We start from the raw sequence: 109,479 nt of genomic DNA, 5'->3' as shown, positions 1-109,479 counted from the left end.
TCGCGGATGTCTGCTGGTCCATCGGACAGCTCCGGTATGTCGGAAAAACGAAATGCGCCGGGGGGCCCGGCGCATCCGCGATTCGAGTCTTGAAGAACCCGGCTCGGCCGGGTCCAGGATCAGGCGGCGCTGCTGACGCTTATGCCTTTTTCCTCGAAATAGCCCTGCAATTCGCCGGCCTGGAACATCTCGCGGATGATGTCGCAACCGCCGACGAACTCGCCCTTCACATAGAGCTGGGGGATGGTCGGCCAGTTGGAATATTCCTTGATGCCCTGGCGGAGCTCGTTCGAGGTGAGCACGTTGACGCCCTTATAGTCGACGCCGAGATAGTCGAGGATCTGCACGACTTGGCCAGAAAAGCCACACTGCGGGAAGCCCGGCGTGCCCTTCATGAAGACCACGACGTCATTGCCCTTCACTTCGCTGTCGATGTAGTCGTTGATTCCGCTCATGATCGTCCTTTCACGCCCGCCTGGGAGTCGGGCTCGAAACATGACATTCAAATAAACCCATAGGCGACCCGAAACAAGACGCCGCGATTCTTTCCGGACTGGTCCAGGTGCCACGGACCATCGAAGCGGCGCAAAGCGTTGATTGGTGCTTTGGATCGGCCTCGTTTGGACAAAAATGCGCGTGAACCGAAAAGCAATTGCCGCAATCGTCCTGATTGTCGTCCTGGTCGCCGCGGCGCTGGCTTTGTGGCGTGTCGAGGCAACCCGCTGGCGCGCGCCCTTCAACCTCTCCGAATTGCCGGCGCCGTGCCGCGCGGCGCGTTTCGAGTACGCCGCCTACATCGTCTGCGAGATCGACCTCAACAAATACGATGTCGGCATCCACCATTCCCGCCCCGGCGGACAGGCTTACGGCTCGCTCGACGCTTTCGACCGGGCGATGGCAGCCGACGGCAGGCCGGTTCAACTCGCGATGAATGCCGGCATGTATCACGAAGGCCTCGGTCCGGTCGGCCTGCTGGTGGAGAATGGCCGCGAATTGTCGCCGGTCGAGGCAGCGGAAGGCGAGGGGAATTTCTACCTCAAGCCGAACGGCGTCTTCCTGATCGGCGAGGACGGAAAGGCGGCTCTGATGGAGACCGGAAAATTCCTTGCCGCCCGTCCGGCAGTGAAATTCGCCACCCAGTCCGGCCCGATGCTGGTGATCGACGGCGCGATCCATCCGAAATTCCTGCCGGACGGCACGTCCAGATACACACGCAACGGCGTCGGCGTGCGCGACCCGGACACGGTGGTGCTGGCGATCTCGCTGTCGGAGGTCAGCCTCGGCAGTTTTGCACGGCTGTTCCGCGACGAGCTGGGGTGTCCGAACGCACTATTCCTCGATGGGGCGATCTCGACGTTTTCCAATGGCGAGAAGACGCTGCTTGGCGGAAAGGATCCGGTCGGGCCGATTATTTCGGTGATCGAAAGGAAGTAGTGCCGGCGACCTCACGTCTGACGTTGGTTTCCGTCTATTCCGGCGCGCTGGTCTGCAACGCCAGCGCGTGCAGCACGCCGCCCATATTGCCCTTCAGTGCCTCATAGACCATCTGGTGCTGCTGGACGCGGCTCTTGCCGCGAAAGCTTTCCGCCACGACCTCGGCCGCATAGTGATCGCCGTCGCCGGCGAGGTCGCGGATCGTCACCTTGGCGTCCGGAATGCCTTCCTTGATCAGCTTCTCGATGTCGTTCGCGTCCATTGCCATCGTTCAGCTGCCTCTTATTCGCCCATGAATTTGGGAAACCAGGATTCGTGAGCCTTCTTCAACTCATCGAGAGGTATCGCACGCGCCTCGCCGAGTTTCAATTCGCGCCCGCCGGTGACGCCGATCCACGGCGCGAACACGCCGGTGTCCTTGAGGAATTCGCCGAGGAACCAGTCGACTTTTTCGCGTGGGATGGTGACGAGATAGCGGCCCTGGTCCTCTCCGAAGAAGACGGGGATCGGCGACAGCTGGTTCAACTGGTTGACCGTCGCCCCGATGCCGCTCGCCATCGCCATTTCGGCCAGCGCAACCGCCAGGCCGCCGTCGGAAAGATCGTGGGCGGCGGTGGCGACGCCGCTTTCGATCAGCGAGCGCACGAGGTCGCCCGTCCGCTTCTCATGCGCGAGATCGACCGGCGGGGGAGGGCCGTCGGCGCGGCCAAACAGGTCGCGCAGATAGATCGACTGGCCGAGATGCGTGCCCCAGGACGGCGGCGCGCCGACCAGCATGATCGCCTCGCCCTCGGCCGAAAAACCGATGCGCGCCATCTTCGACCAGTCCGGAATCAGACCGACGCCGCCGATGGTGGGCGTCGGCAGGATGCCCTGGCCGTTGGTCTCGTTGTAGAGCGAGACATTTCCAGACACGATCGGAAAGTCCAGCGCCCGGCAGGCCTCGCCGATGCCTTCGATCGCCTTCACCAACTGACCCATGATCTCGGGCCGCTCGGGATTGCCGAAATTCAGATTGTCGGTGGCCGCCAGCGGCAGCGCTCCGGTCGCGGTCAGGTTGCGCCAGCATTCGGCCACCGCCTGCTTGCCGCCCTCGAACGGATCGACCTCGCAATAGCGCGGCGTCACGTCACTGGAGAAGGCGAGCGCCTTGGTCGGATGCCCGTCGATGCGCACCACGCCGGCGTCGCCGCCGGGGATCTGCAAAGTATTGGCGAGGATCAGCGTGTCATATTGCTCCCACACCCAGCGGCGGCTCGACAGGTCCGGCCCGCCGAGCATTTTCAGCAGCGCATCGGCCACGTCCATTTCGGGAATATCGCCGGCCGGCAGCGGCGCGCGCGGCTTCGGCTCGGTCCACGGCCGGTCATACTCCGGCGCCTGGTCGCCAAGATCCTTGATCGGCAGATTGGCGACTTCCTCGCCCTGGTGGATCACGCGGAAACGCAGATCGTCCGTCGTGTGGCCGACAATGGCGAAATCCAGACCCCATTTGTGGAAGATCGCCTCGGCCTGCTTTTCCAGCTCCGGCTTCAGCACCATGAGCATGCGCTCCTGGCTTTCCGACAGCATCATCTCGTAGGCGCTCATGCGCTCCTCGCGCACCGGCACCTTGTCGAGGTCCAGCTCGATGCCGAGGTCGCCCTTGGCGCCCATCTCCACCGCCGAGCAGGTGAGGCCGGCCGCGCCCATGTCCTGGATGGCGATGACCGCGCCAGACGCCATCAACTCCAGGCACGCCTCCAGCAGGCATTTTTCCGTAAAAGGGTCGCCGACCTGCACGGTCGGGCGCTTTTCCTCGATCGTGTCGTCGAATTCGGCCGACGCCATGGTGGCGCCGCCGACGCCGTCGCGCCCGGTTTTCGCACCGAGATAGACGACGGGAAGGCCGACGCCCTTGGCTTCGGACAGGAAGATGCCGTCGGTGCGCGCCAGCCCTGCCGCGAAGGCGTTGACCAGGCAGTTGCCGTTGTAGCGCGCGTCGAAATTCACCTCGCCGCCCACCGTCGGCACGCCAAAGGCGTTGCCATAGCCGCCAACGCCGGAGACCACGCCGGAAACCAGATGCCGCGTCTTCGGATGGTCGGGCTCGCCGAAGCGCAGCGCGTTCATCGCCGCGATCGGCCGTGCGCCCATGGTGAAGACGTCACGCAGAATGCCGCCGACGCCGGTAGCTGCGCCCTGATAGGGCTCGATGTAGGAGGGGTGGTTGTGGCTCTCCATCTTGAAGACCACGCACTGGCCGTCGCCGATGTCGACCACGCCGGCATTCTCGCCCGGCCCCTGGATCACCCGCTCGCCCTTGGTCGGCAGCGTGCGCAGCCATTTCTTCGAGCTCTTGTACGAGCAGTGCTCGTTCCACATGGCCGAAAAGATGCCGAGTTCGGTGAAGGTCGGCTCGCGGCCGATCAGGTCGAGGATGCGCTTGTATTCGTCTGGCTTCAGCCCATGCGAAGCGACAAGCTCGGGCGTGATCGGGACGGTGTTGGAGATGGTCATCAAGGGCTGGTCGGCTCTGGTTCCGGGGAGAATTGGCCGTCTCATATAACAACCGCGCCGGATTGGCATCCCCGCTGGAGGTCAAAAGCTTGGGAAACCCACATTGCGGTGGACTCAAGCCGCGCGTTCCGCTGGCTGTTGCCGGGTTCGGAAAAGGCCGCTAGCGTCGCCGTTCCGCGATCAGCCAGTATTGCCTCCGAACCTTCGGAACAAAGGCCGCGGCACGAGGTGTTGCATGGAAATCGTCATACCCGGCGCCTCCAGTCTCGGCCTGTTCATCGTCGCCGCGCTCGTGCTGTTGGTCACGCCCGGACCGGCCGTGCTCTACATCGTCGCCCGCTCGATCGAGCAGGGCAGGCTTGCCGGCTTCGTGTCGGACCTCGGCATCCATTCGGCAACGCTGGTGCATGTGCTTGCCGCCTCGCTGGGTCTGTCGGCGCTGCTCGCCTCGTCGGCATTGGCCTTCAGCATCGTCAAATTCGCGGGCGCCGCCTATCTCATATGGATCGGGCTCAAGAAGATTTTTGGCAAGGTCGCGCCCATCGACCTCGGCGCCGGGACGAACCGCGTAAGCTACCGGCTCTTTCGCGACGGCTTCATCGTCAACCTACTCAATCCCAAGACCGCGCTGTTCTTCCTCGCCTTCCTGCCGCAGTTCGTCGATGTCGGGCGCGGCCATGTGGCGATGCAGATCGCCTTCCTCGGCCTGCTCTTCACGCTGCTCGGTTTCATCAGCGACGGCTGCTATGCGCTGGCGGCAAGCGCTGCCGGCGGCTGGCTGAAGCGCAGCAAAACCTACCTCAATGTTGAGCGTTATGTCAGCGGCGTGGTGTTCATCGGGCTGGGGCTGACGGCGGCATTCGCGGGCAACCATCGGAAGTAAGATCGGACGCTGTTGGCGTCGACCATCCGGCCGCCCCTCATCCCCCTGCCGGGACCTTCTCCCCGTCCTTCACGGGGAGAAGGTCCCGGCAGGGGGATGAGGGGCAACACCGCCGTCTGAAAAAACAACCCGCCGATGGCACTATTCGAAGCAGACCAAGCCCATGGGCCCCCGCCTGCTCACCCATAGCTGTCGTATCCGGCATTGCCATGGTCGAGCAGGCGGCGCAGCGTGCCGAAACCGCTCGCCACCTGGTCGCGCCGCGACGGCATGGAAAAGCCGACGCGGATGCGGTGGAACACTTTTTCGGCGCGCGCCGGCTTGTATTCGTCCTCGTCGTCGATCAGCACGCCTTCATTGGCCGCCACCTGCTTGAACGTACCCGAAAGCCAGGGTTCCGGCAGCTTCATCCAGAGATAAGGGATGTTGCGGTGCGAGTTGAAGTCGAGCCCGTGGAAGACGCGTCGCGCGATGGCCTCGCGCTCGGCGATCTCGCGGCGCACGTCGGCGCGGATCGCTTCGGCGTGGCCGGTGTTGACCATCTCGGCGGCAAGCTCGGCCAGCATGAAGGGCAGGCCGCCGGTGATCATCTTGTGGGCGGTCTGCACGCGCGGCGCCATATGGGCGGGGCAGGCGGCCCAGCCACCGCGCACACCGGCGGCCACTGCCTTGGACAGTCCGCCGACATGGAACGTCCGCTCCGGCGCCAGCGAGGCCAGCGTCGTGTAGCGGTGCTCCAGCAGCGTGGCGTAGATCGCATCCTCGATCAGCCAGACATTGTACTTTCGCGCCACCTCGACGATCGCCTTCAGCCGTTCCACCGGAATGACCGACAGGGTCGGGTTCTGCAGCGCTGGCATCAGGAAGACGAGTTTCGGATGCTGCTGTGCACATAGCCGCTCGAAATCCTCGGCATCGGCGCCTTCGCCGTCATTGGCGAAAACGACGCTGCGGCGACCCATCAGGTTGGCGCTGCGCGAGATCGAGGCATAGGTCAGTTGCTCGAAGGCGATCTTGTCGCCGGGCGCGGTGACTGCGGCAATGACCGCCATGATCGCCGCATGCACGCCGGTGGTCGGGACGATCGACTGGGCGTCGGGCTTCCAGTCGCCTGATGTCAGCCATTTGCGTCCGGCCTCGCGCCATTCCTGCGGCCAGTTGCGGGTATAATCGCCGATCTTGTCAGAGTGTTTCTGGGTGATCTGGTTGAGCAGGTTGCGGATGATGGCGCTCTGGCCGATCTCCGGCGCCGAGGTCGTGTCCATCCTGAGTTTTATCGCCACGGGCGTCGCCTCGGGGATGACCGACAGCCGCTCCGGCATTTGCTGGGCCGCACTCGGCGTTCGCGCGCCCTCAAGATGCCGGTCGAGCACATAGGTGCCACGCCCAACCTCGCCGCTGACCAGCCCGCGCTCGCGCGCCACCGCATAGGCACGGGTCACCGTGCCGATCGTCACGCCGATATCGAAGGCGAGGTTGCGTTGCGGCGGCAGTTTTTCGCCGGGCGGCAGCGTGCCTTCGCCGATGTCGGTTTCGATCTGGTCCGCCAGGCGCAAATAGAGCGGGCCGTTGCCTTTGGAGAGATCGGGAAGCCAATTTGTCATGAGGACAATTTGATATATTGCTATTGCAATAGAGTCAATCCAGAAGATTGTACCTGCATGCGGTGACAATCAGCGCGAAGGAACAATACAATGAGCACGATGAAGACAATATCCCCCAGCGGATCGTTTCGCGATGTGGCTCCGGGGATCGCGACACGGCTGGCCCGGCTCCTGTCCATGGCGGTCGAGGGCCTGTCGGTCATGGCGGAGCGGCGTCGCAGCCGGCTGCTGCTGCTCGAAATGACGGACAGCCAGTTGAAGGACATTGGCCTTTCCAGGGCCGATGCGGAACGCGAGGGGTTGCGGCGTCCCTGGCAGTGAGGGCAAAGCCTTGGCCAATCCTCGCATCCAAAGCGTCCAGATTGAACCTTTCCGCCGGTGAAAGCGCTGCGCAGCAACGGCGCGGCGGACTGCGGCAATCCATCGACGGAATGGTTCAATCTGGACGCATCTCTTTCAGGTCGCGACCGTATTTTCCCGCCACCCTACGGCCTGACGCGCTGAGGGCGGACGAGTTGTCAGGCTGCAGCACCGCAGGACGTATCGCCCGCCGTCCAGCGCTTCAGGTCGCCCGAGATCCGGGCGCCGACCGGCTCGCTCATCAGCGGACCGAACGCATCGACCCGCGACGAGCTTCCCTGTGCCTGCACGACCAGCAGCGGTTTTCCGCCGAAATTCTTTGCCGGCACCAGCAGGAAACGCGGCGTGCCCGTCATCGAGTTCAGCTCATTGGCGAAACGGTAGGTCTTGAAAGCCGGGTCCTTCGACGCGAACCAGCATTTGTGCGCCGCCGTCGCTACGATCTCCATCGACCGCAGCGAAGCGCTCTTCCCGCCGGAGCTTGTCGTCACTTTCGCCGGCTGCGCCTGGCAGGCGTTCAGCAGAAGCGCAAGGACGGGGAGGGCGGCTTGTCGCAGTCGCATCGATTGTCCCTGTCTGATCGGGTGCAATTGTTCAAGGAATGGGTTTACGCGGCAATGCCCAGCGCGCTTTCGAACAGGCCGCGCCCGTCGATGCCGCCATGCGCCGCCTCGATCAGGTCCTCGGGATGCGGCATCAGCCCCAGCACATTGCCATCGGCATTCATGATGCCGGCGATGTCGTTGATGGAGCCGTTCGGATTGGTGTTTTCCGCATAACGGAACACAACCTGGCCTTCGCTCTCTAGCCGGGCAAGCGTCTCCGCATCGGCGAAGAAATTGCCGTCGTGATGGGCGACCGGCGCCCGAATGACCTGTCCCGGCGCATAGTTGCGGGTGAACAGCGTGTTGGCGTTGGCGACGCTCAGCTTCACCTCGCGGCAGACGAATTTCAGCGACTCATTGCGCATCAGCGCGCCCGGCAGCAGGCCAGCCTCCAGCAGGATCTGAAATCCGTTGCAGACCCCGATCACCGGCACGCCCTTCTTCGCCTTCTCTGCCACCGCCCGCATCACCGGCTTGCGCGCCCCGATCGCGCCACAGCGCAGATAGTCGCCATAGGAAAATCCGCCCGGGATGACAATCAGGTCGACATCGGGAATCTCCGCCTCGGTCTGCCAGACTGTGATGGGCGGCTTTCCGGAGATCTTCGTCAGCGCCGCGATCATGTCGCGGTCGCGGTTGAGGCCGGGGAGCAGGACGACTGCGGATTTCATGCTTCTGCCTCTTGATCGATCTTGGACAGGAATTCAGGCGGCACGGCGTTCGTCAGCCATACACCGTTCTCCGAGAGGAAGAAGAGAAAACCGCCAGCCGCCATTGCTTTTGCATCGATTTTCAACACCACGTCGTCACCTTTCCGGCGTTCCGCGACTTTTGTTGCCGTCGCGATATCCGAGGAAAGGTGGACGTGGTGGCGCGCCTGCCTCGTCAGTCCTTCCTTCAGGATGGCGGCAAGAAAACGTTCCTTAGTCCCATGAAAGAGGATATCGGGCGGAGCCGACGGCCGCAGTTCGAGATCGACCTCGACACTATGTCCCTGTGCCGCGCGGATACGATTTTCGTCAATAGTGAAACGCTTTTTCGGGCACTCGTCGACGATCCGCAGCACCTCGTCGGCGGAGACGCCGAAGCGTTCCCTGATGACCTCACACAGTCGCGTGAAATCGGTCCACCCGTTTTCGTCGAGCACCAAGCCCGCTTCCTGCGGCGCATGACGCAGTACGAGGCTCATGAATTTCGAAATTTGCGTGTCGTTCGGCATTCCAGACGTCCCGACGCAGCTGGCTTGACTTCGTTCACACGCCTGGATCGAAGGGACGCTGCGGTTCTGCCAACTCGCGCAGCTCAAGCCGTTGCTCGATACGGTCCAGGCGCTGGTCGATGCGAGATGTGACGGCGTAAATGTTATTGATATCGGTCTGCGTCCCCAACGCCTGCAGTCTCATCGCCACGATCTCGTGCTTCACCTCGCCGAGCGCATGTTCAAACTTGTCCATCCACTGATGGGTCTTTTTCAGCAACTCGTAGACCAGTTCTCCGTCGACTTCCGTCATCGCGCCCTCCGGGCACAACCTCAGGTAAGCGTCACACTATAGTTCTCGATCACCGTGTTGGCCAACAGCTTCTCGCACATGGCCTTCAGGTCGGCCTCTGCCTTCGCCGCGTCGTTGCCTTCGAGCTGCACGTCGAAGACTTTTCCCTGCCGCACCTGGCCGACGCCGGAAAAACCCAGCGTGCCCAGCGCGCCTTCTATCGCCTTGCCTTGCGGGTCGAGCACGCCGTTCTTAAGGGTGACGGTGACGCGGGCCTTGATCACGAGTCTGTCGTTCCTTGCCGAAATACTGAAATGGGGAGGAGGGCAGCCGCTTAGTGCGGCTTGCCCTTGCCGTTGCCGGTGGCGACGAGGATCGGACCGGTCGGGCGCGGCGGCTCGTTCTCGTTCATGATGCCGAGCCGGCGGGCGACCTCCTGATAAGCTTCCACCAGTCCGCCCATGTCGCGGCGAAATCGGTCCTTATCGAGCTTGTCCTGCGTGGCGACGTCCCACAGTCGGCAGGAATCCGGCGAGATCTCGTCGGCCACGACGATGCGCATCATGTCGCCCTCGAACAGGCGGCCGCATTCGATCTTGAAATCGACGAGCTGGATGCCGATGCCCATGAACAGGCCGGACAGGAAATCGTTGACGCGGATGGCCAGCGCCATGATGTCGTCGATTTCCTGCGGGGAGGCCCAGCCAAAAGCGGTGATGTGCTCTTCCGACACCATCGGGTCGTCCAGCGCGTCTGCCTTGTAGTAGAACTCGATGATCGAGCGCGGCAGCACGGTGCCTTCCTCGATGCCGAGGCGTTTTGCCAGCGAGCCGGCGGCGATGTTGCGCACGACCACTTCCAGCGGGATGATCTCGACTTCCTTGATCAGCTGCTCGCGCATGTTGATGCGCCGGATGAAGTGGGTCGGGATGCCCATCCGGTTCAGGTGATTGAAGATGTGCTCGGAGATGCGGTTGTTGATGACGCCCTTGCCGTCGATGATCTCGTGTTTCTTCTTGTTGAAGGCGGTGGCGTCATCCTTGAAAAACTGGATGAGCGTGCCCGGCTCGGGGCCTTCGTAAAGGATCTTTGCCTTGCCTTCGTATATGCGGCGGCGATTTTTCATAGCGGCTTCTCTGGATTTGCGGGAAGGCTGATCATTGCCGTACCCTGCGACTCGCGCGGCAAACGCGCGACGACGATGAGTTTCAACGGCGGTCTCTATCGTAAACGGCGGATTTCCTCAATTGGCAATTCCCGGCAATCAACGGCTTTCGGGCGCGATTTGCCGCAGCGCAGCATGGTTGCCCGTATTGACCCCAGCGCAGCGTTTTGGTTTGTGCGGGCAAAGCCCTTATATGGGATCGACGGAATCGAATTCCCACCCGGAGGAACAGCCATGACCAGCATGAAAGACCGCGAGGAAGGTTTCGAGCGCAAGTTCGCGATCGACGAGGAGCAGCGCTTTCGGGCCACCGCCCGCCGCAACAGGATGCTCGGCCTGTGGGCAGCCGCGAAACTTGGCAAATCGGGCGCCGACGCCGAGGCCTACGCCAAGGAAGTGGTGATCTCCGATATCGAGGAAGCCGGCGACCACGATGTGCTGCGCAAGGTGAAGGGCGATTTCGAGGCCGCCGGCGTCGACCAGTCGGAACACCAGATCCGCCGCACCATGGACGAGCTGATGGCGCAGGCGATCGAGCAGATCAGGAACAGCTGAGCTTTACCTTCGCCGGTCCGCGCGGATTCGCCTGGACCAATTCGACCGCCCGGATTGACGGGCGGTTTTTCTTTGCCTTTTCGGCGGCTTCCGGGTCAATCTCCGCGCCGACTGTTCATGGAGAGAGCAATGTCGCTGAGAGACCGGCTGGCCGCCGACGAGGTCGTTGTCACCGCATGGTCCGGCGTTCCGGATGCGCTCACCGTCGAGATCATGGCCGCCCAGCCCTTCGACGCCGTGACGCTCGACATGCAGCATGGCGGCCATCACGAGGACAGCGTGCTGCGTTGCATCGTGCCGGTGAAGCGCGCGCAAAAGCCTGTGCTGGTGCGCATTCCCGTCGGGCGTTTCGACATGGCGAGCCGGGCGCTGGACTTCGGCGCCGACGCCGTCATCGCGCCGATGGTCAATTCGGTGGAAGACGCGCGCCGCTTCGCCGCCGCCACAAAATACCCGCCGGTCGGCGAGCGCTCCTGGGGGCCGACCTTCGGCATGCCGCGCTATGGCGGGACGACGCAGCAGGAATGGCTGGAACAGAGCAACAGCCGCACCCTCTCCTTCGCGATGATCGAGACGCGGCAGGCGATGGAGGCGCTGGACGAGATCCTGGCGGTGCCAGGCATCGACGCGGTTTTCCTCGGCCCGTCCGATTTCTCCATCGCCTGGAGCCGCGGCAAGACGGTGAACGCCACGCTGGAAGACATGATGGAGACGGTGGCCTCCGTCGCCGCCCGGGCGCGGGCGGCGGGAAAATACGCCGGCATCTACGTCATCGACGCGGCGATTGCCGGCCGGTTCGTCAAAATGGGTTACCGGCTGCTGGCGACGGGCAGCGAAGGCCAGTTGATCGCACGCGGCGCCGAATTGCAACTCGGCGCCGTCAGGGAGTCGATCAACAAGGCCGGATAGGCCCGCGGCTATTGCTCAGACCGTCCGCGCAAACAGTCGAGCTTGCGTCGCTTTATCCCAACTCCGGCCGCCCCGGATCATATGGCGCCAGGTCCGGGTCGCGAAGACCTTCCACGATCTCGCGCGCCGCAAGCTCGCCGACGATCGGCGCTAGCGTCACGCCCGAATGCATCACAGTGACGTAAAGCCCTTCGACACCTGGTGGACGGCCGATCGCCGGAAATCCATCGGCCGGGGTAGGGCGGTGGCCGACCGTGACGAAGCCGACATCGAGGTCTTCTGCGCCGCGCACCAGCGCCTTGATCCTGGCGAGCAGTTCGCGCGCCATGCGGTCCTCCTCGCCCTTCGGGTCGGCGCCGGCGAAATCAGAGCCGGCAATCAGCCGGCCTTCGCGGGTCTGGCGCACATTGCATTGCGGGGCGAACACCATGCCGTTCAGCAGCCGCTGCGACGCCACCGTCGAATGCATGATCAGCCCCGGCGACGTGATCATCCCCAGGCGGACGCCGATCGTTTCGAGCATGCCTTGCGTCGCGGTGCCGGCGGCAATCACGGTCTCGTCGGCGAGGATGGTGTCCCCGTCGGCGGTGACCGCGCCGGTCACCTTGCCGTCGCGCGCCGACAGCGCGGCGATGCGGGTTCCCGTCAGCAGCGTTCCGCCGGCCGCGGCCGTTGCGGCGAGCATCGCGCGTGCCGCCTCCACCGGCTCGACCATGCCTTCCTCGGCGACGAACAGCGCCCGGTCCGGCGGTGTCTTCAGGCCGGGCTCGATGCGCTGTGCGCCAGCGCTGTCGACGCGGCGCATGCCGTAGCCCCAGCGCGTATGCTCGGCTTCAAACGTATCGAAGTCTTCGGCGGAGATGTCCCAGGTCAGGCCGCCGCACCAGTTCACCGACACATCCGGAACCTCGCGTTCCAGCCGCCGCCACCCGGCCATCGAGCGTCTGCGAAAATGGAAATAGAATTCCGGATTGCCCCAGTTGGCGTTGATCCAGGCGAAGGAGTGGCGCGTCGCCAGCCCGCCGCCGTCGCCGGTATCAACCACGGTCACCTTGCAGCCGGCCTTGGCCAGATGCCAGGCGACCGAAGCCCCGACGATGCCGGCGCCGACGACGAGAACCGTCTTGCCCATCTGCGCCTATCCCTCCAGCCGGGTCATGAAATTGGCGAAGGCCATGCTGCCTTCCGGCCATGGGCCGTAGCCCGATTCGGCGTTGATGTGGCCGGCCTCGCCGGCGTGCACGAAGACGGAACCCCATGCGGCGGCGATGTCCTCGGCCACGTCGAGCGCGCAGAACGGATCGTTGCTGCTGCCCGCCACGATCGACGGGAAGGGAAGCGGATCGCGCGGATACGGTCCGAAGGTCATCAAATGTTTCGGCCGGATCGACGGGTTGGCGACATCCGGCGGCGCGACCAGGAAGGCCCCTGCCACCGGCCGCTGAAACATCGGGATCGCCTGGATCACCGTCGCTACGCCGAGCGAATGGGCGACGATGACCACCGGCCGCTCGGCCGCGTTCACGGCGTTTGCCAGCGTCTGCGTCCAGTCCTCGCGCACGGGTTTCGACCATTCGGCCTGCTCGACGCGGCGCGCCGTCGAGAGTTTCGCCTCCCAGCGCGTCTGCCAGTGCTCAGGCCCGGAATTGGTGTATCCGGGGACGATCAGTATGTCGGTGTCCTTGACTTTCATGACGCGGATTTAGCGATGCGAAGCGCCGCTTGCAATGTCGATGCGCGATCTTCGGGGGGTGCCGCATTGTCAATCCATTCCGTATCGATCCTCGCCGGATCGCATTGAAACGGTGAACACCGTGTTCGCGCTTTGCAGTCTTGCGCGCGCGCACGGGGGACCCGATGTTGAAGCCGGCAACTGGCCGAAGACACGAGGACCGAATGCGGATATCGAGACGCAGTTTTTCCGGAGCGGCCGGCCTTCTGGCTCTCGATGCGGTGACCGGTTTTTCCCGGGCGGAGACGATGATGACAAAACTTCCCTTTGCCGCAGACGCGCCGGTGAGCGTTACGACGGTGGGCATCAAGGCGCGCGACGTGAACGGGCTCAACGGCTACTACAAGGATGCGGTCGGCCTCGAAGAGGTGTCGCGCCGGCCCGGCGCGATCGTACTCGGCGCCGGTGGCTTGCCGCTGCTGGAAATCGAGGAGTTCAAGGCGGCGCGCCCCGACGACCCCCGCTCCGCCGGCCTTTACCACACCGCCTTCCTGCTGCCGTCGCGCCCCGACCTCGCCCGCTGGACCCGCCGCGCCATAGACCGGCGCATCCCGGTGACGGGTGCGTCAGACCATCTGGTCAGCGAGGCGATCTACCTCACCGACCCCGAAGGCAACGGCATCGAGATCTATGCCGACCGGGCGCGCGACACATGGGATTTCGAAGGCAAGTCGGTGAAGATGGCGACGCTGCCGCTCGATGTCGAAAACCTGCTTGACGAATTGCGGCACGGCCAGTCCGAATGGACCGGAGCGCCGGCCGGCAGCATGGTCGGCCACGTCCATCTGCGCGTCGGCAACGCGGCCGAGGCCGAGCAGTGGTGGAACCGCGAACTGGGCTTCGACACGATGCTGAATTTCGGCGGCAGCGCGGTGTTCCTGTCGACCGGCGGCTACCACCACCACGTCGGCGCCAACGCCTGGCAGAGCGCCGGCGCAAAGGAACGCGACGCCGACCGGACAGGACTGTCCTTCGTCGAATTCCGCTCGAAGGATGCGACGGCGGAATCCGTCCACGAGGACCCGTGGGGCAACGTCATCCGTATCGTTCCCGCCGCAGCCTGAAAAAGGTGATCCTGCGAAGCGGCAAGGCTTCTCCGGATTGTGAAAGCCGGCGCGTCGAAACGCCCCTCCAACGATGCTGAAGTTGTCGAAAAAGAGCGTCGAAGCCCCTTTTTCGGTGTCCGCGTGAAGCCCACTACGGAAGAATCGCGTGGCGTACGCAGCAAGTAATTGGTATCGCTGAAACTTCCGGACTTCACAGCGGTTTTGGCGGATGAACCGACTCTGCCCGCCTTTGGGAAAATGATCATCTACTGGCCTTCGATGATCGCTCCCGTCGAGTGCCTCGATTCGACATCAGCTTTTGCGTCGAAGTATCCGTCCGCATAGAGAAAAAGTGCTACCGCCATGGCTGCTGTCAGCGCACCGATAGCGAACCAGCCGACCCTGCTGGCCCCGTGGGAAACGACCCGTTCCATCCAAAACCTCTCTGGCAGATTTGCCTGCGCCTGCAACGCGGCAGCACCGGGAGAGGTTCCGGACGGCCGCTAGAGCCGTGCCTGCTGCAGAAGCCGGCCAAGGAGAAGCAGCCCGTTCGGCCATATCCCGAGCCTCGCTTCATTGCCCATATGGCCGAGATCGCCGGCGTCCGCGAGGTCCGCGCCCCAGGCCGCTGCGAACTCCGTCGCCTTTTCGAAGGTCACGCGCGGATCGCTGCGGCTTGCCACGACCAGGGCCGGAAATGGCAATGGTTTCAAAGGCATCGGCGCGAAGGCACGTACGGTGTCGAAGGATGGATCCGGGTCGGCGACGTTGGTCGGCGCGACGAGCAGCACGGCCGCAACCTTGTCGAGCCGGTCCTGGCCGGCTTGCGCCGCCCACTTCACCGTCGTCGCCACCGCCAGCGAATGCGCCAGCAGCACGACCTTTCGAGGCGCCTGGGCGACCGCCGCATCGACCCTGGCGATCCAGTCCTTCGGGTCGGGTTTTTCCCATTCGGCCTGGAGAACCCGGCTCGAATTCGGGAAGGCTTGGCACCAGTGCGACATCCAGTGGTCCGGCCCGCAATTGCCCCGCCCGGGAATGGCGAGAAAGTCGAAATCGCCTTTCGCGTCAATCACTTGGCGGCCTCTCCAAATACACGTTTGAAGATCGTGTCGACATGGGCGGTGTGATAGCCGAGGTCGAATTTTTCGCGGATTTCCTCTTCGGACAAAGCTGCGCGCACCTCCTCGTCACCCAGAAGTTCCTCAAGGAAATCAGCCCCTTGCTCCCACACTTTCATGGCGTTTCTCTGCACGAGGCGGTAGGAGTCCTCCCTGCTCACACCGGCCTGGGTCAGTGCCAGCAGCACGCGCTGCGAATGTACGAGCCCGCTGAATTTATTCAAGTTCTTCAGCATGTTATTGGGATAGACTAACAATTTGTCGATGACGCCGGTCAGCCGCGCCAGCGCGAAATCCAGCGTCACCGTGGCGTCCGGTCCGATCATCCGTTCGACCGACGAATGTGAAATGTCACGCTCATGCCAGAGCGCCACGTCCTCCATCGCCGGCAGCGCGAAGGCCCTCACCATGCGGGCAAGGCCGGTCAGGTTTTCGGTCAGCACCGGGTTGCGCTTGTGCGGCATGGCCGACGAGCCCTTCTGGCCTGGCGAAAAATACTCTTCCGCTTCAAGCACTTCAGTCCGCTGCAGGTGCCTGATCTCGATCGCCAGCCGTTCGACGGAGGAAGCAATCACGCCCAGCGTCGCGAAGAACATCGCATGCCGGTCGCGCGGAATCACCTGCGTCGACACCGGCTCCGGCTTCAGCCCAAGCTTTGCCGCGACATGCTCTTCGACGCGCGGATCGATGTTGGCGAAGGTGCCGACCGCCCCGGAAATCGCGCAGGTGGCGATTTCCGCACGGGCATTGACCAGCCGCTCGCGACACCGCGAGAATTCCGCATAGGCCTGCGCCAGTTTTACGCCGAACGTGGTCGGCTCGGCATGGATGCCATGGCTGCGGCCGATGGTGACGGTGTCCTTGTGCTCGAAGGCGCGGCGCTTCAGCGCTGCCAGCAGGGCGTCGATGTCGGCCAGGAGAATATCGCTGGCGCGCGCAAGCTGCACGGCCAGACAGGTGTCGAGGACGTCGGACGAGGTCATGCCCTGGTGGATGAAACGCGCATCAGGCCCAACGAATTCAGCAAGATGGGTCAGAAAAGCGATGACGTCATGCTTAGTCACGCGCTCGATCTCGTCGATGCGGGCCACGTCGAAAGTCGCCGCGCCGCCCTTCTCCCAGATCGTCCTGGCGGCTTCCCTGGGGATGACGCCAATCTCGGCCAGCGCGTCGCAGGCATGCGCCTCGATCTCGAACCAGATGCGGAAACGCGTTTCCGGCGACCAGATGGCGACCATTTCCGGCCGCGAATAGCGAGGGATCATCGTTGCGTCCTGATTTCGTAAATGCTTGCCGCCTCCTAACAGAGGCAGGCGCGCTTCTCAACGCGCGCGGCGCGCAAACCAGATCGACACGGCGGCGAGTGCTGCGAAACCGAGGGGAAAATAGAACCGCACCCCGGTGACGGCGAACTGGACGAGTGCGCCGGCAACGGTGAAGGCGAACTGGTGCATCCAGACCCAGGAAAAGGCCTCGGCATGCCAGTTCGCATAATACTGGCGGTAATCGAGGGCGTAGAACACGCCGGTGACGCCGACGGTCATGACGGTGAAACACAAGAACGCCGCCGCGAGCCGCGTCTCCCACCCCCCGTTGCCCGCCACGATCGTGGACGCTGCATAACCGAGCGGGAATGCCACCGCCGCACCTGCCGCGAAGACAATTGCGACCTCGACGATCTTGGCGGGCGTTTCCCACCCATCGCCGAGAAGGTTGATCGCCGCACTTGCCGACATCGCCGCCGCCCAGAATAGGGCGCCCAGCGCTGCCACCCGCCACGTCGGCAAGGCCGGCCTCAACCGGGCGGCAAGGCCGCTCCTTGGCCGCTCGGCCTCGGTGATGACGGGTGTGACCGACACGCCCACTCAGTCTCCGACCGTGGTGGAAACGGCAAGCCAGCGATAGTCCGGACCTTCGAAGCCGAAGGAGCGAACCGCGAGAATGATCACCGCGATCGGCGGCCCGCCATCCGGAAAATAGGATTTGACCGCACCGATGCGGTAGCCGAGCGGGCAGCCCCGGCTTGACGGAATCTGCTTGTCCTCATGCAGGATTTTAGTCGTGCCGCCGGGATGCGTGTCGACCTTGAGGAGCCGGAAGCCCTTGATTTCCTGCCATTCCTCGCAAGTGACGCCCGGCTTGATGCCTTCCAGTTCCTTCAGCCGGAATTCCATCGGGTCGCTCGGCAGCGGATGGAGCGGACTGGAATTGGCGACGACGCGGAATGGATCGGCGGACAGTTCGGAAATCGGACTGATCGCCGCCGTGTAGCCCGGATGTTTTGCCAGCTCGGCGTCGGCGACGATCGCCTCGCCCTTCTTGCGCGCCTCGGCGCGGACGGTCTCGACGGACGGGTCTTCGCTCTGCGGCTGGATGCGGATCGGCGAGCCGGGAACGAAGGCGTCCTTCGCGGTGTCGATGTAATAGCGGTTGGCGTAGGGAAATCCCGAGCCGTCCTGGATGCCGTATTCCTCGAAGGCAAAAATGCCGCCATCGGCGCTGAAACCCAGCATGTTGAGTTCGGCCGCATCGCCGGCAATGCCGCTTGCGGGCGCGGCAAGCGCCGTCAGGGCAAGAAGACTGGCAAGGAGCAGCGGTCGCATCGGCGTTCCATGAAAAAGGGTGCGGTCGCAAGAAGCACTCTATCGCCAAGAGGTCTTAACGTCTTGTGATGGATCGGTCTGCCATCACTTTCGATCGAGCAGGGCAAGATCGCCGGGGCGTTCACCGCGCCAACCAGACCGGGAACAGATCGCCTTCGGCTGGCGTCGCCGCGTATATGCCGCGCGCAATGGCGCGGGCCATGGTTGCGCCGGCCGCCGCATAGAGATCAATCGCGGCATCCGGCGCCGGTGCCGCGCCGCTGCGACCGGTCGCAAGCGAAAAGATAAGATCACCGTCGACCGGAGTATGCGCCGGCCATATGGCGCGCGCAAATCCGTCATGCGCGGCCATTGCCAACCACTTCGCCTGAGCCTTGGTCAGCACCGCGTCGGTGGCGATGACCGCGATGGTCGTATTGGCGCCTTGGTCGCGGAATTTCAGTCGGATGTCGCTGGCGTCGGCCGGCAGCGGGGAGGGGTAGCCGAGCCCGCCGAACTCGTCGCCGATCTCGAACGGCGCGGCCCAGAAATGGCGTGACCCGCCGACCGTCACCGATCCCGTGGCGTTGACGGCGACAAGCGCGCCGAGCACCGTGCCGTCCGGCATGACGGTCGAGGCGGAGCCGAGTCCGCCCTTCAGCCCGAAGGTCAGCGCACCGGTTCCTGCGCCGGCTGTGCCGATGGAGAAGTCGGCGGATGCCGCGTGGACCGCCTCATAGCCGAGTTCGCGGTAGGGCGGGTGGCGGCCCCAGTCCTTGTCGCCGCCATTGGTCAGGTCGAAGAGGATCGCGGCGGGCACAATCGGTATGTGCAGGCCGCGCACCTCGAAGCCGATGCCTTGCTCGCGCAGCGCCGACTGCACGCCGGAGGCGGCATCGAGCCCGAAGGCCGATCCGCCGGAAAGCACGATGGCGTTGATCGTCTGCACCGAATTGTGCGGCTCCAGCAGGTCGGTCTCGCGCGTTCCCGGCGCGCCGCCCAGAACCTGCACGCCAGCCACTGCCGGTTCGTCGCAGACGACGACCGTCGTGCCGGATTTGAGCCGTGCGTCGGATGCATTGCCGACCCGCAGGCCGGCGACGTCGGTGATCAGGTTTTTGGGGCCGGCGCGAAAACTCATTGGCTCTCCAGTGGGACGAACCGCGCGCCGTCATAGCGGAAAATCCGAAACGGGCTTGTCGCGAGGTCGCCCTTCGGATCGAAGCGGATATCCCCCAGCGCCGTAGCATAAGGACCGCCGAGCGTCAGTGCAGCCAAGTCCTGGTTGGTGCTCGCAGCGGCGATTGCCACCTGCATCGCCGCATAGGCAGGCAGGACATAGCCTTCCGGCACAATGTGGCGCTCGGCGAGTGTCTGTAGTGCCGCCGGATCGGCGATCTCTGCCCATTCCGGCGGGCCGACCATCAGCGTTCCGACGCCCAGCGGCACGCCGTTGGAGGCGGAGCGCAAGGTTTCGCCGCCGGCAAAGGTCAGTTGTGCGCCGAGCCCCGCTGCATCGCGGGTCATGATGGCGATGTCGTCGCGGTCGCCGCCTACGAAGACGTTGGTCGCGCCCGCCTTGCGCAGCCTGCCGGCCAGGCCGATCTGGTTCTCCATCTGCGGGCGATAGGTGTCGACGAAGACCGGCTTCAGCCCCCGGCTTGCGGCGCTCGCGCGAAAATTCTCGGCAAGGTCGCGGCCATAGATGGTCCCGTCATCGACCATCGCGAACAGGCTGTCGCGCCACTGCGTGACGAGCAGCGTGCCGATGGCGTTCTCCTCGGCGTCGGCGCGGGGCGCAAGCCGATAGATTAGCCACCCGGTTTTTTCGCGGCGGTCAGTCAGGCTGTCGGTGCGCACGCCCGGCGTGATGGTCGGAATGCCGGCGTCCTTCAGGATCGGCAGTGCCGCCTCGACCGACTCGGTGCAGAGGAAGCCGACGACGATTTTCACCTCGGCATCGACGAATCGCCGGGCGGCGGCGGCACCGCCTTCGGCGGTGCAGGCATCGTCCGCGACCTCGAGAACCGTATCGCCGGCGGCCGCCCGTGCGCCGTTCAGCACTTGCCGGCCGAGCAGTTCCGAGGGGCCGCTGAGCGGCGCGGCCACGCCCACCTTGAGCGCCTGCGCGCGCGCCGGAAACACGGTTAGCGACAGGGCCAGAAGCGCGGTCGCTGCCTTGGCGAACTGCATGCCCGCGTGCCGTCCTTTCGAAGCCGATTTGCGCGCATCAATGCGGCGCGCGTCCGGGCAAACTCGTAACGGCGTCATCCCGCTGGCGCAACAGGCGATTTCGGATGGCCAGATCAGCGGTTTCTTGTGGCGCGCCGTGTATCCCCATATATAGCGGTCAGTCCTCCAGATCGGGAATGCCGGGTGCTCAAGAAAAGCGACGTCGAGCCGCAGACCTACCGCGACGCGATGGCGCGTTTCGCAGGCGCCGTGCATGTGGTCACCACGGATGGCGAGGCGGGCCTGCGCGGCGCCACCGTGATCGCCGCCTGCTCGGTCTCCGACGCGCCGCCGATGATCCTGGTCTGCATAAACCGCGAGAACGCGAAGAACGAGGCGTTCGTGAAGAACGGGCGTTTCGCGCTGAACACGCTGACGCCGGCGCATGAGGCGCTGGCCGTGGCGTTTTCCGGCGTCACCGGCCTGCCGGTCGAGGAGCGCTTCGCTCTGGGACAATGGAATACGATCGCCTCGGGCGCTCCGGCGCTGGTCGACGCTATGGCGGTGTTCGACTGCGAATTGTTCGAATCCAAGGACATGGCGACCCATCGTATTCTTTTTGGCAAGGTGACAGGCGTTCGCATCGGCGATAGCCTTGAACCACTGCTTTACCACGACCGGCGCTATCGGGTGCTGTAGGCGCGTGGAGACCTCATGACCGACGCAAAATCCATTCCGCTGCCGCAGTCGATCGACGCGACACTTGAGCTTCTGTCAGGCGCTGACTACGTGGCCGACCGGGCGCTGGCGACGGTTCTGTTCCTGGCGCTGCGCATGAAACGGCCGCTGTTCCTCGAAGGCGAAGCCGGCGTCGGCAAGACCGAGATCGCCAAGGTTCTGGCGACAGCGCTCGGACGGCCGCTGATCCGGCTCCAATGCTACGAGGGGCTGGACGTTTCGTCCGCGGTCTACGAGTGGAACTACGCCGCGCAGATGATCGAGATCCGCATGGAAGAGGCGGAAGGGAAGGTCGATCGCGGCGCAATGGAGCGCAACGTCTTTTCCGAGAAATATTTGATCCGCCGGCCGGTACTTCAGGCGCTGGAAGGCAGGGCCGGCGCCGCGCCCGTCTTCCTGATCGACGAACTCGACCGTACCGACGAGGCGTTCGAAGCTTTTCTGCTCGAAATCCTCTCCGATTTCCAGGTCACCGTGCCGGAACTCGGCACGATCAAGGCGGAAGAGCCGCCGATCGTCATCATCACCACCAACCGCACCCGCGAAATCCACGACGCGCTGAAGCGGCGCTGCCTTTATCATTGGGTCGACTATCCCAACGCCACCCGCGAACTGGACATCGTGTCGCGGAAAGTGCCGCAGGCGAACCGCCGGCTTTCCGCCGAGGTGGTGAAATTCGTGCAGAAATTGCGCGAGATCGAACTGTTCAAGGTTCCCGGCGTGGCCGAGACGATCGACTGGGCCGGCGCGCTCACCGAGCTCGACAAGGTTGCGCTCGATCCGGAAACGGTGTCGGACACGATCGGCGTATTGCTGAAATATCAGGACGACATCGCACGCATCGAGCAGGGCGAAGGCCGCCGCCTCCTCAAAGAGGTCAAGGCGGAGCTCGCGGCGGCGGAGTAGAAGGATGGACACTTTCCGCTCCGACCGGAAAGTCGCTTCCGTCGACGGCCGGCTTGCCGACAACATCGTCTATTTCGCGCGCGCCCTGCGCAAGGCCGGAATGCGGGTCGGACCCGCCTCGGTCAAGGATGCGATCGAGGCAGTGCTGGCCGCCGGCATCGGCAGCCGCGACGATTTCTACTGGACGCTGCATGCCGTGCTGGTGATGCGCCACGAGGACCATGCGGTGTTCGACGAGGCGTTCCGCCTGTTCTGGAAGTCGCGCGAGTTGATCGAAAAACTGCTGGCGATGTTTTCGCCCGTTGCGCTCGACCAGCGCGAGAAGCAGAAGCAGCGTGCTGCCGAGAGCCGGGTCAGCCAGGCGATGTTCGAAGGCCAGCAGAACCGGCAACCGCCGCGCGAGATTCCCGAGATCGAGGTCGACGCCCGCTTCACCGTTTCCGGCAGTGAGGTGCTGCGCGGAAAGGATTTCGCGCAGATGACGGTCGCCGAACTCGGCGAGGCACGGCGCGAGATCCAAGCGCTGCGGTTGCCCTTCGACATGGTCTCCACCCGCCGCTTCAAGGCCGATCCGCGCGGCCGCAAGATCGATCCGCGCGCCATGATGCGGTCGTCGGCGCGCACCGGCGGCGAGCTGATCCTACCGAAATTCCGCTCGCAGCGCGAAATCCATCCGCCGCTGGTGGTGCTGGCAGACATTTCCGGTTCGATGAGCCAGTACACCCGAATCTTTCTGCATTTCCTGCATGCGCTGACCGAGAAGCGGCGGCGCGTGCATGCCTTTGTCTTCGGCACGCGGCTGACCAACCTGACCCGGCAGATGCGTCACCGCGATCCCGATGCGGCGCTCGCCGATTGCTCGGCGGCGGTGAAGGACTGGTCGGGCGGCACGCGCATCGGCGACACGTTGCACGAGTTCAATCGGAAATGGTCGCGGCGCGTGCTGGGGCAGGGCGCCGTGGTGCTGCTGATCACCGACGGGCTGGAGCGCGACGATGTTGGCGAACTGGAAGCTGAGATGGAGCGGCTGCAAAAGTCCTGCCGGCGGCTGATCTGGATGAATCCGCTGCTACGCTTCGACGGTTTCGAGGCGCGCGCTCGCGGCGTACGGGCCATGCTGCCGCATGTCGATGAATTCCGGCCGGTGCATAATCTGAACGCGCTTGCCGATCTTTGCGCCTCCTTGGGAAAACACCCCCGGGGCGGCGTCGATCCACGCCGGTTCCTAGCGACGCCTGAGCGGCGTGCGGCCTGACCGGGAAACGAGGAGAGAAAACATGTCCCTGACGACGCTTGACGAAAGCCGCGATCCCCTGGCGATCGCGGAGGAGTGGATGGATAGCGGTCGCGACGTTGCCATCGCCACGGTCATCGAGACCTGGGGCTCGGCGCCGCGCCCCGTCGGCAGCCATCTGGTGATCGACGCCGACGGCAATTTTCACGGCTCGGTCTCCGGCGGCTGCGTTGAGGGTGCGGTGGTGACCGAGGCGATGGACGTGCTCGGTGACGGCAAGGCGCGCATGCTGGAGTTCGGCGTCGCCGACGAGACCGCCTGGCGGGTCGGCCTGTCCTGCGGTGGCCGCATCAAAGTCTATGTCGAGAAACTGGGCTGAGCGATGGATCTGCTGTCGCTGAAGGCCCTTAATGCCGAACGCCGGGCGCGCCGCGCGGCGATCCTGTTGACTGAGTTGAAGAGCGATACCGACCGCATCGTCCGGGAAGGCGATGTGGTTACGGGCGAGCTTGGCGAGGCTGTCAGGAAGGCCTTTCGCACAGGGATTTCGACTTCTGTCGATGTCGACGGCGTCGGCTACTTCCTCAATGTCGCGCTGCCTCGTCCCCGCCTCGTGGTGGTTGGCGCTGTGCATATCAGCCAGGCGCTGGCGCCGATGGCCAAGGTCGCCGGCTTCGACATGGAGATCGTCGACCCGCGGACCGCCTTTGCCACTGCCGAGCGCTTTCCCCACGTGCCGCTGCATGCCGAATGGCCGGAGCCGGTGCTGCAGTCGCGTCCGTTGGACGCCTACACGGCGCTTTGCGCGATCACCCATGATCCGAAGATCGACGATTTCGCACTGAAGGCAGCGCTCGACGCCGGCTGCTTCTATGTCGGGGCGCTCGGCAGCCGCAAGACGCATGCCGCCCGTGTGCAACGCCTTCTGGAAGCCGGCGCTAGCGGCGAGCAGATCGCGCGCATCCACGCGCCGATCGGCCTCGATATCGGCGCCGTCAGCCCGCAGGAGATCGCGGTCGCCATTCTGGCACAGGTGATCCAGGTGTTCCGGTCGCGCGGGCTGGGCAGCGTCGAGAAGGGCAGGGTGGCGTGAGGTTCGGGCCGATAGAGATTGCCGAAGCGGAAGGAGCGCTGCTTGCGCATGCGGTGCATGCCGGGGAAAGGCGGTTTCCCAAGGCGCATCGCATTTCCGCTGACGACATCGCGCTGCTCGGCGCAGCCGGCGTGGAGCAGGTCATCGCCGCCGTGCTGGAGGCCGGCGATCTCGACGAGGATGTCGCCGCGACACGCATCGCCGCCGCGATCCAGTTGCGCAATGTCGACGTGAAACCAGCCTCGACAGGGCGCGTCAATCTGCACGCGGCGGCGGCCGGTGTATTCACCGTCGACGCCGCGACGGTCGACGCCATCAACGCCGTCGACCCGGCGATCACCATCGCCACGCTGGCCGACAAGGCCGCGGTCGAACGCGGCCAGATGGTCGCGACGGTGAAGATCATCCCGTTCGCGATTGCCGCGCATCTGGTGGATGAAGCCTGCGCGATCCTGAGAAGTCGGCCGCTTTTCGAGGTTCACCCCTTCGCCGCACTGAAGGTCGGGCTGGTCCACACCATGCTCCCCGGCCTGAAGGACAGCGTGGTCGCCAAGACGACGCGCATCACCGAGGACCGGTTGGAACGCTCCGGCAGCGTGGTCGCCGGTGAAAAGCGGGTGCCGCATGATGCGAAGGATGTGGCAACGGCCATCGCGCAGGTGCTTGTAGGCAGCGACATGGCCATCGTCTTCGGCGCGTCGGCCATGTGCGATTTCGACGACGTGATCCCGGCGGCGATTCGTGCGGCGGGTGGCGAAGTCGTCCGCGCCGGTATGCCGGTCGACCCCGGCAATCTGATTGTGCTGGGGCGCATCGGTGGCAAGACGGTGATCGGCGCGCCGGGCTGCGCCCGCAGTCCCAAGGAGAACGGTTTTGATTGGGTGCTCGACCGCCTGCTGGCCGGGCTGGACGTCACCGCGCGGGACATCGCCGGCATGGGCGTCGGCGGGCTGCTGATGGAAATTCCGACGCGCCCGCAGCCGCGCGAGGCACGCCGCCCCAACGGCGATGCGGTGCATGCGGTGGTGCTGGCCGCCGGCCGTTCGACCCGCATGGGCGGACCGAACAAGCTGCTTGCGCGCTTCGGCGGCGAGCCATTGATCCGCCGGGTCGTTGCCGCAGCGCTGGCGAGCAAGGCGCGGTCCGTCGCGGTCGTCACCGGTCATCAGGCGGAACGCATCCGCGCCGCGCTCGATGGCCTCGACGTGCGTTTTGCCAACAATCCCGATTTCGCCAGCGGGCTGGCAAGCTCGCTCAGGACCGGTATCGCCAGCCTGCCGCCGAATACGGCCGGCACTCTGATCGTACTCGGCGACATGCCGGAGGTTTCGGCGCGCGACCTGGACAGGCTTGTTGCAAGCTTCGTCGCTTCCGGCGGCCAGCAGGTGGTGCGCGCCTCGCACGACGGAAAGCGCGGCAATCCGGTCATCCTGCCGCGATCTGTGTTCGCGGACGTGCTGAAACTGGAAGGTGATGTCGGCGCCCGGCATGTCATCGAATCCGGGTCGGCCGGGGTGATAGACGTGGAGATCGGGCAGGGGGCTTGCGTCGATGTCGACACCGCAGAGGCGATGGCCGAGGCCGGCGGCGTCTTGCAGGATTGAGTTGGCTACATTCCATTGTTGCGTGGCGGTCAGATCATCGACTTTCTACACGGGATGACGGCGGACTTTCCTGACGCTACAAGTCGCCACATGTCCTTTATCGGTTGGCGCTCCTTCCCACCCCCCTCTGTCCTGCCGGACATCTCCCCCTCAAGGGGGGAGATTCGCCGGCCGCTTTGGCTTCGCCCATCGCCAACGTTGCAGAATGTGCGCGGAGAGCGGAGTTGCCAATCTCCCCCCTTGCGGGGGAGATGTCCGGCAGGACAGAGGGGGGTGCGAAGGAATGCCGGGTTTGCCGCAGGCCTAGGCCTGATGCTTGCGGTCCTCTTGGTCGCTCCAGCCTCCGCCCAATCCCTAAAACCCTTTAAGGACGAGCTTTTCGCCTATCCTGCGATTCTCTCCACCGGCGATGGCGGCGCCTATGAGGTGGTCGACTATCAGGAGGCGCGTGACATCGACGCGCGTGACGAGGTCCCGGAGCGGCGGGTCAAGGGCAAATATGTCTCGACCGGCGTGCGCAAGGTACAGAAGGATCTGGTTCTGCGCTCCGACCTCGGCGATATCAGGCACGTGGCGGTAGGCACGACGGAGAACGCGCGCTTCATCACGCTTTACCTGCACGGCCAGGGCGGCAGCCGCAAGCAGGGTGTCGACGATTTTACTTTCGGCGGAAATTTCAATCGCATCAAGAACCTGATGGCCGGCAATGGCGGGCTCTATCTATCGCCCGACTTCCCCGATTTCGGCGAGAAGGGGGCGGGACAGGTTGCAGCCCTTATCGCCCACTACGCGGAGCAGTCGCCGTCGGCAAAAATCTTCGTCGCCTGCGGATCGATGGGCGGCGGGCTGTGCTGGTTGCTTGCCAAGGATCCCGCCATTGCACCCCGCCTCTCCGGCCTGCTGCTGCTCGGCTCGCATTGGGATGACGGCTTTCTCGCCAGCCCGGCCTTCAAGCGCAAGGTGCCGGTGTTCTTCGGCCAGGGCAGCAAGGATACGGTTTTTCCGGTCGAGACGCAGGAGGCGTTCTTCCGCTCCATCCGATCGAAATCAAAGGGCTATCCGACGCGCTTCGTGCGCTTCGAGACCGGTTCGCATGGTACGCCGATCCGCATGACTGATTGGCGGCAGACGCTGAACTGGATGATTTCCGCCGGCCCCTGAGTGAGCTTCGAAACCTCGTCGGGTCGGACAATCCGACTATAACGACCGCTTACGGCCCGGTATGAAAATCCAGCACCGTCTCCGGGTTGATCTCCCCGTCATAGGAGGGGTCGACATCGTACTTCACGAGTGTGAACGTGCCGTCCCGGAATATCCATGTGCCTGACGAAGAGGCGTCGCCGACGCCCCGCCATTTTGCGTGCGAGGTGATCGACTTGGTCGCCTCGTCATAGAAGGAATTGATGAGTTCGTCGTCGACCGTGTAGCCGATAATGGTCATGCTCTCGACCTTGCCGTCGGAATTGTCGTCGACATAGCGGATGTCGAGTTCCGGAGCGGCGAATTGCTGCTCGCGCAGGCCCTCCACCTCGTCGTAGAGATAATAGACGTGGCTCTCGTTATAGGCGCCCATGCCGCAATAGAAGCGGAAGAGACGGGCGTGGCTTTCCGGCTCGTCTTCCGAACTGGAAGCCCGGCGGAACGCGATTGTGTAGGTTTCAGGGTTGGGGCTGACGCCATCCGGCGTGATCGATTCGCATTGGCCGGCATGCAGGGCGGCGAACGCTTTCTTTGCCTGCTCAAGCACCGCGTCCCGGGGTTCGGGCGCCGGCCCGTCTCCGCATTTCTCCGGCAGCTTTTCCTCGAAGGGCTGTTCGGATGCTTTGAGCTGCGCTTTCTCGATGCTCAGTCCGTGGAAAGGCGGCTCCTGGATCTGCGGATTGACCTGGCGCACCGTGTAGCAGCCGGAAAAGACCTGCTCGCTATTGTCCTTGTTGGTCGCCAGGAAAGCGACGGGCAGCGAATAGAAGGTGCTGCCGGCCGCTCCTTCCGCGCCCGGTTCGCCGTTGACGATCTGAATCGACTGGGTGTTCTCGTAGCCCTTGACGAAGCTTTGAAAATCCTTGGACGGCTTCTGGTCGCCGAAATAGTCCCAGGCGCGGGCATATTCCTGCCGGCTGATGGCGTTGTAGAAGGATTTGACGATGGCCGCCGCATCGGAGCGGTCGTCGAGATAGGGTGGTGGCTCCGTCTGGGCGAGACTGACGGTACACGCAAAAAGCGAGAAGGCCGTCGTCAAAAATGCGGTCCGCATCGCGAATCTCCCAGGATCGAAACGAAGAATCACGATTGATTGCGGCTGATTGCGGCGTGGCGATGACGCTTGCAAGCGGCGCCCGGAAGCCCCTATCTCAGCAGGCTAGGCCGAAGCGGCCGAAACGGAGGAAATCCTATGGCGATGTCGATGTATCAGGCGAGCGTGCCTGTGTTCCAGACGCGGCTGAAGAGCCTGTCGAATGTTTTGAAGAAGGCCGATGCCAATGCCGTGGAACGCAAGATCGACCCCGCGGTGTTCCTGAACGACCGGCTGGCGCCCGACATGCTGAAGCTGACCTCGCAGGTGCAGATCGCCACAGACCATGCGAAGGGCGCGCCGTCGCGGCTGGCGACACGCGAAATCGTGCGCTTCGACGACAATGAGACGACTTTTGCGGAATTGCAGGACCGCATCGTGCGCACGCTCGACCTTCTGGCCACGTTCGAGCCGGCCGAGATCGACGGCAGCGAGGACGTCGCGATCCTGATCAAGGGGCGGACGCGCGACCTGTCATTCACCGGCATCGAATATCTGCAGAACTTTGCGATGCCGAATTTCTATTTCCACGTGACGACCGCCTACAACATCCTGCGACACAACGGCGTGCCGCTCGGAAAGATCGATTTTCTGACGGCATGAGCGTCGCAAAGCGTGCCGGCTGAGCCGGCTTGCCTTGTGCAAGGCGCGTCACAGGCCCGCGGCGATCCTGCGCGGCAGGCGCGGGAAATCGGCGGGCCGCACGTCGGTGTCGGTGCGGCCGGTCTCGCTCAGCAATTCGACGATCGCCATCGCGGCGCGGATGCGGCCGATGTCGCGCGGACGCGGTCGGGAGAAGAGTTCCGTAAAGAAAGCCACGGTCAGGCTCCTTCGTTTGTCCTCCCACCATCAGCATATAGGCGATTCGTGACGATTGTGCAGTGCAGCATCGCGCATGGCAGCCCTGCGCGATGAACGGATTGCATCACAATTGTCTCAATTCCGGCCGATGGTTCCGGCAGAATCTTAACGCTCCGCCGATAGTGTCCGGATCGAATTGGCGCTCCAGGAATTGACGGCGGAGGAGGCTGTCATGGGAGAACTGGCGAACCGGGATTTTGCATCCCTTCTCGACGACCTGATCGCCGCGAGCGGTCAGGCCGGGTCTCCCGTTGCTGCGCCGACCATCCCCTTCGACTATCTCTCCGTTGCCGAGGAACTGCACTCCGGCCGCATTCGGGTCTCGGACGACGCCGTCGAGGCGCAATATCGCGAGGCCGCGGGTGACGGGCTTGCCTATGAGCCGGCTGTCGTCCTGGAGCCCGATGTGCCGCTGGCGACCGAGCCGGAGGCCATCGCGATCGAACTCGGCCTCGAAAAGGCTCGCGCCGAAGATTTCCACCGCATCCGCCGCCGTTTCGCCTTCGCCAACCATCCCGACCGCGTCGCGCCGCATCTGCGCGAACGCGCCATGCTGCGCATGCAGGTTGCCAACATGCTGATCGACGAGGCGTCGCGGCGGGCGACGGGAGCGAGATGACGCTGATCGTCCAAGCGGAAACCGCGAAACGCGCCTGTAGATCTTGAGTTCTCGGTTCCGATCTGCTGAACGCACGCCTCGCGAGCCGCGTATGGCGAATTTCGGAAGGCGATGCTGCCGACACTTGGGATTCCCGTCCATCCGGGATATTGTGCCGGGCGGACCTCATCCGTTCCTCCCGCCAGCCCACTCTTCCGGAGACGACCCGATATGCAGAAGCGCCGCCTTGGCCGCACCGATGTGCTTGTTTCCAGCGTTTGCCTCGGCACCATGACCTGGGGACAGCAGAACACCGAGGCCGAAGGCCACGCACAGATGGATTTCGCCGTGGCGCGCGGGGTGAATTTCCTCGACACCGCCGAACTTTATTCGATACCGCCGAAAGCCGAGATCCAGGGCAGCACCGAGCGCATCATCGGCAACTGGCTGAAGGCGCGCGGCAATCGCGACAAGATCGTGCTGGCGACGAAGGTCGCGGGGCGCACGCCGATGGAATGGCTCCGCGGCGGACGCCCCTCGAAGCTGGTGCGCGCCGATATTTTCGATGCGATCGACAAGTCGCTGGCTCGCCTGCAGACCGATTATGTCGACCTCTACCAGATCCATTTCCCGGAACGGCGCGTGCCGTGGGGCGCCAATCCGACCCGCGTCGGCGACTGGCCGGCGCCGCGCGACGAGGACGAGACGCCGATCGCCGAGACGCTCGGCGTCTTCGACGATCTGGTGAAAGCAGGGAAAATCCGCCATCTCGGCGTCTCGAACGAAAGCGCGTGGGGCATCATGCGTTTCCTGTTCGAGGCGGAGAAGAGCGGCGTTCCGCGCGTCGCCTCGGTGCAGAATTCCTACAATCTGGTCAACCGAACCTTCGAGGTGAACCTCGCCGAAGTCGCCGACCGCGAGAATGTCAGCCTGCTCGCCTATTCGCCGCTGGGGCAAGGGTTCCTGACCGGAAAATACAATCACGGGGCGCGGCCCGAACGAGCCCGCACGACGCTGTTCAACCGCAGCCAGCGCTACCAGACGCCGTATGCCGCCGAGGCGATCCTCGCCTACAGCGAACTGGCAGATTCCTTCGGCGTGGAGCCGGCGCTGTTTGCCAGCGCCTTCGTGCTCAGCCGGCCCTTCGTCACCTCCAGCATCATCGGCGCGACCAGCATTCCGCAGCTGGAAACCGCGCTTAACGCGGCCGAGTTCGCGTGGACGGAGGAGATGCAGAAAGCGGTCGACGACCTGCACCAGCGGGTCGGCAATCCATGCCCGTAAGAGGTGCCTGCTCGGCTCCGTAGGCATGCGACCGCAGAAAGGGTAACAAAACCCGCAGGGTTCCGATATATAAGCGCGTGCGCCCGAGACGGGCCTGACGATCCGCTTTCGGAAGAAGCCGATGGAATATCAATCATATAAGGTGGCCGTGGCGCCGATGATGGACTGGACCGACAGGCGCTGAATTCTCGAATTCCTGAAGGCATGTTGTAAGATTTGTTGTAGCATCGGGGGCAGGGCATCACTCAATCAGGATGTCCGCCTCTTTCGCGGCCTCGGCGAATGCCTTCTGAGCCTTGGCCAGCGACATCCGATCGTGCGCCTGCTCCATTGCCTTCACGACAGCCTCCCGCGCCGCACGCTGCTTGGCGCCGCCCTTCGTAGGCCATTTGTGTAGGAGAATGTCGGCCGCCTGGTGATTGTTGTTGACGTTGTGGACCGTGAAGCTCTTGCCGAGCATCACCTTCACCGTTCCATCCCACCAGCCGCTAGCAACTATGACGCAACACTCACTCGACTCAGGCGAATCAATGCGCGAGCGTGCGAGTCGTTGCAGTGGGTAGCGCGCTTAGATCACCACGAAGTCCGCCGCCGTGATCGTCGGTGATCCAGTCAGTGAAGCGAACTTGATCGCAGCATAGGTGCCGCCGGAGCCGTCCCGGTCGTAGAACAGGCTGCCCGTGTCCGAATTGTAGAGGATGCGGTCACTGGCATCCTTTGCGGCCAAGGCGATGTTTTTGAACGCTGCCGCGGAAAGTGTGCCAGCGACCAGACCCAGGAAAAACGCATTGTCGATCTGGATGGTGTCAGCGGCCGCATTGAAATCGAGAATGATGTCGACATTGGTCGTGGCGTTCAAGGCTGTGTTAAATACAAAGACATCCTTTCCCGCTCCACCTTCAAGCGCGTCATTGCCGGTGTAGCCTTTGAGGGTATCGTTCCCCGCGCCGCCGCGGATCGTATTGTTGACCAAGTTCGCGCCGTTGAGGTTGTCGTTGAAAGCCGAGCCGATGATGCGCTCGATAGATTCGAAAGTGTCGCCTGCGGCTTCGCCACGATTTATCGCTGGGTTCGCCAAGCTCACCGTCACGGCGGATGAAGCTCTCGCGTACGTCACCGTATCGGCGCCGGTGCCTCCGACAAGCCGGTCTGCGCCGATCCCGCCTTCCAGAACGTCATTGCCGCTTTGGCCCTCCAGCCGATTTGCGCCAGCCCCGCCAACGATAGTCTGCGAGAAATCGTTGCCTCTCAAATTTATGGTCGTTGCGAGGCTGCGATCACGCACGCTCAGCAACTCGATTTCGGCCGTTCCGAACAGAAAGAAATCATCCGTCGCGTAAACAGAGTCGTAGCCCTCCCCTGTGCTCTCACGCACGCGGTCCGAATTGCCATCAACGAAGAAAATATCGTTGCCCTTGCCACCGTACATCAAATCGGTGCCACCGGGTCCGCCGTCGATCTTATCGTTGCCATCGCCCCCATAAATGAGATCCACGCCGGTACCGCCGGAGATAATATCGTTGCCTCCTTCGCCATACAGCCTATCCGAACCGTCTCCGCCCTTGAGGTTGTCGGCAAAATCGCCCGAAGTGAAATGGTCATCGCCAGCGCTACCGGTGTAATTCCAAGAGTTTGCTGCGATGATGTTAGCCAGCCGAGTGGTATTGCCGTTCAGCAGCGCCATAGTGTCAGCGGCGGACAGCGACAGGCCTGAGAATGTCACGCGCCCCAATCCCTGCGGGACGTAGCCAGCTGGATAAAGGCTGTCGATCGCCGTAAGGGTGGTGACTTTACTGGCTACGGTGAGCTCATCGCCCACGTAGGCTAGGCCAACCCCCTGCACGACGACACCACCACTCCAAACCGGGGTATCGCCCGACATGCCCTCGCTCGCCCAATAGAACGATGTTGATGTCTGTGCGACGATAGAGTCACTTGAAAAATACCCTGCGAAAAAGACTGTGCTCGGGTCACCGGCGACGGACTGAACTATGGTTGGCATGTGAAACTCATTCTCCTTCGATGGCGGAGCAAAAAAATATAGCGGCGTTTGTTTCCAGGAGAAGTCGTGGAGCACAAACAATGCAACCCGGCCACCTCTCGGCAGCCGGGCTAAAGGTTCCGCCGGCGGTACGTTCTAATGCAGGACAGACCGCTGCTCGTCCTCTCCTTCGACCGGCTCCCGCACGCTGTCACCGATGGCCTGGAGCAGGACGCGATTGTTATGGTCCAGCACCTCGTTAGCCTGCTTCACGCCGCGCCTGTCGCCGAGAAGGAAGCCGAACGCGAAGGCTAAGACGATGCCGGCGGCGATGGCGAGATAGGTCACGCCTCGCCACCTTCTGTCGTATCGCCCTTCAAACCCTCATGGCTTTCGAGCGCGTCTTGAACCGGCTCTATCAGCGACATGGCGAGTTTCTGGGCCTGCCCTATGCTGTCAGCAATGTTCGGGTCAGGCGTGTCTTGCTGCTGGAGGCTCCAAGCCGCCAGTTCGCAAAGACGCATGATCGCCCATGCCTGCCGGCAGCAATCGGCGAGTTGCACGGCGGTCATGTCAGAGTGATGAATGAAGCGACTCATTGTTGCACCGCCTTTCCCCGGCGCGGGCGGCGAGGTCGCCGTGTCGTCGGATGCGCCGCAAGCCAAGCCTTGTCCGCCGCAATCGCCGCCTCAACCTTCGCCCGTTCAACCGGGAACCAAGGCATTTCGCGGCTTTTAAGCGTGGCGATCTTCCACGACAGAGCATCTTGCCGGCCAGCCGGTATCAACAGCGCCACCGCCACCGCTGTCCGCCATTTCCCGAGCATATCGCTCCTGATGGCATGATGCTCTTTGGCTTTGGCGTCGTCGTGCTGAACTACCCGAGCGTAGCGGTCCGCCACCGTATGGAAATCCAAAGAGGCGCGGCAGAACTCGACCACGGTTTGTCCGATAAACCACGCACGGTGACGGGATTGCCGAAGCATGCTGTTGTGGGCGGTATCAACCAGCGTCTCATCCGGCAGTGGGTCGAGACACTGCCCTATGAAGGCGTCCAGCCGTCCCCGGTCCTTCGTTGCCAGGTGGCTCATGATGCCACCGCCTTGTCGTCTTCCTCGCACACTGTCGCGATGGCGACGAACATTCGGGCGTAACCGGCGTTCATGAAGGCGGTATACATCTCGAAGTCCTTCGCCGCCTCCTCCAGCGTCTCCATAACGTCAGGAAGCCATTTCCCCCCGTCATCTCCCTCCATCGCTTGGCGGACAATTTCCATTAGTTCCGGCTTGGTCTTCATGCCTAACCGGATGGCAATGCCGAGCGAGACAAGGCCCGGATTGTGAAGGCGTTTCAGCGTGGGCAAATGCTCCAGCATGTCCGGCGGAAGGGGCTCGCCCCAGTCCAGTTCGGACCATGGACGGTCGGGTTGTCCAGCCTCCGTGGCTGCTACAGCTTCCGTTGCAGCGAGCGGCGATTTCATCGCGGCGATGGCCGCCGTCACTGGAAGCGATCCTAGAAGGGTGCGCCGGTTCAGCATGACCCCACCTCATAGCCCGGCAGATAGCCTAGCTCGTTAAGCGCATCGATGTCGGCGATGCCGCATTCGGCAGGATCAGCCTCCCGCTCGTCATCACCCTCCCGGTCGTCACCGCCATCATATTCGCGGTCATCGTCACCGCCGGCGAAGCCCGCCAGATACGGCTCAAGGTTCTCGTCGCCGTCGATCTCGTCGAGCAGCGCCATCAGGTTTTCGATCGTCGTGGCGATCCGTAGCCGCATGGTCGGCGTGACCGCGAGGAAGGTGGTAGGCTGCGCTGTGGGCAAAGCTCCGCCCGCAGCCGGAACATGGGTGTTCGGCATGGGTATCTCCGTTGAGGTTTTGGTATCGACGTGATACTTATGGCTTAACGAGAGACTTTCGTCAATACAAACAGCTTGCGGTGATACCTTTGGATAAAATGACCGGTCGCCAACTGGCCGCTGCGCGAACGATTGTCGGAATGACTCAGGCCGATCTCGCCGCGAAAGCCAACATTTCCGTCCCTACGTTGAAGCGGATGGAAGCAGCAAATGGTCCCGTTGTGGGTATGGCGAACAACATCGCGGCCATCCGCGCCGCCCTTGAAGCGGCCGGCGTCGAGTTCATTCCTGAGAACGGCGGCGGATTGGGCGTGAGGCTGCGGACGGCCACGGCAACAGGTAAAATTTGACCTGTTTCGTTTAGGAACAATCAAGCATCTCCCCCGACGACGGGGGACACATGTCTTTGCAAACAGCGAAGCGATGAAAACTCAGATAGCGCAGGAGTTGGCCGGGCTCACTGCACACCATCACTCGGCGAACTCAGGCAACATATCGCCAGTGTTGAGGTGAGCCCGGTCACCACCTGTTGAAAGCTCGCCGGGCCAAAACCCACCCCGTCCTTGCCCCGGCGATGCTTCATTCCCGATTTGGTACATCGGGCGCCGGCAGTTGGCCGGTCACATCAAGTCTTGCATTTGTCGTGCCAACGGGGGTGCCTGTTCGCGCGAAACGTCAAGCACTTCCCCTTGCGGGGAGTTATTGCGCCTGGCGTGATCCGGCGCGATGCTGCGGCAAAGAGGAGGAAGCAAATGAATCTGGCGCAAGCATACACCGATCGCAACGAGTTTGGCGAAACTGAAACAAATGATGTTGTGATTCGCTCCTACACCACGATGGGTACGGTCGAAGGTTTCGGCAAGGTTTCTATCTTGGCGCGGGAGGCGGTTGTTCCTGATCGTAAGATGGCTCTATATTTTGTCGGCGTTCAGGTCGAATCGTCCGATCAGTATCCCCAGACCCGCCATGCCGCCATCCAATTTGACAATGTAGAGAAGTTTTTGAGGGCAATCGATCGTCTAGAAAAGGCAGTTATTACGACCGACCGATTTGCCTTTTCTGAAATCGAGTATGACGTGGACGGGCTGAAAGTTGTCGTTTTCAATGACGGCCGTGGGAAGATAATGTTCGTCGTAACAGTGGGCGGTGTCTCAGTCCACTTTCCATCAATGAGCCAGTTGGCGGATCTGCGTGGATTAATTCGCCGTGGATACGAGCATTTGAGACAGCACAAAGTGGAATTCTGAACGGCGTCGCCGGTATGCGTGCAAAGCGATGTATTGAGGCAAAAGGCCAACAAGGCCAAGTGATGCGCCGACGACGCCAAGGCCGGAGAACGGCGGCGGATTGGGCGTGAGGCTGCGGAAATCGGAACGAGCAGCTATATGTATTGACGGCCCCTCCGGCCCGCGCGATGATTGAATGATCGGAGGGGAAGAATGACAATTCTTATTATTGCGGTTCTCATTGGGCTCATACCTGCTGCAATTGCAAGATCGAAGGGACGTTCATTTATTTTGTGGTGGATCTATGGGGCCGCGTTGTTCATCGTAGCTCTGCCTCACTCGCTTCTAATGCGCGCTGATCAAAATTCCATAGAACGTCGAGCAATCACCACAGGAATGAAAAAATGCCCGAGCTGCGCTGAACTCATCAAAAGCGAGGCTAAGGTCTGTCGGTATTGCCATAATCCCGTTTAACTGCTGCGACCTAGCGCCAGCTTGACCGGCTCGATCGCGCGGCGTCGCCGCTGCTGACATTCTTCTTGCGAAGGCATATGAGGACGCATGGTTCCCCTATGGTGCGACATCTACAGATTCGTCCTTGATTGGCAGACCTTACTAAGCGCGATCCTGGCGCTAGTGGCAGCTTGGGCCACTATCCAAGCGATGCGCCAGCAAAGCGACGAAGAGAAGCGGCGCCATGATGAGCAAATACGTCGCAGAGAGATGGCAGCAAGGGCCCTCATGCCGGAAGCGTTAAGCGGAATGGCGGATTATGCACGGGAGACGGGCCAGTATTTGACAGGTCAAATCACCGATCTCCCGGCTACGCCGGCAGACTCTATCGCGGCACTTAAGTCGGCCATCGAGCACATCGACACGCAGGCGGCTCTAAAGACATTTGAACTAGTTTCTTGGTATCAAGTCCAACGGGCTAGAAATGCTAGTGAAATATTATCGCCGTCAAATCCAAATATCGGCGAAAGAATGTATGACATTGTTCTGGTTCACGCTTATGTCAACAATCTTTTCGACTATGCCAGGAACGAGTCTCCGACTGTCGAAGAGAAGCCGCCGACGCGAGACCAGATGTTTACTGCATATCGAAATACATTCTCATTAATTTACACTGTCCGGCATCCCGAGAAATTTGTCGAGCTTGGTGAAATCATTCAGCGACGGCACACAAGTTAGGCGGAGCCGTTCGCCGTGATCCGGCACGGATGTCGGAGAGCCAGTTGGGAATGAACCGCGCCGGGTGGCCGTCCCGCGAAAGCTCCCGGATAGTGTCGTTGAAGCTTATCCGCCTCGGAGCGTCATCGGGAAGGGAGCGCGCCGCCTCGTAGATCATCGCCAGCGCCTTGCCGGCTGCTATCTCGATGCTGCCGTCTTTTGGAACTGTCGCCCACTCCTCGCCGGGCGGGAAGGCTTCGAATATCACTGGTTCCGGTGACCAGCGCGTGCCGTCCCGGTCGATAATCGTCAAAACGCGGTCGACATGCAGGACGTTCGCGATCGGATGGACCAGAAGCGTCTCAGGATGGCTGCACCAGAAGAATGCCAGCCCGGCCCGGCAGCCCACAAAGACCTTGACCAGTCTCGCCGGCCCACCGGCCACCGCATACACGCACACATCGCCGACGCGGACGGGTGCAGTCGGGTCGATGACGAAGGCCTCGGCGTCCACGCCGATGATGCTCTCCAGGCAATTTCCCGCCAGCGGGAACTCCACGTTGCTCTTGACGGCATCAAGCGTGGCGGCATCGACCTTGAAATCGTCAAAGTCCATCTCGGCGAGACGTTCCATCATGGCGCGACCCTTGCACATGGAAGGCAAGCACTCCGAGCCGGCGAACAGGCGGTCGAAAAGGTCTTTGCGAGACGTGGCGGCTATGGGCCAATCATACCGCCGCATCATGCCGATGGATGTAACCGTGTAAGCGCCGACTGGCGCGGTCACTGCTGTGACGGCGTTAATAAGCAACGTGGGTATGATGGCGATAACTCCGGGCATGATTTGGCCTCCTTAAAGTTGATCGGCTTGCGCTCTGACCATGCGAGCGCCGAACGTCCGCTTCAGCATGCGGTCGTATTCCTGAAGGCCTTGGCGCGTCACGCCTCTGGCCTGCTTCTGCGACACGCTTTCAACGAACGGCATCAGGTTGCCATTGTTATCGGCAGACACACCCACCGTCACATGAACATCCTGCCCGCCACCGCCGCCTTTGAAGCCGCCCCTCGGGATGACCGTTTCTCCGCGCTGCAAGATGGTCGCGAATTCGTCAGGCATCAGCCCCTTATGGAGACGGCGAGCGCCTGCGAACGCGCTTGCCGGGACGGCTCGGCTGTGATCGTAGCCGTCGCTGCCAACGGTTCCGCCCTTGTGCAGAATGCCCGGTATAATCATCCCGCCGAGCAAACCGCCACCACCGCCGCGCAATCCGCTCCATGGATCAGCACCACCGCCGCCAAGCCCGCCGAACAGATTACCGAGAAGGCCACCACCACCGCCGATGCTTTTCATCTGCAAAAGCTGCTGGATGATCTGCACGCCGATTTGCAGCCACTCCTGAGCGGTGATCTTGCCATCCTGCAACGCACTCGTGATCGAGTTGACTGCCGTGCTCGCTAGCTGGCCCCATTCCTCTTGCGCCTGCAACGCCTGCTGCATTTGGGCGGTTGTTTCAGCGGAAACGGTGCGCAGCCCAGACCAAGCATCCGTGTAGGCTTCGATTGCCGCTTGGTCCGCCGCCTCAATATGCCAGTCCTCGTTGTCGAGCCGGAAATTCAAGCCGTAGGCGGCTGCGTTATCGTGAGCCCATTGCCGGGCGGCGTCGTTCGCAAAGCCAAGGTCGGCTGCTCCGCCCTTGTTGTGCTGGGAAAGGCCAGGAGGTGCTACCCACTTTCGCGCGGCTGCCGGCGAGCCGTATTTCTTCAATGCCGCCTGCCATAGCTCCGCCTGCCGCTCGAAGGTGCGGAAGCCTGAGTTGATCGTGATGCCGCCGCCAGATGCGTTTAGGAAGGCGAGCAACCTCTCCGAAAACACGTCATCGAGATCCATCACGGAACGCGCATCCTTGCCGCCGGCAAGGTAGCGCTGCAAACCACTTTGGAAGCCCTTCCCGAAACTCTGGCCTGCCGAGCCGCCAGCGGCTTCGAAATAAGGATCAGTCCGACGCTCGGGAACCTCGCTCACTTGGTTCGGCAACGGTATCGTCGGCCTGTCGCCTTCCGGCATTCCGGCTAGCCTTCCGGCCTCGGCGAGCGCGGCACCGAACCGCCTTACAGAGTCCGGCAGCGCCGTGCCAATCTTGTCGATCAGCGCATTCACGGTGCTTATGGCGTTCGCACCGAAGGCGTCGGCGAGCGCCTTGCCGGCATCCTGAAATGACTTCTCGGCCGCGGCTCCAGCCTCGGCAAATCGCGTCTGAATAATCTGGAGCGCGTCGGCGAGGTTCGATGCCATGGCATCCCCTGTACCGCGCAATTTGATGATGGCTGCATCGAAGTCCTCAGCGGAGAATGTTCCGTCGCGGACTTTTTGAGCCACCCTTTCAAATTCTTCCGCCAGGGATTTGGCGGCAGTGCTGCGCCCTGTTTCCTCTAGGGACTGTATCAGGGTGTCATAGTCACCCGAAATAGCGCCAAGGTCCGCAGCCAGTGATGTACGCAGATTGTGGATTTGAGTCTGGGCCGTCTGGAATGCGCTGATTAGCGGATTTGTCGTGTCGGCAAGTCCGCCGACCACTTCGCGGATTTCATCGCCGACTGCCCGAAGGCCCGTAACTCGCCCGAGCCAATCGCTGAACTCCTGAATTTTCTGGCTATTGTAGCCCATAACATTGCCCAATCCGACGATGGCAGGTGCCACGACATCGGTGATTGCGGCGGCAAAGCCCTTGCTGGCGCCGGTAGCGTTGTTGAACTCGCCAACGGCTATCGTCAGGGCGGTTGTAATGTTCTCAAAGGCTTGCGAAAATGTCGCGTTTGTCTTCGCGGCCTGTGCGTCAAGGTCTTTCGAACCGTCAATGAAGGCCCGGAACACAGTGCGCGCGTCGAGCGCGCCATCGGCGGCCATCTCGCGAAGTTTGCCGACAGTGACGCCGAGACCGTCTGCAATGGCCTTGGCTACAACGGGCAGGTTTTCGGCCACGCTGTTGAACTCATCACCGCGCAACACGCCAGACGCCAGCGCCTGATTCAACTGCATGATGCCGGCGCTTGCGGCGGTCGCGTCGGTGCCGCTTGCCTTCAAGCCCACGGCTATGCGCCGGGTGAACTCCTCCGCCTCTTTCGACGTGATGCCAAGCGTCTTCGCGTTCTGCGACACCTTGGCATAGAGCGACGCCACCGACTCGAAGCTGGCCCCGTTGTCGAGCGCGATCTTGCCCAGGCGCTGATAGGTATCGGCGAGGTTCTTCCCCTCCAGGCCGGCCACCTTCAAGGCGTTCGTGATCCGGGTAGCGCCATCGGCGAACTTCGTGAATTGCTGGACGCCAAGCCCGGCAGCAAGGCCGCCGGCCACGCCCTTGCCGAAGTCGAGCGACAGGCCCTTAAGCGACGTGTCAGCCTCCCGCCGAAACCTCTTAAGGTCGCTTTGCGCCTTGCTCAGACCTTGATTGAAGCGGCCTTGGCTCAGGCCTAATTCAACGAAAATGCCGCCGAGATTTGCCATCAGGCCGCTTCCTTCCTTCGTTCCGTGAATTCCTTCAGGCCGGCGCCAATGGCTGCGATAGATGCAGGGATGCCGTATTTTTCGATAAGTTCGTTCGCCCGGCTATGTCGCAGCATCATTTCTGTTTGGATGTGGAAACTACCCCTCGCGTTGACGATGCCCGCCAGGACAAGAGCCTGCACCGTGGTCACGCTTGCGCCGATTTCCGATTCAAGTTCCGCCAGCATTTCGGGCAGCGACTTGCCGGAGGTCTTCTCTGCTGCCACCAGGCTCTCGACGCTGAAGGTAAGTTGCATGGCCATGGTCATTTCCTTTTCGCTTGCCGCACGGCGATGCGCTGCACGGTCTTTTCGATTTCGTTGAGCAAGTCTTGCCGAATGGACGCATAGGCCGGCTTCTCGCCGGCTCGGAACGCTGGGAGGAGGAACGGTTGCCGCTCCATTTTCACGGTCCCGAACTCGACAAGATGCGCATGACGTGCAGCCGCCCGGACGCGAACCTTGGCCGATGCCCCTTGTCCGGCGGCGAATCTGTTTGCAGCCCGTGCGGCCTCTGCGGCATCATCCCGCGTACCGCCGTCTCGCATGACCGATGCAAAGGCGGATTTGCCGGCGTTGCTGCGCACCACCTCGACCTTGATGGACTTTTTAAGCTCGCCGGTATCCCTCGGCGCATTATTCCGCGCCTTGTCAGCTATCGGCTTTGCCGCCTTCTTGAGGACGCGGTTCAACACGCCCGTCGCGGTCGATTTCTTCAACTTGTCGAGCGCCCGGTTGATCTCGTCGAGCCCTACCACCCTTGAGGCGCCGCTATTTGCCATGACGGCCACCTAGGTTCGCGCCAGTTCGCAGTTCGCAGCGGGTGCGAACCTCATGCAATGGCGGTTTTGTGCGGGTTGCAGCCGGTCGGTTTCCGGGTGAAATCAACCAGGCGGAAAAAAAATCCCTACATGCTAGGGACAGCGGTTCGCGGTCGAGCGCCATCTTAGGGTCGAAACCACCCCCCCCTCTGGCCACTGCCGATCGGTCGTCCGAAAACCTTTTTTCTACCGGTTTTGCAAAGGTTAAGGATACGGCCGGTTCGCAGGGAAATGCCACTGAAACCGCGACATCCCCCCTCGCGGATTTGCTCTCAGTGCGAACGCACCGGCAACACTGGTTCGCAGACGATGACGGCTGGCGTCCGCCTATGCCCCCCGGAGGGGGGGCGTTGCCGATCTGGATAGGCTTTGCAGCCGAACCGGTCCGATCCTGTCGCGTTGCTAAACGCCCCGAAAACCGATTTGCCGCCAACTTTTCTGTTTGAAATCGTTGCGGCCGAAAATGGAGGAGGCGGACGGGTTCGCGCCTCGATACCGTGCCGGTCACGTCCACCCCCCGGCCTTTGCCGAGATGGTCAATCTGCAAATGTGCGCACCGAATTGGCGTGTTCAAAACATTAATGTGGCTTTGCGGAATATTTCGGGCCGACACCGGTTCGCGGACGAAAGGGGTTGCGGTCATGACCGCCCCCCGCCTTGCTTGCTTTTGTTCCACGGATGGCCAGGATCGATGGGCCAGCCATCGAACCCGACACCCTTCTGATATCCTCGCTTTTCGTGCGATTGCTTATGCCCACTATGACAACTGGCACATAGCGTCTGGAATGGCCCGGCCCAAAACTTCACCTCGTCGCCTTTGTGCGGCTCGACATGGTCGCAGACCAATCGGCTTGTGTCGGTCTCAAGCGTATTGCACATCCGGCAGGTAAAGCGGTCGTTCAGAAACTGCGCGTCACGAAGGATGCGCCACCGCTTGATGCGATACCATTTGCGCCACGGCTCGGTCTGGGTGCGGAACTTGTCGAAGTTCACCCGACCAGGCGCAGGCCCTAGACGCGGCGGCAGCGTGCCTATTCGAGGCTTCAACGTGGAAAGGCGCGGGCGTTTCAATTCTCCCAAGCTCCACGATAGCGGCCTGTTTCATCGGCCCACGTCCCGTCAGGAATAGGGGCGTCCTCGTTGAACTCGCCGGCCTCGCGCGCGCGGTGCAGTTCTTTCCGAAGGCCGGCGGCGTGCGCCTTAACCTCCGCTTCGGTCGCGCCTTCGCCGCGGATAAAATCGCAATCGTCCGCGACGACTTCCTCGTCGGTCTGGTTGAAATTCACGTTCAATGCGTCACCCTTTCATCAACCGGCCGATACAATTCGAAGAGGTTGTCCATCGCCTTGGCCCTGAACTCGACCCATTCGTCGGCGAGCATGTCCAACGCAGCCTGCATGGCGTCATGTGGCGCGCCGCCGGCAATGAAGCTGTCGACGCAACGTCGATACGCAGCACGTTCGATCAACTTGAGGTCGGCCTCGGCCATAGCCAGCGCTTGTTCGTAGGTCTTGCCCGTGAAATCCAAGGTTCTCGTGCTCATCGTGTCGCATCCTTTCCGCGCTTGACGGCGAGCGTCCAGGCGCGCTCGGCTCCGTATTCCTCGGGGATTGAACTGGTGGCGCGGTCGCAGTGGAACATGCTGCCGGCGTGGGTCACCATATCGCCGGGACGATATGCGGTTCCGGCCTTGAAGGTGCCGCGATAGGTCATCGGGCGAAGACCGCCTTCCTCAATGCGATCGGCCAACGTTTTCAGCGGATCGGCTGCCTTGGCGAATTGCTGCTCCAAGGCCTGGATGCGCACTTCGCCGAACTTCACCATTCCGGAAATTGAACCGATGATCATCGCCAGCGTGCGGAAGGAGACTTTGCTGTCGGCCAAAATGCCGTGCTCTTCGTAAACGCGGGACATGGTGGCGATGGACCAGTCCTGAAACGCGTCGTAAGCGGCTTCGAATTCCGCGTCGCCGTACTTGGCGTCGTATGGATATTCCGGCATCTCCCGATGTGCGGGATTGATTTCCCAAGGCATCGAGGGTGAGGCGGGCGCTGTCTTCGTTTGCGTGACGGGCTTGGCCAGTTCGTTGTCGTCGGCTAGCTCTACCTGTAGCCGCTGCGCCTCAAGCGCCTCGATCTTCTGCCGAAAGGCGTTGATCTCATTCGTGAGGCGCTTCTGATATTCCCAGTTCTGGTCCAACGCGTGCTTCGCGGCGTCGGCGTCTATAATCGCCGCCTTGTCTCGCCGTAGCCCTTTCAGGCGGGCAAGCTCGGCGTCGATCTCGGCGAGTTTGACGGCGCGCGGGTCGGACTCAGCCGCTGGCGCCGGGCGTGCCTGCGGTCGCTTGGTCACCGGATTACCTTTTTGATGTATCCGCCGCCTGGCGAGCGAAGATACGGCGAATTGTCCGCCGCCGAGTTGCCCCGCCGGAACTTGGGCAGGATTGAAACCTGCCTCCAGAATTTCTTCGAATCGGGATCACCGATCGGTGGAATTGAGATCGGCAAATCCATTTTGCATTCGAAGACTTCGCCGAGAAATTGAACTCGGGTGCCTTCAAAATATTGGCTACCCCGCTGCCACGGCCTGCGCTCTGTCATTGTCGTCACCTCACCATTTGCCCGTGTAAGCCTGCACGGCGTCCCGCAAGAGCTTTCTGACTGTACCGGCCTGCCCGGCTGCTTTGCTGCCAAGCTCAACCCGCCGCGCCTTTGCTTCGCCTTGGAGCGCGTCGAGCGCGTCTAGGACGGCGGCGGCCTCATCCAGGCGGGTGCGGATGGCGGCCACGGCCTCGGCGAGTGCCGGTTCAAGTTCTGCTCGTGCCGTCGCTTCGAATATCGCCAGCGCCGGAAGCCGGGCGGCCATTGCATCGCGCAAAGTGTTGGCGGCGGCGATGCTTACGGCGGATGTCGCTTCCTTCGCCGCCAACGCCTGCTCCACCTCAGAAAGCGGGCGGCTCGGCTTACAGGCCACCGACATGTGCCGTTCGTCCGCTCGGCGTGCGCGCTCCCTTGCCTCGTCCTGCACCCTGCGCGCCTCTGACACCGTGCGGTCGGCGTCCATCAGATCGGCGGGTGCCGATGGTAACGCCAAGGATGCGCAGATTTGCGCAACCGGCGTCGTGTCATTCTTCGTCAGTCGCGCGAGCATGGGGTTCTCCGGTTTCTCAATCCCACCATAGCGGTGCCCAATCGCGTGACGCCGAAACGGTCACGCGATCTGACGGAACGCCCGCCGGATGGCCGCGACGACTGCTGTGGCGCTTTCAATGTCCCACTCGTCGATATCGCCGCGCTCGAATAACGCCTCGCCGATCTCGCCCAGTTCAGTGTTGATCCGCCCGGCAGCGAGACGGCTCCGGCGCCGTTGCTGTCGAAGCCGGGCGAGCTCGCGCTTGTGCTCGGGCGTCGTGCGGGCGCGGCTCATGTGGACGCCCCACGAATGGTCGCGCAGCAATAAAGGGTTAACCACCTTGGCGCAGTCGTCACTTTTTCGTGAACGTGCTCAGGGCTTTGGAGTTGTGGTCGGCTGTACCGAAAAGGCTGACGTATGACCCGATTGTCCGTAACCGCCGCGCTCATCATCGCCCTTGCTACCGCCGGCATCCTAAGCGCTTGGGCTTTGGAACTCGCGGAGGATAGAGCCGCATTTGCTGCGGAATGGCAGATCAGACCATAGGCTGACGCCGGAACATCCTTCGCCGCCTGCCGTTGGACGGAAACAGTTTTGGGTGTCCTGTGGTGGAGGAAATCATGACGATCGATATCGACATTGGCCGAGTAAGGCTCGGGAGTTGCATGTGTGGCGAGGTGCGATACCGCGTCGAAGGCGAGCCGACCCGCGTTGGACTGTGTCACTGCAAGGACTGTCGCACCTACTCCGGTTCGGCCTTCACGTATTTCGCCGTCTGGGAACGCCAGAAATTCACCATGAACGGCCATATTGGCACGTACGCCGGCCGGAGCTTCTGCGTAAACTGCGGTTCCCGGCTGTTCTCGCTTACCGCCGACGAAGCAGAGGTCATGGTCGGAACCCTGGAGCAGGCTCCGTCCGATCTTTACCCCGGTTATGAGTTGTGGATGCCGCGCCGCGAGGGCTGGCTGCCGCAACTGCCATGGACAGACTGTTTCGAAGGCGATCGAACCGGAGCCGGCGGTGACTGGCGCGAGCCTCACCGTGGCGCGGCAGATGCCGAGCCTGGAGTGAATGGCGCAAGAAGCAACGTTCCCTGATCTCATTTGGCCGCCCCGGTTTTCTTGGACTGCCGCTTTGCTTCCTCTCGCGCCCTTTTCATCAGCGGGCTGTTCAGAACTGCACTGCTGATCTGGCCGACAGGCTGTAGGGATATGGTAGATATAGATGTGCGTGAGATTTTCACGCCATCGACAAGCTCAGAAGTGCGCGAATGGCGTGAGATATTCACCCCATTGGCGTGAAAATCTGATGCCATGTCGTCGGAAATGGCGTGAGAATATGATGCGTTACGCGTAAGATTTTCACGCCGTGCTTTTTTCTCGGTCGCGGTCGACGGCACCCACGTCTTAAACTCGTAGGTCGGTGTCAGGCTGCGCTCTGGATAGTCCTGGGGAAGCTCTGTAAGCCTCCAGGTCGTCGCGCGGCCACCTTCGCCGAAGCGCACTTTCCAGCTGAACGAGCCCTTCTGTACCGCGACCATGAAGCCGCGATCCTGAAGCTCACGAAAGCCAGTTATAACGGGTCCATTTGAGCAGCCGAGAAGATCGGCTGCTTCCCGATAACTCATTGAGATGCCGCCGTTGTTGGTGCCTGAAAATTTGGCGCGCATCTCGATGTACAGCAGCCGACTGTAAGGGCTGAGCGAGCGCCAAGCCTCCGTTTTCCTGATCCAATGGAAGATTTGCACGAAGGCCGGGCCGCCAACACGGTTGCCCCTACGGTCGGAGCGGCTCACTGATCACCGCCTTTCTGCCGAAGGCGTCGGTGCAGGCGGTTGTGGCACGCTCTGGCGAGCCAGATAACATTCAGCATTTCGCGGTGGTCAGGATGATGGCCATCAAGACGGCCAGTCCGACCACATCCGCACTCGCATCTGTTAGGCGGCGTAAGTTCCCCTCTGCGGACGGCACGCTCAACGGCGCGGTGCGCGGCGAAAGCGGTCGGGTTGCGCTGTCTCCAAAGCGCTTGCCGGGAGAGTCGCGGCGGGCTATCCTGCCCCTTGGATTTGCTGCCCTGCAATCCGGTTTTGGAGCCGTTCGCCCTGGCAGGGGCGGGCGGCTTCTGCGTCTCAGGAGCCGCATCCATTCGCGCCTCCCTGTATGTCATGGCTCTGGCGGATGGCCTGAACCACGTCGATGGTCGACAGGTCGAACATCGCCTTCATGGCGGGAAGCAACGGCTTCGGCCGGGCTTGCGGCGGCGTCGAGGCGAGAAAGCGGGCAGCCTCCTCAATGCGGTGGTGGGGGTCGAGGTCGCTCATCAAGCAGCCTCGCCGTCGAACTGCCAGATGCGCCTGCGGGCCTGCTGCTCAAGCCAGGCGTCAACATCCTGCGGGCGGTAACGAACCGCGTGGCCGATTTTCAAATATTGCGGCCCGTCACCCGTCTGCCGGGAGTGATTGAGCCAACTGGTAGACTTGCCGATCTTCTCGGCTGTCTGTTGAGTATTGAGGAGCATTTGCGCTGTCCCTTGCTACCCGCGCCGCACAATTGCGCCGCGTTGCAAGGAAACATGCAGACTGAGCCGGATGGTTAGCGGTTAACCGTCCCGCTTTTCTTCAGATACGTGTCATGGAATGTGGATAGGGCGACAGTCTCTTGGTGGCCGCCGATCTCGCAAACCAGCCGGTCGCCGTCCTTGTAGACCTCGATCTCGTCGTCATTGAACCGCATTAGAATTCCGGGCGTGCGCTCCGGGATCGCTGCCAACTGCTGCTTTTTTGTGCCGCCGACGGTGCTCGATACGTAGTCAGCAACCGCGCGCTGCCAACCTGCGCGTTTCTTCCTGGGTTTTCGCGCGTTTCTTCTCGGGGCGTCGGCATTCCATTTAGCCAACGCTTCGGCTTGGTTCAGCGCTTTATGGGTATCGTTGAGCACCCTCATCGCTTCGAGAACGTTGAGGTTGTGGAGTTCCTGCTGCACGTAGCGATAATCGTTGTCCAACCTTCGCAAGATTTCGGACGCCGCTTCCTCGCCCGCTGTTGCCGCGTCTTCGATAAGTCCCGCCACGAGAGCGTTGTTTGTGGCCCTCCGAATGAGGTCCACATACAAATGCAGGAGTTCTTGGTCGGCTGATTGCTGCTTTCGTTTCGCCAGCAATGCCTCGATCTTTTCGCTTGGGAACAGCGGCCCAGCGGCCAGACGGCCACGCCATGTATCCAGGTCAGTTTGCAGGTGCGCACTGATCACGCCGGCCTCCATTTCCAGCCGGCGAACTTGTCGTCCTTCTGCCGAAGCTGTGCATAGCGCCGCAGCGACGCCCATGAGCGATGCCCGGAAACGAGCGCGACGTTCGGGATATTCCAGCCGAGTTCGAACAGCCATGACACGCCCTCGTGGCGCAGATCATGAAAATGGAGATCCTCGATAGCGAGCAGCTTGCACGCCCGCTGAAAAGCCGCTCCGATGGCATCGGTCGTATATGGGAAAATCACCTCTCCGACCTTTGGCTGGTGTGCAAGCACAGCCTCGGCTTCGGCGGGAAGTTCGCACAGGATATCGTTGCCCTTCTTTGCGCCAGGGTTCTTCATATCGCGCACCATGATACGAGCCAGGTGCTTGTCAGTCGCAGGCTCGAAATCAGGCCATCGAATTCGGGTTATCTCCTCCATGCGCCGGGTAGAGAACAGCGCGAATAAGATGATGTCGACCATGGGGGCGGAATGAGGCGCGCGTTCGGTGCGCTCCTGAAAGCAACTGAGCAGACTATCAAGTTCGGCGAGGGTAGGGCGCCGATCGCGCTTGTTCGACTTGGCAATCGCCTTCTGCTTCCGAAGCACGAAAACTGCATCGGTCATCGCACCGGCATCGAGCGGATAGTTCCAAGCTTTTTTCGCGATGGAGAACACACTGGACAGGTGAGAAAGGTAATTGTTGACGGTCGACGGCCCCGGATTTGCTAGCCCAGTCACAGTCCCGATGCTCCGGGCGAACGACACGATGTCTTCACTGCCGATCTCGCCGCAGGCCATGCCGGCAATTGCGTGTCGCTTGATGGCCGCTAGGCAGGCCGTTTTTGTCTTGCCGATCTCGCCGCCGTGTTCATCCACATATCTGCCAATCGCGTCGGCCAGCGTCTTCACCTCTTGGGTGGCCGCCTTGAACGCCTTTGGATTGTCTAGTTCGGCTTCCCGCTGCCGCAGCCAAGCCTTCGCCGTCTTATTGTCTCGGAACGTTCGGTTCTCGCGGACGACCTTGCCATCTTGCCGGCGGGCGATCTGCGCCAAATACGAAGGTTTCCCGTCCTTGCGGGTTCTGGTAATTATGGTTCCCATCGCTACAACATTGCCCCTGCCAGGTACAACAATGTTGTATGTAGTAGTGCAAAACCCTGCAAAACGCAACATCTGGACGCATTGAGTTACAACATATGAACGCCGAAAAATCCGGCAATATCTACGGAAAAGCGCAGAAATCCGGCGTTCCTATCGTGGCCGTTGCGCCGATGATGGACTGGACGGACAGGCATTGCCGGTTCTTCCATCGCCAGTTGTCGTCGCGAGCGCTGCTCTACACCGAGATGATCGTTGCCGATGCAGCCATTCATGGCGACCGCCAACGGCTGCTTGGCTTCGAAGCCGGCGAGCATCCCGTCGCCTTGCAACTCGGCGGGTCGGACCCGGCGAAACTCGCCGAGGCGGCGCGCATCGGCGAGGGTTTCGGTTATGACGAGATCAACCTGAATTGCGGCTGCCCGTCGGACCGCGTGCAGTCGGGCACGTTCGGCGCCTGTCTGATGCGCACGCCTGACCTCGTCGCCGACTGCGTCGCCGCGATGAAAGGCGCGGTGCGCATTCCGGTCACCGTCAAGTGCCGCATCGGCGTCGACGAGCAGGACCCCGAACCGGCGCTTGATACGCTTGCCGACCGAGTGTTCGCGGCCGGCGCCGATGCGCTCTGGGTGCATGCGCGAAAAGCCTGGCTTCAGGGCCTCAGCCCGCGCGAAAACCGCGACGTGCCGCCGCTCGACTATGGCCGCGTCTACCGGCTGAAGCGGCGGTTTTCGGAAAAATTCATCGGTATCAACGGCGGTGTCCAGACCTTGGCGGAAGCGCAGGACCATCTGCGCCATGTCGACGGCGTCATGCTCGGCCGTGCCGCCTATCACACGCCCGCGATCCTTGCCGGCGTCGACGCGATGCTTGGCGCGCAAGGCGAGCCTGTCGACTTCGCCGATCTTCTGGAGACCATGGCGGCCTATGCCGACGCGCATGTGGCCAACGGAGGCCGGCTGTCGCATGTCGCGCGCCACATGGTAGGACTTTTCCATGGCCAGCCGGGCGCGCGGCGGTTCCGCCAGATCCTGTCGACCGTGGCCAATCACGCGGATGCCGGTTCCGGCGTGCTGCGCCGCGCCTTCGCCGCGATCGAGACCGGTCGGGAGCGGCAGGCCGCCTGAATCCGCTTCCGGTGCCGGGGTATGTATCGTTTCCCCGTGAATATTGGGGAAGCCGCTTCGGTTGCTGAGGGTTTTGTTGCATAATCGCCACAATGCGTTGCATACATCCGTGACGTTCCGGACGAAGCAGCAAGCATGGCCATCGACTCGACCGCCGCACCGACGCCCCTGTTCACGAATGCCCGGGCATTCGAGGGACGGCGGCTGCTCGCGCTGACGGGCATCGTCGCGGTGGTGGGCGCGCTGGTCACCGCCGCGCTTTCCTTCGCGATCCTGGTCGGCGCCACGCCGATCGCGCCGGACAGCACGACGACGCTGGCCGCCATCATCGGCATCAACGCCGCATTGATCATCTTCCTGATGGGCCTGATCGGGCGTGAGGTGCACCGGATCGTCGCCGCCCGCAAGAACGAGAAGGCCGCGGCGCGCCTGCATGTGCGCATCGTCGCGATGTTCTCCATCGTCGCGGCCATCCCGGCGATCATCGTCGCCATCTTTGCCTCGATCACGCTGGATGTCGGGCTGGACCGCTGGTTCGAGATCCGCACCAGGACGATCGTCAATTCCTCGCTGTCGATCGCCGAGGCCTACGTGCGGGAGAACGCCCGCAACCTGCAGGGCACGACGCTGTCGATGGCCTACGACCTGGCCAACGCCAGGACCCTGTACAATCTCGACCGGACGGGTTTTCGCGATTTCCTCAGCCAGCAGGCGGTGGGCAGGGCGCTGGCGCATGCCGCGCTGATCCGACCCGATGGATCGTTCATCATGCAGGCGAAGACGGCGGCCGATTTCACCATGCCGGAGCCTCCGGCCGGTACGGTGGAGGATGCGGCCGGCGGGCAGCCGGTTCTGATCGATCCGGGCACCAAGAACATCGTCGGCGCCGTGGTCAAGCTGCGCGAGTTCGACGACACCTATCTCTACACGATCCGGCTGGTCGACCCCGACGTCATCAAGGCCCGGCAGATCGTCACCGTTAACACCGCCGACTATCGCGGGCTGGAGGCCAACCGCCGCACGACGCAGGTCGCCTTCGGGCTGCTCTATCTCGGCGTGACGCTGGTCATCGTGCTGGCGGCGATCTGGACCGGCATCGCGGTGGCCGACCGGCTGGTCCGGCCGATCCGCCAGCTGATCGGCGCGGCCGACGAGGTGGCGACCGGCAATCTCGACGTCTCGGTGCCGGTGCGGCCGTCGGACGGCGACCTGGCGTCGCTGGGCGACACGTTCAACAAGATGCTGCTGCAACTGAAGTCGCAGCGCAACGAGATCCTCTCCGCCAAGGACCTCGTCGACGAGCGGCGGCGGTTTTCCGAAGCCGTGCTGGCCGGCGTGACGGCGGGCGTCATCGGCGTCGATTCCGCCGGCACCATCACCATCGTCAACCGCTCGGCGGAAACCATGCTTGCGATCTCGGCCGAGGCCAGCGTCGGCAGGAACCTGTCCAAGGCGTTGCCGCATGTGGGTAAGGTGTTCGAGATCGGCCGCAGTTCCGGCCGACCGGTCTATCGCGAGCAGGTGACGTTCTTTCGCGCCGGCGCCGAGCGGACGTTCAACGTGCAGGTGACGTTGGAGAGCGGCGAGCGCGATGCCGGCGAACAGTCCTTCGTGGTGACGGTGGACGACATCACCGACCTGGTCACCGCGCAGCGCACCTCTGCCTGGGCAGACGTGGCGCGACGCATCGCCCACGAGATCAAGAACCCGCTGACGCCGATCCAGCTGTCGGCCGAGCGAATCCGCAGGCGCTTCGGCAAGGTGATCGTCGACGACCGCGAAATCTTCGACCAGTGCACCGACACGATCATCCGGCAAGTTGGCGACATCGGCCGCATGGTCGACGAGTTCTCCTCCTTCGCCCGCATGCCGAAGCCGGAGATCAGGGAGGTCGACCTGCGCGAGCCGCTGCGCGAGGCGTCGTTCCTGATCGAGGTCAGCCGCTCCGACATCGCCTTCGAGCGCGCCTATGGCGGCGAGGTGCTGAAGGGCAAATACGACAGCCGGTTACTGGCGCAGGCTTTCGGCAACGTCATCAAGAACGCCACCGAAGCGATCGACGCCGTCGACAGGGCGGAAGGCGAGCCGGGCGTCGTGCGCATCGCGGCCAGGCAGGAAAGCGGCGTCATCCGCATCGACGTCATCGACAATGGCAAGGGATTGCCGCGCGAGAATCGCCAGCGGCTTCTCGAGCCCTATATGACGACCCGGGAGAAGGGCACCGGGCTTGGCCTCGCCATCGTCAAGAAGATCATCGAGGATCACGGGGGCAGGCTGGAACTGCATGATGCCCCCGCGGATTTCCACGAGGGCAGGGGCGCGATGGTGAGCATATTCCTGCCGGCTTCGGCCGAACAGACGAAGGATGAGGGGCTCCCTTCGCAAACACACAAAGAAACTGAAAAGGTCGGAAATGGCGTCTGATATCCTTGTCGTCGACGACGAAGAAGACATTCGCGAACTGGTCGCCGGCATATTGAGCGACGAAGGCCACGAGACGCGGACGGCGCACCACGCCGACAGCGCGCTGGCGTCCATCGCCGACCGTGTGCCACGCCTGGTGTTCCTCGACATCTGGCTGCAGGGGTCTCGGCTGGACGGGCTGGCGTTGCTGGACGAGATCAAGACCATGCACCCCAATCTGCCGGTGGTGATGATCTCGGGCCACGGCAACATAGAGACGGCCGTGTCGGCGATCCGCCGCGGCGCCTACGACTTCATCGAGAAGCCGTTCAAGGCGGACCGCCTGATCCTGGTCGCCGAGCGCGCGCTGGAGACCTCGAAGCTCAAGCGCGAGGTCTCGGAGCTGAAGAGCCGGGGCGACACCCACGACCTGATCGGCATGTCTTCGGCAATGACGCAGTTGCGCCAGACGATCGAGCGCGTGGCGCCCACCAACAGCCGCATCATGATCATGGGGCCGTCCGGCGCCGGCAAGGAGCAGGTGGCCCGCGCCATACACGCCGCGTCGGCCCGCAGGACCGGGCCTTTCGTGTCGCTGAACGCTGCGACGATCACGCCGGAACGCATGGAGATCGAGCTGTTCGGCACCGAATCGAACGGCACCGAGCGCAAGGTCGGCGCGCTGGAGGAGGCGCATCGCGGCATCCTCTATATCGACGAGGTCGCCGACATGCCCCGCGAGACGCAGGCAAAGATCCTGCGCGTGCTGGTCGAGCAGCAGTTCGAGCGGGTAGGGGGCACCAAGCGCGTCAAGGTCGACGTCCGCATCATCTCGTCGACCGCCCAGAATCTCGAGGGCCTGATCGCCGAGGGCCGTTTCCGCGAAGACCTCTACCATCGCCTGGCCGTGGTTCCTGTGCTGGTGCCGGGCCTTGCGGAACGGCGCGAGGACATTCCCTATCTGGTCGACAATTTCATGAAGCAGGTGGCGCGCACCGCCGGCATCAAGCAGCGCCGCATCGCTGACGACGCCATGGCCGTGCTCCAGGCGCACAACTGGCCGGGCAATGTCCGCCAGTTGCGCAACAACATCGAGCGGCTGATGATCCTGGTGCGCGGCGACGACGTCGACGCCCCGATAACCTCCGACCTCCTGCCGGCGGAGATCGGCGACGTGATGCCGCGCGCGCCCAGCCAGAACGACCATCACATCATGGCGCTGCCGCTGCGCGAGGCGCGCGAGATGTTCGAGAAGGAATATCTGATCGCCCAGATCAACCGCTTCGGCGGCAACATCTCGCGCACCGCCGAGTTCATCGGCATGGAGCGGTCGGCGCTGCACCGCAAGCTGAAATCGCTGGGGGTCTGATCTTGCGCATCTGCCTCCGTATCGTCGGTTTCTGAATGCGCGTCATCATCTGCGGGGCAGGGCAGGTCGGCTACGGCATTGCCGAGCGGCTGGCGGCGGAGAAGAACGACGTCTCGATCATCGACACCTCGCCCGACCTGATCCAGACGGTGCGCGACGCGCTGGACGTGCGCGGCTTCGTCGGCCACGGCGCACATCCCGACGTGCTGGAAAAGGCCGGCGCCCAGAATGCCGACATGATCATCGCCGTGACGCTCCATGACGAGGTCAACATCGTCGCCTGCGAGGTGGCGCACGCGCTGTTCAATGTGCCGATGAAGATCGCCCGCATCCGCGCGCAAGCCTATCTGCAGCCGCACTACCAGGACCTGTTCTCGCGCGAGCACCTGCCGATCGATGTCATCATTTCGCCTGAACTGGAGGTCGGCGAGATGGTGATGCGTCGCATCGCGCTGCCCGGCGCGATGGACGTGGTGCGCTTCGCCGACAACAAGATCGCCACGGTGGCGATCGAATGCCTGGAGGATTGCCCGGTCATCAACACGCCGCTGTCGCAGCTCTCCCAGTTGTTCCCGGACCTGCCGGCGACAGTGGTGGGCGTCAACCGCGCCGGAAAACTGTTCATTCCGCGCTCGGCCGACCAGCTGCTGGTCGGCGACATCGCCTACGTGGTGGCGAACCGCGACCAGATCCGCCGCACGCTCGGCCTGTTCGGCCACGAGGAGCAGGAGGCGACCCGCATCGTCATCGCCGGCGGCGGCAATATCGGCCTCTACGTCGCCCGCCAGATCGAGCAGAAGCAGGGGCGCACCAAGATCAAGATCATCGAGTCCAACCGCGAGCGGGCGGTTGCCGCCGCCGATTCGCTGCGCCGTACCGTGGTGCTGCACGGCAGCGCGCTCGACCAGCGGCTGCTGCACGAGGCCGACATTCAGGAAGCCGAGCTGATGGTAGCGTTGACCAACAACGATCAGGTCAACATCCTGTCCAGCGTGATGGCCAAGCGACTGGGCTGCAAGTCCAACCTGGCGCTGATCAACAATCCGAGTTTTCTCGACATCACCAAGACGGTCGGCATCGACGCCACGCTGAACCCTGGCTCGGTAACCGTCTCGCGGGTGCTCCAGCACGTGCGGCGCGGCCGCATCCGCGCCGTCCACAGCCTGCAGCATGGCGCGGCGGAAGTCATCGAGGCAGAAGCGCTGGAAACCTCGCCGCTCGTCGGCGTCTTTTTGCGCGACCTCGACCTTCCCGATGGTATGCGCATCGGCGCCGTCTATCGCGACGGCGTCGTTCTGAAGCCCAACGGCTCGCTGCGCATCAAGGCCAAGGACCGCGTGGTGATCTTCGCGCTGGAAAAGGCGGTGAAGCAGGTGGAGCAGATGTTTCGGGTCAGCCTGGAGTTCTTCTGAACGGACAAGAGCAACCGTCTGATAACAGACGTCGTGTCGAAACAGGATTTCCGTCTCGGCAGCGCAGGCGCATTTGCTCCACGATTGTCCCCAGCACAAACTCCGCCCTTTTGCCGGCTCCGCTGAATCGGATAAGGGGAGCAGTCGATCGACGTGCCGGAAGGACAGAGCCGTATGCCGCGCATAGCCTATGTGAACGGGCGCTACGTCGCCCACCGGGAAGCCAGCGTGCATGTCGAGGATCGCGGCTATCAGTTCGCCGATGGCGTTTACGAGGTGTGCGAAGTGGCGCGTGGTCACATCATCGACATGACCGGGCACCTCAACCGCCTGGAGCGCTCGCTGCGCGAATTGTCGATCGGCTGGCCGGTGCGCCGGGCTGCGCTGGAGGTCGTCATTGGCGAGGTGATCCGCCGCAATCGGGTGTCCGATGGTTTGGTCTACGTGCAGGTGACGCGCGGCGTGGCCAACCGCGATTTCGTCTTCCCGGCGAATGCGAGACCCTCGCTGGTCGTCATCGCCAAGAAGGCTGATCCGGCCATCAACGCCAAACGGGCAGAAACCGGCATCAAGGTCATCACCGTGCCGGAGACCCGCTGGGATCGCGTCGACATCAAGACCGTCGGACTTCTGCCGAACGTCCTCGCCAAGCAGCGCGCCAAGGAGGCCGGCGCTCAGGAAGCCTGGTTCGTCGATGTCGACGGAAACGTCAAGGAAGGCGGATCGTCCAACGCCTGGATCGTCACCGCCGACGGCAAGCTCGTCACACGTCCGGCCGACGAGGGTATTCTGCGCGGCATTACCCGCACCACCCTGTTCGCCGTTGCCAAGTCGCTAGGCCTTGTGGTCGAGGAACGCTACTTCAGCGTCGAGGAGGCGAAGGCGGCGCGCGAAGCCTTCATCACCTCGGCAACCACGGTGGTCATGCCGGTTGTCGCCATCGACGGCCAGCCGATCGCCAATGGACATCCGGGATCGGTGGCACTTTCCCTACGAGAAGCTTTTTTTGACGTTGCGGAAAAACGCCCGGCCTGATACCGGGCACATTGACGTATCTGAATCAAACCTGATTGCGCTTGTCTGGATACAAGCGGAGTGTGGATTTGCTTGCTTGACACGTGCCGATTAATTTGGCGCATTGGCCTGCAACTCCCAGGGGACCGGCGAAAGAACAAAACGATGGCGGAAAGATCGCAGAACCTTCAGGACCTTTTCCTGAACTCTGTTCGCAAGAGCAAAAACCCGCTTACGATTTTCCTGATCAACGGCGTTAAATTGACCGGGGTCGTGACTTCATTCGACAATTTCTGCGTCCTGCTGCGGCGGGACGGGCATTCGCAGCTCGTGTACAAGCACGCGATCTCAACGATCATGCCCAGCCAGCCGGTGCAGATGTTCGACGCCGAAGACGGCAGCCAAGGTTCCTGATTGACACATGACATTTCCGCGGGTGCAGGCGCGCCCGGCAAGGGGAAGGGCGCAAGCGTCTCGCGCGAGGCGCCAACCGAGCGCGCCGTCGTGGTCGTGCCGGTGCTGCCTGCGGCCCGTGACGACGACGACCGCAGCCGTCCGCGCCTGACACGATCCGCGCAAGCCCGCCTCGAAGAAGCCGTCGGGCTGGCCGGCGCCGTCGACCTCGAAATCACCCATTCGGTCGTCGTCAACGTCAACGACCCGCGCCCGGCGACGCTGTTCGGCAGCGGCAAGGTCGAGGAACTGGCGGCGATCATCAAGGATACGCATGCCGGCCTGCTGATTGTCGACCACCCGTTGACACCCGTGCAGCAGCGCAACCTGGAAAAGGAAACGCAGGCCAAGGTGCTCGACCGCACCGGGCTGATCCTGGAAATCTTCGGACGGCGCGCACGCACCAAGGAAGGCACGCTGCAGGTCGACCTCGCGCATCTGACCTACCAGAAGGGGCGGCTGGTCCGCAGTTGGACCCACCTCGAACGCCAGCGTGGCGGCGCGGGTTTCCTCGGCGGTCCGGGCGAAACCCAGATCGAGGCCGACCGGCGCGCGCTGCAGGACAAGATCATCAAGCTGAAGAAGGAACTGGAGCAGGTGCGCCGCACCCGCGACCTGCACCGCGCCAAACGCCGAAAAGTGCCGTTTCCGGTGGTCGCCATCGTCGGCTACACCAATGCGGGAAAATCGACGCTGTTCAACCGGCTGACCGGGGCGCAGGTGCTCGCCGAGGACATGCTGTTCGCCACGCTCGACCCGACGCTGCGGCGCGTGCGCCTGCCGCACGGCACGCCGGTCATCCTGTCGGACACGGTGGGGTTCATCTCCGACCTGCCGACGCATCTGGTTGCCGCCTTCCGCGCGACGCTGGAAGAGGTGATCGAGGCCGATCTGGTGCTGCATCTGCGCGACATCTCCGATCCGGACACGGCGGCGCAAGCCGAGGATGTCGAGCGCATCCTCGCCGATCTCGGCGTCGACACCGCCGAGACGCATGTCGTCGAAGTGTGGAACAAGATCGACCTGCTCGACGACGCGACGCGCCAGCGTATGCTGGAGGATGCGCGCCTGCACGAGGACAGCCCGCCGGTGCCGATTTCGGCGGTGACGGGCGAGGGGATCGAGGCGCTGTCGGCGCTTATCGAGCAGCGGCTTTCGGGCGTGCTGGCCGAGGTGGAGATCACCTTGGCACCGTCGCAACTCGGCCTTGTCGACTGGGTCTACCGCAACGGCGACGTGATCTCACGCACCGACAACGAGGACGGCAGCGTCGCCTTCAAACTGCTGGCGACTTCGACAGCCCGCGACGAGATCGAGAGCCGGCTGAAGGCCAAAGGATAGGGCGCGCGAAGCGTTATATGGTTCGGCACCCCCGTTCGCCCTGGGACCGCGAGGGGTGTGCCGAAGCAAGAGCCGGCTTGGCTACGCAGCACTCCGTCCAACTCCCTCATCCATCACCGCACAGTCTTAGCCCGCTGCCACTCGTCCTCCATCTCTTCCAGCGTCGCGTCCTGCAGCGAGCGTCCCTGTGTCCGCAAGGCGGCCTCGACCAGATGAAACCGCGTCCGGAACTTGTCATTGGTGCCGCTGAGCGCCGCCTCTGGGTCGATCTTCAGGTGGCGGGAAAAGTTGACCAGCGCGAACAGCACGTCGCCGAACTCGTCCTCGGTAGCCGCCAGGTCCTTGGCCGCGATCGCCTCGCGCAGTTCTGCGATCTCTTCCTCGATCTTGTCGAGGATCGGCGCTGCATCGCCCCAGTCGAAGCCGACGCGGGCCGCTTTCTCCTGCAATTTCAGGGCGCGGGTAAGGGCGGGAAAGGCGAGGGGGACACCATCCAGATACCCCTTGCCATTGTCCTCCGGATCGAGGCCGCGCGCCAACCGCGCCACCCGCTTCTCCGCCTTCTCCTCAGCCTTGATCTTCTCCCACATGCCTTTCGCCATGCCGGCGCTGCGGGCCTCAGCGTCGCCGAAGACATGGGGATGGCGGCGGATCATCTTTTTCGTAATGCCCTCGACCACGTCGCCGAAGGAAAAGTCGCCGGCCTCCTCGGCCATGCGGGCGTGATAGACGACCTGCAGCAACAGGTCGCCAAGCTCCTCGCGCAGATCATCGAGATCGCCGCGCGCAATGGCGTCGGCGACCTCGTAGGCCTCTTCGATCGTGTAGGGCGCGATCGACTTGAAATCCTGCTCGACGTCCCACGGGCAACCGCCCACCGGGGCGCGAAGCGCGGCCATGATTTCGATCAGGCGGGAGATGTCGCGGGACGGTTTCATGGCGGCAAGTCTATCCGATCCGGCCGCCACCGCATCCGGGCAGGCCAGCGGATTGTCTCGGCGGGGCAGGGATATCCACAGGAGCGGCCACCAGCCGGCCGCATGGGCCTGTGGGATGTGCGTGGCCGACGGCAACCGTCATTTGCACATGGCAGGCATGTCCAGCAAAGGCCGGAAAACACGCTTTCGCGAACCGGTCTGTCGCATGCCTGTCTTGCCTCCGCACCTACCGTCGGCGCGGGAGGAAATGAACGAGGCAATTCATGAAAAGTCTTATGCTGGCCGCCGTATCCCTGGCCCTCCTCACGAGTTCGGCGGGCGCGATCGAGCGCTACGACATGAACAGCATGTTGTGCGCGAAGATTCAGGCGACATTGAAGGAGCAGGGCTCGGCGATCCTGCGCACGCAGTCGAAGCGTGTGCCTGGCCTGATCCTCTACAATACCTATTTCGGCGGACGTGACATGTGCCCGACGGGCCAGGCTCCGACCAACCGCCGCATCACTGCCAAGGACGGATCGTGCCTGGTCATCCAGTGCGTGACGACCGGCCATTCGTGGATGAAGCCCTGACCGGCTAAGCTCAAGCGCCGGGCGCACATGCGCCCGGCGTCCGCCGTTGACGTGTATGTGATCCGGCGACGACCGGTAACGCTTGTCTGCGTGCTTGCGCGAAATGGCGCAGCGCATAGATGTGAACGCAGGCGGGCGTTGACGAGGCTTTCCCATGAAGAGAATTCTGCTTGCAGTCGTGTCCGTACTGGTCGCCGTCGCGCCGGCCGGCGCGGTGTCACGCTACGACACGCAGCGCATGTCCTGCGCGAACATCCAGGCGGCGCTGAAGCGCGAGAGCCCGGCGATCCTGCGCTTCCAATCGAAGCAGGGGGGCGTGCCCCTCTACAACCTCTATGTCGGCAGCGGCCAGGATTGCGAGGGTCTGCAGATCGCGCGGACCCGCAGCGTTCCGGCTGCGGACGGCGCGTGCCCGGTGATCCAGTGCGTGGCGCCGCCGCACTCGTCGCGCTGAATCTTCCGTCGGCGCAACCCTGCGCAAGCCCGGCGGTCTCGTCCGGTCGGGCAGCCTTGACGAGTGACGGGCCTAAGCCGACCGCCCGGCGCGCGCCAGGCCGTGCTCGACGAGGCGATCGATGATCTGCGGATAGCTGACCCCGCTGGCTGCCATCGCCTTCGAATACATGCTTATGTTGGTGAAGCCGGGGATGGTGTTGAGTTCGTTGATCACGAACCGCATGTCCGGCGTCACGAAGAAATCGACGCGCGCCATGCCGTCGCAGCCGACGGCGCGAAAGGCGTCCGCCGCCATGGCGCGGATCGCGCTTTCGATTTCCTCCGGCAGTTCGGCGGGGACTTTCAGCGTTGCGCCGTTCTCGTCGATGTATTTCGCATCGTAGCTGTAGAAACCGTGGCTCTCGGCCGGCACGATCTCGCCGGGACGCGACACGAAGAGATTGCCCTGCGGATCCTCGATCACGCTGCACTCGATCTCGCGGCCCTTGACGAATTCCTCCGCCAGGAGCTTGCGGTCGTGCAGAAAACCTTCGGCAAGCGCGACGCCGAATTCCTGGCTGGCCGAGACTTTTCGCACACCGACCGACGAGCCCTGCCGCGCCGGCTTGATGAAAAGCGGCAGGCCGAGTTCGTCTTCCAGCGCAGCAAGGCTGGGCGCCGCGCCGTCGTGGATAGTCACGGAGCGCGCCACCGGCAGGCCCGCCTGCCTTAGCAGCCGCTTGGCGATGTCCTTGTCGAGCGCAGTCGCGGAACCGAGTATGCCGCAGCCCGCGAGGGGGACACGCGCCACTTCGGCAAGGCCCTGGACCGAGCCATCCTCGCCATGCAGGCCGTGCAGCACCGGAAAGAGGAGGTCGACCGCCGGCAATTCGCGGAAAGCGCCGGCATCGATCGCGATCATGCGCCCGCCGCGGCCCGGCACCAGGCAGAGTTCCGTGCCGCTCGACGGTTGCGCCAGCACGCCATCGTCGAATCTGCTCAACAGCCACTGCCCTTCGCGCGTGACGAAGATCGGAACGGCATCGTATCGGGCGGGATCCAGCGCACCCATGACATTGGTTGCCGAAAGCATCGAGACCTCGTGCTCGGAGGATCGTCCGCCGAAAAGCACGGCAATGCGTAATCTGCTCGATGTGTCGGCCAAGAGTGTCTCCAGAAGGATTTGATTCGAAACCCATTCTCCCATGCCACGACGGCGGGAGAGGAGACTTATGCAGTGCAGAACCGGGCAATTTTGAGTTTGCGCCGGCAATCCGACGTTGAAGCAAGACGGATGCAACGCCGCCGGCAAGTTGCGACAGCGGCCGCAGGGCAGGGACGTTTTGGTGCATAAGGCAAAGCCCTGCCAGGTCGCGGACAGGCGAAGGCGGCCGGCGCCGCTATTCCAGTATGACGACGGCTTCCACCTCGAAGAGCATGGGATCGATTGCAAGCTTGGGAACGGGAACCAGGGTCTGCGCCGGCAGTTCCCCACCGAACATTTCCCTGACGTTCTGGGTCAGCACCCCAAGCTTGGACATATCGTGATCGACCACGAAGACCGTAAGTTTGGCGACCTGATCCGGCCTGGCGCCGAGCGCATCGAGGGCAGTGTGCAGATTTGCGTAGGCCTGCCTGACCTGGACGGCGAAGTCGGGCGACAGGGCTCCGGTGCCGTCTTGGCCGCCTTGTCCGGAGATGTACGCCACCCGGCCGTTGCGGGGCGCGATCACCACCGTGCTGTAGCCATTCGGCGACGGGTCGTGGAGGGTCTTTGGATTGACGATGGTCAGCTTGAGATCGCTCTCATTCGCTGTCGCCACAGTGGGAACGCCCATGGTCATGATGAATAACCCTCCGGCAAGCAGGTGCTTGATTGCGTGTGACATGATTTTCTCTCGGCTTTGCGGATAACGAGCACCGCCCGGCGGCATGACTGGACTTTGATCCTGTCGCGGGCGATGACTCGTACGCTATACGATTCATCGCATCGTACATCATACGAGTCAATCGTCCGGGATCGACATTCGTCGCGTCGCCAGCCAAAGTCGGCGCTCTGATCAGCAAGGAAGACGGATGGCAACCAAACCGGGCAGCGCCCGCAGCAAACGGTCTCAGCGCACAAGCGTGTGGCTCCAGCCCGCGCGGGAGCCGCGCGGTGAACCGCCACTTTCCCTGGAACGCATCGTTTCGACCGCGGTGGAACTGCTGGACGCCCAGGGAATCGACGGGCTGACGATGCGTCGGCTGGCCGATCGCCTCGGTTCGGGCGTGATGAGCCTCTATTGGCACATCGACAACAAGGAGGATGTCTTCGACCTGGCGCTCGACTCTGTGCTCGAATATCGAGGAGCGCCGCAAACGGTCGAGCCCCGGGACTGGCGCGGAGACGTTGTTCATATGCTCGAAGACTGGCGTACAGTCATGCTGCGCCATCCCTGGTCGGCATCGCTTTTGCCGGGCAGGGAACTCGGCCCGAACATCCTCGCTCGCCTGGAACTGCTGGGCAAGACCCTGTCCGGGGCCGGTGTGGCCGACGCGGACATGAACGTCGCCATATGGTCGCTCTGGAACTATGTAGTCGGCGCCACCGTCACCCGGGCGAGCTTCGACCGCTCGGATGACGACAGGGCCGCCGCGCAGCGGCGCCTGACGAGCCTCGGCGAACGGTATCCGACGATCGAACGCTCTCGTCTGCTGCTGGACGACGATTGGGACGGTGCGTTCCGCGAAGGCCTCGACTTCCTGCTCGACGGTCTCGCGCCAGGACCAGAAGCAATGCGGTCTGAACGCCGCTAGAGCGTCGTGGCGGCATTCATCGCGACAGGGACTTTAACGCCACCGCAGTGCCACGCGCGCCAGCGCTTTCTTTCATCATCCAAAAGTCGCATAAGATATATTATGGAACTAAACGATGCCGAGATCGCCACGCCTCGACAATACGCGCCACCAGTCCGTCGATCGGTTCATTCGTATCGACGTCCAGGTCATAGCTGCAAAAGCCGTGCGTCTTCAGATGGTATCGGGCTTCGCCTATGCTGCGGTCGCCACGTTCACGCTCCCGGCGTTCCAGTTCGTCGATCGACGCATGCACCCCGATCCAGAACACGTCCATCTCGCTCAGCAGGGCCGCAAGCTGGTCGGCCCAACTTTGTTGCTCGACGATGTGCTCGACGATCAGATCGTTGCCGGCCGCGGCAAAGGCCCCGATCGAGCGATGAAATCCGTCGAAGAATTTTTCGCGCTCGCCCGGCGTGGCGCCATGCAGACCACGCCTGATCGTCCGAAATCCCGCGTCGGCCAGTTGATCGGATGCGTAGTAGCAGAACGGCTCGCTCAGCGCTGCGCGCAGCGCTTTCGCCAAGGTGGATTTGCCCGCGCTCGACGTGCCGTTCAGGAAGATGATGCGGCCGGTTTCCATGGGCTTCAAGGAATCCGGCAAGGCACCTCCAGCACCAGCCCGTCATAGGCCGGCTCGACATGCGGCGGCGTTTCCGCGAGCACGGTGGCGTAGTCCAGCGGCACATGCATGTGCGTCAGCACGGCGCGTTGCGGCTTGAGTTTCTCGATCCAGTCCAGCGCCTCGGCCAGCGAGAAATGGCTGGGATGCGTGCGGTACTGCAGCGCGTCGATCACCAGCAACTCAAGTCCGGTCAGCCGCTCGGCGGTGCTCGGCGGAAAATTGCTGACGTCCGGGCAATAGGCGATCGGGCCGATGCGGAAGCCCAGCGAGATGATGTCGCCATGGATCTGCGGCAGCGGCTCAAAGGCCAGCGCTCCACCCTCGCCCATGATGATCACCGGCTCCGCGTGGTCGATCCGGTGCGCGCGCAGGATCGGCGGATACGAGCTTCCGGGTGGCGTCTCGAAACAGTAGCCGAAAGCCTGCATGAGCCGGTCCAGCGTCGGCTGGTCGGCATGGACGTTCACCAGGTGCCGCTGCTCCAGCATGTAGCTGCGCAAATCGTCTATGCCGTGGATGTGGTCGGCATGGGCGTGTGTGTAGATGACGGCGTCGATGCGCGTCACGGCCGCGGCCAGCATCTGCTCGCGGAAATCCGGGCCGGTGTCGATGATCACGCGGGTCACACCGCCGCCATCGGCGATCAGTTCGACCATGGCGGCCGGACGCGTGCGGCGGTTCCTCGGGTTGGAAGGGTCGCAATTTCCCCAGTCGCCGGTGATGCGCGGCGTGCCGGGCGACGAGCCGCAGCCGAGGATGGTGAGGCGAAGTCTTGATCCCACGCCTTACGAACTCGCTTGCGCCGGTTTTGGCATCTTGCTGAAAAGGCGAAAGAAATTGCCGCTGGTGATTTCAGCGATGCCGGCCGCGTCGACGCCGATCGTCTCGGCCAGCACGGCGGCGGTCTTCGCTACATAGGCCGGTTCGTTGCGCTTGCCGCGGAACGGGACGGGCGCGAGATATGGCGCGTCGGTCTCGACCAGCAGCCGGTCGTGCGGCACGTCGCGGGCGATTTCCCGCAGTTCCTCGGAGTTGCGAAACGTGAGAATGCCGGAGAACGACACGTAACCGCCGAGTTCCACGCCGGCCACGGCAAGTTGCCGCCCGGACGAGAAGCAGTGGAGAACGAAGGGGAAGGCGCCCTTCCCTGTTTCCTCGCGCAGGATCGCCTCCATGTCGTCGTCGGCGGACCGCGCGTGGATGACCAGCGGCAACCCGGTTTCGCGCGCCGCCGCGATGTGGATGCGAAAACCCTGCGCCTGTGCCGGACGCGGCGACTTGTCATAGTGGTAGTCGAGCCCGGCTTCGCCGATCGCCACCACCTTCGGATGCTTTGAAAGCCGGACGAGGTCTTCGACGGTGATGTCCAGTTCCTCGTCGGCATTGTGCGGATGGGTGCCGACCGAGCAGAACACCTCAGGAAATTCTTCCGCCACGCCAAGCACTTCCGGGAACCGCCTGACGCGCGTCGAGATGGTGACCATGCGGCCAATGCCCGCGTCGAGGGCGCGCCGAACGATGGCGGCGCGCTCCTCCGCGAAATCCGGAAAATCCAGATGGCAATGACTGTCCACCAGCATCGTTTCAGCCTTCGGCAGCCTGCTCGACATAACGCGGAAACACGCCCTGCGGCGCCGGCAGCGGCGTGCCGGCCACCAGCGCGTCGGCGTCGCCGACACGGTCGAAGCCGCGCGCATCCGCCGGCACAGCCAGCAGGTCGAGCAGCTTTTCGGCCGAACCCGGCATGAAGGGCTGGCAGAGGATCGCCAGCCGCCGCACGATTTCCGCCGTGGTGTGAAGCACCGTCTCCATGCGCACCGGGTCGGTCTTCTTCAGCGCCCAGGGCGCCTCGCCCGCGAAATAGCGGTCGGCCTCGGCGACAACCGCGAAGATCGTTGCCAGCGCCTGGTGGATCGCCTGTTCGCCCATCGCCTTGCGCGCGATGCCGAGAGCCGCCTCCGCCTGGCCGAGGATAGCCTTGTCGGCTTCTGTCAGTTCGCCCCGCTTCGGCACCACGCCGTCGCAGTTCTTGGCGATCATGGACAGCGAGCGCTGCGCCAGGTTGCCGATGCCGTTGGCGAGGTCGGCATTGGTGCGAGCGACGATCGCCTCGTGGCTATAATTGCCGTCCTGGCCGAACGGCACCTCGCGCAGCATGAAATAGCGCACCTGGTCGAGCCCGTAGTGGTCGACCAGCGCGAACGGGTCGATGACGTTGCCGACCGACTTCGACATCTTCTCGCCGCGGTTGAACACGAAGCCGTGGCCGAACACCCGCTTCGGCAGCTCGATGCCCGCCGACAGCAGGAAGGCCGGCCAGTAGACGGCATGAAAGCGCGTAATATCCTTGCCGATGACATGCAGGTCAGCCGGCCAGAAGCGCCACTTCTCGGCGCTGGTATCGGGATAGCCGACGCCGGTGATGTAGTTGGTCAGCGCGTCGACCCAGACATACATCACATGCGCCTCGTCGCCGGGCACCGGTATGCCCCAGTTGAAGGTGCTGCGCGAGATCGACAGGTCCTTCAGCCCCGATTTCACGAAGCTGACGATCTCGTTGCGGCGTTCGGCCGGGCCGATGAAGTCGGGCTGACTTTCATAGAGCGCCAGCAATCGATCCTGATAGGCCGACAGGCGGAAGAAATAGCTCGCTTCCTCCACCCACTCCACCGGCGTGCCTTGCGGTCCGTAGCGGACACCGTCGGCGCGCACTTCCGTCTCGTCCTCGCCGTAGTAGGCTTCGTCGCGTACCGAATACCAGCCGACATAACCACCCTTGTAAATGTCGCCATTGGCGGCCATGGCCTTCCAGATCGCCTGGCTCGACTCGTGGTGGCGCTTTTCCGTGGTGCGGATGAAGTCGTCGTTCGACGCATTCAAAGCCCTGGCCATGCGCTGGAATTCGGCGGCGTTACGGTCGGCCAGTTCGCGCGGCGAGATGCCTTCCTTGCGCGCCGTCTGCAGCATCTTGATGCCGTGCTCGTCGGTGCCGGTCAGGAAGAAGACTTCCTCGCCGTCGAGCCGCTGGAAGCGCGCCAGTGCATCGCTGGCGATCAACTCATAGGCATGCCCGATATGCGGCTTGCCGTTCGGGTAGGAAATAGCGGTGGTTATGTAAAATTTTTCGCGTGCCATGATCGTGCGTCGCCAAGCCTGAAAGATACGATTTTGAGGGGTGCATAGCGCAACGGGAAGGCAGCCGCCATCCCGGCCGGATGCGGCGTCACATTCGAAGCGTATCGTGCAGGCGCAGGATCATGTTCAGCGTGTGTTGCTTGCGATCCAGATTGTAAGTGTCCGTGTCGCTGATCGCAATGCGCAATTCCTGAAAGACGCGCGCAAAATTGCCGGCGCGGGCGATTTCGCCCGTCTCCGCCGCTTTGCCTGCCGCCTGGGTGACGATATCGAGCAGGTGCGCATTCATCAGGTCGAAGCGGATCTCGTTGTCGCGACCGCTGACGGCGTCGGCCAGCCGGTGCGCCTTGGCGAAATCGAAACTCGCCCCGCCGACCAGCACATCCACCGTGTCGGCGATTTCCAGCCCGCCGAATTCGGAGAGCAGGATCGCATCGCGCACACTGCCCCCTGCCCGTTCCAGCAGCGCGGCCCGTTTGCCGGCATCGTCCGGCAGCGGCATGCCAAGCGCCGTCAGCACGGTCTCCACCTCGTCGGCCGCCAGCGGCTGCAGCCTGATCATCTGGCAACGCGAGCGGATGGTCGGCAGCAGGCTGCCGGCCGAATGGGTGATCAGGAGGAACACCGTGCGTGCAGGCGGTTCTTCCAGATTCTTCAGCAAGGCATTGGCTGCGTTGGTGTTCATGTCGTCGGCGGGATCGACGATGACCACCCGGTAGCTGCCGTCATGCGAGGTCATCGACAGGAAGCGGTTGACGCGCCGGATCTCGTCGACGGTGAGCAGCGTCGCGAATTTTTTCGTCTTGTCGTTGAACGGCCGCGTCAGATGCAGCACGGCGGGATGCGCGCCCATGGCGATCTGCCGGAACAAGGGCGAGTCCGTATCTGGCGCGGCGAGCATTTCCGGCGCACCCGCGGCGGCCGGATGACGCAGCAGATGATAAGCGAGATGATAGGCGAAGGTCGCCTTGCCGATGCCGCGCGGGCCGGCCAGCAGCAGTGCATGCGGCAGCTTGCCGGCGCGGTAGGCGGATGCGAGCGTCGCCGCTGCCTCCGCATGACCGACCAGCAAGGCATTTTCCGAAGGCTCGGCAATACCTTCCAGCGTGTCGTGCTGTTCCGGCGCGATGCGTTCGAACATCAGCCGGTCTCCCGGGCTTGCCGGCCGGAATTGGCGCGCACTTCCAGCGCGGCAAACACCGCGGCCGTCACCATGTCCTCCACCTCTTCCTCCTTGGCGGAGGCGTCAATGACGATGCAACGATCCGGTTCCTTTTCGGCGATCGCCAGATAGGCCTCGCGGCGGCGCTGGTGGGTTTCCAGCGTTTCCTTCTCGAAACGGTCCGGCTCGTCTACGCCCCTTCGGGCGGTGGCGCGCGACAGCCCGATCTCGGCATCGATGTCGAAGATCAGCGTCATGTCAGGCATCACGCCGTTGACGGCGATGTGCCCCAGCGTTTCGACAAATTCGCGGTTCTCGTCGCTGCCGGCGCCCTGGTAGACGCGCGAGGAATCGAGGAAACGGTCGCAGAGCACGATCGCGCCGCGCTCCAGCGCCGGGCGGATCGCCTGCTCGACATGGTCGGAACGGGCGGCAGCAAACAGGATCGCCTCCATGCGCGGCCCGAACGGCTCGGCCGCACCCGACAGGATGACCTGTCGCAGCGCCTCGGCGCCAGGCGAGCCGCCGGGCTCGCGCGTCACCAGCGTGTCGTAGCCCTTGCGGCGCAACTTTTCCGACAGGCGCGCGATCTGCGTCGACTTGCCAGCGCCTTCGCCGCCTTCAAAGGTTATGAACAGTCCGCGCGCCAAATCGGCCGGCCTCGCTCCGAATCCTGATCCTTCATAGGATGCAAGGACGAAGAGGTCTACAACGGCGCCTGAAGCGCACCGAATTCTTTGCCGGCCGGGCTGCGCCGCTACATCGTAAAAATTTCAGCGAATCCAGCCTGTTAACAATTCCGCTACCGCGTCCGCGGCACGCTTGTGCAGCGCGCCCCTGCCGACCGTTTCGGCGGCGTAGAGCGGGATTTCCTGGCTGAGCGTGTCGTCCACCCAGATCTTCAACCGGCCGACGGGAGCCCCCTGCTCCACCGGCGCGACCACCGGCCCGTCGTAGACGATGCGTGCCGAGACCTGCCCGGCATCGCCCGTCGGAACGAAGATCGCGACCGGTGCCTTTGCCGTCAGCGCGACGCCGGGTTTTGTTCCGCCATACACGATTGCCTCACCGACAATGCCGTCCGCCGCGAACAGGTCGGTCTTCCCTAAGCCGTCGATCCCCCAGTCGAGCAGTCTGCGGGCTTCCGCCGCGCGTTCGGCATCGCTTGTCATGCCGCTCATTGCGGCAAAGACGCGTCGGCCATTGCGGCTGGCGGACGCCACGATCGCGTAGCCGGAGCCTTCCGTGTAGCCGGTCGCCATGCCCTCGGCGCCGATGTTCATGGCCAACAGCGGGTTGCGGTTACGCTGGCGGATCTTGTTCCAGGTGAATTCCGGCTGCCCGTAGTATTTGTAGAATGCCGGATAGTCGCCCCAGATGTGGCTCGCGAGTTTCACCAGGTCGCGCATGGTGACGACCTGCCCCTCCGCCGGCAAGCCGCTGGAATTCCTGAACGTCGAGGCTTCCAGGCCGATTTCCCTGGCCCGCGCGTTCATCCGCTCCGCGAATTTGTCCTCGCTGCCGGCCATGCCTTCCGCGATGACGATCGCGCCGTCATTGGCGGACTGCACGATGACGCCCTGGATCAGGTCGCCAAGCCTGATCTTCGACTTCAGCGCGGCGAACATGGTCGAGCCGCCGGACGGCGCGCCGCCCGTGCGCCAGGCGTTCTCGCTGACGGCGAACGTGTCGTCGAGCGTGAGGCGCCCTTCCCCGATCGCATGGAAGACGACTTCCATGGTCATCAGCTTGGCCAGCGCCGCCGGCGCGACCTGCTTGTCGGGTTCCTTGGCGAACAGGATCGTGCCGGTCTCGGCATCGATCATCAGCGCTTCCGACGCTTTGGTTTCGAACGGTGCGGCGAGACCGACAGCGGATGACAAGCAGAGACAAACCGCCACGAGCGCGACCGATCTCAGGCTGAAGGCAACAGCCGTGATCCTGCGCTGAACCCCGGCCGCAAGGCGGCGGTGGAAGCTGGACTGATGGTCAGTCGCGGATGGCGATGGCATCCGGCGCGCCGTGGTCCCAGGCGGCTTCGAGCAAATCGTCGAGGGAATTGCGGCCGTCCTCATAGAGGTTCACCGAATAGATTTCCCCGCCCTCGGCAGTGGACACTTCGATGCTGACACGACCGAAAGCGGCAAGCTCCTGCCGGACATGCTCGGCTTCGGCCTTGTCGGTGTAGGTTCCGGCGGCGACGAACGGCTCGGCCTTCGCTGCGCTGTCGAGCTGCTTCCACGACGACTGCACCTGTTCGGCCGTCACGCGGTTGCCTTCCAGCGCGTCGAAGGCGTTGGCGGCTGGGTTGCGCTCGGGAGCGTAGGACATCGTCGCCATGGCAAGCTGCGTCTGGGCGATGCCTTGCGGGCGCTCGGGCACGATCGGGCCGAAGGCCGGCAATTCGATATCGGCGATGTCAGTCACCGAGGCGGTCATCACCGGCTGCGCGTCCGGGCGCTCGGCGGGTGCCGGCACGACGTCGGTCAGCGTGCCGGGGAAAGCCACCGCTGGCTTCTCGCCGATCGTCCCGCCGCTCGGCGTCGCGCCGTTCATGGCGATCATCACGCCGGTCGGCAGTCCGTCCGACGGGTCGGGCGCCTTGTTGCCGGGGCGATAGGACGCCATCAGATACTGGTCGTCATGGCCGTCGAGGGGCGCGCGGCCGACATATTCGACCTTCACCTGCGCCGTGCCGGTGTGCGAATAATCCAGCATATCGGCTGCCCTCTTCGACAGATCGATCAGCCGGCTGTTCGAATACGGCCCGCGATCGTTGACGCGCACGATCACCGAGTTGCCGTTTTTCATGTTGGTCACACGGGCATAGCTCGGCAGCGGCATGGTCGGATGCGCCGCCGTCAGATGCGTCATGTCGTAGATTTCGCCGTTGGCGGTCAGCCGCCCGTGAAAAGCGTCGCCGTACCAGGAGGCGTAGCCGATCCGCTTATACTTCTTGTCTTCCTTCGGATAATACATCTTGCCGCGAACCATGTAGGGCTTGCCTGTCTGGTCGCGGCCGCCGCCGCGCGGAAGATTGGATTTGAGATTGCTGACGCGCGGGCTTGCCTTCACGCCCCAGATGGATTCGGCAAAATATTCCTTGGACCGCGGCTTCTTGTTGACCATCGCCTTCGGCTGGGGGCCGGCGCAGGCGGCGAGAAACCCCGCACAGAGCGCAATCACGGCGACGGACGTGGCGCGGCTGAACCGCGGACGCACCAATAATGCCATTCCAGATCGTCCCCAACCAATTCGTTTGCGTACCGTCTCCGTCCGCTCCCGCATTCTTCGCGCAGGATGCAACCGGATAGGTGAAGCCTCACCCCTCTTGTAGGCAGAAACTTCTTAGTGTGCGATTAATCGAATGTGTCGCGAAACGGGCAGGATTATGGCCGGCGGCCATTTGTCCGCCGCAAAGCGTCCGCCGTCCACTTCGAAAACGCTCAGTCGGCGATACGGGCGGTGCCCTTCAGCCCGTCGTCGCGGGTCCAGGCGAGCGACGCCGGGCCGGTCTTGCGGATGGTGAAGCAGATGGTGCGGCCGTCATACCAGGTCGGCCATTTCTGGCAGAGTTTCGCCTTGGTAACCCACCACGAACCGTCCTCCTTCGGCGCCAGCATGCTTGCCATGCTGAAGCCGGAGGCGTCGCCGCTGACCTTGCCGTTCGACCGGTAATGCAGCGGGAATTCGACGCCGTAGGGCGTCGACAGGAAGACCTGCTTGCCGCCGACCAGTTTCCTGATCGCGTCTCCCGGCAGGTCCTCAGCATGGGCGGTTGCCAGTCCGCCGCCGAGAGCCAGCAGGGCAGTTGCCAGAAAGAGCTTGGGCATCGGCGGAACTCCATGCGGCGCACCGTCCTACGTACGGACGCCATCGCCGGATGGTTTCACGCCCGGCGGAATAAAATCCGCTGGCGGCCGTTCCTCCCTCGTTCAAAGGCAGATGACAAAGGCAGACTGCCTCGCCGAATCTCAGGTCTTTGCCGCCCGATAGACGTTCACGCCCAACTCGCGGATCTTCTTGCGCAGCGTGTTGCGGTTCAGGCCGAGCAAATCCGCCGCCTTGATCTGGTTGCCGCGCGTCGCCGTCATCGAGGCCAGCACCAGCGGGAACTCGACCTCGGCGAGAATGCGCTGGTAGAGACCGGACGGCGGCAGGTCGCCGCCGAACGCGGCGAAATAACGCTGCAGATAGTGCTCCACCGCTTGCCCTATCGACAGATCGTCCGGCAGCAGCCTGCCGCCCGGCATGGACGGCTGCTCGCCCGTCTTCAGCTCCGACTCGATGATTTCGGCCGAAATCTCATCCTGCGCATAAAGCGCGGCCAGCCGGCGGATCAAATTCTCAAGCTCGCGCACATTGCCCGGCCACGGATAGCGTTTCATCAGCTCGATGCCGCCGGACGAGATGCGCTTCGTCTGCAATCCCTCCTGCTCGCCCTGCTTGAAGAAGTGGCGCACGAGGTCCGGAATGTCCTCCCCACGCTCGCGCAGCGGTGGAAGACGCAACGGTACGACATTGATTCGGTAGAACAAATCCTCGCGGAACATACCTTGGTTGATCAGCGTGCGCAGATCCTTGTTGGTCGCCGCGACGATACGCACGTCGGTCTTGATCGGGGTGCGCCCGCCGACCGTCGTGTATTCGCCCTGCTGCAGCACGCGCAGCAGCCGCGTCTGCGCCTCCATCGGCATGTCGCCGATCTCGTCGAGGAACAGCGTACCGCCCTCGGCTTGCTCGAAACGCCCCGTCGAGCGGTTCTGCGCGCCGGTGAAGGCGCCCTTCTCATGGCCGAACAGTTCCGATTCGATCAGGTCGCGCGGGATCGCCGCCATGTTGATCGCCACGAACGGCCCGTTGCGCCGCCGGCCGTATTCGTGCAGCGCGCGCGCCACCAGTTCCTTGCCGGTGCCGGACTCGCCGGTGATCATCACCGTCAGATCGGTCTGCATCATGCGCGCCAGCATCCGATAGATGTCCTGCATGGCCGGCGAACGGCCGACCAGCGGCATCGAATCGGGCGCCTCGTCGGGCGCCGGCTCGCCTTTGGCCTTCTTCGGCTCCGAAAGCGCCCGGTTGACGATGTTCAGCAACTCGTTGAGATCGAACGGCTTTGGCAGATATTCGTAGGCGCCGGTCTCCGACGCGCGGATCGCCGTCATGAAGGTGTTCTGGGCGCTCATGACGATGACCGGCAGTTCCGGCCGGGCCTTCTTGATGCGCGGCAGCATGTCGAAGGCGTTCTCGTCCGGCATCACCACGTCGGTGATGACGATATCGCCCTCGCCCGCCGCCACCCAGCGCCACAGCGTCGCGGCGTTGGACGTGACGCGCACCTCGTGGCCGACGCGCGACAGCGCCTGGTTGAGCACGGTGCGGATGGCGGCGTCGTCGTCCGCCACGAGGATGTTGCCGCGCGGCTTCATGTCACCTCTCATTGGACGCTCCTTCGCCGGAAGGCATTTCCTTCCAGGCCGGCATCAGGATGCGGAACGTCGTTCCGCGCGTTGTCGAGTCGCATTCGATGATGCCGCCATGCTCGCCGACAATCTTGGCCACCAGCGCCAGTCCCAGGCCGGAACCGTTGGGTTTCGTGGTGATGAACGGATCGAACAGGATCGGCAGCAGGTCTTCGGGAACGCCGGACCCGTTGTCGTGCACGCAGAATTCCAGCGGCAGCGACACCCTGTCCTGCGATCCCGCCACCGAAACCCGGATGCCGGGCCGGAACGCCGTGGACAGCGTGATCTCGGCGGAAGGCGAATTGCCCGTCGCCTCGGCGGCGTTCTTGATCAGGTTCAAAAACACCTGCACGAGCTGGTCGCGGTTCGCATAGACCGAAGGCAGCGATGGATCGTAATCCTCGAAGATCTTGATCTTGCTTCCAAATCCGTTCCTGGCGATCGCCTTCACATGGTCGAGCACGACATGGATGTTGACCGGATGCCGGTCGATCGGGCGCTCGTCGGAAAACACCTCCATGCGGTCGACCAGCGAGACGATCCGATCGGTCTCGTCGGTGATCAGCCGGGTCAGCGCCCGGTCCTCGTCGGAAACCACGGTCTCCAGCAATTGCGCCGCGCCGCGTATACCCGACAGCGGGTTCTTGATCTCATGCGCCAGCATGGCGGCGAGACCGGTCACCGAGCGGGCCGCGCCGCGATGCGTCATCTGCCGGTCGATCTTGTCGGCCATCGACCGTTCCTGGAACATGACGACCACAGAGCCCGGCAGTTCGGGCACCGGTGCGACATAAAGGTCGACCACCCGCTCGATGCCGAGGCGCGGCGAGGAGATGTCGACGCGATATTCATTGACCGGCGCGGCGCGCTCGCGCACCTGGTCGACCAGCGTCAGGATCGGGCTGCCGAAAGGCACGAACTTCGCCAGCGTGGCCCGCGCCAGCATAGCAGCGCTGGAGCGGAAGAAATCCTCGGCATCGGCATTGGCGTAGACGATCAGCCCGCTCGGGCCGATCATGATGACGGGCCGGCGGATCGTGTTGAGCACGATCTGGGCGGCCGCTTCCGGGCCGGGCGGCGGTGAGGCGATGTTCATGCCGCGCTCCTCATTGCCGAAATCTCCTCAGCGTCCGCAAAGGTGCGGCGCAGCGCCTGGGCGACGGCCGGCGGCTCGGTCGATCGCAGGATCGTCGCGCGCAACTCCGCAGTGGTCAGCGGCGCATGCCGGTCGAGATACCAGCCAAGGTGTTTCCTCGCCTGCCGCAGGCCGCTCTCGACGCCGTAGAGCGCCAGCATGTCCTCATAGTGCGCAACGACATAGTCGGCGAGTGCTGCGCCCTGTGGCGGCTCTACGCCGCCATCAGCACCCGCCCCGGCGGCGACAGAACCCGCAGTCCACGGCGCGCCATAATTCGCTCGGCCCACCATCACCGCGTCGGCGCCGGACTGTTCAAGCACGGCCTCGGCATCCGCGACAGTCCCGACATCGCCGTTCGCCACCACCGGGATCGACACCGCCTCCTTGACGCGCCTGATCGCCCGCCAGTCCGCCTTGCCCTCATAGAACTGGCAGCGGGTGCGCCCGTGGATGGTTACCATGCGCACGCCGGCATTTTCCGCTCGCCGCGCCAGCGCCGGCGCGTTCAGCGCGTCCTCGTCCCAGCCGAGCCGCATCTTCACCGTCACCGGCACCTCGACCGCGCCGACCACCGCGTCGATCAGCGTCAGCGCATGGTCGAGGTCGCGCATCAGCGCCGACCCGGCATAGCCGCCCGTCACCTTCTTGGCCGGGCAGCCCATGTTGATGTCGACGATGTCCGCGCCCTCGCCCGCCGCGATGCGCGCGCCTTCGGCCATGTGCCCCGCCTCGCGCCCGGCAAGCTGCACCATATGCACATCGAGCCCGGAATGGCGGATGCGCAATTGCGAGCCTGCGCGGCCCTTCGCCAGTTCGCCGCTGGCCACCATCTCGGACACGACGAGGCCGGCGCCGTGCGCGTGCGCACGCGACCGGAATGCCTGGTCGGTGATGCCCGACATCGGCGCCAGGAAGACCCGGTTGCGGATCGTTACGTTGCCGACCGCGAGCGGCTGGGCTAATTTTGAAATGTCAGCCATGCACAAAAACGAAGCAACTTTCTTGCATGCTCAATTCCTAGACAGAATCCGCTCGGACTGCAACCGCCAGCGCATTGGAAAATGTCGGATACGGCGGAAAGCGCTGGCCCTCGGATTTCCCAGCGACTAAGCCTCTCGCATGAATGCCCCGATCACCAAGGCCGAGGAACGCCGCGTCGCCGTCGTCATTGTCGCAGCCGGACGCGGCGAGCGCGCGGGCTCCGCCGAAGGGCCGAAGCAATACCGGACGATCGACGGCAGGCCGGTCATAAGCCGCTCGATTGAAGTTTTTCTGCGGCATAAGGCGATCGGCCCGGTCGTCGTCGTCATCCATCCTGACGACCACGAGCTTTTTGCCGAGGCGGCTGGCTTGCTTGCCAAAAGGGTCATCACCGTCGAGGGCGGCGCAACGCGGCAGGATTCGGTGCGGCTCGGCCTGCAGGCGCTCCGCGAGGCATCTCCCGCAAAGGTGCTGATCCATGACGCCGCCCGGCCCTTTGTCGATTCGGCACTCGTCGACCGCACGATCGAAGCCATCGGCGAGCGCCAGGCCGCGCTCCCGGCGCTTGCGGTCTCAGATACGCTGAAACGCGGCGGCGGCGATGGAACGGTGTCGGAGACCGTCTCGCGCAACGGCCTTTACGCCGCGCAGACCCCACAGGGTTTTCCCTTCTGGCCGATCCATGCGGCGCATATGAAGGCGCATCATGCCGGAAAGACCGACTTTACCGACGACGCGGCGATCGCCGAATGGACCGGCATTCCAGTCAAGCTGGTCGAGGGGTCGCCGGTCAACATCAAACTCACCTGGGCGCGGGATATCGAAATGGCGGACCAGCGACTTTCCGGCACGCGCTTTCCCGATGTGCGTACCGGCAACGGCTATGACGTGCACTGTTTCGAGGAAGGCGACCATGTCTGGCTGTGCGGCGTGAAAATTCCACATGGCAAAAAACTGTCCGGCCATTCCGACGCCGATGTCGGCCTGCATGCGCTGACCGACGCCTTGCTTGCCACGCGCGGCGCCGGCGACATCGGCACGCATTTCCCACCCTCCGATCCGCAATGGAAGGGAGCGCGCTCCCGCATCTTCGTCGAGCACGCCGCCTCGCTTGTTCGCGCCGCCGGCGGGCGCATCGCCAATGCCGACATCACCTTGATCTGCGAGGCGCCGCGCGTCGGTCCGCACCGAGCGGCGATGACGGCGGCGATCTCGGAAATGCTCGGCGTCGACCCGGGCCGCATATCCGTGAAAGCCACCACCAACGAAAAACTGGGCTTCATCGGCCGCGAGGAAGGCATCGCCGCCATCGCCACCGCGACCGTCATCTATCCGGGAGAAGTCTCCGCATGACCGAGATTGCCGACCTCGCCAACCGCTTCCTGCAGGCCTGCGCGGCAAGAAAAATCCTCTCCGCCACCGCCGAATCCTGCACCGGCGGACTGATCATCGCGACGCTGACCGACATCCCCGGTTCGTCCTCGATGGTCGACCGGGGTTTCATCACCTATTCCAACGAAGCCAAGATGGAGATGCTCGGCGTCCGCAAAGCCACGCTCGACGCTCACGGAGCGGTCTCGCGCGAGACCGCTCTGGAGATGGCGGCCGGCGCGCTGAAAAACTCCCGCGCCGGCATAACGCTCGCTGTCACCGGCATCGCCGGCCCGGATGGCGGGTCAGCTGAAAAGCCGGTCGGGTTGGTCTGGTTCGGGCTGGCGCTTACCGGCCATGAACCTGTCGCCGAAAAACGCATCTTCGACAATAACGGCCGCGACCATATCAGGCGCGAAACCGTGCGGGTCGCATTGGAAATCGGTATCGAGGCACTTACGCCCTCTCGTCTACACAACCGAGAATAAAGTCTTTCAACTCTGCAAGCGCGCCCCCGGCGCCCACGGCGTCGATCAAGCTCTCGAATAACGTGTCGATGAGGTCGATGATCTTTTCGAACCACCGGCTGCCGCCAAACAGATTGTAGACGCCGGTCCAATGACTGATGACGTCGAGTTTGAATTTCAGCGAGGAACCGGTTAGCCCATGATCCTCACGAGTCTGGCTTGACGTGTCCTTCAGCCTGTTCCGAAGATTTGCGAAACGCGCGGTGGCCTGATTTGCCGGTGATTCGCCCACGGCGTTCCACGCATTTTGCATGGCCGGCATCAGGCGCTTGAGGATCAGCTTGGTCCCCCGGCTGTCTTCTCCCGTCTTGACAACATCGGTCAAGAAATTTTCAAGCTCGACTAAAAACCTGTCAAGCCTCTCAATATCAGTTCCAGCGTCGGTAAAATCAAAATTTGGTTTATACATGCAGATTCCTCCCGAATTGCATTATTAATAATATAGTATCACGATATTTCCTGCCGATCTAGGTCCGAGAAAACCTAGGTCAAAACAAATTTTCTAGAATCAAATGAGGCGCTTTTGGAATCGGCGCACTGCGTATATGTTCACATAAACACTGGAAAAGAAACGCAGTTGCAGCGCGTCGAAGAATCAGTTTTGTTAGCTATATCGGGTTTCGAGCAGCATCGGCGCGTTTCTCGAACGCCTCGGCGAACATGCGGAAAGCCCGGTCGAACATCGAGCCCATGACCATGCCGAGCAGCCTGTTCTTGAACTCGTAGTCGATGGAAAATCCGATCTGGCATTCGCCCTGCCCGGCCGGCTCGAAGCGCCAGACATTGCTCAGATATTTGAACGGCCCATCTATGTATTTGACATCGATGCGGTTTTCGGCCGGCTTCAGATGCACCTGGCTGGTGAAGGTCTCGCGGATCGCCTTGTAACCCACGGTCATGTCGGCGACCAGGATGGTCTGGCCGTCGCGTTCCTTGCGCGAGCGCACCGCCAGCGCCTCGCAAAGCGGCAGGAATTCCGGATATTTCTCGACATCCGCCACCAGCGCGAACATCTCTTCCGGCCGGTGCCGGACATGCCTTGTCGTCTCGAATTTCGGCATCGGCCGGAGTGCCTCAGACCGCCTTCTTCAGCATGCCCTCGCGCGCCGCGCGGAGCCTTGCGAAGTCGTCGCCGGCATGGTGCGAAGAGCGGGTCAGCGGGCTCGAGGCCATCACCAGGAAACCCTTGGAAAGTCCAATGGTTTCAAAGGACTTGAACTCGTCCGGCGTGACGAATTTCTTCACCGGATGGTGCTTCTTCGAGGGCTGCAGATACTGGCCGATGGTCATGAAATCGACGTCGGCGGAGCGCAGATCGTCCATCAGTTGCAGCACTTCGTGCCGCTCCTCGCCAAGCCCGACCATGATGCCCGACTTGGTGAAGATCGACGGATCGAGTTCCTTCACCCGCTGCAGGAGCCGGATCGAATGGAAGTAGCGGGCGCCCGGCCTGACCGTCAGATAGTTCGACGGCACTGTCTCCAAATTATGGTTGAACACATCTGGCTTCGCTGCGACCACGATCTCCAGCGCGCCTTCCTTGCGCAAGAAATCCGGCGTCAGGATTTCTATTGTCGTGGAAGGGTTTAGCGCGCGGATGTTGCGGATCACCGCGGCGAAATGCCGGGCGCCGCCATCGTCCAGATCGTCCCGGTCGACGGAGGTGATGACCACATGCTGCAGCTCCATCTTGCGCACGGCCCGCGCCACGCTGCCAGGTTCGGTCGGGTCGAGCGGGCCGGGGCGCCCGGTGGCGACATTGCAGAAGGCGCAGGCGCGAGTGCAGATCTCGCCCATGATCATGAAGGTCGCGTGCTTCTTGTCCCAGCACTCGCCGATGTTCGGGCAGCCGGCTTCCTCGCACACGGTGACCAGATTGTGCGAGCGCACGATTTCGCGGGTCTCGGCATAACCCTTTGAATTCGGAGCCCTTACCCGAATCCAGTCAGGCTTGCGCGCGACTTCCTGATCGGGCCGATGGGCCTTTTCCGGGTGGCGCGGCTTCGGCTCGCTCTTCTTGCGTGGGTCGTTCTGGAGGAGGTCTATGGTGACCATGAAGTCTCCCGCGATCTGCGTCGCTAGGACTTAAGCGTCAAGCCGCCCCAGAGCAAGAGACAAGCCGCATGTCTGACCTGTCGAAACGCCGATGCGCGGTCATGCAGCCGCGTGCCCGACATGCGGCTGGAAGCGGCATCGGGCGCATACAATCGCGTCTTTGCATGCTATCGTCGGCGCCATACCGGTGGAGGGCAAGATGCCGTTCGAGGTTGCGACCAATGTCCGCTGCGATGGCTCGGGATATCTCTATCCCGGCGGGGCGGAAGCCTACGAACGCGAACTGCTCGCCATCACATCCAACGTCAGGGGAACGAACACCGGCAGGACCCTTCTCGGCTTCTTTGCCCTTCGGCAGCGGCAGGTGACGATCCGCCCGCTGGGGGTCGTCGATCCGCATGGCACCGATCAAAGCTCGCCTGCTTCGGGCAAGGCACATTCGGACCTGGGCGCCCATCCGATCGATGCCTTCTGGCGCAACGTTCAACCGCGCGACATTCAGGGGCGTGTCGTCCCAGGTGTGGCAAGAGGCACCGGGCGCGGGGTCGACACGACGATCAGTTTCACGCCGCTCGTCTTCAGCCAGGATCCGGAAACACAGGCGGACGCGGTACTCGTGCACGAGTTGTTTCACTCGATGCGGTCAGCTTTCGGCATGTCGGAGCGGCAACCGCTGGGTCCGGATTTCCGCAACGCCGAGGAGATGTACTCGATTTTCGTCGAGAACATGCATCGTGTCGAACGCGGCTACGGCCTGCGCAGCAGCCATCGCCGCCAGCAAATGAGCATCGATCCTTCGTCCGGCGGCACCCATCACCGCATGGCCGACAATCCGCTGTTCCACGAACCGATGCGCCGCATTTCAGCAATGATGCCGACCATCGTCAATGCGCTGGCGCGCATCGACATCTCCTACAATCCGTTCAGGGACTGGCTGGACTACGTCCGCAGCCATCCGAACGCAGGGCTGCGTCCGCACGCTTCCGCGGCCAACTGAGAAATGTTCAGCGCCGAACCAGCCGTCCGACGAAGATCAGCAGGCAGGCGCCGATGAAGCCGGTGATCAGATAGGCGATCCAGCCGACGCCGAAGATGCCGATGTTCAACGCGTTCAGGATGGCATTGAGCACGATCGCGCCGACGATACCCAGGATGATGTTCATGAAGATGCCCATATTGCTCTTCATGAACATTTCGGCCAGCCATCCAGCCAAACCGCCGATAATGATGGCTGCAATCCAGCCGACACCGTTCACGTCCATGATTGCCCTCATGCAATTAAAAAATCAGCTGCATAACGGACACGGCGCCATTCGGTTCCGGCCGCACGGCGATCAGGCGTTCAGCGCGCGGCCGTAGGCGTCAAGCACGCTTTCCTTCATCATCTCCGACAGCGTCGGATGCGGGAAGATCGTGTGCATCAGTTCTTCCTCGGTGGTCTCGAGGTTCATGGCGACGACGAAACCCTGGATGAGTTCGGTGACTTCGGCGCCGACCATATGGGCGCCGAGCAACTGCCCGGTCTTCTTGTCGAACACCGTCTTGACCAGGCCCTGGTCCTCGCCCAGCGCCACCGCCTTGCCGTTGGCGACGAAGGGGAAACGCCCGACGCGCACGTCGTAGCCGGCTTCCTTGGCCTTGGCTTCGGTCAGTCCGACGGAGGCGACCTGCGGGTTGCAGTAGGTGCAGCCGGGGATCTTCAGCTTGTCCATCGGATGGACGTTGAGCCCGGCAATCTTCTCGACGCAGACCACGCCTTCGTGCTCGGCCTTGTGGGCCAGCATCGGCGGGCCTGCGACATCGCCGATGGCATAGATGCCGGGCACGTTGGTGCGGCAGTAGCCATCGATGACGATGACACCGCGCTCGGTCTTCACGCCGAGAGCCTCCAGGCCGATGTTCTCGATGTTGGCCTGCACGCCGACGGCCGAGATCAGCCGGTCGGCGGTGATCTTCTGCGTCTTGCCGTCCTTGGTCTCGACATGAGCGGTCACCGAATCCGCTGATTTCTCGACCTTGGTGACCTTGGCGTCGAGCAGGATCTTCATGCCCTGCTTGTCGAACTGCTTTTTGGCCAACGCCGAAATCTCGGCGTCTTCGACCGGCATGACCTGCGAAAGCAGTTCGACCACGGTCACGTCGACGCCCATGGTACGGTAGAAGGACGCGAACTCGATCCCAATGGCGCCGGAGCCCATGACCAGCAGCGACTTCGGCATCTGCTGCGGCACCATCGCCTCGAAATAGGTCCAGATCAGTTTTCCGTCCGGCTCTATGCCCGGCAGGGCGCGTGGCCGCGCGCCGGTGGCGACGATGATATGTTTTGCCGTGTAGGTGCCCTCGCCCAGCGTGTTCTTCGGAACCGGACCCATCGGTTCCATGGGCTTCTTGGTCGTCTTCGACACGACGATCTCACCTGGCTTGGTCAGCTTGGCCTCGCCCCAGATCACGTCGACCTTGTTCTTCTTCATCAGGAAGCCGACGCCGTTGTTCATGCGCTGGGCGATGCCGCGCGACCGGTCGACGATCGCCTTCAGATCGGGCGAGACGCTACCTTCCAGTTTCAGGCCGTAGCTCTTGGCGTGCTCGGCATAGTGGAAAATCTCGGCCGTCCGAAGCAGCGCCTTGGTCGGTATGCAGCCCCAGTTGGAGCAGATGCCGGCCAGATGCTCGCGCTCGACGATCGCCGTCTTGAGGCCGAGTTGTGCTGCGCGGATCGCGGCGACATAACCGCCTGGACCGGAGCCGATGATGATGACGTCATAGGATGCAGCCATGACGGATTCCTTCCTAGATATTCAGGGTCTTTTTCACCAGCGGCGCCAAGGCCTTGCCGATGGCACGCGTGTTCTCGGCGTCGAGATGGACGCCGTCGAGCGGCGTGGTCTTGGCGACCGTGCCAGCGTCGAAGAAGCCGCAGTCGATCTCTTTCGCCAACGCATCATAATAGCTCGCGAGGTGTTTTGACGCCTCGTTGCCGCCGGCAAAAGCCGAGGTGAACTCGACATTGTCGGTGCGGCTGACCTGCGGCGGGGAGACGATGATCAGTTTTGGCGCGGAAGCTGCCAGTTGATACGGGTGGGTGCGCACGATCTGCGCCAGCCGCGCCATGCCGTTCTTCGAGACGAAGGCATTGCCGTGGATCCACGGTTTCATGTCGTTGGCGCCAAGCATGATAATGACGAGGTCGAGCGGCGAATGCGTGCCGAGCACGCCCGGCAAGGTGCGCGCGCCGTTGCGGTCCTCGCCGGCGAGATGGTCGTCGAAGGCGGTGGTCCGACCGTTCAGACCGTCGGCGATGACATGCACGCCCGGGCCGATTTCGGCCTGAAGCACGGACGGCCAGCGATCGGCCACCGGATGCCGCGACGGGCCTTCGGCATTGTAGCCCCAGGTCAGAGAATCGCCGTAGCAGAGTATGTTCTTCATGACGCTCTTCAGCTTCCTCCAAGTTCAAGGCGCCGCGCGCCGACCCGCCAGCGCACGAACAGCCAGTCCACCAGGATGATCGCCAGGCCGGGCAAGATCAGCCCGGCGACGATCGGCAGATCGGCCTTGAGCATGGCCATGTCGCCACCGACCGCCCAATATTCGAAGCCCAGCAACGCAACCGCAAACAGGGCGAAGATCGCCAGTGACCATTTTGCCGCCGCATCCACCGCTTGCCTCGCATTCGTTGCGAACTGGGCGATGAAGAAGACCAACGCGAACACCAGCCCCAGCAGGACGACGGCGACGAAGACCAGGATATATTCCTCCCGTGCGCCCGTCGCCACCGCCAGTTGCTGCGCAATTATGCCGCCCGCGAGGAACGACAGGAACAGCGTCATGAACGACGTCAGGAAAGCCCGCACCGGAACGATCGGTCACGCGTTGCGCAGTCCGAGCGCCACGACCAGCAGAAACGCCCCGTTGGACAAAAGCTCGATTGCCAGCAGGATGCCCAGCACGGCACCCGCCGAATATGGGAAGTCGGACAGGATCATGACGCCCAGGATGATCGATATAACGCCAGACAAGGCGGCAAAACCCCAGCCGGATACCGGGCGGAGTGAAAAGGCGTACATCACCTTCACCACGCCGAGCACCAGGAAGAGGATCGCCACCAGCATCGTCAGCGACAGCGCACCCGCCAACGGATTGCCGAGCAGTGACACGCCGACCGCCAAAGTCACCACGCCGAGCAGGAGCGACCACAGAAAACCCGGCCAACCCTTGACGCTGAACGCCTGGACGATTTGCAGGACGCCGAACAGCAGGAAGGTCCAGCCTGCAAGCCATACGGCCGTCATCGTCGCCGCGAGTGGATTGAACAGCGCCAATATGCCGCCGACCAGCGAAATCGCGCCGAGAATGGCCAGCCATATCCACGATGCCTTGAGTCTCTGTACCTGTTCGCCCGTAGCCATAGTCCCCTCCTTGGTGGGTAAGTACCGGGGACAGTTTACTTTCTTTCGGCTGAATGGCCGCGGCAGTTCAAAATTCGCGCGGGCCGAAAAAAGCAAACTGTCCCCTGCATTTCCTCAAACCAGCATTCCGATCGGATTTTCGATGTAGCGCTTGAACGCGCCGAGCAGTTCGGCGCCAAGCGCGCCGTCGACGGCGCGGTGGTCGGTAGACAGTGTTACCGACATGACGGTTGCAACCTTTATCTCGCCGTTCTTGACCACCGCTCGCTGCTCGCCGGCGCCGACCGCCAAGATGGTTGCGTGCGGCGGGTTGATGACGGCCGAAAAATCCTTGATGCCGAACATGCCGAGATTGGACACGGCCGTCGTGCCGCCCTGGTATTCTTCCGGCTTCAGTTTTCGCGTCCGGGCGCGGGCCGCCAGATCCTTCATCTCGTTGGCGATGACCGACAGCGTCTTCTGGTCGGCCTTGCGGATGATCGGCGTGATCAGGCCGCCCGGGATCGACACGGCAACGCCGACATCGGCGTGCTTGTGTTTCACCATGGCGGTTTCCGTCCACGAGGCGTTGGCGTCCGGCACATCCATCAGCGCTAGAGCCATCGCCTTGATCACCATGTCGTTGACCGACAGCTTGTAGGCCGGCACCTCGCCCTTGTCGGTCTTCTTCATCGGCGCGGCCGCATTGAGCTCGCCGCGCAGCTTCAGCAGCGCATCGAGTTCGCAATCAAGCGTCAGGTAGAAATGCGGGATCGTGCTCTTCGCCTCCACCAAGCGGCGGGCGATGGTTTTTCGCATGTTGTCATGCGGCACGAGGTCGTAGGAGCCCTGCTCGAAAAGCTTCAGCACCGCGTCGTCCGACATCGGCTTTACAACCGGAGCAGCAGCAGGTGCCGCCTTCGATGCGGGAGCGGCGGTTTCGGCGGCACCCGCCGGCTTCGCGGCAGCCTTCGCGCCGCCAGCGACGGCGGCCTCGACATCGGCCTTGACGACGCGCCCGTGCGGACCGGAGCCCGCGATCGCCGCGACATCGATGCTGGCTTCCTTGGCGATGCGGCGCGCCAGCGGTGAGGCGAAGGTGCGCTCGCCACCCGCATGGCCGTTCGCTGTCGGAGCGGCAGCCTCTGCCTTGGCAGCAGGTTTTGCTTCCTCGGTCTTCGCGGGAGCAGCCTTGGTCGGCTCGGCGGCGGCCGCCGCATTCGCCTTCGGCGCTTCGGCCTTTGCCGGTGCATCGCCGCCCTTGGCCGCGGCGCTTGCATCCTCGCCCTCACCCGCCAGAACGGCGATCAGCGCGTTGACCTTGACGCCCTCGGTGCCGGCCGGCACGAGGAGTTTCGCGACCGTGCCTTCGTCGACGGCCTCGACCTCCATCGTCGCCTTGTCGGTCTCGATCTCGGCAATGATGTCGCCGGGCGAAACCTTGTCGCCCTCCTTGACCAGCCACTTGGAGAGATTGCCTTCCTCCATCGTGGGCGACAGGGCCGGCATGGTGATGTTAATTGGCAAGGCTATCCTCCTCCGGCCGCATCCGCGAGACGTGGTCTAGCTGGATACCACCTATGTTCTTCCCAAGTGAGCTTTCCAGAACAAACTTCAATGTCACGAAGTAAGCGACAGCGCTAACCGCATAGGCAAGATAAGTAACGCTTCGGACCATGGTTTCTGGCAAAATTCCAAACCCTAGAAGCAAGGCAGGAAGAAAGAAGCTCAAAACCACGTTGACAACTATGCCGAAAAGAATTCCGGCGACGGCAGTTTTCCAAAAGACTGACCATGCGAAGCGCCACATGTTGCCACTCTCAGTCACACCTACCCCCGGTACGTCACCGCCTTCACCGCCGCGATCACCTCGCCGACATTCGGCAAAGCGAGCTTTTCGAGGTTCGCCGCATAAGGCATCGGCACGTCCTTGCCGGCAACCGTGATCACCGGGGCGTCGAGGAAGTCGAAGGCTCGCTGCGACACCTGGTTGGCGATGAAGTCGCCGACCGAGGATTGCGGATAGCCCTCCTCGACCACGACCAGCCGGTTGGTCTTCTTCACCGAGGCGATCACCGTATCGAGGTCCATCGGGCGGATGGTCCTGAGGTCGACGATCTCCACGTCGATCCCGAGCTTGGCCAGTTCCGCCTCGGCCTTGACCGCATAGGTCATGCCGATGCCGAACGATACGATGGTGACGTCCCTGCCCTGCTTGTGGATGCGCGCCTTGCCGATCGGCAGGACGAAATCGTCAAGCTTCGGCACGTCGAAGGAGTGGCCGTACAAAATTTCGTTTTCGAGGAAGATGACTGGGTTCGGGTCGCGGATCGCGGCCTTCAGCAGGCCTTTCGCATCGGCCGCCGTATAGGGCATGACGACCTTTAGGCCGGGAATATGGCTGTACCATGCGGCATAATCCTGGCTGTGCTGGGCGGCGACGCGGGCAGCCGCACCGTTCGGGCCGCGGAAGACGATCGGCGCGCCCATCTGGCCGCCCGACATGTAGAGCGTCTTGGCAGCGGAGTTGATGATCTGGTCGATCGCCTGCATGGCGAAGTTGAAGGTCATGAACTCGACGATCGGCTTCAGCCCGGCCATTGCCGCGCCGACGCCGACGCCCGCGAAACCGTGCTCGGTGATCGGCGTGTCGACAACGCGGCGCGGGCCGAATTCCTGCAGCAACCCTTGCGTGATCTTGTAGGCGCCTTGGTACTCGGCGACCTCCTCGCCCATGACGAAGACGTCCTCGTCGCGGCGCATCTCTTCCGCCATGGCGTCGCGCAAGGCTTCGCGTACGGTGGTCGAGACCATTTCGGTACCGGCGGGAATATCGGGATCGGCGGCGATCTCGGTTTTTGGCGCAGCAGCGACGGGTGCAGCGGCTTCACCCTCCTCCTTGCGGGGAGGGTCGCCCGCCTCGGCGGGCGGGGTGGGGGTCGACGCAGGCTGCGCCTCACCCCCAGCCGCGCCTTCGGCGCGACCTCCCCCCTGTGAGGGGGAGGTAAGAGAACCGGCGCTTTCGCCGTCCTGCAGCAGCACGGCGATGACGGCGTTGACCTTCACGCCTTCCGCGCCGGCCGGCACGACGATCTTGCCAAGCACGCCCTCGTCGACGGCCTCGACTTCCATCGTCGCCTTGTCGGTCTCGATCTCGGCGATCACGTCGCCGGCGACGATCTTGTCGCCTTCATTCTTCAGCCATTTGGACAGGTTGCCCTCTTCCATAGTCGGCGACAGGGCGGGCATCAGGATTTCGATCGGCATTGTTCACCCTCCCTCAATGTACGATGTCTGTCCAAAGCTCGGACGCATCCGGCTCCGGATCGGTCTGGGCAAAATCCGCCGCGTCGGCGACGATGTCGCGCACCTCCTTGTCGACAGCCTTGAGCTCGTCCTCCGTCGCCCATTTCTTGTCGATGACGCGCGCCTTGACCTGCTCGATCGGGTCATGCTCGGAGCGCATCTTCTGCACCTCCTCCTTGGTCCGGTATTTTGCGGGATCGGACATGGAGTGGCCGCGATAGCGGTAGGTGAGCATTTCGAGGATGATCGGGCCGTTGCCGGAGCGGCAATGCTCAAGCGCCATCTCGCCGGCCGATTTCACGGCGCGCACGTCCATGCCGTCGACCTGGATGCCGGGGATGCGGAAGGAAGCGCCGCGCTGCGAGAAATCGGTCTCGGCCGACGAGCGCGCCACCGATGTGCCCATGGCGTATCGGTTGTTCTCGATCACATAGATGACCGGCAGCTTCCACAGCGAGGCCATGTTGAAGCTCTCGTAGACCTGGCCCTGGTTGGCGGCGCCGTCGCCGAAGAAGGTCAGCGAGACGTTCTTGTTGCCGCGATAGCGGTTGGCGAAGGCCAGGCCGGTGCCGAGCGACACCTGCGCGCCGACGATGCCGTGGCCGCCATAGAAATTCTTCTCCTTGGAGAACATGTGCATGGAACCGCCCTTGCCACGCGAAAGGCCGCCCCGGCGCCCCGTCAGTTCGGCCATCACGCCTCGGGGCGAAAGCTCCATGGCCAGCATATGGCCATGATCGCGGTAGGCGGTGATCATCTGGTCGCCCTCGATCATCGCCAGCTTCAAGCCGGTGACGACCGCCTCCTGGCCGATATAAAGGTGGCAGAAACCGCCGATGAAACCCATGCCGTAGAGTTGGCCGGCCTTCTCCTCAAATCGCCGGATCAGCAACATGCCGCGATAGGCGGCAAGTTCCTGTTCCTTGCTGAAATCCGCCGGCTTCGGCGTTGTCGGGGTTGGCTGGGACTTCCCGTCCGCCTTTGATTTGGCGGACGATTTCCTGGCGGCCTGGGCCATGCAATCGCTCCCTGGAAACTGTCTCTTGTCGGACATACGGGAGCCGTTGCAGCTCCTACGTTACTCAGGAAGCTAGCATGTGGAACGGCATTCGGCCATGCGAAAAAATGCATGGCTGACATGCAGCTAAGCGATTAAAATCATTGCGGATAAGTGCGATTAATCGGAATTCAGTTAATCTTGTCGCCGGGCGAAAGCATGATCGTTACTTCGTCGGCGTGCGAAAGATTGAGCGCCTGGCGCGCCCGCTCGTCCAGCATATCCTTGTCGATGGTGCCGTCATGCAGCATCCGCACCTTGTTCTCCAGCGAGACACGCTGCCCGCGGACCTGATCGAGTTCCGTCTGCAGGACGGCAGCGCGGGCACGCAACTGGTCCTTCGAGTTGATGCCGAACTCGCCGTGATAGACGTGGTAGCCGAAATAGGAGAGCACGGCGACGGCCAGCGACGGCACGATCAGTCGACCGGTCCTGCGGGGGCGATGCTGGCGTGTCCACATGGCATGATTCCTTGGTTCCTCCATGTCGCCCGAACTTGCTTAACGGGTCGTTACCCCCGTCGATCGACCGGAGCCGGAGACCGGACCGAGAACGGGTCGGGGTGACAAGAGCGACACGGTTGATAAGCCACGTGCGGTTTTTTGTCGCTCAAGGGGTTGGCGAAACCACAAGCCTCTTTTATAGGCAGTTTGCTGCGAATCCCGTTTGGGAGGGTACGAATGACAGAATTTGACATCGCGATGAGAGGCCGCGAGGCCTAGGTCCTCGGCGCCGGATCGGAAGGCCATTGGTCTTTCCGGGCAAAACGGCGCTCGAATAAAGGCCCTGATGCGGCCCCGGCCGCCACCTAGCTCCGGCCAGCTTCAAATTCACTTCGACCGCTTCAAGGGACGTTTGTCCCGCGTAGCATTCCGTTTCAGCTTTTTGGGATCGGCCGCTTCTGGCGTCCGGTAAAAATCATGACCCGTTACCGCATCGATCTGCGCGGCGGCGCCTTCCGCAGCGTGTTCCGCTTCACCAACAGCCACTGGTTCCGGCAGCCCTTCCGGCTGGCGACGATCATGGGTGCCGTGCTGGTCTCGACGCTGGCCGACGTACTGACGCCGCTCTACACCGGCCGGCTTGTCGACGCCGTGGCGAGTGGTGCTGCCGCGAATGAAGTCGCGTGGAATGCGGCGATTGCCGCATTCGCGGCGTTGCTGGCCCTGGCGCTCGGCGCCATCGTCTTCCGCTACATCGCCTTCATGGGCATCATCGACCTGACGTTGAAGATGATGGCCGACATTGCCGCCGACGCCTTCCATCGGATCCAGCGCTTCTCCACCGACTGGCATGCCAACAGCTTTGCCGGCTCGACGGTGCGAAAAGTGACGCGTGGCATGTGGGCGCTCGATCTGCTCAACGACACGATCCTGGTCGCGCTGTTCCCGTCGCTGGTGATGCTCATCGGCTCGACCTTGCTGCTCGGCTGGTACTGGCCCTTGATGGGAGCGATCATCGCTGTCGGTTCGGTCATCTACATCATTCTGACGGTGGCCTTGTCGCTGGGTTACGTGGCTCCGGCCGCCAGCCTTGCCAACAAATGGGACACCAAACTCGGCGGCGTGCTGGCCGACGCGGTGAGCTGCAACACGGTTGTCAAGGGATTCGGTGCGGAGGACCGCGAGGACCATAGGCTGGCGCAGATCGTCGCCAAGTGGCGGCATCGCACACGCCGCACCTGGGTGCGCGGGACCCTGAACGGCACGGTTCAAGGCGCGACACTGCTCGTGCTCAGGGCGGCGGTGATCGGATTCGCGCTCTATCTGTGGTCGCAAGGAGAGGCGAGCGCCGGCGACATCGCCTTCGTGCTCACCTCGTTCTTCGTGCTGCAGGGTTATCTGCGCGATGTCGGCATGCATGTGCGCAACGTGCAGCGCTCGGTCAACGACATGGAGGAACTGGTCGACATCCAGGCCCAACCGCTCGGCATTGCTGACCATGCCGGCGCAAAACCGATCCGCATCACCAATGGCCGCATCGAATTCGACAACGTCACCTTCCACTACGGCAACCACCGGCTCCCGCTCTACAAGGATTTTTCCATGGAGATCGCGGCGGGTGAGCGCGTCGGGTTGGTCGGGCATTCGGGTTCGGGCAAGACGACCTTCGTCAAGCTGGTCCAGCGGCTGTACGACCTGAACAAGGGCGCCATCCTCATCGACGGGCAGGACATCGCGACGGTGACCCAGGCGTCGCTGCGCCAGCAGATCGCCATCGTGCAGCAGGAGCCCATCCTGTTCCACCGCTCGCTGGCGGAGAACATCGCCTATGCCCGCCCGGGCGCCAGTCAAGCGGAGATCGAGGAAGCGGCAAGGCTTGCCAGCGCCCACGACTTCATCATGCATCTGCCGAAGGGCTACGGTACGCTGGTCGGCGAGCGCGGCGTAAAACTGTCGGGCGGCGAGCGACAGCGCGTGGCGATTGCCCGCGCCTTCCTTGCTGATGCGCCGGTCCTGATCCTCGACGAGGCGACGTCGAGCCTCGATTCGGAATCGGAAGTGCTGATCCAGCAGGCGATGGAGCGGCTGATGGTCGGACGCACGACGCTGGTCATCGCGCATCGGCTATCCACGGTTCGCGCGCTCGACCGGCTGCTGGTCTTCGACAATGGCCGCGTCGCCGAGGAAGGCAGCCATGACGCGCTGATCCGTCGCGACAGTGGCATCTATCGCCGCCTGTTCGAGCGGCAGGCTTTGGAACTGACCAAGGGATTGATCTGACAAACAAAAAGGGGCCGTGCGCGAGCACGGCCCCTTGATCCCATCGCTCAATCGAGGGCTTATGCCTTCAGGATCGACCTGCCTGCGTACTGTGCCTGCCTGCCAAGCTCTTCCTCGATGCGGATGAGCTGGTTGTACTTTGCCGTGCGGTCGGAGCGGGCCAGCGAGCCGGTCTTGATCTGCCCGCAATTGGTCGCGACCGCGAGGTCGGCAATGGTCGAATCCTCGGTCTCGCCCGAGCGGTGCGACATGACGGCGGTGTAGCCTGCCTTGTGCGCTGTCTCGACGGCGTCCAGCGTTTCCGACAGCGAGCCGATCTGGTTGACCTTGACCAGGATCGAATTGGCGACGCCCATCTTGATGCCGTCGCGCAGGCGCGCCGTGTTGGTGACGAACAGGTCGTCGCCGACGAGTTGGGTCTTCTTGCCGATCAGGTCGGTCAGGATCTTCCAGCCTTCCCAGTCGTCCTCGGCAAGACCGTCCTCGATCGAGATGATCGGATAGTCGGCGGCGAGTTTTGCCAGATATTTCGCCTGGGTCTTCGGGTCGCGGGTCTTGCGCTCGCCTTCGTAGACGTAGTTGCCGTCCTTGAAGAATTCCGTCGCGGCACAGTCCAGCGCCAGCGCCACGTCCTCGCCCGGCTTGAAGCCGGCCTTCTCGATTGAGCCCATGACAAAATCGAGCGCCGCCTGCGCGCTCTTCAGGTTCGGGGCGAAGCCGCCCTCGTCGCCGACATTGGTGTTGTGGCCGGCTTCCTTCAGGCCCTTCTTCAGGGTGTGGAAGATCTCCGAGCCCCAGCGCACCGCGTCGCGCAAGGTCGGCGCGCCGATCGGCATGATCATGAATTCCTGGAAGTCGATCGGGTTGTCGGCATGCGCGCCGCCGTTGATGATGTTCATCATCGGCACGGGAAGCACATGGGCATTCGGGCCGCCGACATAACGGTAGACCGGCAGGCCGGAAGCTTCGGCTGCAGCCTTGGCGACGGCCAGCGACACGCCGAGGATGGCGTTGGCGCCGAGGCGGGCCTTGTTAGGCGTGCCGTCGAGTTCGATCATGATCCTGTCGATGGCGATCTGGTTCTCGGCCTCGAGGCCGCCGACCGCTTCGAATATCTCGCCATTGACGGCCTCGACGGCGCGCTCGACGCCCTTGCCGAGATAACGCGAACCGCCGTCGCGAAGCTCGACCGCCTCATGCGCGCCGGTGGAGGCGCCGGAGGGCACGGCGGCGCGGCCCATCGACCCGTCTTCCAGCACGACGTCGACCTCGACGGTCGGATTGCCGCGGCTGTCGAGAATCTCGCGGCCGATGATGTCGACGATTGCGGTCATGAAACTCTCCAGATTGGATCGATTGAATTTTCGCGCCCGTCTTAGCCAAAGCACCGCAAAAGGCAATCGTGGACGGCAGAAATTCCGGCGCACTCACGCCGCCGGCTTCACCGTCGCTTGAAACTTCGACATCAGATACGGGCCGGACAGCACGGGCTCGTAGCGGGGCGTTTCACCGGGCGCCAGGCAGGACGGGATGCAGGTGATTTCCTGATGCCAGTTCGGCTGGTGGAAGAAGGCGAGCGACTGGCGACGGGCAGCACTGCCGTCGGCGTTGACGACGCGGTGGAGCGTCGAGACCCAGCGGTCGTTGGTCCAGCGCGCCATCAGGTCGCCGATGTTGATGACGAAAGCGCCGGGCACCGGTGGCACTTCCCACCAAAAACCTTCCGGCGAGAAGATCTGCAGACCCGACGAGCCGGGCTGCGGCAGCAGGATGGTCAGGCTGCCATAATCCGTATGCGCGCCGGCGCGCAGTTGCCCTGGTTTTGGTGGCGTGCTCGTCTCGGGATAATTCAACGCCCGTAAGGCGCTGACCGGCCGGTCGATGGTCTTGTCGAAGAAGGTTTCCGGCAGGTCGAGCGCCACGGCGAAGACGCGCATGATGTGCGCGGCCAAATCCTCGATCGCGCGGTAATAGGTCTTCCAGGCGTCGGCAAAACCGGCCGGCTCGTCCGGCCAGATGGTGTCGGCATAACAAAAGGCGAGCGCTTCCGGGTCGGTGAGGCCGGGCGGCACCGCAAGCGGGCCGCCGTTGAAACTTTCCTTGAGGTCGGGCGGGGTGTCCTCCCCCTTCGATTTCGCCAGCGCCTCCGCACCGGGGCCGAGATAGCCATAGGGATAACCAGGGAAAGGCGCCCTTGCCTTCTCTTTCTCCGCGACGGACTGGTCGAAGAAGTCATGCGCCTTCGACCAGACGGCGTCGATCGTCGGCTGCGGAACGCCATGCCCGCTGATCGCAAGGAAACCGGTGCTGCGGCAGATATCGTCGACCTCGCGCCCGAGCGCGCGGCGATCAACCTCGTCGGACGTCTCGAAGCGGGAAAGATCGAATATGGGGAATGATGGGTCGTGCATGTTTCCTCTCGGCTTTTCGACAGGAATAGCCGAAGCGCGGCGAAGGGGTATAGCCTGCTGGCGTAAATACCCCGCCCACAAGAAAACGGCCCCGCTTGCGCGAGGCCGTCCGCCGCATCTCCCGGTAGAATGGGAGGTTTAGTGCCAGTAGGGATCGACCTTGTAATATTCGAAGGCCGCGTCGCGCGCTCGCTCGCCGTCGGTGCCTGTCAGGTCGTTGATCGAATGGGCAGGCGCCGCCGTCAACTGATCCTTGGTGAAGGGAACCACATAGCCGCCGCGGCTCGGCTCATAGTCGAGAACCGACCACGGGATCGCATGGTACTTCTCGCCGATACCGAGAAAGCCTCCGAAGCCGATAATGGCGAACATGATGCCGTTAGACGTCTTGTCGAGCATCACGTCCTCGATCGTGCCGATGCTTTCGCCGGCCGTGTTGTAGACGGCGGTGCCGATGACACGCGAGGCGGGAATGGCGTCGGTGTGGCCGGTGTAGGTGCTCATGGAAATCTCCTCGTGCAGGTGAATCGCTGCGAGGAGAATGGCCGGCGGCGGCGAAGGTTCCCGCAAAATTTTCCGGCCCGGCGATCAATCCGTCAGGATGAAGGTGACCTTCATGTTGACGCGGTAGGCGACGATCTTGCCGTCCTCAACCACGATCTTCTGGTCCTGGATCCAGGCGCCCTCGACGTTCTTGAGCGTCTTGGATGCCCGTTCGATGCCCTGCTCGATGGCATCCTGAAAGCTCTTCTTGGACGAGGCGGTGATTTCAGTGACGCGAGCGACCGACATTGCGGTGTTCCTCCACATACAGCCCCCGACAGGAGAGGCTATATCGGGCGGAGGGCGGCAGCAAGCGTCCTGTGTATCAGCCCAGGGCTTGGAACTCGGGTTAACGCGCTTTCTCTGTTGCGGAATGACTGATTCCATGGGTGCTTCCTTGATTCGGAGCATCGCATGTCCGTCGCGATCCTTGAGGGTTTCGAAAAATCCCGCCTGAAGTCGCTTCTTGATTATTTTGGCGACATTGAAGACCCGCGCGAGCCATGGCGCGTGGCTCACCCGCTGCCAGAGGTCCTATTTCTTGTGGTCTGCGGCACCATCTGCGACTGCGAGGACTACGATCTGATCGCCGACTGGGGTGCGGCGCATCTGGATTTCCTGCGTCGCTACCTGCCCTATCATCACGGCGTGCCGGGTGGCCGCTGGCTGACCATCCTCATGAACCGTATCGATCCGGCCCTGTTCTCGGAATGCTTCACGGCATGGGTGCGCGAGACCTGGCCCGACAAGCCCGACTTCATCGCCATCGACGGCAAGACCTCGCGCCGCAGCCACGACCGCAGCATCGGCCGCGCGCCGCTGCATCTGGTCTCCGCCTTCGCCACCACGCAGCGCCTGGTGCTCGGCCAGGAGGCGGTCTGCGACAAGTCGAACGAAACCACCGCCATTCCGGTGCTTCTGGAGCGGTTGGCAGCAAATGACGGCCTCAAAGGCGCGCTGGTGTCGATCGATGCCATCGCCACCAATGCCACCATCGCCACGGCGGTCCGCGATGCCGGGGCCGACTATCTGCTCGCCGTCAAGGCCAACCAGCCAACGCTGCGCCGCGACATCGAACGCTATTTCAACGACGCGCCCGATGAAACGCTCGACAACTCCCACGACCTCGACAAAGGCCACGGCCGCATCGAGGAACGCTCCGTCACCGTCTCACGCGAGACCGATTGGCTTTCCGGAGACAGACGCTTCCCCGGCGAACTGCGCCTGCCAGGCGCGACGACCATCATTCGTGTCAGTTCGCGCGCCGAACTCAAGGACAGGTGCCGCTTCGAGACCCGTTACTATATCTCTTCGGCCACGCTCTCCGCCGAGCGGGCCGCGCACGCCGTGCGTGGCCACTGGTTGGTGGAGAACGCCCTGCACTGGACCCTCGACGTCGTCTTCAAGGACGACCAGTCGAGGTTGCGCAAGGGCCATGGCGCACACAACATGGCCATTGTCCGTCACTTCGCCATCAACCTCGTCAGAGCCATGAAGGACAACAGAGCCATCAAGCGCCGCCGCAAGGTCGCGGGATGGGACGCAGACTACCTCGCCTCTATCCTCGGCCACCTAACCCGTTAACCCGGATTCGAAGCCCTGTGTATCAGCCTATCAGAGCCCCTTGGCGACCCGATCGAAGGCGATGAGCCTTTCAAGCAAGGCGGGCAGGTCCTTGAGCGGGATCATGTTCGGCCCGTCGGACGATGTCGAATTATCGGGATCCTGGTGGGTCTCGATGAACACGCCGGCGACGCCGACGGCAACCGCCGCCCGCGCAAGGGTTTCGACGAAACGGCGCTCGCCGCCCGAGGACCCGCCCTGCCCGCCCGGCTGCTGCACCGAATGGGTGGCGTCGAAAATCACCGGCGCGCCGATCTCGGCCATGATCGGCAGGGCGCGCATGTCGGAGACCAGCGTATTGTAGCCGAAGGAGGCACCGCGCTCGGTGACGAGCACATTAGCATTGCCCGACCCGGTGACCTTCGCCACCACGTTCTTCATGTCCCAAGGGGCGAGGAACTGGCCTTTCTTGACGTTCACCACCTTTCCGGTCTTCGCAGCGGCGACCAGAAGGTCGGTCTGGCGCGACATGAAGGCCGGGATCTGCAGCACGTCCACATGCGGCGCAACGATCGCGCATTGTTCCTCGTTGTGGATGTCGGTGAGGATGGGAAGGCCGAATTCCTTGCGCAGGCCGTCGAAGACAGGCATGGCCGCGTCGAGGCCGGCGCCGCGCGTCGCGTCAAGCGAGGTGCGGTTGGCCTTGTCGTAGCTGGTCTTGTAGACGAGCCCGATGCCCAGACGTCCACACAGTTCCTTCAGGCTGCCGGCCATGTCGAAGGCATGCTGGCGGCTTTCCAACTGGCACGGGCCGGCGATCAGCGCCAGCGGCGCGGCATTGTCGAAGGAAACGTTGCCGACGGCAACGATCGGGTTCGGACTGGTCATGAAATCTCCTCGAAGACGAAGGCGGCGCCCTGCCCCGACGCGGGCGGAACGACGAGGCGGCTGTCCTTCATATGGTACGAAATGCCGGCATCACCCAGCAATCCGGCAATGCGGGCCAGATCGGTTGCCGCGAAACAGACGGCACGCGCCTGCAGGCCGGTATGGCCTGCCGCGTCGAGCCCGTAGCGTTCCTCCAGCCCTGCATCGTCGACCAGATCGACGACCATGTTACGCGCGGCGACGCGGACGGCCTGGCCTGCGGCCGGCTCGACCGGCGGAGCATCCGCCGCCATCGAGACGATCGGGGCGAAGTCGAAGGGCCTGCTTGCCGAAAGCACCACGCGCACAATGCCGGTCACGCCGTTTCGGTGCGACTGCAAGGAGGCGCGGTCGACCTTTGGAACCCCTATCCGCTGGCAGGTGAAGAAGAAGATGTCCGGCGCCCGCAGGTCGGCGGCGAAGGCCAGACGGAAGGACGCCTCTCCGGTGTTGCCCGCCGCATCCGTGAAAGGACGTGAAAAGTCGAGGATCTCGCCACCGGACATGCCTTCCCGCCGAAAGGTCAGGTCATCGTCGCGAGCGTCCTGCGTGCCAAAGACCAGGGCCGAGAACCCATCGCCGCCCTGACGATAGCGATAGGCCGCGTCGCGCGCCACGAAGGCGTTGCCTTGCCGCGCCGCCTCGCGCGCTTGCCGCTCGTCGGCGACGGCCAGCGGCTCAAGATAGGTGCCGTCGGCCAGGAACACGCAGGCGTTCGCCGTGCCGAAAGGATGGACGCCGACAGGTGCCACGGTGAAACCCAGCGCCGTCAGCCGCGCCCGCGCCGTCTCGAGCGAGGCGGTCGGCAGCACCAGATGGTCGAGCGGGCGAGGTTCGGCGTTCATCGGGCGGGATGTGCCTCATTCCCGGCTGCGCCGCAAGGGCGGCGGCGCGCCGAGGTGATGGCGGCGGTGCCGACGGTCAATGCTCCAGCGGGCCTGACATTTTTTTCCAGGCGTCGATGCCGCCCTCGATGTGGCGGGCCGAGCCGATGCCCGCCTCCTGCGCCGCGTTGACCGCCATGGCTGAGCGTTCACCGAAGGCGCAGAAGAAGATCAGCCGTTTTACCGAGCCCAGTTCATGCAGGACGCCGCCCGGACCGACGCTCTCCTCCAGGGAGCCGTAAGAAACGTGCAAGGCACCGGGGATAGCGCCGTGGCGTTCGCGCTCGCTGCGTTCGCGCAGATCCACCAGCGCGACATCGGGCCGCCCGAGCAGCGGCAGGGCGTCCCGCGCCGACAGCGCCCAGCCTTGCGCGGCGACCTTCGCCTGCGGCAGGCCGATATGCATGTTGGCGGGCACCGCGACGTCCATCATCTTCGGATTGGGCAGGTTCAGGCCGTTCATCAGCGCGATATAGGCGTCCACGGAGGGGACCTGCAGGCGCGGGTTGCTGCGTCGCTCCTCGCCGATGGTGCTGACTGTATCGCCCTTGTAGTCGTGGGCCGGAAAGACCAGCGTCTCGTCCGGCAGCTTCAGCAGGCGGCCGAAGATCGATTCGTACTGGGCGCGCGGGTCGCCGTTCTGGAAATCGGTGCGGCCGGTGCCGCGGATCAGCAGCGTGTCACCGGTGAAGACGCGGTCGCCCATGACGAAGGAATAGGAATCGTCGGTGTGGCCGGGCGTGTAGATGACGTCGAGGCTGGCGCCTTCGATGTCGAGCCTGTCGCCGTCGGCGAGGCGGATCGACACGATGTCGGCCTTGGTCTGCTCGCCCATGGCGGTGACGCAATGGGTGCGGTCGCGCAGTTCCGCCAGGCCGGTCACATGGTCGGCATGCAGATGCGTGTCGACCGCCTTGACCAGACGAAGGTCGAGCTCGTTCAAAAGCTGGATGTAGCGGTCAACCTTCTCCAGCACCGGGTCGATGATCAGCGCCTCGGCGCCGCGCCGGCTGGCGATCAAATAGCTGTAGGTGCTGGAGGTGCTGTCGAAAAGCTGACGGAAAATCATGGCGATGTCTCCGAAACCTCATCGCCGGCGCGCCGGCGATTCGCCTTGCAGCCGCTCATTTCGGCTGCGGCACGATGCGCAGATAGGGTTTCGGCGCCTTCCAGCCCTCGGGATACTGCTTCTTCGCGTCGTCGTCGGAGACGGAACCGAGGATGATGACATCGTCGCCCTGCTTCCAGTCGACGGGCGTCGCCACCTTGTGTTTTGCGGTGAGCTGCATGGAATCGACGACCCGCAGGATCTCGTGGAAATTGCGCCCCGTGCTCATCGGATAGACAAGGACGAGCTTGATCTTCTTGTCCGGCCCGATGACGAAGACGGTGCGCACGGTGGCGTTGTCGGCGGCCGTGCGGCCGTCCGACGTGTCGCCGGCGCCGTCGGGCAGCATTCCGTAGAGCTTGGAGACTTTCAGGTCGGTGTCGCCGATCATCGGATAGTTCGGCGCGGTGCCTTGCGTCTCGGCGATGTCGATCGACCAGCGCGCGTGATTCTCCACCGGATCGACGCTGAGGCCGATGAGTTTTACGCCGCGCTTGTCGAATTCGGGCTTGAGCGTCGCCATGCGGCCGAGCTCGGTCGTGCAGACCGGCGTGAAATCCTTCGGATGCGAGAAAAGCACTGCCCAGCTGTCGCCCAGCCAGTCGTGGAAACGGATGCGCCCCTCGGTGGTATTGGCCTCGAAATCCGGCGCCGTGCTGTTGATGGTCAAAGACATGAAACTCTCCCTGCTCTGTATCCCGCGAGGCAGTGTCTGACCGGATGCCAAGAGCCACCTGCCCGTCGCGCGTGATACGAAACCAACCCCGTCGGCCCGTCGCCATCGGGCGTCGGCCTGACGACGATACGGTACTCCGCCGCCACAACACAGGCAACGGGTGAAGACGGATGTAGTGACGCACCGCCGTTCCTCGGGGCGCCATGGGAACGGGATGAGATGCTTCGCTTTCGTGCCGCAGATTTTTGGCCAAAAAGGGTTTGGCCGGCTTCGCAAACGGATCAACAATGGCACTGGCGGACAGCACGGATCGCCGACACGCCGCGAAAAAATCCGCGCCGGCCGTCGATCTTTGTCTTGTGGCATCCGGCACGGCGCCATCAAGACGTGTCGGGAGACTCCAGCGCGTAGACGGCCAACGCGTGGGCGTGGGCCAGAATCTCGTCGATCTCGCGGATTCTTCGGGGATGGTTGGCCGACGGATCGTAGCTGGAGAGCCGCCCGCCCGGCGGTCGACCGCGCCGCAGCGGCGAGACGCGGCGGGGCCGACCCTTGCCGCCGCCACCTTCCCGATCGCGAGCACGTGCCGCGTCGTTTCGCGCCTTCCAGCGGGCGAAACGTTTCGCCTGGCCCGGAAGGTCATCCAGCGCGCGGCCCAACGCTTCCAGCCGCCGGCCGAGGCGCGCCGCGTCGACCGGCTTGTCGGACGACGGCGGGGCAGGCAAGGGGTGAAACGGCGCATCGAAATCCAGCGACAGGATGCGCGGCAGGCTTGCGGGCGCCGTCCTCCGGGCGCGGCCGGTCCAGAACGAAGGCGTCCGCAGCGGATCGAGCAGCGGCAGCGAGAGAATGCACGATGCCGGCCGGCGACGTTTTTTCGGCCCCGTCGGCATGAAGGCGCGAGGCCCCCGCTTGATGGCGGGTTTCGGTTTTCGCGGGCGGAGTGGCGGCAGGTTGACCACGATGCCGCGCGCCGCCGCGATGATCAGCCGCCGCGTGGCGGATTCAGCGGGACGCAAGAGCCGCAGGATGACGAGATAAAGCTGGCGCGGCAGTGTGGGGGCGCCTTCGGCCATGCCGACGAGAGCAACAAGCGATGCGAGGATGCGCTTCAGCGCCTCCCAGTTTTTCTCGATCGCCACGCTCCCGTCCATCGGGGACCTTCTCCTTTCGAGCACAGGCGACCCATTATCGCACCGATCGGCGAGGATGTAAATAATCCTAGGCAAATAATCCTATTTGTGTTTATGACCATCCGCGCCGGAGCAGCGGATGACCCTGCCCAGCAGATTTTCGGAAGCAGCCCATGGCTGTCGTCGTGTATCGATGACAGTCACCAACCTCAACAAGGCATACGCTCCACGAGGTCCGTCACCGCGTCGATGATGCCTCGCACATCACAGTCGTAGAAGCCGGCAGAGTTCAACGTATTGTATTCGACGACCTTGTAGGCGTCATCGGCTTGGGCGATGTCGATGACATAGGCCGGCGCCGGTGCAAATCGCTTGTGGGCTTCGAGGACAGCTGCCTCGACCTCGGGGATGACATGCCGCTCGGCTTTGGCGATCCGCCACTGTTTGTAGAGGGAAGACGTCACGATCCTGCCGTCGACGACGACCACGCGCCACTCGCAGCCCAGTTTCTTGGGCCGGCTCACAGCGACGTCGAAATCATTGCCGTCGAGATAGCCGACGGCGGCTATGTTCAAGAACCACCCGGCGAACTCGTCCTTGCTCATAACCGTGCCGGCGAATTCCTTGTTGTCGCCGTCCGGCTTGATGAAGAAGTGTTCGCCTTCATAGGAACGCAGCCACTGTGCCACCGCGCTCATCGGCATAGAGACTGCGTCAAGGTTCAGGAACAGGTCGCCGAGTTGCTTGTAGACCGACGTGGCGAACTCGGCGTTGGTGAAGACGCCTGGCTTCCAGCCCTGCCGTTGCGCCAGCTTCTGGACGCCGATGCTGCCATAGACCACTGCCGGTCCCGACACCTCCGGCACCACGCCATCGATTTCGTGGATGAACGGGATGATCCGCACGACATGATGCGGCAGACGGCGATGCCTGAGGTGCGCCAGCATCTCGTCAAAGCACGCTTCGGCGAAGACGTTGGATTCGAGAATCCAGGTGACTGTCATGGCATTGGACGTTTCGACGTTTTCCTTGATGTTGCGAAAAGGCGGAGGTCAGCGGGTCAAGCAATCAGGATCAGCTATTTCGCGGATCAGGATCGTTCCCCGGCAAAGGCAGGTCTCGAAAAGTCTTGGCGCCCGCAATGCGTTTGTAAATCCCTTCCCATTCCGGCGGCGCCGGATTTGCGCGGACAAAATCGGCCTGCCCGTCGTGCGAGAGGACCGCAAAACCGAATACAAAATCCTCCCAGATTTTGTTCATGCCGAATACGGGAGCATCGCGCGGAAGTTGGGAAAAGTCGCCTTCTACAGTTTCAAAAATCCTGGCCAGTTCGCGGCGACGAAACGATCCGTCGGCATAATCGTGTGGGCTGATGCCGGGCATGTAAACCCAAGGCAGCGGCAATGAACCGCTGCCCCGAATTGAGATCGAAGACAGAGAATTCTCCCACCCCGCCGGAGGCGGAAAGCGAATTGCATAGTCGTCCCGGAATGCCCTCGTGCAACTTCCGAACCACGCACAGAACAGGCCGACATACCATTCGCCGTAACCCATGCGCCAACCGATGCTATGTCGGGCGATGTTCGGGCACTCGATCCAGGGCGGCGCCATCTCCTCCATGAATCAAACCAGCCGGCTCTGCTCCACCGCAGCCCCGATAAAACTCGCGAACAGCGGGTGCGGGTCGAGCGGGCGGCTTTTCAGCTCAGGGTGATACTGCACGCCGATGAACCAGGGGTGGTCGGGATATTCGACCGTCTCCGGCAGCACGCCGTCGGGCGACATGCCGGCGAAGACCAGGCCGCATTCCTCCAGCCGCTCCTTGTAGTCGATGTTGACCTCGTAGCGGTGGCGGTGGCGCTCGGAAATCTGGGTGTCGCCGTAGATTTCGGCGATCTTCGAATCCTGCGCAAGCCGCGCCTCGTAGGCGCCGAGACGCATGGTGCCACCGAGGTCGCCCGCTTCGCGGCGTTTTTCCAGCATGTTGCCGCGCAGCCATTCGGTCATCAGGCCGACCACCGGTTCCTTTGCCGGACCGAACTCGGTCGACGACGCGCCCTCGATACCGGCCAGTGAACGCGCCGCCTCGATGCAGGCCATCTGCATGCCGAAGCAGATGCCGAAATACGGCACTTTTCGCTCGCGCGCGAATTTCGCCGCGAGGATTTTTCCCTCCGAACCGCGCTCGCCAAAACCGCCGGGCACCAGGATGCCATGCACCTTTTCCAGGAACGGCGCCGGGTCTTCCTTTTCAAAGATCTCCGACTCGATCCAGTCGAGCTTGACCTTGACGTGGTTGGCGAGGCCGCCATGGGAAAGCGCTTCGATCAGCGATTTGTAGGCGTCCTTCAGGCCGGTATACTTGCCGACGACGGCGATCGTCACCTCGCCTTCCGGATTGTGGATTAACTTCGAAACGTTCTGCCAAGCTTCCATGCGCGGCTTCGGCGCCGGGTCGATGCCGAAGGCGGCCAATACTTCCGAATCCAGCCCTTCCTTGTGGTAGGCCATGGGCACGTCGTAGATGTGGCCGACATCCAGCGCCTGGATGACGGCGCTTTCGCGCACGTTGCAGAACAGCGAGAGTTTTCGGCGCTCTTCCTTGGGGATCGGCCGGTCGGCGCGCACCAGCAAAATGTCGGGCGCGATGCCGATGCCGCGCAGTTCCTTGACCGAGTGCTGGGTCGGCTTGGTCTTCAACTCGCCCGCGGTCGGGATGTACGGCATCAGCGTCAAATGGACGTAGACGGCGTTGTTGCGCGGCAGGTCGTTGCCGAGTTGGCGGATGGCTTCGAGGAAGGGCATCGCCTCGATGTCGCCGACCGTGCCGCCGATCTCGCAAAGGACAAAATCGTAGTCTTCGTTGCCGGACAGCACGAAATTCTTGATCTCGTCGGTGACGTGCGGAATGACCTGCACCGTTGCGCCAAGATAGTCGCCACGGCGCTCGCGCTCGATGATGTTCTTGTAGATGCGGCCGGTGGTGATGTTGTCGGACTGGTTGGCGGAGCGGCCGGTGAAACGCTCGTAGTGGCCGAGGTCGAGGTCGGTTTCCGCCCCGTCGTCGGTCACGAACACCTCGCCATGCTGGTAGGGCGACATCGTTCCGGGATCGACGTTGAGATAGGGATCGAGCTTTTTTATGCGCGCGCGATAACCGCGCGCTTGCAGCAAAGCCCCGAGGGCCGCTGCAGCAATGCCTTTTCCAAGGGATGAGACCACGCCGCCGGTGATGAATACATATCGCGCCATGGGAATTATCGCTTAGCTTGGGCGGCCTGATTCCGCCAGAAAAAAATGGGGCCCTGTCCGATTATCCCCGGCGGGCATGTGGTGTCGGTGCGGCCAAAACAAAAGGGCCGGCGCGGGCCGGCCCTTTCGAAGGATGTGCGGCAGATCAGAGAATGACGACCTTCGTGCCGACGCCGACGCGGCGGTAGAGGTCCATCACATGCTCGTTGACCATGCGGAAACAGCCATTCGACGAGTTGGTGCCGATGGTCTGCGGGGCGATGGTGCCGTGGATGCGCAGATGCGTGTCCTGCTTGCCCTGGTAGAGGTAGATGGCGCGGGCGCCGAGCGGGTTCTGCCCGCCGCCGGGCATGCCGTCCTTGTACTGGCCGTATTTCTTCGGCTCGCGCTTCTGCATGTCGAGCGTCGGGATCCAGCGCGGCCATTCCTGCTTGTCGCCGACCGCCACCATGCCCTTGAACTGCAGGCCCTCGCGTCCGACGGCGATGCCGTAGCGGCGCGCCGAGCCAAAGCCTTCGACGAGGTAGAGGAAGTGGTTGCTGGTATCGATGACGATGGTGCCGGGGGCGTAACCGCTGAAGGCAACCGACTGCGGCTCGTACTCCGGCCTGACCTTGAACTTCTTCTTGGTCTCCAGCACCGAGTCGAGGGCGCGGGTTTCCGGCAGCATGCCCACTGAGGTCGCCGTCGTCGTCGGCTCGTCGCCGAACAGGATCTTGAAGAAGCCGCCGCCGCCGCTCGGCTGGACGACGCTCGCACCGCTGCGCAACTCGCCATTGTTGCCTTCGCGAACCACTACGTCGGGGCCGACGGCAGCCGCCTGCTGGGCGGCGATGCGCTCGGCCGTCATGCCGATGACCGGCTTGTCGTTCGAGCCGAACCGCTGCACGTCTTCATCGGCCTTCGCCAGTTCGACCGGCGGGACCTTCTTCCGGGGTTCCTCCTTGGCGACATCTTCCTTGACGACATTCTGCTTCGGAGCGCGGAAGGCCGCAGTGCGCGCCTCGGCGTCGGCCTTGGCCTTGGCCCGCATGGCGGCCAGCTTTGCCTGGCGCACCTTCTCGGCGGCGGCCGCCTTGGCTTCCGCCTTTGCCTTCGCCTTCTCGGCGTCCGTCAGCTTCTTGTCCGCGTCCTTGGCGGCAACCTTGCCCTTCTTGTCGGGCTTTGCCGCGACCTTCTTCTTGCCCTTGGAGGCATCTGCAGAGGTCTTCGACTTTGCCGACGTCGCCGTCGGCTTCTGCGGCTTCGCCACGTCCGCGAAGGCAGGCGTGGACAAGCCCAGCACGGCGCAGAGGCCGAGCAATATGAGGCTTCGAGGTAGCATGTGTTGTTGATCCCGAGACGATAAAGAACCGGCCGTGCAGCGGAACGACATCTCCGCACCCCCGCTCGCAAGCCGTCGGGAAATCTATATCCCTATAATGAAGAAACGCTCAAGGCATCCCCATCCGTCCGCGAGATCGAATCATCGTGATCACAGCGGCATTTAGCCGGGTGTGATCAAACGGGCACAGCCCGTAGGCTATTGATTCGGGACCTGCGGCTCGGCCGGGCTGGCAGGCGCCGCCGGGGCCGGTGCGGCAGCGGGCGGTGTCGCAGTTGCGCCATCGGCAGCCGGAGGCGTGGCAGCCGCGCCATCGGCGGGCGCGGCGCCCGATGCCGGAGGATTGACGGCGGGCGGCGTCTCGCCGGCGGGTGCGGCCGGAGCCGGAGCGGACGGCACGTCGGAGCCGCCGAGCTGGTCGAGCACGCCGGCACCGCCACCCTCGCCCTGGGTGGCCGGCACGCGGTCGAGAATGTCGATCGGACGGTCGCCGTAGCGGGCGATCAGCGACAGCACCAGGGAGGTCGCGAAGAACGCCGCGGCCAGGATCGCGGTGGCACGCGTCAGCGCGTTCGCGGCGCCGCGCGCGGTCATGAAACCTGAGCCGCCACCGATGCCCAGCCCGCCGCCTTCCGACCGTTGCAGCAGCACGACGCCGACAAGCGCGAGCACGATCATCAGATGGATGACGATGACGACAGTTTCCATAATTTCCCCGGCAGAGTTCAGGACACAGACAGGTGCGTCCTGCCGAAACGTGGCGGCTCAATACATGGCTTTCGTGGCATTTCCAAGCCCGCCGGGAATATGGGGGCGATGCGGGCCAATGCAACCCGTCGTCCCGTGCCCGGCCCGTTCTGGACGGCGGCCGGCCGTCAAAACGACAGGTAGGCCTCGGCGATGCCGAGGAAGTCGCGCGCCTTCAGGCTGGCGCCGCCGACCAGCGCGCCGTCGACATTGTCGATCGACAGCAACTCCTTGGCGTTCGACGGCTTGACCGATCCGCCATAGAGGATACGCGTGCGCCTGGCTTCTTCCCCGATCCGGGCGGCCAGCTCGGCGCGAATGTGGGCATGCGCCTCGGCCACGTCAGCGGCGGTCGGCGTCAGGCCGGTGCCGATCGCCCAGACCGGCTCGTAGGCGATGATCGTGTTGGCGTGGGTCGCGGCTGCGGACACCGACCCGGCGATCTGGCGGGACAGGACCGACATCGTAGCGCCCGATTCGCGCTCGGCCCGCGTCTCGCCGATGCAGACGATCGCGATGAGGCCAGCGCGCCATGCGGCTTCCGCCTTGGCATGGACGACGGCGTCGGTCTCGCCATGATCGGTGCGGCGCTCGGAATGGCCGACGATGACATGCGAGGCGCCGGCATCCTTCAGCATCTCGGCGGAGATTTCGCCGGTGTGTGCGCCGCTCGCCAATGCGTGGCAATCCTGCCCGCCGACCTTCACCGGCGTATTGGAAAGTATCTCCGCCGCCCGCGTCAGCAGCGTCGCCGGCACGCAGATCAGCGCGTCCGTCTCCGCGTCGATGCCGGACAGGAACTCGCGGCCGATCGAGCGCAACTCGGCGAGCGACGCACCGACGCCGTTCATTTTCCAGTTGCCGGCGACCAGTGGATGAATTCGCGACGTCATTCTCATCTCCCAACGACCATGCGGCCGGACCCTCCGTACCAAAATCAGGTCACAAAGCAATCGACACTTGCCCACAAGGGCGTTATTGCCGTTTCCTCACGGACTTCGCCCGCCTGGTCGGGCTTTCAACGGACTGTTCCATGCTCGAAACCCTACGATCCGCGGCCGGCACCTGGATTGCCAAGCTCCTGCTCATGCTGCTGGTGGTGAGCTTCGCGGTCTGGGGCATATCCGGGCAGCTGCAGAACGGCCTTGGCAACCATGCGCTGATCACTGCCGGTGGAACCTCGGTCACAGCCACGGAATACCGCCTCGCCTACGACCGGCAGATCAACGTTTTGTCGCAGCGTTTCGGCCAGAGGCTGACCCGCGAGCAGGCGACCGCCTTCGGCGTGGACAACATGGTGCTGGCGCAACTGGTATCCGGCGCGGTGCTGGACGAACAGGCCCGCAAGCTGGGCCTCGGGCTTTCGAAGGACCGCATCGCCTCGCTGACCGCCGAGGATCCGGCCTTCCATGGCCAGGACGGCAAGTTCAACCGCCAGCAGTTCGACTACGTGCTCAGCCAGATCGGCATGCGGCCTGAGGATTATTTCGAAAACCGCGCCCAGGTGGCCATTCGCCAGCAGATCGTCGAAGCGGTCGCCGATGGCATTAAAGCGCCAGATACGTTCCTGCGCGCTGTGTCGCTCTACAGGGGCGAAGATCGCACCGCCGAATATCTGGCTCTGCCGCGCTCGCTGGTGGAGCCGGTCGAAGCGCCGACAGACGCCGTGCTCACGGCATGGTTCGAGGACCGCAAGAAACAATATTCGGCGCCCGAATATCGCAAGATCGCCTATGTCAAGCTGGAGCCGGCCGACATCGCCGATGAAAGCGCGATCACCGATGAGCAGGTCCGCTCCGACTACGACAAGAACAAGGCTCGCTATACGACGCCGGAAACACGCACGATCGAGCAACTGGTTTTCGCGTCCAAGGACGCCGCCAACGCCGCGCTCGCCTCTTTGAAGAGCGGTACCAATTTCGACCAGATCGTGACGTCGGAGGGCAAGACGTCCGCCGACGTGCAGCTTGGAACGCTCGCCAAGGACAGAATTCCCGACAGGGCGGTCGCCGATGCCGCTTTCGTGCTCGCGAACAACGAGGTGAGCGGCGTGATCGACGGGACGTTCGGTCCGATCCTGGTCCGGGTCACGGCGATCAATCCCGAGGTGGTGAAGAGTTTTGAGGAAGTGGCGCCGGAAATCCGCAGGGATCTGGCGCTGGGCGAGGCCCATCGCGTGCTTCTCGATGTCCATGATTCCTACGAAGACGCGCGCGCCGGCGGCGATACGCTGAAGGAAGCTGCCGACAAGCTGAAGCTGAAGGTCACCGCCATCGAGGCGATCGACCAGTCGGGCAGGAAGCCCGACGACACGATCGTCAACGACCTGCCTTCCTCGGCCCAATTGCTGCGCGCCGCCTTCGATACGGAAGTCGGGGTGGAGAACCCGGCGGTCAACATCGGGTCGGACGGCTATGTCTTCTTCGAGGTGGAAGGCATCACGCCGGCGCGCGACCGCGCACTCGACGAGGTGAAAGCCAAGGTCACGACCGACTGGATCGCGGCGGAGACGGAAAAGCGCCTTGCCGACAAGGTTGCCGAACTCGAAAAGCGCTTGAAGGATGGCGTGACGCTCGACGTGATCGCCGGAGAGCTCAAGCTTGAGAAACAGACCAAGCGCGGCCTCAAGCGGGAAGCGGACGACGGAGATTTCGGCCGCGACGGCGTCGCCGCGGTCTTCGGCGTCGCCGAGGGCGGTTCGGGCAGTTTCGCCGCTCCGACCGGCGATTCCCGCATCTTGTTCAAGGTCACGGAAGTGTTTGAACCGGCCGCCTCGGGTGCCGACGCGGTGCCAGAGGATGCGCGCAAGGGTTTTGCGTCCGGTCTGTCGGACGACCTGCTCGACCAGTTGGTGGCGCGATTGCAAGGCGAATACGAGGTGCGTGTGGATCAGGCCGCGATCGGCCGGGCCCTGGCTTTCTAGCTGAGATGAGCACGCTGAAACCTCATATCGCCAAAGTGGCCGGCGGCGCGGTCCTCTCCTTCGATGAGGCGAAGGATGCGTTCGACATCATCATGTCGGGCGAGGCGACGCCCGGCCAGATCGGCGCCTTCCTGATGGCCTTGCGCGTGCGCGGCGAACAGGTCCCGGAAATATTCGGCGCCGTCGCCACCATGCGCGAGAAGATGCTGACGGTCGAAGCCCCGGAAGGCGCGATCGACATTGTCGGCACCGGCGGCGACAATTCGCACAGCGTCAACATCTCGACGGCGTCGGCCTTCGTAATCGCCGGCGGCGGGGTGCCTGTCGCAAAGCACGGCAATCGCGGCCTGTCCTCGCAGACCGGCGCTTCCGATGTGCTGACCGCCCTCGGCGTGAAGATAGACCTCGCGCCGGAATCGATCTCGGCCTGCATCCGCGAGGCCGGCGTCGGTTTCATGTTCGCCCCGTCGCATCATCCGGCGATGCGCCATGTCGGCCCGGTGCGCGCCGAACTCGGCACCCGCACCATCTTCAATCTGCTCGGACCGCTCTCCAACCCGGCCGGCGTCCGCCGCCAGATGGTCGGCGTGTTTGCGCCGGAATGGATCGCACCCGTCGCGGAGACGCTGAAGCTGCTCGGGGCGGAACGCGCCTGGGTGGCGCATGGCGACGGCCTCGACGAGATCACGACGACCGGCGAGACCAGCGTGGCCGAACTCGCCGACGGATCGGTCCGCAGCTTCGTGCTCAGGCCGGAGGATTTCGGGCTCGCCCGCCGCAAGCGCGAGGAACTACGTGGCGGCGACGCGGCCTACAATGCCTCGGCCTTGCGGGCGACGCTGGATGGGAAGGCTGGCGCGTATCGCGACACCGTGCTGATGAATGCCGGCGCGGGTTTTGTGCTGGCCGGCAAGGCAGCCGACCTTGCCGACGGCATACGGCTCGCCGCTGCGTCGATCGACGGCGGTCATGCAGCCGGCGTGCTCGACCGCCTGGTTTCGGTATCGAACGGATAGAGCCGTGGTCGACATCCTGAAGAAGATCGAAAAGTACAAGCGCGAAGAGATTTCGGCCGCGAAGACCAATGTTCCGCTTGCCGAAATAAAAGCCAAGGCGCGCGATGCCACGCCGCCGCGCGGTTTCGCCGAAGCCCTGCGCGCCAAACGACGAAGCGGCAATTACGCCCTGATCGCCGAGATCAAGAAGGCAAGCCCTTCACGGGGCCTCATCCGCGCCGATTTCGACCCACCGTCCCTGGCCCGAGCCTACCAGGCAGGCGGCGCGGCCTGCCTGTCGGTTCTTACCGACACGCCATCTTTCCAG

General features: G+C 63.3%; 125 protein-coding genes and 1 pseudogene (2 of these 126 cut by a window edge). 38 read left to right on the top strand and 88 right to left on the bottom strand.

Annotation, left to right across the window (positions count from 1 at the left end; all coding sequences use genetic code 11):
- Positions 1–22, bottom strand: the start of a protein-coding gene (locus ACSBOB_RS18880; RefSeq protein ID WP_442577635.1) for a multidrug effflux MFS transporter. Its footprint begins 1,241 nt before the window's first position; the window shows 22 of its 1,263 coding nt (coding positions 1–22); its start codon is at positions 20–22; its stop codon lies off the left edge, out of view.
- A 97-nt stretch (positions 23–119) separates the two neighbouring features.
- Positions 120–455, bottom strand: coding sequence for a Grx4 family monothiol glutaredoxin (grxD, locus tag ACSBOB_RS18875; RefSeq protein ID WP_396649023.1), 336 nt, complete (start codon positions 453–455; stop codon positions 120–122).
- A gap of 175 nt (positions 456–630) precedes the next feature.
- Here grxD and ACSBOB_RS18870 point away from each other — a divergent pair, with 175 nt between their 5' ends.
- Complete coding sequence (locus ACSBOB_RS18870) at positions 631–1,434, top strand: phosphodiester glycosidase family protein (RefSeq protein WP_442577634.1); 804 nt, start codon at positions 631–633, stop codon at positions 1,432–1,434.
- A 34-nt stretch (positions 1,435–1,468) separates the two neighbouring features.
- Here ACSBOB_RS18870 and ACSBOB_RS18865 read toward each other — a convergent pair whose 3' ends face one another.
- Positions 1,469–1,702, bottom strand: a complete 234-nt coding sequence (locus ACSBOB_RS18865; RefSeq protein ID WP_442577633.1) for a BolA/IbaG family iron-sulfur metabolism protein — start codon at positions 1,700–1,702, stop codon at positions 1,469–1,471.
- Positions 1,703–1,716: 14 nt separating this feature from the next.
- Positions 1,717–3,933 (bottom strand): phosphoribosylformylglycinamidine synthase subunit PurL, encoded by a 2,217-nt coding sequence (purL, locus tag ACSBOB_RS18860; RefSeq protein WP_442577632.1) that lies wholly within the window; start codon positions 3,931–3,933, stop codon positions 1,717–1,719.
- Between the two features lie 235 nt (positions 3,934–4,168).
- Between purL and ACSBOB_RS18855 the strand changes: the two genes are divergently transcribed.
- Positions 4,169–4,816, top strand: coding sequence for a LysE family translocator (locus ACSBOB_RS18855; RefSeq protein ID WP_442577631.1), 648 nt, complete (start codon positions 4,169–4,171; stop codon positions 4,814–4,816).
- Positions 4,817–4,995: 179 nt separating this feature from the next.
- On the opposite strand, the gene ACSBOB_RS18850 is transcribed toward ACSBOB_RS18855, so the two are convergent.
- Entirely contained in the window at positions 4,996–6,420 is a 1,425-nt protein-coding gene (locus ACSBOB_RS18850; protein ID WP_442577630.1) for an aminotransferase-like domain-containing protein, read from the bottom strand.
- A gap of 90 nt (positions 6,421–6,510) precedes the next feature.
- On the opposite strand from ACSBOB_RS18850, the gene ACSBOB_RS18845 reads away from it, so the two are divergent.
- Positions 6,511–6,741 carry a DUF1127 domain-containing protein gene (locus tag ACSBOB_RS18845; protein WP_442577629.1) on the top strand — a complete coding sequence of 77 codons (231 nt, stop codon included), beginning with the start codon at positions 6,511–6,513 and terminating at the stop codon, positions 6,739–6,741.
- Between the two features lie 197 nt (positions 6,742–6,938).
- On the opposite strand, the gene ACSBOB_RS18840 is transcribed toward ACSBOB_RS18845, so the two are convergent.
- Genes ACSBOB_RS18840 through purC form a run of 6 tightly spaced genes read right to left on the bottom strand, consistent with a single transcriptional unit; the run spans position 6,939 to position 10,001 of the window.
- Positions 6,939–7,343, bottom strand: coding sequence for a hypothetical protein (locus ACSBOB_RS18840; protein ID WP_442577628.1), 405 nt, complete (start codon positions 7,341–7,343; stop codon positions 6,939–6,941).
- A gap of 44 nt (positions 7,344–7,387) precedes the next feature.
- Complete coding sequence (purQ, locus tag ACSBOB_RS18835; protein ID WP_442577627.1) at positions 7,388–8,056, bottom strand: phosphoribosylformylglycinamidine synthase subunit PurQ; 669 nt, start codon at positions 8,054–8,056, stop codon at positions 7,388–7,390.
- Positions 8,053–8,604 (bottom strand): RNA 2'-phosphotransferase, encoded by a 552-nt coding sequence (locus ACSBOB_RS18830; RefSeq protein ID WP_442577626.1) that lies wholly within the window; start codon positions 8,602–8,604, stop codon positions 8,053–8,055. Before ACSBOB_RS18830 ends, purQ begins: the two co-directional genes overlap by 4 nt.
- Before the next feature lie 34 nt (positions 8,605–8,638).
- Entirely contained in the window at positions 8,639–8,896 is a 258-nt protein-coding gene (locus tag ACSBOB_RS18825) for a hypothetical protein (protein ID WP_442577625.1), read from the bottom strand.
- Positions 8,897–8,916: 20 nt separating this feature from the next.
- On the bottom strand, positions 8,917–9,159 hold the full coding sequence (purS, locus tag ACSBOB_RS18820) for a phosphoribosylformylglycinamidine synthase subunit PurS (protein WP_442577624.1): 243 nt from the start codon (positions 9,157–9,159) through the stop codon (positions 8,917–8,919).
- Positions 9,160–9,209: 50 nt separating this feature from the next.
- Positions 9,210–10,001 (bottom strand): phosphoribosylaminoimidazolesuccinocarboxamide synthase, encoded by a 792-nt coding sequence (gene purC / locus ACSBOB_RS18815; protein ID WP_442577623.1) that lies wholly within the window; start codon positions 9,999–10,001, stop codon positions 9,210–9,212.
- Positions 10,002–10,274: 273 nt separating this feature from the next.
- Here purC and ACSBOB_RS18810 point away from each other — a divergent pair, with 273 nt between their 5' ends.
- Together ACSBOB_RS18810 and ACSBOB_RS18805 are read left to right on the top strand one after the other, a co-directional pair.
- Entirely contained in the window at positions 10,275–10,595 is a 321-nt protein-coding gene (locus tag ACSBOB_RS18810) for a DUF1476 domain-containing protein (protein WP_442577622.1), read from the top strand.
- Positions 10,596–10,724: 129 nt separating this feature from the next.
- Positions 10,725–11,504: an HpcH/HpaI aldolase family protein gene (locus ACSBOB_RS18805; RefSeq protein WP_442577621.1), complete on the top strand. Its 780-nt coding sequence runs from the start codon at positions 10,725–10,727 to the stop codon at positions 11,502–11,504.
- Positions 11,505–11,556: 52 nt separating this feature from the next.
- Here ACSBOB_RS18805 and ACSBOB_RS18800 read toward each other — a convergent pair whose 3' ends face one another.
- Both ACSBOB_RS18800 and ACSBOB_RS18795 read right to left on the bottom strand, forming a co-directional pair.
- Positions 11,557–12,636: an NAD(P)/FAD-dependent oxidoreductase gene (locus tag ACSBOB_RS18800; RefSeq protein WP_442577620.1), complete on the bottom strand. Its 1,080-nt coding sequence runs from the start codon at positions 12,634–12,636 to the stop codon at positions 11,557–11,559.
- 6 nt (positions 12,637–12,642) lie between these two features.
- Complete coding sequence (locus ACSBOB_RS18795; RefSeq protein ID WP_442577619.1) at positions 12,643–13,197, bottom strand: RBBP9/YdeN family alpha/beta hydrolase; 555 nt, start codon at positions 13,195–13,197, stop codon at positions 12,643–12,645.
- 203 nt (positions 13,198–13,400) lie between these two features.
- On the opposite strand from ACSBOB_RS18795, the gene ACSBOB_RS18790 reads away from it, so the two are divergent.
- On the top strand, positions 13,401–14,300 hold the full coding sequence (locus ACSBOB_RS18790) for a VOC family protein (RefSeq protein WP_442577618.1): 900 nt from the start codon (positions 13,401–13,403) through the stop codon (positions 14,298–14,300).
- Positions 14,301–14,548: 248 nt separating this feature from the next.
- On the opposite strand, the gene ACSBOB_RS18785 is transcribed toward ACSBOB_RS18790, so the two are convergent.
- The 7 genes from ACSBOB_RS18785 to ACSBOB_RS18755 form a co-directional block, all read right to left on the bottom strand.
- Positions 14,549–14,716, bottom strand: a complete 168-nt coding sequence (locus ACSBOB_RS18785) for a hypothetical protein (RefSeq protein WP_442577617.1) — start codon at positions 14,714–14,716, stop codon at positions 14,549–14,551.
- 69 nt (positions 14,717–14,785) lie between these two features.
- Positions 14,786–15,358, bottom strand: a complete 573-nt coding sequence (locus tag ACSBOB_RS18780) for an RBBP9/YdeN family alpha/beta hydrolase (RefSeq protein ID WP_442577616.1) — start codon at positions 15,356–15,358, stop codon at positions 14,786–14,788.
- A complete protein-coding gene (gene purB, locus ACSBOB_RS18775; protein ID WP_442577615.1) occupies positions 15,355–16,668 on the bottom strand; it encodes an adenylosuccinate lyase in 1,314 nt (437 codons plus the stop codon). The genes ACSBOB_RS18780 and purB overlap by 4 nt, the downstream gene beginning before the upstream one ends.
- Before the next feature lie 57 nt (positions 16,669–16,725).
- The gene (locus tag ACSBOB_RS18770; RefSeq protein WP_442577614.1) at positions 16,726–17,262 is read right to left on the bottom strand and encodes a hypothetical protein; all 537 of its coding nucleotides are present in this window, start codon (positions 17,260–17,262) and stop codon (positions 16,726–16,728) included.
- A gap of 6 nt (positions 17,263–17,268) precedes the next feature.
- The gene (locus tag ACSBOB_RS18765; RefSeq protein WP_442577613.1) at positions 17,269–18,006 is read right to left on the bottom strand and encodes a DUF2259 domain-containing protein; all 738 of its coding nucleotides are present in this window, start codon (positions 18,004–18,006) and stop codon (positions 17,269–17,271) included.
- 121 nt (positions 18,007–18,127) lie between these two features.
- A complete protein-coding gene (locus ACSBOB_RS18760; protein ID WP_442577612.1) occupies positions 18,128–19,126 on the bottom strand; it encodes a P1 family peptidase in 999 nt (332 codons plus the stop codon).
- A complete protein-coding gene (locus ACSBOB_RS18755) occupies positions 19,123–20,178 on the bottom strand; it encodes a branched-chain amino acid ABC transporter substrate-binding protein (protein ID WP_442577611.1) in 1,056 nt (351 codons plus the stop codon). Before ACSBOB_RS18755 ends, ACSBOB_RS18760 begins: the two co-directional genes overlap by 4 nt.
- Positions 20,179–20,361: 183 nt before the next feature.
- Between ACSBOB_RS18755 and ACSBOB_RS18750 the strand changes: the two genes are divergently transcribed.
- The 7 genes from ACSBOB_RS18750 (at position 20,362) to ACSBOB_RS18720 (ending at position 26,893) form a co-directional block, all read left to right on the top strand.
- On the top strand, positions 20,362–20,856 hold the full coding sequence (locus ACSBOB_RS18750; protein ID WP_442577610.1) for a flavin reductase: 495 nt from the start codon (positions 20,362–20,364) through the stop codon (positions 20,854–20,856).
- A 15-nt stretch (positions 20,857–20,871) separates the two neighbouring features.
- Entirely contained in the window at positions 20,872–21,801 is a 930-nt protein-coding gene (locus ACSBOB_RS18745) for an AAA family ATPase (protein WP_442577609.1), read from the top strand.
- 4 nt (positions 21,802–21,805) lie between these two features.
- Positions 21,806–23,056, top strand: coding sequence for a vWA domain-containing protein (locus ACSBOB_RS18740; protein WP_442577608.1), 1,251 nt, complete (start codon positions 21,806–21,808; stop codon positions 23,054–23,056).
- Between the two features lie 22 nt (positions 23,057–23,078).
- Positions 23,079–23,414, top strand: a complete 336-nt coding sequence (locus ACSBOB_RS18735) for an XdhC family protein (protein WP_442577607.1) — start codon at positions 23,079–23,081, stop codon at positions 23,412–23,414.
- Between the two features lie 3 nt (positions 23,415–23,417).
- Positions 23,418–24,128 carry an XdhC family protein gene (locus ACSBOB_RS18730; RefSeq protein ID WP_442577606.1) on the top strand — a complete coding sequence of 237 codons (711 nt, stop codon included), beginning with the start codon at positions 23,418–23,420 and terminating at the stop codon, positions 24,126–24,128.
- Entirely contained in the window at positions 24,125–25,732 is a 1,608-nt protein-coding gene (locus ACSBOB_RS18725; protein ID WP_442577605.1) for an NTP transferase domain-containing protein, read from the top strand. Before ACSBOB_RS18730 ends, ACSBOB_RS18725 begins: the two co-directional genes overlap by 4 nt.
- 312 nt (positions 25,733–26,044) lie before the next feature.
- Positions 26,045–26,893, top strand: a complete 849-nt coding sequence (locus ACSBOB_RS18720) for an alpha/beta hydrolase family protein (protein WP_442577604.1) — start codon at positions 26,045–26,047, stop codon at positions 26,891–26,893.
- 49 nt (positions 26,894–26,942) lie between these two features.
- Here the strand turns inward: ACSBOB_RS18720 and ACSBOB_RS18715 are convergent, their stop codons facing one another.
- Positions 26,943–27,986: a DUF1176 domain-containing protein gene (locus ACSBOB_RS18715; protein WP_442577603.1), complete on the bottom strand. Its 1,044-nt coding sequence runs from the start codon at positions 27,984–27,986 to the stop codon at positions 26,943–26,945.
- A gap of 138 nt (positions 27,987–28,124) precedes the next feature.
- Between ACSBOB_RS18715 and ACSBOB_RS18710 the strand changes: the two genes are divergently transcribed.
- Positions 28,125–28,628 (top strand): DUF1993 domain-containing protein, encoded by a 504-nt coding sequence (locus ACSBOB_RS18710; protein ID WP_442577602.1) that lies wholly within the window; start codon positions 28,125–28,127, stop codon positions 28,626–28,628.
- A gap of 48 nt (positions 28,629–28,676) precedes the next feature.
- Here ACSBOB_RS18710 and ACSBOB_RS18705 read toward each other — a convergent pair whose 3' ends face one another.
- Complete coding sequence (locus ACSBOB_RS18705) at positions 28,677–28,844, bottom strand: hypothetical protein (protein ID WP_442577601.1); 168 nt, start codon at positions 28,842–28,844, stop codon at positions 28,677–28,679.
- A gap of 214 nt (positions 28,845–29,058) precedes the next feature.
- Between ACSBOB_RS18705 and ACSBOB_RS18700 the strand changes: the two genes are divergently transcribed.
- On the top strand, positions 29,059–29,505 hold the full coding sequence (locus ACSBOB_RS18700; protein ID WP_442577600.1) for a hypothetical protein: 447 nt from the start codon (positions 29,059–29,061) through the stop codon (positions 29,503–29,505).
- A gap of 210 nt (positions 29,506–29,715) precedes the next feature.
- Positions 29,716–30,768, top strand: a complete 1,053-nt coding sequence (locus tag ACSBOB_RS18695; protein WP_442577599.1) for an aldo/keto reductase — start codon at positions 29,716–29,718, stop codon at positions 30,766–30,768.
- 241 nt (positions 30,769–31,009) lie between these two features.
- Here the strand turns inward: ACSBOB_RS18695 and ACSBOB_RS18690 are convergent, their stop codons facing one another.
- The 7 genes from ACSBOB_RS18690 to ACSBOB_RS18660 all read right to left on the bottom strand — a co-directional run bounded on the left by ACSBOB_RS18690 (position 31,010) and on the right by ACSBOB_RS18660 (position 34,608).
- Positions 31,010–31,228, bottom strand: coding sequence for a DUF982 domain-containing protein (locus tag ACSBOB_RS18690; RefSeq protein WP_442583768.1), 219 nt, complete (start codon positions 31,226–31,228; stop codon positions 31,010–31,012).
- A gap of 108 nt (positions 31,229–31,336) precedes the next feature.
- Complete coding sequence (locus tag ACSBOB_RS18685) at positions 31,337–32,770, bottom strand: calcium-binding protein (protein WP_442577598.1); 1,434 nt, start codon at positions 32,768–32,770, stop codon at positions 31,337–31,339.
- 135 nt (positions 32,771–32,905) lie between these two features.
- The gene (locus tag ACSBOB_RS18680) at positions 32,906–33,097 is read right to left on the bottom strand and encodes a hypothetical protein (protein ID WP_442577597.1); all 192 of its coding nucleotides are present in this window, start codon (positions 33,095–33,097) and stop codon (positions 32,906–32,908) included.
- Entirely contained in the window at positions 33,094–33,321 is a 228-nt protein-coding gene (locus ACSBOB_RS18675; protein ID WP_442577596.1) for a hypothetical protein, read from the bottom strand. The genes ACSBOB_RS18680 and ACSBOB_RS18675 overlap by 4 nt, the downstream gene beginning before the upstream one ends.
- Before the next feature lie 23 nt (positions 33,322–33,344).
- Positions 33,345–33,839, bottom strand: a complete 495-nt coding sequence (locus tag ACSBOB_RS18670) for a hypothetical protein (RefSeq protein ID WP_442577595.1) — start codon at positions 33,837–33,839, stop codon at positions 33,345–33,347.
- Positions 33,836–34,285, bottom strand: coding sequence for a hypothetical protein (locus ACSBOB_RS18665; RefSeq protein ID WP_442577594.1), 450 nt, complete (start codon positions 34,283–34,285; stop codon positions 33,836–33,838). The genes ACSBOB_RS18670 and ACSBOB_RS18665 overlap by 4 nt, the downstream gene beginning before the upstream one ends.
- On the bottom strand, positions 34,279–34,608 hold the full coding sequence (locus ACSBOB_RS18660; protein ID WP_442577593.1) for a hypothetical protein: 330 nt from the start codon (positions 34,606–34,608) through the stop codon (positions 34,279–34,281). The genes ACSBOB_RS18665 and ACSBOB_RS18660 overlap by 7 nt, the downstream gene beginning before the upstream one ends.
- 98 nt (positions 34,609–34,706) lie before the next feature.
- Between ACSBOB_RS18660 and ACSBOB_RS18655 the strand changes: the two genes are divergently transcribed.
- From ACSBOB_RS18655 to ACSBOB_RS18645, 3 genes are all read left to right on the top strand, one after another.
- Positions 34,707–34,958, top strand: coding sequence for a helix-turn-helix domain-containing protein (locus ACSBOB_RS18655; protein WP_442583767.1), 252 nt, complete (start codon positions 34,707–34,709; stop codon positions 34,956–34,958).
- A gap of 402 nt (positions 34,959–35,360) precedes the next feature.
- Positions 35,361–35,855 carry a hypothetical protein gene (locus tag ACSBOB_RS18650; protein WP_442577592.1) on the top strand — a complete coding sequence of 165 codons (495 nt, stop codon included), beginning with the start codon at positions 35,361–35,363 and terminating at the stop codon, positions 35,853–35,855.
- Between the two features lie 540 nt (positions 35,856–36,395).
- Positions 36,396–37,025, top strand: coding sequence for a hypothetical protein (locus ACSBOB_RS18645; RefSeq protein WP_442577591.1), 630 nt, complete (start codon positions 36,396–36,398; stop codon positions 37,023–37,025).
- Here ACSBOB_RS18645 and ACSBOB_RS18640 read toward each other — a convergent pair.
- The 11 genes from ACSBOB_RS18640 to ACSBOB_RS18590 all read right to left on the bottom strand — a co-directional run bounded on the left by ACSBOB_RS18640 (position 37,000) and on the right by ACSBOB_RS18590 (position 44,791).
- On the bottom strand, positions 37,000–37,845 hold the full coding sequence (locus ACSBOB_RS18640) for a hypothetical protein (protein WP_442577590.1): 846 nt from the start codon (positions 37,843–37,845) through the stop codon (positions 37,000–37,002). The two genes, ACSBOB_RS18645 and ACSBOB_RS18640, sit on opposite strands and share 26 nt — an antisense overlap.
- A 12-nt stretch (positions 37,846–37,857) precedes the next feature.
- Positions 37,858–40,506 (bottom strand): tape measure protein, encoded by a 2,649-nt coding sequence (locus tag ACSBOB_RS18635; RefSeq protein WP_442577589.1) that lies wholly within the window; start codon positions 40,504–40,506, stop codon positions 37,858–37,860.
- On the bottom strand, positions 40,506–40,814 hold the full coding sequence (locus ACSBOB_RS18630; protein ID WP_442577588.1) for a hypothetical protein: 309 nt from the start codon (positions 40,812–40,814) through the stop codon (positions 40,506–40,508). Before ACSBOB_RS18630 ends, ACSBOB_RS18635 begins: the two co-directional genes overlap by 1 nt.
- Positions 40,811–41,326, bottom strand: a complete 516-nt coding sequence (locus tag ACSBOB_RS18625; protein ID WP_442583766.1) for an HK97-gp10 family putative phage morphogenesis protein — start codon at positions 41,324–41,326, stop codon at positions 40,811–40,813. Before ACSBOB_RS18625 ends, ACSBOB_RS18630 begins: the two co-directional genes overlap by 4 nt.
- A 678-nt stretch (positions 41,327–42,004) precedes the next feature.
- Positions 42,005–42,358, bottom strand: a complete 354-nt coding sequence (locus ACSBOB_RS18620; protein WP_442577587.1) for an HNH endonuclease — start codon at positions 42,356–42,358, stop codon at positions 42,005–42,007.
- Between the two features lie 74 nt (positions 42,359–42,432).
- The gene (locus ACSBOB_RS18615; protein ID WP_442577586.1) at positions 42,433–42,657 is read right to left on the bottom strand and encodes a hypothetical protein; all 225 of its coding nucleotides are present in this window, start codon (positions 42,655–42,657) and stop codon (positions 42,433–42,435) included.
- The gene (locus tag ACSBOB_RS18610; protein WP_442577585.1) at positions 42,654–42,908 is read right to left on the bottom strand and encodes a hypothetical protein; all 255 of its coding nucleotides are present in this window, start codon (positions 42,906–42,908) and stop codon (positions 42,654–42,656) included. The genes ACSBOB_RS18615 and ACSBOB_RS18610 overlap by 4 nt, the downstream gene beginning before the upstream one ends.
- Positions 42,905–43,717 (bottom strand): hypothetical protein, encoded by an 813-nt coding sequence (locus ACSBOB_RS18605; RefSeq protein ID WP_442577584.1) that lies wholly within the window; start codon positions 43,715–43,717, stop codon positions 42,905–42,907. The genes ACSBOB_RS18610 and ACSBOB_RS18605 overlap by 4 nt, the downstream gene beginning before the upstream one ends.
- Positions 43,714–43,965 (bottom strand): hypothetical protein, encoded by a 252-nt coding sequence (locus tag ACSBOB_RS18600; RefSeq protein ID WP_442577583.1) that lies wholly within the window; start codon positions 43,963–43,965, stop codon positions 43,714–43,716. Before ACSBOB_RS18600 ends, ACSBOB_RS18605 begins: the two co-directional genes overlap by 4 nt.
- Before the next feature lie 10 nt (positions 43,966–43,975).
- On the bottom strand, positions 43,976–44,515 hold the full coding sequence (locus tag ACSBOB_RS18595) for a hypothetical protein (protein ID WP_442577582.1): 540 nt from the start codon (positions 44,513–44,515) through the stop codon (positions 43,976–43,978).
- Between the two features lie 60 nt (positions 44,516–44,575).
- Positions 44,576–44,791, bottom strand: coding sequence for a hypothetical protein (locus ACSBOB_RS18590; RefSeq protein ID WP_442577581.1), 216 nt, complete (start codon positions 44,789–44,791; stop codon positions 44,576–44,578).
- Positions 44,792–45,117: 326 nt separating this feature from the next.
- Here ACSBOB_RS18590 and ACSBOB_RS18585 point away from each other — a divergent pair.
- Positions 45,118–45,504: pseudogene (locus ACSBOB_RS18585) on the top strand (GFA family protein); the annotation flags it as partial.
- Positions 45,505–45,599: 95 nt separating this feature from the next.
- Here the strand turns inward: ACSBOB_RS18585 and ACSBOB_RS18580 are convergent.
- The 5 genes from ACSBOB_RS18580 to ACSBOB_RS18560 all read right to left on the bottom strand — a co-directional run bounded on the left by ACSBOB_RS18580 (position 45,600) and on the right by ACSBOB_RS18560 (position 48,785).
- Positions 45,600–46,295, bottom strand: a complete 696-nt coding sequence (locus ACSBOB_RS18580; RefSeq protein WP_442577580.1) for a hypothetical protein — start codon at positions 46,293–46,295, stop codon at positions 45,600–45,602.
- Positions 46,296–46,628: 333 nt separating this feature from the next.
- Positions 46,629–46,820 (bottom strand): hypothetical protein, encoded by a 192-nt coding sequence (locus tag ACSBOB_RS18575; protein ID WP_442577579.1) that lies wholly within the window; start codon positions 46,818–46,820, stop codon positions 46,629–46,631.
- Positions 46,820–47,017 (bottom strand): helix-turn-helix transcriptional regulator, encoded by a 198-nt coding sequence (locus ACSBOB_RS18570; RefSeq protein WP_442577578.1) that lies wholly within the window; start codon positions 47,015–47,017, stop codon positions 46,820–46,822. The genes ACSBOB_RS18575 and ACSBOB_RS18570 overlap by 1 nt, the downstream gene beginning before the upstream one ends.
- Before the next feature lie 74 nt (positions 47,018–47,091).
- Positions 47,092–47,748 carry a hypothetical protein gene (locus tag ACSBOB_RS18565; RefSeq protein ID WP_442577577.1) on the bottom strand — a complete coding sequence of 219 codons (657 nt, stop codon included), beginning with the start codon at positions 47,746–47,748 and terminating at the stop codon, positions 47,092–47,094.
- On the bottom strand, positions 47,745–48,785 hold the full coding sequence (locus ACSBOB_RS18560; protein WP_442577576.1) for a site-specific integrase: 1,041 nt from the start codon (positions 48,783–48,785) through the stop codon (positions 47,745–47,747). Before ACSBOB_RS18560 ends, ACSBOB_RS18565 begins: the two co-directional genes overlap by 4 nt.
- Positions 48,786–48,928: 143 nt before the next feature.
- Here ACSBOB_RS18560 and dusA point away from each other — a divergent pair, with 143 nt between their 5' ends.
- The 7 genes from dusA (at position 48,929) to hflX (ending at position 57,949) form a co-directional block, all read left to right on the top strand.
- Positions 48,929–49,957, top strand: a complete 1,029-nt coding sequence (gene dusA / locus ACSBOB_RS18555) for a tRNA dihydrouridine(20/20a) synthase DusA (protein ID WP_442577575.1) — start codon at positions 48,929–48,931, stop codon at positions 49,955–49,957.
- 135 nt (positions 49,958–50,092) lie between these two features.
- Positions 50,093–52,381, top strand: coding sequence for an ATP-binding protein (locus tag ACSBOB_RS18550; RefSeq protein ID WP_442577574.1), 2,289 nt, complete (start codon positions 50,093–50,095; stop codon positions 52,379–52,381).
- Entirely contained in the window at positions 52,371–53,729 is a 1,359-nt protein-coding gene (gene ntrX / locus ACSBOB_RS18545; protein ID WP_442577573.1) for a nitrogen assimilation response regulator NtrX, read from the top strand. Before ACSBOB_RS18550 ends, ntrX begins: the two co-directional genes overlap by 11 nt.
- A 35-nt stretch (positions 53,730–53,764) precedes the next feature.
- Positions 53,765–55,141 carry a Trk system potassium transporter TrkA gene (gene trkA / locus ACSBOB_RS18540; RefSeq protein WP_442577572.1) on the top strand — a complete coding sequence of 459 codons (1,377 nt, stop codon included), beginning with the start codon at positions 53,765–53,767 and terminating at the stop codon, positions 55,139–55,141.
- A gap of 174 nt (positions 55,142–55,315) precedes the next feature.
- Positions 55,316–56,176, top strand: a complete 861-nt coding sequence (locus ACSBOB_RS18535) for a D-amino-acid transaminase (protein WP_442577571.1) — start codon at positions 55,316–55,318, stop codon at positions 56,174–56,176.
- 144 nt (positions 56,177–56,320) lie between these two features.
- Positions 56,321–56,569 carry an RNA chaperone Hfq gene (hfq, locus tag ACSBOB_RS18530; RefSeq protein ID WP_106771102.1) on the top strand — a complete coding sequence of 83 codons (249 nt, stop codon included), beginning with the start codon at positions 56,321–56,323 and terminating at the stop codon, positions 56,567–56,569.
- Between the two features lie 90 nt (positions 56,570–56,659).
- Entirely contained in the window at positions 56,660–57,949 is a 1,290-nt protein-coding gene (gene hflX / locus ACSBOB_RS18525; protein WP_442583765.1) for a GTPase HflX, read from the top strand.
- Positions 57,950–58,062: 113 nt separating this feature from the next.
- On the opposite strand, the gene mazG is transcribed toward hflX, so the two are convergent.
- Positions 58,063–58,887 (bottom strand): nucleoside triphosphate pyrophosphohydrolase, encoded by an 825-nt coding sequence (gene mazG / locus ACSBOB_RS18520; protein ID WP_442577570.1) that lies wholly within the window; start codon positions 58,885–58,887, stop codon positions 58,063–58,065.
- 263 nt (positions 58,888–59,150) lie between these two features.
- On the opposite strand from mazG, the gene ACSBOB_RS18515 reads away from it, so the two are divergent.
- Positions 59,151–59,459 carry a hypothetical protein gene (locus tag ACSBOB_RS18515; protein WP_442577569.1) on the top strand — a complete coding sequence of 103 codons (309 nt, stop codon included), beginning with the start codon at positions 59,151–59,153 and terminating at the stop codon, positions 59,457–59,459.
- A 154-nt stretch (positions 59,460–59,613) separates the two neighbouring features.
- Positions 59,614–59,913: a hypothetical protein gene (locus ACSBOB_RS18510; protein ID WP_442577568.1), complete on the top strand. Its 300-nt coding sequence runs from the start codon at positions 59,614–59,616 to the stop codon at positions 59,911–59,913.
- A 72-nt stretch (positions 59,914–59,985) separates the two neighbouring features.
- On the opposite strand, the gene ACSBOB_RS18505 is transcribed toward ACSBOB_RS18510, so the two are convergent.
- Both ACSBOB_RS18505 and ACSBOB_RS18500 read right to left on the bottom strand, forming a co-directional pair.
- Positions 59,986–61,101 carry a D-alanine--D-alanine ligase family protein gene (locus ACSBOB_RS18505; RefSeq protein WP_442577567.1) on the bottom strand — a complete coding sequence of 372 codons (1,116 nt, stop codon included), beginning with the start codon at positions 61,099–61,101 and terminating at the stop codon, positions 59,986–59,988.
- Between the two features lie 193 nt (positions 61,102–61,294).
- A complete protein-coding gene (locus ACSBOB_RS18500) occupies positions 61,295–61,783 on the bottom strand; it encodes a RidA family protein (protein ID WP_442577566.1) in 489 nt (162 codons plus the stop codon).
- Positions 61,784–61,970: 187 nt separating this feature from the next.
- Here ACSBOB_RS18500 and ACSBOB_RS18495 point away from each other — a divergent pair, with 187 nt between their 5' ends.
- The gene (locus tag ACSBOB_RS18495; RefSeq protein ID WP_442577565.1) at positions 61,971–62,693 is read left to right on the top strand and encodes a TetR/AcrR family transcriptional regulator; all 723 of its coding nucleotides are present in this window, start codon (positions 61,971–61,973) and stop codon (positions 62,691–62,693) included.
- A gap of 100 nt (positions 62,694–62,793) precedes the next feature.
- On the opposite strand, the gene ACSBOB_RS18490 is transcribed toward ACSBOB_RS18495, so the two are convergent.
- The 12 genes from ACSBOB_RS18490 to dusB all read right to left on the bottom strand — a co-directional run bounded on the left by ACSBOB_RS18490 (position 62,794) and on the right by dusB (position 75,237).
- The gene (locus tag ACSBOB_RS18490) at positions 62,794–63,315 is read right to left on the bottom strand and encodes a chloramphenicol phosphotransferase CPT family protein (RefSeq protein WP_442577564.1); all 522 of its coding nucleotides are present in this window, start codon (positions 63,313–63,315) and stop codon (positions 62,794–62,796) included.
- 5 nt (positions 63,316–63,320) lie between these two features.
- Complete coding sequence (locus ACSBOB_RS18485) at positions 63,321–64,139, bottom strand: MBL fold metallo-hydrolase (RefSeq protein ID WP_442577563.1); 819 nt, start codon at positions 64,137–64,139, stop codon at positions 63,321–63,323.
- A 3-nt stretch (positions 64,140–64,142) separates the two neighbouring features.
- Positions 64,143–64,937: a TatD family hydrolase gene (locus ACSBOB_RS18480; RefSeq protein ID WP_442577562.1), complete on the bottom strand. Its 795-nt coding sequence runs from the start codon at positions 64,935–64,937 to the stop codon at positions 64,143–64,145.
- Between the two features lie 4 nt (positions 64,938–64,941).
- Positions 64,942–66,492 carry a methionine--tRNA ligase gene (gene metG / locus ACSBOB_RS18475; protein WP_442577561.1) on the bottom strand — a complete coding sequence of 517 codons (1,551 nt, stop codon included), beginning with the start codon at positions 66,490–66,492 and terminating at the stop codon, positions 64,942–64,944.
- A gap of 88 nt (positions 66,493–66,580) precedes the next feature.
- Entirely contained in the window at positions 66,581–67,636 is a 1,056-nt protein-coding gene (locus ACSBOB_RS18470; RefSeq protein ID WP_442583764.1) for a DNA polymerase III subunit delta', read from the bottom strand.
- Complete coding sequence (gene tmk / locus ACSBOB_RS18465) at positions 67,633–68,304, bottom strand: dTMP kinase (protein ID WP_442577560.1); 672 nt, start codon at positions 68,302–68,304, stop codon at positions 67,633–67,635. The genes ACSBOB_RS18470 and tmk overlap by 4 nt, the downstream gene beginning before the upstream one ends.
- Before the next feature lie 123 nt (positions 68,305–68,427).
- The gene (locus tag ACSBOB_RS18460) at positions 68,428–69,666 is read right to left on the bottom strand and encodes a D-alanyl-D-alanine carboxypeptidase family protein (RefSeq protein ID WP_442577559.1); all 1,239 of its coding nucleotides are present in this window, start codon (positions 69,664–69,666) and stop codon (positions 68,428–68,430) included.
- Complete coding sequence (locus ACSBOB_RS18455; protein ID WP_442577558.1) at positions 69,644–70,888, bottom strand: septal ring lytic transglycosylase RlpA family protein; 1,245 nt, start codon at positions 70,886–70,888, stop codon at positions 69,644–69,646. The genes ACSBOB_RS18460 and ACSBOB_RS18455 overlap by 23 nt, the downstream gene beginning before the upstream one ends.
- Positions 70,889–71,100: 212 nt before the next feature.
- Positions 71,101–71,487, bottom strand: coding sequence for a hypothetical protein (locus ACSBOB_RS18450; protein ID WP_442577557.1), 387 nt, complete (start codon positions 71,485–71,487; stop codon positions 71,101–71,103).
- Positions 71,488–71,628: 141 nt separating this feature from the next.
- Positions 71,629–73,083, bottom strand: coding sequence for a nitrogen regulation protein NR(I) (gene ntrC / locus ACSBOB_RS18445; protein WP_442583763.1), 1,455 nt, complete (start codon positions 73,081–73,083; stop codon positions 71,629–71,631).
- Position 73,084: 1 nt separating this feature from the next.
- Positions 73,085–74,215: a two-component system sensor histidine kinase NtrB gene (locus ACSBOB_RS18440; protein WP_442577556.1), complete on the bottom strand. Its 1,131-nt coding sequence runs from the start codon at positions 74,213–74,215 to the stop codon at positions 73,085–73,087.
- Positions 74,212–75,237 carry a tRNA dihydrouridine synthase DusB gene (dusB, locus tag ACSBOB_RS18435; protein ID WP_442577555.1) on the bottom strand — a complete coding sequence of 342 codons (1,026 nt, stop codon included), beginning with the start codon at positions 75,235–75,237 and terminating at the stop codon, positions 74,212–74,214. The genes ACSBOB_RS18440 and dusB overlap by 4 nt, the downstream gene beginning before the upstream one ends.
- A gap of 139 nt (positions 75,238–75,376) precedes the next feature.
- Between dusB and ACSBOB_RS18430 the strand changes: the two genes are divergently transcribed.
- Both ACSBOB_RS18430 and ACSBOB_RS18425 read left to right on the top strand, forming a co-directional pair.
- Positions 75,377–76,591 (top strand): bifunctional 2-C-methyl-D-erythritol 4-phosphate cytidylyltransferase/2-C-methyl-D-erythritol 2,4-cyclodiphosphate synthase, encoded by a 1,215-nt coding sequence (locus ACSBOB_RS18430; protein ID WP_442577554.1) that lies wholly within the window; start codon positions 75,377–75,379, stop codon positions 76,589–76,591.
- Positions 76,588–77,097 carry a CinA family protein gene (locus ACSBOB_RS18425; RefSeq protein ID WP_442577553.1) on the top strand — a complete coding sequence of 170 codons (510 nt, stop codon included), beginning with the start codon at positions 76,588–76,590 and terminating at the stop codon, positions 77,095–77,097. The genes ACSBOB_RS18430 and ACSBOB_RS18425 overlap by 4 nt, the downstream gene beginning before the upstream one ends.
- Here the strand turns inward: ACSBOB_RS18425 and ACSBOB_RS18420 are convergent.
- From ACSBOB_RS18420 to lipA, 3 genes are all read right to left on the bottom strand, one after another.
- Positions 77,066–77,545: a hypothetical protein gene (locus ACSBOB_RS18420; protein ID WP_442577552.1), complete on the bottom strand. Its 480-nt coding sequence runs from the start codon at positions 77,543–77,545 to the stop codon at positions 77,066–77,068. The genes ACSBOB_RS18425 and ACSBOB_RS18420 overlap by 32 nt on opposite strands.
- 199 nt (positions 77,546–77,744) lie before the next feature.
- The gene (locus ACSBOB_RS18415; protein ID WP_442577551.1) at positions 77,745–78,197 is read right to left on the bottom strand and encodes a type II toxin-antitoxin system RatA family toxin; all 453 of its coding nucleotides are present in this window, start codon (positions 78,195–78,197) and stop codon (positions 77,745–77,747) included.
- Positions 78,198–78,210: 13 nt separating this feature from the next.
- Positions 78,211–79,191: a lipoyl synthase gene (gene lipA, locus ACSBOB_RS18410; RefSeq protein WP_442577550.1), complete on the bottom strand. Its 981-nt coding sequence runs from the start codon at positions 79,189–79,191 to the stop codon at positions 78,211–78,213.
- Positions 79,192–79,390: 199 nt separating this feature from the next.
- Here lipA and ACSBOB_RS18405 point away from each other — a divergent pair, with 199 nt between their 5' ends.
- Positions 79,391–80,188: a hypothetical protein gene (locus tag ACSBOB_RS18405; RefSeq protein WP_442577549.1), complete on the top strand. Its 798-nt coding sequence runs from the start codon at positions 79,391–79,393 to the stop codon at positions 80,186–80,188.
- A 7-nt stretch (positions 80,189–80,195) separates the two neighbouring features.
- On the opposite strand, the gene ACSBOB_RS18400 is transcribed toward ACSBOB_RS18405, so the two are convergent.
- The 10 genes from ACSBOB_RS18400 to ACSBOB_RS18355 all read right to left on the bottom strand — a co-directional run bounded on the left by ACSBOB_RS18400 (position 80,196) and on the right by ACSBOB_RS18355 (position 88,403).
- Positions 80,196–80,453: a GlsB/YeaQ/YmgE family stress response membrane protein gene (locus tag ACSBOB_RS18400; protein WP_442577548.1), complete on the bottom strand. Its 258-nt coding sequence runs from the start codon at positions 80,451–80,453 to the stop codon at positions 80,196–80,198.
- A gap of 72 nt (positions 80,454–80,525) precedes the next feature.
- The gene (gene lpdA, locus ACSBOB_RS18395) at positions 80,526–81,968 is read right to left on the bottom strand and encodes a dihydrolipoyl dehydrogenase (RefSeq protein WP_442577547.1); all 1,443 of its coding nucleotides are present in this window, start codon (positions 81,966–81,968) and stop codon (positions 80,526–80,528) included.
- Positions 81,969–81,981: 13 nt separating this feature from the next.
- A complete protein-coding gene (locus ACSBOB_RS18390; RefSeq protein ID WP_442577546.1) occupies positions 81,982–82,620 on the bottom strand; it encodes an SGNH/GDSL hydrolase family protein in 639 nt (212 codons plus the stop codon).
- Between the two features lie 8 nt (positions 82,621–82,628).
- On the bottom strand, positions 82,629–83,045 hold the full coding sequence (locus tag ACSBOB_RS18385; protein ID WP_442577545.1) for a hypothetical protein: 417 nt from the start codon (positions 83,043–83,045) through the stop codon (positions 82,629–82,631).
- A gap of 12 nt (positions 83,046–83,057) precedes the next feature.
- On the bottom strand, positions 83,058–83,600 hold the full coding sequence (locus ACSBOB_RS18380) for an HdeD family acid-resistance protein (protein WP_442577544.1): 543 nt from the start codon (positions 83,598–83,600) through the stop codon (positions 83,058–83,060).
- A 114-nt stretch (positions 83,601–83,714) separates the two neighbouring features.
- On the bottom strand, positions 83,715–85,106 hold the full coding sequence (locus ACSBOB_RS18375; RefSeq protein ID WP_442577543.1) for a pyruvate dehydrogenase complex dihydrolipoamide acetyltransferase: 1,392 nt from the start codon (positions 85,104–85,106) through the stop codon (positions 83,715–83,717).
- A complete protein-coding gene (locus ACSBOB_RS18370; protein WP_442577542.1) occupies positions 85,096–85,389 on the bottom strand; it encodes a hypothetical protein in 294 nt (97 codons plus the stop codon). The genes ACSBOB_RS18375 and ACSBOB_RS18370 overlap by 11 nt, the downstream gene beginning before the upstream one ends.
- 20 nt (positions 85,390–85,409) lie before the next feature.
- The gene (locus tag ACSBOB_RS18365) at positions 85,410–86,846 is read right to left on the bottom strand and encodes a pyruvate dehydrogenase complex E1 component subunit beta (protein WP_442577541.1); all 1,437 of its coding nucleotides are present in this window, start codon (positions 86,844–86,846) and stop codon (positions 85,410–85,412) included.
- Positions 86,847–86,859: 13 nt separating this feature from the next.
- A complete protein-coding gene (pdhA, locus tag ACSBOB_RS18360; protein WP_442577540.1) occupies positions 86,860–87,903 on the bottom strand; it encodes a pyruvate dehydrogenase (acetyl-transferring) E1 component subunit alpha in 1,044 nt (347 codons plus the stop codon).
- 170 nt (positions 87,904–88,073) lie between these two features.
- The gene (locus tag ACSBOB_RS18355; RefSeq protein WP_442577539.1) at positions 88,074–88,403 is read right to left on the bottom strand and encodes an FtsB family cell division protein; all 330 of its coding nucleotides are present in this window, start codon (positions 88,401–88,403) and stop codon (positions 88,074–88,076) included.
- Between the two features lie 459 nt (positions 88,404–88,862).
- Between ACSBOB_RS18355 and ACSBOB_RS18350 the strand changes: the two genes are divergently transcribed.
- Positions 88,863–90,665, top strand: a complete 1,803-nt coding sequence (locus ACSBOB_RS18350; protein WP_442577538.1) for an ABC transporter ATP-binding protein — start codon at positions 88,863–88,865, stop codon at positions 90,663–90,665.
- Positions 90,666–90,724: 59 nt separating this feature from the next.
- On the opposite strand, the gene eno is transcribed toward ACSBOB_RS18350, so the two are convergent.
- The 4 genes from eno to ACSBOB_RS18330 form a co-directional block, all read right to left on the bottom strand.
- Positions 90,725–91,999: a phosphopyruvate hydratase gene (gene eno, locus ACSBOB_RS18345; RefSeq protein ID WP_442577537.1), complete on the bottom strand. Its 1,275-nt coding sequence runs from the start codon at positions 91,997–91,999 to the stop codon at positions 90,725–90,727.
- Positions 92,000–92,092: 93 nt separating this feature from the next.
- The gene (locus ACSBOB_RS18340) at positions 92,093–93,076 is read right to left on the bottom strand and encodes an isopenicillin N synthase family dioxygenase (protein ID WP_442577536.1); all 984 of its coding nucleotides are present in this window, start codon (positions 93,074–93,076) and stop codon (positions 92,093–92,095) included.
- 138 nt (positions 93,077–93,214) lie between these two features.
- The gene (locus ACSBOB_RS18335) at positions 93,215–93,580 is read right to left on the bottom strand and encodes a PRC-barrel domain-containing protein (RefSeq protein ID WP_442577535.1); all 366 of its coding nucleotides are present in this window, start codon (positions 93,578–93,580) and stop codon (positions 93,215–93,217) included.
- An 84-nt stretch (positions 93,581–93,664) separates the two neighbouring features.
- Entirely contained in the window at positions 93,665–93,868 is a 204-nt protein-coding gene (locus tag ACSBOB_RS18330) for a dodecin family protein (RefSeq protein WP_442577534.1), read from the bottom strand.
- A 165-nt stretch (positions 93,869–94,033) separates the two neighbouring features.
- Between ACSBOB_RS18330 and ACSBOB_RS18325 the strand changes: the two genes are divergently transcribed.
- Entirely contained in the window at positions 94,034–95,203 is a 1,170-nt protein-coding gene (locus ACSBOB_RS18325) for an ISAs1 family transposase (RefSeq protein ID WP_442577477.1), read from the top strand.
- A 30-nt stretch (positions 95,204–95,233) separates the two neighbouring features.
- Here the strand turns inward: ACSBOB_RS18325 and kdsA are convergent, their stop codons facing one another.
- The 11 genes from kdsA to tpiA all read right to left on the bottom strand — a co-directional run bounded on the left by kdsA (position 95,234) and on the right by tpiA (position 106,126).
- Positions 95,234–96,070, bottom strand: a complete 837-nt coding sequence (kdsA, locus tag ACSBOB_RS18320) for a 3-deoxy-8-phosphooctulonate synthase (protein WP_442577533.1) — start codon at positions 96,068–96,070, stop codon at positions 95,234–95,236.
- Positions 96,067–96,954, bottom strand: coding sequence for a VOC family protein (locus ACSBOB_RS18315; protein ID WP_442577532.1), 888 nt, complete (start codon positions 96,952–96,954; stop codon positions 96,067–96,069). Before ACSBOB_RS18315 ends, kdsA begins: the two co-directional genes overlap by 4 nt.
- A 76-nt stretch (positions 96,955–97,030) precedes the next feature.
- A complete protein-coding gene (locus ACSBOB_RS18310; RefSeq protein WP_442577531.1) occupies positions 97,031–98,062 on the bottom strand; it encodes an MBL fold metallo-hydrolase in 1,032 nt (343 codons plus the stop codon).
- 55 nt (positions 98,063–98,117) lie between these two features.
- Positions 98,118–98,777 (bottom strand): peroxiredoxin, encoded by a 660-nt coding sequence (locus ACSBOB_RS18305; protein WP_442577530.1) that lies wholly within the window; start codon positions 98,775–98,777, stop codon positions 98,118–98,120.
- A 380-nt stretch (positions 98,778–99,157) separates the two neighbouring features.
- A complete protein-coding gene (locus ACSBOB_RS18300; protein WP_442577529.1) occupies positions 99,158–99,931 on the bottom strand; it encodes a hypothetical protein in 774 nt (257 codons plus the stop codon).
- 188 nt (positions 99,932–100,119) lie between these two features.
- Entirely contained in the window at positions 100,120–100,914 is a 795-nt protein-coding gene (locus ACSBOB_RS18295; RefSeq protein WP_442577528.1) for an ATP-grasp domain-containing protein, read from the bottom strand.
- A 70-nt stretch (positions 100,915–100,984) separates the two neighbouring features.
- Positions 100,985–101,530 (bottom strand): hypothetical protein, encoded by a 546-nt coding sequence (locus tag ACSBOB_RS18290; RefSeq protein WP_442577527.1) that lies wholly within the window; start codon positions 101,528–101,530, stop codon positions 100,985–100,987.
- Positions 101,531–101,533: 3 nt separating this feature from the next.
- On the bottom strand, positions 101,534–103,162 hold the full coding sequence (locus tag ACSBOB_RS18285) for a CTP synthase (RefSeq protein ID WP_396650510.1): 1,629 nt from the start codon (positions 103,160–103,162) through the stop codon (positions 101,534–101,536).
- Between the two features lie 145 nt (positions 103,163–103,307).
- Positions 103,308–104,486 (bottom strand): L,D-transpeptidase family protein, encoded by a 1,179-nt coding sequence (locus ACSBOB_RS18280; RefSeq protein WP_442577526.1) that lies wholly within the window; start codon positions 104,484–104,486, stop codon positions 103,308–103,310.
- A 198-nt stretch (positions 104,487–104,684) separates the two neighbouring features.
- Positions 104,685–105,194, bottom strand: a complete 510-nt coding sequence (gene secG / locus ACSBOB_RS18275) for a preprotein translocase subunit SecG (protein WP_442577525.1) — start codon at positions 105,192–105,194, stop codon at positions 104,685–104,687.
- 167 nt (positions 105,195–105,361) lie between these two features.
- Entirely contained in the window at positions 105,362–106,126 is a 765-nt protein-coding gene (gene tpiA / locus ACSBOB_RS18270) for a triose-phosphate isomerase (RefSeq protein WP_442577524.1), read from the bottom strand.
- A gap of 140 nt (positions 106,127–106,266) precedes the next feature.
- Here tpiA and ACSBOB_RS18265 point away from each other — a divergent pair, with 140 nt between their 5' ends.
- The 3 genes in view from ACSBOB_RS18265 to trpC are tightly spaced (at most 5 nt apart) and all read left to right on the top strand, a layout consistent with a single transcriptional unit that may run on beyond the window.
- Entirely contained in the window at positions 106,267–108,156 is a 1,890-nt protein-coding gene (locus tag ACSBOB_RS18265) for a SurA N-terminal domain-containing protein (protein WP_442577523.1), read from the top strand.
- 5 nt (positions 108,157–108,161) lie between these two features.
- Entirely contained in the window at positions 108,162–109,172 is a 1,011-nt protein-coding gene (gene trpD, locus ACSBOB_RS18260) for an anthranilate phosphoribosyltransferase (protein WP_442577522.1), read from the top strand.
- 4 nt (positions 109,173–109,176) lie between these two features.
- Positions 109,177–109,479, top strand: the 5' end (the start) of a protein-coding gene (trpC, locus tag ACSBOB_RS18255) for an indole-3-glycerol phosphate synthase TrpC (protein ID WP_442577521.1). 516 nt of this gene lie beyond the right edge of the window; 303 of the gene's 819 nt are visible here — the first part of the coding sequence; the start codon lies at positions 109,177–109,179; its stop codon lies beyond the right edge, outside the window.

This window comes from Mesorhizobium sp. KACC 23794 (assembly GCF_052180275.1).
In the GTDB taxonomy this organism is placed as follows: domain Bacteria; phylum Pseudomonadota; class Alphaproteobacteria; order Rhizobiales; family Rhizobiaceae; genus Kumtagia.
This window is presented reverse-complemented; position numbering and strand designations above follow the sequence as displayed.

Coding starts and splice junctions, on each gene's coding strand:
- ACSBOB_RS18515 (WP_442577569.1), top strand. CDS start 59,151: ATGAAAAGTCTTATGCTGGCCGCCGTATCCCTGGCCCTCCTCACGAGT.
- ACSBOB_RS18665 (WP_442577594.1), bottom strand. CDS start 34,285: ATGCTGAACCGGCGCACCCTTCTAGGATCGCTTCCAGTGACGGCGGCC.
- purL (WP_442577632.1), bottom strand. CDS start 3,933: ATGACCATCTCCAACACCGTCCCGATCACGCCCGAGCTTGTCGCTTCG.
- ACSBOB_RS18305 (WP_442577530.1), bottom strand. CDS start 98,777: ATGTCTTTGACCATCAACAGCACGGCGCCGGATTTCGAGGCCAATACC.
- ACSBOB_RS18300 (WP_442577529.1), bottom strand. CDS start 99,931: ATGGACGGGAGCGTGGCGATCGAGAAAAACTGGGAGGCGCTGAAGCGC.
- ACSBOB_RS18630 (WP_442577588.1), bottom strand. CDS start 40,814: ATGACCATGGCCATGCAACTTACCTTCAGCGTCGAGAGCCTGGTGGCA.
- ACSBOB_RS18455 (WP_442577558.1), bottom strand. CDS start 70,888: ATGGCATTATTGGTGCGTCCGCGGTTCAGCCGCGCCACGTCCGTCGCC.
- ACSBOB_RS18280 (WP_442577526.1), bottom strand. CDS start 104,486: ATGCTACCTCGAAGCCTCATATTGCTCGGCCTCTGCGCCGTGCTGGGC.
- ACSBOB_RS18735 (WP_442577607.1), top strand. CDS start 23,079: ATGTCCCTGACGACGCTTGACGAAAGCCGCGATCCCCTGGCGATCGCG.
- ACSBOB_RS18715 (WP_442577603.1), bottom strand. CDS start 27,986: ATGCGGACCGCATTTTTGACGACGGCCTTCTCGCTTTTTGCGTGTACC.
- ACSBOB_RS18490 (WP_442577564.1), bottom strand. CDS start 63,315: ATGGAAACCGGCCGCATCATCTTCCTGAACGGCACGTCGAGCGCGGGC.
- ACSBOB_RS18700 (WP_442577600.1), top strand. CDS start 29,059: ATGGGAGAACTGGCGAACCGGGATTTTGCATCCCTTCTCGACGACCTG.
- ACSBOB_RS18670 (WP_442577595.1), bottom strand. CDS start 33,839: ATGAGCCACCTGGCAACGAAGGACCGGGGACGGCTGGACGCCTTCATA.
- ACSBOB_RS18740 (WP_442577608.1), top strand. CDS start 21,806: ATGGACACTTTCCGCTCCGACCGGAAAGTCGCTTCCGTCGACGGCCGG.
- ACSBOB_RS18640 (WP_442577590.1), bottom strand. CDS start 37,845: ATGCCCGGAGTTATCGCCATCATACCCACGTTGCTTATTAACGCCGTC.
- ACSBOB_RS18635 (WP_442577589.1), bottom strand. CDS start 40,506: ATGGCAAATCTCGGCGGCATTTTCGTTGAATTAGGCCTGAGCCAAGGC.
- ACSBOB_RS18425 (WP_442577553.1), top strand. CDS start 76,588: ATGACCGAGATTGCCGACCTCGCCAACCGCTTCCTGCAGGCCTGCGCG.
- ACSBOB_RS18325 (WP_442577477.1), top strand. CDS start 94,034: ATGTCCGTCGCGATCCTTGAGGGTTTCGAAAAATCCCGCCTGAAGTCG.
- ACSBOB_RS18430 (WP_442577554.1), top strand. CDS start 75,377: ATGAATGCCCCGATCACCAAGGCCGAGGAACGCCGCGTCGCCGTCGTC.
- ACSBOB_RS18840 (WP_442577628.1), bottom strand. CDS start 7,343: ATGCGACTGCGACAAGCCGCCCTCCCCGTCCTTGCGCTTCTGCTGAAC.
- ACSBOB_RS18590 (WP_442577581.1), bottom strand. CDS start 44,791: ATGAGCCGCGCCCGCACGACGCCCGAGCACAAGCGCGAGCTCGCCCGG.
- ACSBOB_RS18310 (WP_442577531.1), bottom strand. CDS start 98,062: ATGATTTTCCGTCAGCTTTTCGACAGCACCTCCAGCACCTACAGCTAT.
- ACSBOB_RS18660 (WP_442577593.1), bottom strand. CDS start 34,608: ATGCCGAACACCCATGTTCCGGCTGCGGGCGGAGCTTTGCCCACAGCG.
- ACSBOB_RS18340 (WP_442577536.1), bottom strand. CDS start 93,076: ATGCACGACCCATCATTCCCCATATTCGATCTTTCCCGCTTCGAGACG.
- ACSBOB_RS18405 (WP_442577549.1), top strand. CDS start 79,391: ATGCCGTTCGAGGTTGCGACCAATGTCCGCTGCGATGGCTCGGGATAT.
- ACSBOB_RS18535 (WP_442577571.1), top strand. CDS start 55,316: ATGCCGCGCATAGCCTATGTGAACGGGCGCTACGTCGCCCACCGGGAA.
- tpiA (WP_442577524.1), bottom strand. CDS start 106,126: ATGACGTCGCGAATTCATCCACTGGTCGCCGGCAACTGGAAAATGAAC.
- ACSBOB_RS18625 (WP_442583766.1), bottom strand. CDS start 41,326: ATGGCAAATAGCGGCGCCTCAAGGGTGGTAGGGCTCGACGAGATCAAC.
- ACSBOB_RS18350 (WP_442577538.1), top strand. CDS start 88,863: ATGACCCGTTACCGCATCGATCTGCGCGGCGGCGCCTTCCGCAGCGTG.
- ACSBOB_RS18380 (WP_442577544.1), bottom strand. CDS start 83,600: ATGGCTACGGGCGAACAGGTACAGAGACTCAAGGCATCGTGGATATGG.
- ACSBOB_RS18575 (WP_442577579.1), bottom strand. CDS start 46,820: ATGAGCGACCTCGACCCCCACCACCGCATTGAGGAGGCTGCCCGCTTT.
- ACSBOB_RS18800 (WP_442577620.1), bottom strand. CDS start 12,636: ATGGGCAAGACGGTTCTCGTCGTCGGCGCCGGCATCGTCGGGGCTTCG.
- ACSBOB_RS18865 (WP_442577633.1), bottom strand. CDS start 1,702: ATGGCAATGGACGCGAACGACATCGAGAAGCTGATCAAGGAAGGCATT.
- ACSBOB_RS18315 (WP_442577532.1), bottom strand. CDS start 96,954: ATGAACGCCGAACCTCGCCCGCTCGACCATCTGGTGCTGCCGACCGCC.
- ACSBOB_RS18790 (WP_442577618.1), top strand. CDS start 13,401: ATGCGGATATCGAGACGCAGTTTTTCCGGAGCGGCCGGCCTTCTGGCT.
- secG (WP_442577525.1), bottom strand. CDS start 105,194: ATGGAAACTGTCGTCATCGTCATCCATCTGATGATCGTGCTCGCGCTT.
- ACSBOB_RS18655 (WP_442583767.1), top strand. CDS start 34,707: ATGACCGGTCGCCAACTGGCCGCTGCGCGAACGATTGTCGGAATGACT.
- ACSBOB_RS18730 (WP_442577606.1), top strand. CDS start 23,418: ATGGATCTGCTGTCGCTGAAGGCCCTTAATGCCGAACGCCGGGCGCGC.
- ACSBOB_RS18495 (WP_442577565.1), top strand. CDS start 61,971: ATGGCAACCAAACCGGGCAGCGCCCGCAGCAAACGGTCTCAGCGCACA.
- eno (WP_442577537.1), bottom strand. CDS start 91,999: ATGACCGCAATCGTCGACATCATCGGCCGCGAGATTCTCGACAGCCGC.
- ACSBOB_RS18450 (WP_442577557.1), bottom strand. CDS start 71,487: ATGCCCAAGCTCTTTCTGGCAACTGCCCTGCTGGCTCTCGGCGGCGGA.
- dusA (WP_442577575.1), top strand. CDS start 48,929: ATGAACGCCGAAAAATCCGGCAATATCTACGGAAAAGCGCAGAAATCC.
- ACSBOB_RS18650 (WP_442577592.1), top strand. CDS start 35,361: ATGAATCTGGCGCAAGCATACACCGATCGCAACGAGTTTGGCGAAACT.
- ACSBOB_RS18570 (WP_442577578.1), bottom strand. CDS start 47,017: ATGCTCCTCAATACTCAACAGACAGCCGAGAAGATCGGCAAGTCTACC.
- ACSBOB_RS18755 (WP_442577611.1), bottom strand. CDS start 20,178: ATGCAGTTCGCCAAGGCAGCGACCGCGCTTCTGGCCCTGTCGCTAACC.
- kdsA (WP_442577533.1), bottom strand. CDS start 96,070: ATGACCAGTCCGAACCCGATCGTTGCCGTCGGCAACGTTTCCTTCGAC.
- ACSBOB_RS18795 (WP_442577619.1), bottom strand. CDS start 13,197: ATGAAAGTCAAGGACACCGACATACTGATCGTCCCCGGATACACCAAT.
- ACSBOB_RS18760 (WP_442577612.1), bottom strand. CDS start 19,126: ATGAGTTTTCGCGCCGGCCCCAAAAACCTGATCACCGACGTCGCCGGC.
- ACSBOB_RS18295 (WP_442577528.1), bottom strand. CDS start 100,914: ATGACAGTCACCTGGATTCTCGAATCCAACGTCTTCGCCGAAGCGTGC.
- ACSBOB_RS18720 (WP_442577604.1), top strand. CDS start 26,045: ATGCTTGCGGTCCTCTTGGTCGCTCCAGCCTCCGCCCAATCCCTAAAA.
- ACSBOB_RS18830 (WP_442577626.1), bottom strand. CDS start 8,604: ATGCCGAACGACACGCAAATTTCGAAATTCATGAGCCTCGTACTGCGT.
- lipA (WP_442577550.1), bottom strand. CDS start 79,191: ATGGTCACCATAGACCTCCTCCAGAACGACCCACGCAAGAAGAGCGAG.
- ntrC (WP_442583763.1), bottom strand. CDS start 73,083: ATGAAGCCGCGCGGCAACATCCTCGTGGCGGACGACGACGCCGCCATC.
- ACSBOB_RS18460 (WP_442577559.1), bottom strand. CDS start 69,666: ATGCCATCGCCATCCGCGACTGACCATCAGTCCAGCTTCCACCGCCGC.
- purB (WP_442577615.1), bottom strand. CDS start 16,668: ATGATCCCTCGCTATTCGCGGCCGGAAATGGTCGCCATCTGGTCGCCG.
- mazG (WP_442577570.1), bottom strand. CDS start 58,887: ATGAAACCGTCCCGCGACATCTCCCGCCTGATCGAAATCATGGCCGCG.
- ACSBOB_RS18500 (WP_442577566.1), bottom strand. CDS start 61,783: ATGTCACACGCAATCAAGCACCTGCTTGCCGGAGGGTTATTCATCATG.
- pdhA (WP_442577540.1), bottom strand. CDS start 87,903: ATGGCCCAGGCCGCCAGGAAATCGTCCGCCAAATCAAAGGCGGACGGG.
- ACSBOB_RS18845 (WP_442577629.1), top strand. CDS start 6,511: ATGAGCACGATGAAGACAATATCCCCCAGCGGATCGTTTCGCGATGTG.
- ACSBOB_RS18330 (WP_442577534.1), bottom strand. CDS start 93,868: ATGTCGGTCGCTCGCGTCACTGAAATCACCGCCTCGTCCAAGAAGAGC.
- ACSBOB_RS18510 (WP_442577568.1), top strand. CDS start 59,614: ATGAAGAGAATTCTGCTTGCAGTCGTGTCCGTACTGGTCGCCGTCGCG.
- ACSBOB_RS18480 (WP_442577562.1), bottom strand. CDS start 64,937: ATGCTGGTGGACAGTCATTGCCATCTGGATTTTCCGGATTTCGCGGAG.
- ACSBOB_RS18505 (WP_442577567.1), bottom strand. CDS start 61,101: ATGGGAGAATGGGTTTCGAATCAAATCCTTCTGGAGACACTCTTGGCC.
- ACSBOB_RS18365 (WP_442577541.1), bottom strand. CDS start 86,846: ATGCCGATCGAAATCCTGATGCCCGCCCTGTCGCCGACTATGGAAGAG.
- ACSBOB_RS18745 (WP_442577609.1), top strand. CDS start 20,872: ATGACCGACGCAAAATCCATTCCGCTGCCGCAGTCGATCGACGCGACA.
- ACSBOB_RS18550 (WP_442577574.1), top strand. CDS start 50,093: ATGGCCATCGACTCGACCGCCGCACCGACGCCCCTGTTCACGAATGCC.
- ACSBOB_RS18825 (WP_442577625.1), bottom strand. CDS start 8,896: ATGACGGAAGTCGACGGAGAACTGGTCTACGAGTTGCTGAAAAAGACC.
- ACSBOB_RS18645 (WP_442577591.1), top strand. CDS start 36,396: ATGGTTCCCCTATGGTGCGACATCTACAGATTCGTCCTTGATTGGCAG.
- ACSBOB_RS18370 (WP_442577542.1), bottom strand. CDS start 85,389: ATGTGGCGCTTCGCATGGTCAGTCTTTTGGAAAACTGCCGTCGCCGGA.
- dusB (WP_442577555.1), bottom strand. CDS start 75,237: ATGGCTGACATTTCAAAATTAGCCCAGCCGCTCGCGGTCGGCAACGTA.
- ACSBOB_RS18390 (WP_442577546.1), bottom strand. CDS start 82,620: ATGAAGAACATACTCTGCTACGGCGATTCTCTGACCTGGGGCTACAAT.
- ntrX (WP_442577573.1), top strand. CDS start 52,371: ATGGCGTCTGATATCCTTGTCGTCGACGACGAAGAAGACATTCGCGAA.
- ACSBOB_RS18810 (WP_442577622.1), top strand. CDS start 10,275: ATGACCAGCATGAAAGACCGCGAGGAAGGTTTCGAGCGCAAGTTCGCG.
- ACSBOB_RS18600 (WP_442577583.1), bottom strand. CDS start 43,965: ATGACAGAGCGCAGGCCGTGGCAGCGGGGTAGCCAATATTTTGAAGGC.
- ACSBOB_RS18265 (WP_442577523.1), top strand. CDS start 106,267: ATGCTCGAAACCCTACGATCCGCGGCCGGCACCTGGATTGCCAAGCTC.
- ACSBOB_RS18710 (WP_442577602.1), top strand. CDS start 28,125: ATGGCGATGTCGATGTATCAGGCGAGCGTGCCTGTGTTCCAGACGCGG.
- ACSBOB_RS18400 (WP_442577548.1), bottom strand. CDS start 80,453: ATGGACGTGAACGGTGTCGGCTGGATTGCAGCCATCATTATCGGCGGT.
- ACSBOB_RS18765 (WP_442577613.1), bottom strand. CDS start 18,006: ATGCGACCGCTGCTCCTTGCCAGTCTTCTTGCCCTGACGGCGCTTGCC.
- grxD (WP_396649023.1), bottom strand. CDS start 455: ATGAGCGGAATCAACGACTACATCGACAGCGAAGTGAAGGGCAATGAC.
- ACSBOB_RS18685 (WP_442577598.1), bottom strand. CDS start 32,770: ATGCCAACCATAGTTCAGTCCGTCGCCGGTGACCCGAGCACAGTCTTT.
- purQ (WP_442577627.1), bottom strand. CDS start 8,056: ATGAAATCCGCAGTCGTCCTGCTCCCCGGCCTCAACCGCGACCGCGAC.
- ACSBOB_RS18610 (WP_442577585.1), bottom strand. CDS start 42,908: ATGAGCACGAGAACCTTGGATTTCACGGGCAAGACCTACGAACAAGCG.
- ACSBOB_RS18695 (WP_442577599.1), top strand. CDS start 29,716: ATGCAGAAGCGCCGCCTTGGCCGCACCGATGTGCTTGTTTCCAGCGTT.
- ACSBOB_RS18415 (WP_442577551.1), bottom strand. CDS start 78,197: ATGCCGAAATTCGAGACGACAAGGCATGTCCGGCACCGGCCGGAAGAG.
- trkA (WP_442577572.1), top strand. CDS start 53,765: ATGCGCGTCATCATCTGCGGGGCAGGGCAGGTCGGCTACGGCATTGCC.
- purC (WP_442577623.1), bottom strand. CDS start 10,001: ATGAAAAATCGCCGCCGCATATACGAAGGCAAGGCAAAGATCCTTTAC.
- ACSBOB_RS18355 (WP_442577539.1), bottom strand. CDS start 88,403: ATGTGGACACGCCAGCATCGCCCCCGCAGGACCGGTCGACTGATCGTG.
- ACSBOB_RS18850 (WP_442577630.1), bottom strand. CDS start 6,420: ATGACAAATTGGCTTCCCGATCTCTCCAAAGGCAACGGCCCGCTCTAT.
- ACSBOB_RS18290 (WP_442577527.1), bottom strand. CDS start 101,530: ATGGAGGAGATGGCGCCGCCCTGGATCGAGTGCCCGAACATCGCCCGA.
- ACSBOB_RS18785 (WP_442577617.1), bottom strand. CDS start 14,716: ATGGAACGGGTCGTTTCCCACGGGGCCAGCAGGGTCGGCTGGTTCGCT.
- ACSBOB_RS18855 (WP_442577631.1), top strand. CDS start 4,169: ATGGAAATCGTCATACCCGGCGCCTCCAGTCTCGGCCTGTTCATCGTC.
- ACSBOB_RS18595 (WP_442577582.1), bottom strand. CDS start 44,515: ATGCTCGCGCGACTGACGAAGAATGACACGACGCCGGTTGCGCAAATC.
- metG (WP_442577561.1), bottom strand. CDS start 66,492: ATGGCACGCGAAAAATTTTACATAACCACCGCTATTTCCTACCCGAAC.
- ACSBOB_RS18440 (WP_442577556.1), bottom strand. CDS start 74,215: ATGAACATCGCCTCACCGCCGCCCGGCCCGGAAGCGGCCGCCCAGATC.
- ACSBOB_RS18870 (WP_442577634.1), top strand. CDS start 631: ATGCGCGTGAACCGAAAAGCAATTGCCGCAATCGTCCTGATTGTCGTC.
- ACSBOB_RS18805 (WP_442577621.1), top strand. CDS start 10,725: ATGTCGCTGAGAGACCGGCTGGCCGCCGACGAGGTCGTTGTCACCGCA.
- hfq (WP_106771102.1), top strand. CDS start 56,321: ATGGCGGAAAGATCGCAGAACCTTCAGGACCTTTTCCTGAACTCTGTT.
- lpdA (WP_442577547.1), bottom strand. CDS start 81,968: ATGGCTGCATCCTATGACGTCATCATCATCGGCTCCGGTCCAGGCGGT.
- ACSBOB_RS18420 (WP_442577552.1), bottom strand. CDS start 77,545: ATGTATAAACCAAATTTTGATTTTACCGACGCTGGAACTGATATTGAG.
- ACSBOB_RS18675 (WP_442577596.1), bottom strand. CDS start 33,321: ATGACCGCCGTGCAACTCGCCGATTGCTGCCGGCAGGCATGGGCGATC.
- trpD (WP_442577522.1), top strand. CDS start 108,162: ATGAGCACGCTGAAACCTCATATCGCCAAAGTGGCCGGCGGCGCGGTC.
- ACSBOB_RS18690 (WP_442583768.1), bottom strand. CDS start 31,228: ATGCTCGGCAAGAGCTTCACGGTCCACAACGTCAACAACAATCACCAG.
- ACSBOB_RS18285 (WP_396650510.1), bottom strand. CDS start 103,162: ATGGCGCGATATGTATTCATCACCGGCGGCGTGGTCTCATCCCTTGGA.
- ACSBOB_RS18335 (WP_442577535.1), bottom strand. CDS start 93,580: ATGAGCACCTACACCGGCCACACCGACGCCATTCCCGCCTCGCGTGTC.